General features: G+C 57.6%; 104 protein-coding genes, 5 tRNA genes and 2 pseudogenes (1 of these 111 only partly in view). 60 read left to right on the forward strand and 51 right to left on the reverse strand.

Annotated features, from left to right (window positions below):
• Positions 1-13 precede the first annotated feature (13 nt).
• Positions 14-90: transfer RNA gene (locus ACR0J5_RS17710), tRNA-Met, on the forward strand.
• Between the two features lie 348 nt (positions 91-438).
• Here ACR0J5_RS17710 and ACR0J5_RS17715 read toward each other — a convergent pair.
• The 3 genes from ACR0J5_RS17715 to ACR0J5_RS17725 all read right to left on the reverse strand — a co-directional run bounded on the left by ACR0J5_RS17715 (position 439) and on the right by ACR0J5_RS17725 (position 5,168).
• Positions 439-2,853 carry a hypothetical protein gene (locus tag ACR0J5_RS17715; RefSeq protein WP_480655732.1) on the reverse strand — a complete coding sequence of 805 codons (2,415 nt, stop codon included), beginning with the start codon at positions 2,851-2,853 and terminating at the stop codon, positions 439-441.
• A gap of 246 nt (positions 2,854-3,099) precedes the next feature.
• The gene (tnpC, locus tag ACR0J5_RS17720) at positions 3,100-4,725 is read right to left on the reverse strand and encodes an IS66 family transposase (RefSeq protein WP_480655734.1); all 1,626 of its coding nucleotides are present in this window, start codon (positions 4,723-4,725) and stop codon (positions 3,100-3,102) included.
• A 206-nt stretch (positions 4,726-4,931) separates the two neighbouring features.
• The gene (locus tag ACR0J5_RS17725; RefSeq protein WP_480655736.1) at positions 4,932-5,168 is read right to left on the reverse strand and encodes a helix-turn-helix domain-containing protein; all 237 of its coding nucleotides are present in this window, start codon (positions 5,166-5,168) and stop codon (positions 4,932-4,934) included.
• A 569-nt stretch (positions 5,169-5,737) separates the two neighbouring features.
• Between ACR0J5_RS17725 and ACR0J5_RS17730 the strand changes: the two genes are divergently transcribed.
• The 8 genes from ACR0J5_RS17730 to ACR0J5_RS17765 all read left to right on the forward strand — a co-directional run bounded on the left by ACR0J5_RS17730 (position 5,738) and on the right by ACR0J5_RS17765 (position 11,042).
• Entirely contained in the window at positions 5,738-6,037 is a 300-nt protein-coding gene (locus ACR0J5_RS17730; protein ID WP_480655738.1) for a hypothetical protein, read from the forward strand.
• 94 nt (positions 6,038-6,131) lie between these two features.
• Positions 6,132-6,248 (forward strand): ribbon-helix-helix domain-containing protein, encoded by a 117-nt coding sequence (locus ACR0J5_RS17735; protein WP_480655740.1) that lies wholly within the window; start codon positions 6,132-6,134, stop codon positions 6,246-6,248.
• 997 nt (positions 6,249-7,245) lie between these two features.
• A complete protein-coding gene (locus tag ACR0J5_RS17740; RefSeq protein WP_480655742.1) occupies positions 7,246-7,905 on the forward strand; it encodes a peroxiredoxin in 660 nt (219 codons plus the stop codon).
• A 22-nt stretch (positions 7,906-7,927) separates the two neighbouring features.
• On the forward strand, positions 7,928-8,818 hold the full coding sequence (locus tag ACR0J5_RS17745) for a sulfurtransferase (protein ID WP_480655744.1): 891 nt from the start codon (positions 7,928-7,930) through the stop codon (positions 8,816-8,818).
• A gap of 65 nt (positions 8,819-8,883) precedes the next feature.
• Positions 8,884-9,435: a GNAT family N-acetyltransferase gene (locus tag ACR0J5_RS17750; RefSeq protein ID WP_480656112.1), complete on the forward strand. Its 552-nt coding sequence runs from the start codon at positions 8,884-8,886 to the stop codon at positions 9,433-9,435.
• Positions 9,435-10,190 carry a CPBP family glutamic-type intramembrane protease gene (locus tag ACR0J5_RS17755; protein WP_480655746.1) on the forward strand — a complete coding sequence of 252 codons (756 nt, stop codon included), beginning with the start codon at positions 9,435-9,437 and terminating at the stop codon, positions 10,188-10,190. The genes ACR0J5_RS17750 and ACR0J5_RS17755 overlap by 1 nt, the downstream gene beginning before the upstream one ends.
• A gap of 35 nt (positions 10,191-10,225) precedes the next feature.
• A complete protein-coding gene (locus ACR0J5_RS17760; protein ID WP_480655748.1) occupies positions 10,226-10,714 on the forward strand; it encodes a GNAT family N-acetyltransferase in 489 nt (162 codons plus the stop codon).
• Positions 10,715-10,847: 133 nt separating this feature from the next.
• Positions 10,848-11,042: a DUF1127 domain-containing protein gene (locus ACR0J5_RS17765; protein WP_480655750.1), complete on the forward strand. Its 195-nt coding sequence runs from the start codon at positions 10,848-10,850 to the stop codon at positions 11,040-11,042.
• Between the two features lie 132 nt (positions 11,043-11,174).
• Here the strand turns inward: ACR0J5_RS17765 and ACR0J5_RS17770 are convergent, their stop codons facing one another.
• Positions 11,175-12,389 carry a winged helix-turn-helix domain-containing protein gene (locus tag ACR0J5_RS17770; RefSeq protein WP_480655751.1) on the reverse strand — a complete coding sequence of 405 codons (1,215 nt, stop codon included), beginning with the start codon at positions 12,387-12,389 and terminating at the stop codon, positions 11,175-11,177.
• A gap of 377 nt (positions 12,390-12,766) precedes the next feature.
• Here ACR0J5_RS17770 and ACR0J5_RS17775 point away from each other — a divergent pair, with 377 nt between their 5' ends.
• The gene (locus tag ACR0J5_RS17775) at positions 12,767-13,432 is read left to right on the forward strand and encodes a class I SAM-dependent methyltransferase (RefSeq protein WP_480655753.1); all 666 of its coding nucleotides are present in this window, start codon (positions 12,767-12,769) and stop codon (positions 13,430-13,432) included.
• A gap of 274 nt (positions 13,433-13,706) precedes the next feature.
• On the opposite strand, the gene ACR0J5_RS17780 is transcribed toward ACR0J5_RS17775, so the two are convergent.
• Positions 13,707-15,281 (reverse strand): arylsulfatase, encoded by a 1,575-nt coding sequence (locus ACR0J5_RS17780; protein ID WP_480655755.1) that lies wholly within the window; start codon positions 15,279-15,281, stop codon positions 13,707-13,709.
• A gap of 154 nt (positions 15,282-15,435) precedes the next feature.
• Here ACR0J5_RS17780 and ACR0J5_RS17785 point away from each other — a divergent pair, with 154 nt between their 5' ends.
• Entirely contained in the window at positions 15,436-16,338 is a 903-nt protein-coding gene (locus tag ACR0J5_RS17785; RefSeq protein WP_480655757.1) for a LysR family transcriptional regulator, read from the forward strand.
• A gap of 206 nt (positions 16,339-16,544) precedes the next feature.
• On the opposite strand, the gene tnpB is transcribed toward ACR0J5_RS17785, so the two are convergent.
• The 4 genes from tnpB to ACR0J5_RS17805 all read right to left on the reverse strand — a co-directional run bounded on the left by tnpB (position 16,545) and on the right by ACR0J5_RS17805 (position 18,690).
• Entirely contained in the window at positions 16,545-16,895 is a 351-nt protein-coding gene (gene tnpB / locus ACR0J5_RS17790) for an IS66 family insertion sequence element accessory protein TnpB (protein ID WP_480655759.1), read from the reverse strand.
• Positions 16,892-17,287, reverse strand: coding sequence for a hypothetical protein (locus tag ACR0J5_RS17795; protein WP_480655761.1), 396 nt, complete (start codon positions 17,285-17,287; stop codon positions 16,892-16,894). Before ACR0J5_RS17795 ends, tnpB begins: the two co-directional genes overlap by 4 nt.
• 94 nt (positions 17,288-17,381) lie before the next feature.
• Entirely contained in the window at positions 17,382-18,131 is a 750-nt protein-coding gene (locus ACR0J5_RS17800; protein WP_480655763.1) for a hypothetical protein, read from the reverse strand.
• A complete protein-coding gene (locus ACR0J5_RS17805; RefSeq protein WP_480655764.1) occupies positions 18,097-18,690 on the reverse strand; it encodes a hypothetical protein in 594 nt (197 codons plus the stop codon). Before ACR0J5_RS17805 ends, ACR0J5_RS17800 begins: the two co-directional genes overlap by 35 nt.
• A gap of 277 nt (positions 18,691-18,967) precedes the next feature.
• Between ACR0J5_RS17805 and ACR0J5_RS17810 the strand changes: the two genes are divergently transcribed.
• Together ACR0J5_RS17810 and ACR0J5_RS17815 are read left to right on the forward strand one after the other, a co-directional pair.
• Positions 18,968-20,296 (forward strand): pentapeptide repeat-containing protein, encoded by a 1,329-nt coding sequence (locus tag ACR0J5_RS17810; protein WP_480655766.1) that lies wholly within the window; start codon positions 18,968-18,970, stop codon positions 20,294-20,296.
• A gap of 183 nt (positions 20,297-20,479) precedes the next feature.
• Positions 20,480-21,847 carry a hypothetical protein gene (locus ACR0J5_RS17815; RefSeq protein ID WP_480655768.1) on the forward strand — a complete coding sequence of 456 codons (1,368 nt, stop codon included), beginning with the start codon at positions 20,480-20,482 and terminating at the stop codon, positions 21,845-21,847.
• Between the two features lie 126 nt (positions 21,848-21,973).
• Here the strand turns inward: ACR0J5_RS17815 and ACR0J5_RS17820 are convergent.
• From ACR0J5_RS17820 to gph, 3 genes and pseudogenes are all read right to left on the reverse strand, one after another.
• A pseudogene (locus ACR0J5_RS17820) lies at positions 21,974-22,422 on the reverse strand (transposase); the annotation flags it as partial.
• Between the two features lie 65 nt (positions 22,423-22,487).
• Positions 22,488-22,589: pseudogene (locus ACR0J5_RS17825) on the reverse strand (carboxymuconolactone decarboxylase family protein); the annotation flags it as partial.
• A gap of 337 nt (positions 22,590-22,926) precedes the next feature.
• Positions 22,927-23,601 carry a phosphoglycolate phosphatase gene (gph, locus tag ACR0J5_RS17830; protein WP_480655770.1) on the reverse strand — a complete coding sequence of 225 codons (675 nt, stop codon included), beginning with the start codon at positions 23,599-23,601 and terminating at the stop codon, positions 22,927-22,929.
• Positions 23,602-23,826: 225 nt separating this feature from the next.
• Here gph and hemP point away from each other — a divergent pair, with 225 nt between their 5' ends.
• The gene (gene hemP / locus ACR0J5_RS17835; RefSeq protein WP_480655772.1) at positions 23,827-23,994 is read left to right on the forward strand and encodes a hemin uptake protein HemP; all 168 of its coding nucleotides are present in this window, start codon (positions 23,827-23,829) and stop codon (positions 23,992-23,994) included.
• 74 nt (positions 23,995-24,068) lie between these two features.
• Positions 24,069-24,467: a hypothetical protein gene (locus ACR0J5_RS17840; RefSeq protein WP_480655774.1), complete on the forward strand. Its 399-nt coding sequence runs from the start codon at positions 24,069-24,071 to the stop codon at positions 24,465-24,467.
• A 49-nt stretch (positions 24,468-24,516) separates the two neighbouring features.
• Here the strand turns inward: ACR0J5_RS17840 and ACR0J5_RS17845 are convergent, their stop codons facing one another.
• The 7 genes from ACR0J5_RS17845 to ACR0J5_RS17875 all read right to left on the reverse strand — a co-directional run bounded on the left by ACR0J5_RS17845 (position 24,517) and on the right by ACR0J5_RS17875 (position 32,909).
• Entirely contained in the window at positions 24,517-27,582 is a 3,066-nt protein-coding gene (locus tag ACR0J5_RS17845) for an aminotransferase class III-fold pyridoxal phosphate-dependent enzyme (protein WP_480655776.1), read from the reverse strand.
• Between the two features lie 108 nt (positions 27,583-27,690).
• Positions 27,691-28,563: an NAD(P)-dependent oxidoreductase gene (locus tag ACR0J5_RS17850; RefSeq protein WP_480655778.1), complete on the reverse strand. Its 873-nt coding sequence runs from the start codon at positions 28,561-28,563 to the stop codon at positions 27,691-27,693.
• 96 nt (positions 28,564-28,659) lie between these two features.
• Complete coding sequence (cueR, locus tag ACR0J5_RS17855) at positions 28,660-29,049, reverse strand: Cu(I)-responsive transcriptional regulator (RefSeq protein WP_480655780.1); 390 nt, start codon at positions 29,047-29,049, stop codon at positions 28,660-28,662.
• Positions 29,046-31,523 carry a heavy metal translocating P-type ATPase gene (locus tag ACR0J5_RS17860; RefSeq protein WP_480655782.1) on the reverse strand — a complete coding sequence of 826 codons (2,478 nt, stop codon included), beginning with the start codon at positions 31,521-31,523 and terminating at the stop codon, positions 29,046-29,048. Before ACR0J5_RS17860 ends, cueR begins: the two co-directional genes overlap by 4 nt.
• Before the next feature lie 98 nt (positions 31,524-31,621).
• Positions 31,622-31,783 carry a hypothetical protein gene (locus ACR0J5_RS17865; RefSeq protein WP_480655784.1) on the reverse strand — a complete coding sequence of 54 codons (162 nt, stop codon included), beginning with the start codon at positions 31,781-31,783 and terminating at the stop codon, positions 31,622-31,624.
• Positions 31,784-31,812: 29 nt separating this feature from the next.
• Positions 31,813-32,433: a pyridoxamine 5'-phosphate oxidase family protein gene (locus tag ACR0J5_RS17870; RefSeq protein WP_480655785.1), complete on the reverse strand. Its 621-nt coding sequence runs from the start codon at positions 32,431-32,433 to the stop codon at positions 31,813-31,815.
• Positions 32,434-32,444: 11 nt separating this feature from the next.
• Positions 32,445-32,909: a nuclear transport factor 2 family protein gene (locus tag ACR0J5_RS17875; RefSeq protein ID WP_480655787.1), complete on the reverse strand. Its 465-nt coding sequence runs from the start codon at positions 32,907-32,909 to the stop codon at positions 32,445-32,447.
• A gap of 246 nt (positions 32,910-33,155) precedes the next feature.
• Between ACR0J5_RS17875 and ACR0J5_RS17880 the strand changes: the two genes are divergently transcribed.
• Together ACR0J5_RS17880 and ACR0J5_RS17885 are read left to right on the forward strand one after the other, a co-directional pair.
• Entirely contained in the window at positions 33,156-33,719 is a 564-nt protein-coding gene (locus ACR0J5_RS17880) for a TetR/AcrR family transcriptional regulator (RefSeq protein WP_480655788.1), read from the forward strand.
• A 107-nt stretch (positions 33,720-33,826) separates the two neighbouring features.
• On the forward strand, positions 33,827-34,984 hold the full coding sequence (locus ACR0J5_RS17885) for an acyl-CoA dehydrogenase family protein (RefSeq protein WP_480655790.1): 1,158 nt from the start codon (positions 33,827-33,829) through the stop codon (positions 34,982-34,984).
• Between the two features lie 155 nt (positions 34,985-35,139).
• On the opposite strand, the gene ACR0J5_RS17890 is transcribed toward ACR0J5_RS17885, so the two are convergent.
• Positions 35,140-36,039, reverse strand: a complete 900-nt coding sequence (locus ACR0J5_RS17890) for a LysR substrate-binding domain-containing protein (RefSeq protein ID WP_480655792.1) — start codon at positions 36,037-36,039, stop codon at positions 35,140-35,142.
• A gap of 162 nt (positions 36,040-36,201) precedes the next feature.
• Between ACR0J5_RS17890 and ACR0J5_RS17895 the strand changes: the two genes are divergently transcribed.
• From ACR0J5_RS17895 to ACR0J5_RS17905, 3 genes are read left to right on the forward strand one after another with little or no spacing between them, the layout of a single operon-like run.
• Positions 36,202-38,394 carry a dehydrogenase E1 component subunit alpha/beta gene (locus ACR0J5_RS17895; protein ID WP_480655793.1) on the forward strand — a complete coding sequence of 731 codons (2,193 nt, stop codon included), beginning with the start codon at positions 36,202-36,204 and terminating at the stop codon, positions 38,392-38,394.
• Positions 38,391-39,425 carry an ACP S-malonyltransferase gene (locus tag ACR0J5_RS17900; RefSeq protein WP_480655795.1) on the forward strand — a complete coding sequence of 345 codons (1,035 nt, stop codon included), beginning with the start codon at positions 38,391-38,393 and terminating at the stop codon, positions 39,423-39,425. The genes ACR0J5_RS17895 and ACR0J5_RS17900 overlap by 4 nt, the downstream gene beginning before the upstream one ends.
• 39 nt (positions 39,426-39,464) lie before the next feature.
• Entirely contained in the window at positions 39,465-40,736 is a 1,272-nt protein-coding gene (locus ACR0J5_RS17905; protein WP_480655796.1) for an NAD(P)/FAD-dependent oxidoreductase, read from the forward strand.
• Between the two features lie 10 nt (positions 40,737-40,746).
• Here the strand turns inward: ACR0J5_RS17905 and ACR0J5_RS17910 are convergent, their stop codons facing one another.
• Positions 40,747-41,649: a LysR family transcriptional regulator gene (locus ACR0J5_RS17910; RefSeq protein ID WP_480655798.1), complete on the reverse strand. Its 903-nt coding sequence runs from the start codon at positions 41,647-41,649 to the stop codon at positions 40,747-40,749.
• A 77-nt stretch (positions 41,650-41,726) separates the two neighbouring features.
• Between ACR0J5_RS17910 and ACR0J5_RS17915 the strand changes: the two genes are divergently transcribed.
• The 5 genes from ACR0J5_RS17915 to ACR0J5_RS17935 all read left to right on the forward strand — a co-directional run bounded on the left by ACR0J5_RS17915 (position 41,727) and on the right by ACR0J5_RS17935 (position 48,903).
• Positions 41,727-44,939 carry a reductive dehalogenase gene (locus ACR0J5_RS17915; protein ID WP_480655800.1) on the forward strand — a complete coding sequence of 1,071 codons (3,213 nt, stop codon included), beginning with the start codon at positions 41,727-41,729 and terminating at the stop codon, positions 44,937-44,939.
• 128 nt (positions 44,940-45,067) lie between these two features.
• Positions 45,068-45,934, forward strand: coding sequence for an FAD binding domain-containing protein (locus ACR0J5_RS17920; protein WP_480655802.1), 867 nt, complete (start codon positions 45,068-45,070; stop codon positions 45,932-45,934).
• Positions 45,931-46,410 (forward strand): (2Fe-2S)-binding protein, encoded by a 480-nt coding sequence (locus tag ACR0J5_RS17925; RefSeq protein WP_480655804.1) that lies wholly within the window; start codon positions 45,931-45,933, stop codon positions 46,408-46,410. Before ACR0J5_RS17920 ends, ACR0J5_RS17925 begins: the two co-directional genes overlap by 4 nt.
• Entirely contained in the window at positions 46,410-48,665 is a 2,256-nt protein-coding gene (locus ACR0J5_RS17930) for a xanthine dehydrogenase family protein molybdopterin-binding subunit (protein ID WP_480655806.1), read from the forward strand. The genes ACR0J5_RS17925 and ACR0J5_RS17930 overlap by 1 nt, the downstream gene beginning before the upstream one ends.
• Positions 48,658-48,903: a MoaD/ThiS family protein gene (locus ACR0J5_RS17935; RefSeq protein ID WP_480655808.1), complete on the forward strand. Its 246-nt coding sequence runs from the start codon at positions 48,658-48,660 to the stop codon at positions 48,901-48,903. Before ACR0J5_RS17930 ends, ACR0J5_RS17935 begins: the two co-directional genes overlap by 8 nt.
• Here ACR0J5_RS17935 and ACR0J5_RS17940 read toward each other — a convergent pair.
• The gene (locus ACR0J5_RS17940) at positions 48,900-49,604 is read right to left on the reverse strand and encodes a lysophospholipid acyltransferase family protein (RefSeq protein WP_480655810.1); all 705 of its coding nucleotides are present in this window, start codon (positions 49,602-49,604) and stop codon (positions 48,900-48,902) included. The two genes, ACR0J5_RS17935 and ACR0J5_RS17940, sit on opposite strands and share 4 nt — an antisense overlap.
• Before the next feature lie 143 nt (positions 49,605-49,747).
• Here ACR0J5_RS17940 and ACR0J5_RS17945 point away from each other — a divergent pair.
• Positions 49,748-49,823: transfer RNA gene (locus ACR0J5_RS17945), tRNA-Trp, on the forward strand.
• A 53-nt stretch (positions 49,824-49,876) separates the two neighbouring features.
• Here the strand turns inward: ACR0J5_RS17945 and ACR0J5_RS17950 are convergent.
• Positions 49,877-50,272, reverse strand: coding sequence for a hypothetical protein (locus ACR0J5_RS17950; RefSeq protein WP_480655812.1), 396 nt, complete (start codon positions 50,270-50,272; stop codon positions 49,877-49,879).
• A gap of 145 nt (positions 50,273-50,417) precedes the next feature.
• Between ACR0J5_RS17950 and ACR0J5_RS17955 the strand changes: the two genes are divergently transcribed.
• Together ACR0J5_RS17955 and lptF are read left to right on the forward strand one after the other, a co-directional pair.
• Positions 50,418-50,540: a hypothetical protein gene (locus ACR0J5_RS17955; RefSeq protein ID WP_480655814.1), complete on the forward strand. Its 123-nt coding sequence runs from the start codon at positions 50,418-50,420 to the stop codon at positions 50,538-50,540.
• Between the two features lie 35 nt (positions 50,541-50,575).
• Complete coding sequence (gene lptF, locus ACR0J5_RS17960) at positions 50,576-51,712, forward strand: LPS export ABC transporter permease LptF (RefSeq protein ID WP_480655816.1); 1,137 nt, start codon at positions 50,576-50,578, stop codon at positions 51,710-51,712.
• A gap of 1 nt (position 51,713) precedes the next feature.
• Here lptF and speB read toward each other — a convergent pair whose 3' ends face one another.
• The 10 genes from speB to ACR0J5_RS18010 all read right to left on the reverse strand — a co-directional run bounded on the left by speB (position 51,714) and on the right by ACR0J5_RS18010 (position 62,787).
• Positions 51,714-52,559, reverse strand: a complete 846-nt coding sequence (gene speB / locus ACR0J5_RS17965) for an agmatinase (protein ID WP_480655818.1) — start codon at positions 52,557-52,559, stop codon at positions 51,714-51,716.
• Positions 52,556-53,725, reverse strand: a complete 1,170-nt coding sequence (gene nspC, locus ACR0J5_RS17970) for a carboxynorspermidine decarboxylase (protein ID WP_480655820.1) — start codon at positions 53,723-53,725, stop codon at positions 52,556-52,558. Before nspC ends, speB begins: the two co-directional genes overlap by 4 nt.
• An 84-nt stretch (positions 53,726-53,809) precedes the next feature.
• Complete coding sequence (locus ACR0J5_RS17975) at positions 53,810-55,021, reverse strand: saccharopine dehydrogenase family protein (protein WP_480655822.1); 1,212 nt, start codon at positions 55,019-55,021, stop codon at positions 53,810-53,812.
• 14 nt (positions 55,022-55,035) lie between these two features.
• Positions 55,036-56,925, reverse strand: a complete 1,890-nt coding sequence (gene speA / locus ACR0J5_RS17980) for a biosynthetic arginine decarboxylase (RefSeq protein WP_480655824.1) — start codon at positions 56,923-56,925, stop codon at positions 55,036-55,038.
• Positions 56,926-57,025: 100 nt separating this feature from the next.
• Positions 57,026-58,108 carry a DUF1513 domain-containing protein gene (locus ACR0J5_RS17985; RefSeq protein ID WP_480655826.1) on the reverse strand — a complete coding sequence of 361 codons (1,083 nt, stop codon included), beginning with the start codon at positions 58,106-58,108 and terminating at the stop codon, positions 57,026-57,028.
• 3 nt (positions 58,109-58,111) lie between these two features.
• Positions 58,112-59,107: an imelysin family protein gene (locus tag ACR0J5_RS17990; RefSeq protein WP_480655828.1), complete on the reverse strand. Its 996-nt coding sequence runs from the start codon at positions 59,105-59,107 to the stop codon at positions 58,112-58,114.
• An 18-nt stretch (positions 59,108-59,125) separates the two neighbouring features.
• Positions 59,126-60,631, reverse strand: a complete 1,506-nt coding sequence (locus ACR0J5_RS17995; protein WP_480655829.1) for a di-heme oxidoreductase family protein — start codon at positions 60,629-60,631, stop codon at positions 59,126-59,128.
• A gap of 16 nt (positions 60,632-60,647) precedes the next feature.
• On the reverse strand, positions 60,648-61,133 hold the full coding sequence (gene bfr / locus ACR0J5_RS18000) for a bacterioferritin (RefSeq protein ID WP_480655831.1): 486 nt from the start codon (positions 61,131-61,133) through the stop codon (positions 60,648-60,650).
• Positions 61,081-61,374 carry a (2Fe-2S)-binding protein gene (locus ACR0J5_RS18005; RefSeq protein WP_480655833.1) on the reverse strand — a complete coding sequence of 98 codons (294 nt, stop codon included), beginning with the start codon at positions 61,372-61,374 and terminating at the stop codon, positions 61,081-61,083. Before ACR0J5_RS18005 ends, bfr begins: the two co-directional genes overlap by 53 nt.
• 141 nt (positions 61,375-61,515) lie before the next feature.
• Positions 61,516-62,787 carry an imelysin family protein gene (locus ACR0J5_RS18010; protein WP_480655835.1) on the reverse strand — a complete coding sequence of 424 codons (1,272 nt, stop codon included), beginning with the start codon at positions 62,785-62,787 and terminating at the stop codon, positions 61,516-61,518.
• A gap of 238 nt (positions 62,788-63,025) precedes the next feature.
• Between ACR0J5_RS18010 and ACR0J5_RS18015 the strand changes: the two genes are divergently transcribed.
• Entirely contained in the window at positions 63,026-63,553 is a 528-nt protein-coding gene (locus ACR0J5_RS18015; RefSeq protein ID WP_480655837.1) for a ZrgA family zinc uptake protein, read from the forward strand.
• Positions 63,554-63,612: 59 nt separating this feature from the next.
• Here the strand turns inward: ACR0J5_RS18015 and ACR0J5_RS18020 are convergent.
• From ACR0J5_RS18020 to ACR0J5_RS18035, 4 genes are all read right to left on the reverse strand, one after another.
• Positions 63,613-63,689: transfer RNA gene (locus ACR0J5_RS18020), tRNA-Met, on the reverse strand.
• Positions 63,690-63,773: 84 nt separating this feature from the next.
• Positions 63,774-64,745, reverse strand: coding sequence for an alpha/beta fold hydrolase (locus tag ACR0J5_RS18025; RefSeq protein ID WP_480655839.1), 972 nt, complete (start codon positions 64,743-64,745; stop codon positions 63,774-63,776).
• Position 64,746: 1 nt separating this feature from the next.
• Positions 64,747-66,219 (reverse strand): flavin-containing monooxygenase, encoded by a 1,473-nt coding sequence (locus ACR0J5_RS18030; RefSeq protein WP_480655841.1) that lies wholly within the window; start codon positions 66,217-66,219, stop codon positions 64,747-64,749.
• A 188-nt stretch (positions 66,220-66,407) separates the two neighbouring features.
• Positions 66,408-66,629 (reverse strand): hypothetical protein, encoded by a 222-nt coding sequence (locus ACR0J5_RS18035; protein WP_480655842.1) that lies wholly within the window; start codon positions 66,627-66,629, stop codon positions 66,408-66,410.
• Between the two features lie 110 nt (positions 66,630-66,739).
• Between ACR0J5_RS18035 and ACR0J5_RS18040 the strand changes: the two genes are divergently transcribed.
• From ACR0J5_RS18040 to aspT (ACR0J5_RS18060), 5 genes are all read left to right on the forward strand, one after another.
• On the forward strand, positions 66,740-68,566 hold the full coding sequence (locus ACR0J5_RS18040; RefSeq protein ID WP_480655844.1) for a BCCT family transporter: 1,827 nt from the start codon (positions 66,740-66,742) through the stop codon (positions 68,564-68,566).
• 196 nt (positions 68,567-68,762) lie between these two features.
• A complete protein-coding gene (locus ACR0J5_RS18045) occupies positions 68,763-69,713 on the forward strand; it encodes a GlxA family transcriptional regulator (RefSeq protein ID WP_480655846.1) in 951 nt (316 codons plus the stop codon).
• Between the two features lie 406 nt (positions 69,714-70,119).
• Positions 70,120-70,626, forward strand: a complete 507-nt coding sequence (locus ACR0J5_RS18050) for a hypothetical protein (protein ID WP_480655847.1) — start codon at positions 70,120-70,122, stop codon at positions 70,624-70,626.
• 102 nt (positions 70,627-70,728) lie between these two features.
• A complete protein-coding gene (locus tag ACR0J5_RS18055; protein ID WP_480655849.1) occupies positions 70,729-72,360 on the forward strand; it encodes a bifunctional aspartate transaminase/aspartate 4-decarboxylase in 1,632 nt (543 codons plus the stop codon).
• Between the two features lie 28 nt (positions 72,361-72,388).
• Positions 72,389-74,062 (forward strand): aspartate-alanine antiporter, encoded by a 1,674-nt coding sequence (gene aspT / locus ACR0J5_RS18060; protein WP_480655851.1) that lies wholly within the window; start codon positions 72,389-72,391, stop codon positions 74,060-74,062.
• A gap of 1 nt (position 74,063) precedes the next feature.
• On the opposite strand, the gene aspT (ACR0J5_RS18065) is transcribed toward aspT (ACR0J5_RS18060), so the two are convergent.
• Complete coding sequence (gene aspT / locus ACR0J5_RS18065; protein ID WP_480655853.1) at positions 74,064-75,764, reverse strand: aspartate-alanine antiporter; 1,701 nt, start codon at positions 75,762-75,764, stop codon at positions 74,064-74,066.
• A 284-nt stretch (positions 75,765-76,048) separates the two neighbouring features.
• Between aspT (ACR0J5_RS18065) and ACR0J5_RS18070 the strand changes: the two genes are divergently transcribed.
• Complete coding sequence (locus ACR0J5_RS18070) at positions 76,049-77,542, forward strand: cryptochrome/photolyase family protein (protein ID WP_480655855.1); 1,494 nt, start codon at positions 76,049-76,051, stop codon at positions 77,540-77,542.
• A 10-nt stretch (positions 77,543-77,552) separates the two neighbouring features.
• On the opposite strand, the gene pdxR is transcribed toward ACR0J5_RS18070, so the two are convergent.
• Positions 77,553-78,986, reverse strand: a complete 1,434-nt coding sequence (pdxR, locus tag ACR0J5_RS18075) for a MocR-like pyridoxine biosynthesis transcription factor PdxR (protein ID WP_480655857.1) — start codon at positions 78,984-78,986, stop codon at positions 77,553-77,555.
• Positions 78,987-79,047: 61 nt separating this feature from the next.
• Here pdxR and ACR0J5_RS18080 point away from each other — a divergent pair, with 61 nt between their 5' ends.
• The 6 genes from ACR0J5_RS18080 to ACR0J5_RS18105 all read left to right on the forward strand — a co-directional run bounded on the left by ACR0J5_RS18080 (position 79,048) and on the right by ACR0J5_RS18105 (position 85,134).
• On the forward strand, positions 79,048-79,698 hold the full coding sequence (locus ACR0J5_RS18080; protein ID WP_480655859.1) for a pyridoxamine 5'-phosphate oxidase family protein: 651 nt from the start codon (positions 79,048-79,050) through the stop codon (positions 79,696-79,698).
• A gap of 9 nt (positions 79,699-79,707) precedes the next feature.
• Complete coding sequence (locus ACR0J5_RS18085; protein WP_480655861.1) at positions 79,708-80,454, forward strand: pyridoxine 5'-phosphate synthase; 747 nt, start codon at positions 79,708-79,710, stop codon at positions 80,452-80,454.
• A gap of 462 nt (positions 80,455-80,916) precedes the next feature.
• The gene (locus ACR0J5_RS18090) at positions 80,917-82,158 is read left to right on the forward strand and encodes an ABC transporter substrate-binding protein (RefSeq protein ID WP_480656114.1); all 1,242 of its coding nucleotides are present in this window, start codon (positions 80,917-80,919) and stop codon (positions 82,156-82,158) included.
• 82 nt (positions 82,159-82,240) lie between these two features.
• Positions 82,241-83,134, forward strand: coding sequence for a carbohydrate ABC transporter permease (locus ACR0J5_RS18095; RefSeq protein WP_480655863.1), 894 nt, complete (start codon positions 82,241-82,243; stop codon positions 83,132-83,134).
• A complete protein-coding gene (locus ACR0J5_RS18100) occupies positions 83,134-84,015 on the forward strand; it encodes a carbohydrate ABC transporter permease (protein WP_480655865.1) in 882 nt (293 codons plus the stop codon). The genes ACR0J5_RS18095 and ACR0J5_RS18100 overlap by 1 nt, the downstream gene beginning before the upstream one ends.
• 6 nt (positions 84,016-84,021) lie before the next feature.
• Positions 84,022-85,134 carry an ABC transporter ATP-binding protein gene (locus ACR0J5_RS18105; RefSeq protein WP_480655867.1) on the forward strand — a complete coding sequence of 371 codons (1,113 nt, stop codon included), beginning with the start codon at positions 84,022-84,024 and terminating at the stop codon, positions 85,132-85,134.
• Here the strand turns inward: ACR0J5_RS18105 and ACR0J5_RS18110 are convergent.
• Together ACR0J5_RS18110 and ACR0J5_RS18115 are read right to left on the reverse strand one after the other, a co-directional pair.
• On the reverse strand, positions 85,124-87,376 hold the full coding sequence (locus ACR0J5_RS18110) for a CHASE2 domain-containing protein (RefSeq protein ID WP_480655869.1): 2,253 nt from the start codon (positions 87,374-87,376) through the stop codon (positions 85,124-85,126). The genes ACR0J5_RS18105 and ACR0J5_RS18110 overlap by 11 nt on opposite strands.
• Positions 87,377-87,400: 24 nt before the next feature.
• Positions 87,401-88,276, reverse strand: a complete 876-nt coding sequence (locus tag ACR0J5_RS18115; RefSeq protein ID WP_480655871.1) for a FecR family protein — start codon at positions 88,274-88,276, stop codon at positions 87,401-87,403.
• 633 nt (positions 88,277-88,909) lie between these two features.
• Between ACR0J5_RS18115 and ACR0J5_RS18120 the strand changes: the two genes are divergently transcribed.
• From ACR0J5_RS18120 to ACR0J5_RS18155, 8 genes are all read left to right on the forward strand, one after another.
• Positions 88,910-88,999: transfer RNA gene (locus ACR0J5_RS18120), tRNA-Ser, on the forward strand.
• A gap of 176 nt (positions 89,000-89,175) precedes the next feature.
• Complete coding sequence (locus ACR0J5_RS18125) at positions 89,176-90,861, forward strand: tryptophan halogenase family protein (protein WP_480655873.1); 1,686 nt, start codon at positions 89,176-89,178, stop codon at positions 90,859-90,861.
• 273 nt (positions 90,862-91,134) lie between these two features.
• A complete protein-coding gene (locus ACR0J5_RS18130; RefSeq protein WP_480655875.1) occupies positions 91,135-91,959 on the forward strand; it encodes an ABC transporter substrate-binding protein in 825 nt (274 codons plus the stop codon).
• Positions 91,960-92,820 (forward strand): amino acid ABC transporter permease, encoded by an 861-nt coding sequence (locus ACR0J5_RS18135; protein WP_480655877.1) that lies wholly within the window; start codon positions 91,960-91,962, stop codon positions 92,818-92,820.
• The gene (locus ACR0J5_RS18140; protein ID WP_480655879.1) at positions 92,817-93,548 is read left to right on the forward strand and encodes an amino acid ABC transporter ATP-binding protein; all 732 of its coding nucleotides are present in this window, start codon (positions 92,817-92,819) and stop codon (positions 93,546-93,548) included. Before ACR0J5_RS18135 ends, ACR0J5_RS18140 begins: the two co-directional genes overlap by 4 nt.
• Positions 93,549-93,752: 204 nt before the next feature.
• Complete coding sequence (locus tag ACR0J5_RS18145; RefSeq protein ID WP_480655881.1) at positions 93,753-94,175, forward strand: hypothetical protein; 423 nt, start codon at positions 93,753-93,755, stop codon at positions 94,173-94,175.
• Positions 94,172-95,497, forward strand: coding sequence for a relaxase/mobilization nuclease domain-containing protein (locus ACR0J5_RS18150; protein WP_480655882.1), 1,326 nt, complete (start codon positions 94,172-94,174; stop codon positions 95,495-95,497). The genes ACR0J5_RS18145 and ACR0J5_RS18150 overlap by 4 nt, the downstream gene beginning before the upstream one ends.
• A gap of 215 nt (positions 95,498-95,712) precedes the next feature.
• On the forward strand, positions 95,713-96,078 hold the full coding sequence (locus ACR0J5_RS18155) for a hypothetical protein (RefSeq protein WP_480655884.1): 366 nt from the start codon (positions 95,713-95,715) through the stop codon (positions 96,076-96,078).
• A gap of 448 nt (positions 96,079-96,526) precedes the next feature.
• Here ACR0J5_RS18155 and ACR0J5_RS18160 read toward each other — a convergent pair whose 3' ends face one another.
• The gene (locus ACR0J5_RS18160) at positions 96,527-97,603 is read right to left on the reverse strand and encodes a hypothetical protein (protein WP_480655885.1); all 1,077 of its coding nucleotides are present in this window, start codon (positions 97,601-97,603) and stop codon (positions 96,527-96,529) included.
• Between the two features lie 299 nt (positions 97,604-97,902).
• Between ACR0J5_RS18160 and ACR0J5_RS18165 the strand changes: the two genes are divergently transcribed.
• Both ACR0J5_RS18165 and ACR0J5_RS18170 read left to right on the forward strand, forming a co-directional pair.
• The gene (locus tag ACR0J5_RS18165) at positions 97,903-98,136 is read left to right on the forward strand and encodes a hypothetical protein (protein ID WP_480655886.1); all 234 of its coding nucleotides are present in this window, start codon (positions 97,903-97,905) and stop codon (positions 98,134-98,136) included.
• A 1,032-nt stretch (positions 98,137-99,168) separates the two neighbouring features.
• Positions 99,169-99,381 (forward strand): hypothetical protein, encoded by a 213-nt coding sequence (locus ACR0J5_RS18170; protein ID WP_480655888.1) that lies wholly within the window; start codon positions 99,169-99,171, stop codon positions 99,379-99,381.
• A gap of 128 nt (positions 99,382-99,509) precedes the next feature.
• Here ACR0J5_RS18170 and ACR0J5_RS18175 read toward each other — a convergent pair whose 3' ends face one another.
• From ACR0J5_RS18175 to ACR0J5_RS18190, 4 genes are all read right to left on the reverse strand, one after another.
• Positions 99,510-100,682: a HEPN-associated N-terminal domain-containing protein gene (locus tag ACR0J5_RS18175; protein WP_480655890.1), complete on the reverse strand. Its 1,173-nt coding sequence runs from the start codon at positions 100,680-100,682 to the stop codon at positions 99,510-99,512.
• A 5-nt stretch (positions 100,683-100,687) separates the two neighbouring features.
• A complete protein-coding gene (gene tcmP / locus ACR0J5_RS18180; protein WP_480656116.1) occupies positions 100,688-101,509 on the reverse strand; it encodes a three-Cys-motif partner protein TcmP in 822 nt (273 codons plus the stop codon).
• 246 nt (positions 101,510-101,755) lie between these two features.
• A tRNA-Ala gene (locus tag ACR0J5_RS18185) sits at positions 101,756-101,831 on the reverse strand.
• A gap of 144 nt (positions 101,832-101,975) precedes the next feature.
• Entirely contained in the window at positions 101,976-102,302 is a 327-nt protein-coding gene (locus ACR0J5_RS18190) for a TIGR02300 family protein (RefSeq protein WP_480655891.1), read from the reverse strand.
• A gap of 100 nt (positions 102,303-102,402) precedes the next feature.
• Here ACR0J5_RS18190 and ACR0J5_RS18195 point away from each other — a divergent pair, with 100 nt between their 5' ends.
• From ACR0J5_RS18195 to ACR0J5_RS18205, 3 genes are all read left to right on the forward strand, one after another.
• Complete coding sequence (locus ACR0J5_RS18195; protein ID WP_480655893.1) at positions 102,403-103,098, forward strand: M48 family metallopeptidase; 696 nt, start codon at positions 102,403-102,405, stop codon at positions 103,096-103,098.
• 31 nt (positions 103,099-103,129) lie between these two features.
• The gene (locus ACR0J5_RS18200; protein ID WP_480655895.1) at positions 103,130-103,777 is read left to right on the forward strand and encodes a GntR family transcriptional regulator; all 648 of its coding nucleotides are present in this window, start codon (positions 103,130-103,132) and stop codon (positions 103,775-103,777) included.
• A 111-nt stretch (positions 103,778-103,888) separates the two neighbouring features.
• Positions 103,889-105,016: a lytic murein transglycosylase gene (locus ACR0J5_RS18205; protein ID WP_480655897.1), complete on the forward strand. Its 1,128-nt coding sequence runs from the start codon at positions 103,889-103,891 to the stop codon at positions 105,014-105,016.
• A gap of 4 nt (positions 105,017-105,020) precedes the next feature.
• Here the strand turns inward: ACR0J5_RS18205 and ACR0J5_RS18210 are convergent, their stop codons facing one another.
• On the reverse strand, positions 105,021-105,983 hold the full coding sequence (locus tag ACR0J5_RS18210) for an acetyl-CoA carboxylase carboxyltransferase subunit alpha (RefSeq protein WP_480655899.1): 963 nt from the start codon (positions 105,981-105,983) through the stop codon (positions 105,021-105,023).
• A gap of 122 nt (positions 105,984-106,105) precedes the next feature.
• Between ACR0J5_RS18210 and ACR0J5_RS18215 the strand changes: the two genes are divergently transcribed.
• On the forward strand, positions 106,106-106,939 hold the full coding sequence (locus tag ACR0J5_RS18215; protein WP_480655901.1) for an AraC family transcriptional regulator: 834 nt from the start codon (positions 106,106-106,108) through the stop codon (positions 106,937-106,939).
• Position 106,940: 1 nt separating this feature from the next.
• On the opposite strand, the gene ACR0J5_RS18220 is transcribed toward ACR0J5_RS18215, so the two are convergent.
• Positions 106,941-107,537, reverse strand: a complete 597-nt coding sequence (locus tag ACR0J5_RS18220) for a LysE family translocator (protein ID WP_480655902.1) — start codon at positions 107,535-107,537, stop codon at positions 106,941-106,943.
• Positions 107,538-107,609: 72 nt separating this feature from the next.
• Here ACR0J5_RS18220 and ACR0J5_RS18225 point away from each other — a divergent pair, with 72 nt between their 5' ends.
• Both ACR0J5_RS18225 and ACR0J5_RS18230 read left to right on the forward strand, forming a co-directional pair.
• Positions 107,610-108,062, forward strand: a complete 453-nt coding sequence (locus tag ACR0J5_RS18225; protein ID WP_480655904.1) for an Lrp/AsnC family transcriptional regulator — start codon at positions 107,610-107,612, stop codon at positions 108,060-108,062.
• A gap of 119 nt (positions 108,063-108,181) precedes the next feature.
• Complete coding sequence (locus ACR0J5_RS18230; RefSeq protein WP_480655906.1) at positions 108,182-108,760, forward strand: PA14 domain-containing protein; 579 nt, start codon at positions 108,182-108,184, stop codon at positions 108,758-108,760.
• Positions 108,761-108,793: 33 nt separating this feature from the next.
• On the opposite strand, the gene ACR0J5_RS18235 is transcribed toward ACR0J5_RS18230, so the two are convergent.
• On the reverse strand, positions 108,794-109,756 hold the full coding sequence (locus tag ACR0J5_RS18235) for an L-malyl-CoA/beta-methylmalyl-CoA lyase (protein ID WP_480655908.1): 963 nt from the start codon (positions 109,754-109,756) through the stop codon (positions 108,794-108,796).
• Positions 109,757-110,051: 295 nt separating this feature from the next.
• Between ACR0J5_RS18235 and dgcN the strand changes: the two genes are divergently transcribed.
• The 3 genes from dgcN to ACR0J5_RS18250 all read left to right on the forward strand — a co-directional run bounded on the left by dgcN (position 110,052) and on the right by ACR0J5_RS18250 (position 113,035).
• Positions 110,052-111,053 (forward strand): N-acetyltransferase DgcN, encoded by a 1,002-nt coding sequence (gene dgcN, locus ACR0J5_RS18240; RefSeq protein ID WP_480655909.1) that lies wholly within the window; start codon positions 110,052-110,054, stop codon positions 111,051-111,053.
• A gap of 80 nt (positions 111,054-111,133) precedes the next feature.
• Positions 111,134-112,099: an N-acetyl-D-Glu racemase DgcA gene (gene dgcA, locus ACR0J5_RS18245; protein WP_480655912.1), complete on the forward strand. Its 966-nt coding sequence runs from the start codon at positions 111,134-111,136 to the stop codon at positions 112,097-112,099.
• Between the two features lie 75 nt (positions 112,100-112,174).
• Positions 112,175-113,035 carry a D-amino-acid transaminase gene (locus ACR0J5_RS18250; RefSeq protein WP_480655914.1) on the forward strand — a complete coding sequence of 287 codons (861 nt, stop codon included), beginning with the start codon at positions 112,175-112,177 and terminating at the stop codon, positions 113,033-113,035.
• A gap of 44 nt (positions 113,036-113,079) precedes the next feature.
• On the opposite strand, the gene ACR0J5_RS18255 is transcribed toward ACR0J5_RS18250, so the two are convergent.
• Entirely contained in the window at positions 113,080-113,394 is a 315-nt protein-coding gene (locus ACR0J5_RS18255; protein ID WP_480655916.1) for a DUF1244 domain-containing protein, read from the reverse strand.
• 66 nt (positions 113,395-113,460) lie between these two features.
• Positions 113,461-113,868, reverse strand: partial view of an N-formylglutamate amidohydrolase gene (locus ACR0J5_RS18260; protein WP_480655918.1) — the 3' portion only. 330 nt of this gene lie beyond the right edge of the window; only the last 408 of its 738 coding nucleotides appear in the window; the start codon falls outside the window, past its right edge — the gene reads right to left on this strand; the stop codon is at positions 113,461-113,463.

Consider the following 113,868-nt stretch of genomic DNA (forward strand, 5'->3'; position numbering starts at 1 on the left):
AAAGAACACCTGGCGCGGGGTGGAGCAGTCCGGTAGCTCGTCAGGCTCATAACCTGAAGGTCAGAGGTTCAAATCCTCTCCCCGCAACCAAAATCCAAACAGCCCGTTCGATCTACAAACAGTCCACTGGACTGTTTGCTCGACGATCAAACCTCGTCAGGCTCATAACCTGAAGGGTGACGAGGAAAATAGTAAGCGTTGCATCTGACCCCCAAATTGGCGTCTTCCGGCATAGGGTAAGCGTTGCATGTAGCCCCGGTTCAGAGCCTTTCGACGACATAACCGCCGCAGTATATTGGCCTTACGGCCAATATACAGAACGGCAAAAAACTATCGCTTCCGGCCCTATGCTGCCGTTAAACCGAGGTCGTGCTCGCTGCGGTGCGGCTCTTCGAAGAGGACATTCGCTGCGAACGCAAAACCAGTGCATTGTCCAACTCACAAACTGCGGACGAAGTCGGCACTATCTCTCGCTACACTCATATCGCAATGCTCTATCAAATGATGGCGGTTCAATGAGGCGCATATTGTCTTGTTCGGGTGCGGTCTTCCACAACTCATCCCCATGCAACTTCCGAATCCATCTTGGCGCGCCAATCCTTCAAACGACATTTTCCAGTTAATACGGATCAACCCGCGTGGAGACGCACTCCAACTAAAAATGCGCGGATTTGAGATCAGCAGCATCCTTCTGAGGTAAAGCTGCTTGTCAGGAGCTCGCTCTATCCAATCATCAAACCTCGCCAGCGCAGCCGTGGTCAAATCCTCATTGTCGAAGTAGGAACCATAGAGAAGCGCGAATCCCAAAACTGACGTTAAGTCGTTGATTACGGTAGAAATAAGATGCAGCCGAAATTCGTCGTTTATCTCAAGAGTCGGATCAGCGAATTTATGATCCGCGGCCCAAAACGCGAGCGTCATGAACATCGGCAAGACTATGTTAAGCTTAGCTTCATCATTCTGCTTGAGCGCATCGATACAAGCTTCGGCGAGTTCGAAATATATTTGACCGAAGTGGTCCGGTAGTTCTTCGGTTTCAGATGGATCGAAAATGTGTGCCACTGTAGAGCCATCCGCAAGTGCAACCAAAGCCTCATCTCGCGCTGTTTCGATCTGCTCAATAGCCTCGGCAACATCAACCTTCGGAAGCAAGTATTGCTCTTCTTTATAATGCTCAAACCCATGATAACGCTCCACCAAAGCACCTATGTCGTCGAACCAGCGAGGAAGTTTCCAATGGGCATGCAGGCTTGCTAAAAGAACCTGTGATGCTGCCTCCGTCATTTTCAACTTCTTCAATGTCGCGACAAAGTCTGGGATCATCTCCTGATAGAACTCACAAATCTGAGGCAGAATTTTCTCATAGTGTTGCAGCAGTCTCTGCACCGCCAATTGTCGAACGTACTTGGGCTGTGACAGTCGTGTTCCTTCGATTTCCATTTCGAAATCAATACGCTCGACAATGAAAGCCAGTTCCACTTGCAACAAAGCAGGAAGTCTTCGGAGTGCTCTTTCACTCCATTCATCTGCATCAAAGAAGATCTTCAGCTCTTTCTCAAAGGTCATCATGCGGCGGAGGGTTTCTAGGCAAAGATTATGGCCAAGCGCCGCCCACGTATCTGCAAGCCCAATGTTCGTGAGATCCGAAGACTCAGCATTATGCTCGTTCGCCGCTGTCAAAGCCCGTTCAATCAGCAATTTGAAACCTTTCAGCTCCTGCATGCCAATGTTGAACTGGAAGCGCTCTGCATAAGCAGTTGCACGAATTGCAAACCGACCAAGCAGACGCAAAGCAAGATCAAAGTCTTTTGCTGCCAAAGCAGTCTTTATGTGGTCTGCCAGCTTTTCCACTATCTCATTTTCGAGCCACTCATGATTGGGCTTTTCTTCGACAAGCGTCTGCTGGCTACTGGTTTGAAGCGCCATGGATGTTGCGGTATCGCCGGCAAAGAACCAGCGTTTATGGTGGGGCTGCCTAGGATACCAATAGCTATCAGCATCAATTTTATGCTTCTCACCAAGATAGTGAACAAGCAGGTTGGTATAGTCGTTTGTCAAAGCAGGTAAATTGTCGGCAAGGCTTTGCTTGTCTGCTTTAATCCGATCATCAATGTACGATAGCTGTTCGAGCGACGTGCGCGCAGACCTCGAGTGGTGATTTGCAAATGACCGCGATTTTTTTCGGTTCGCAGCGCCTTCGATGTGTCGAGCAAGGCTAGGCAGTATCTCACTGCGAGCAAGTAGGTTTAGATCAAAAAAATTGAATAACCGTTGCCCAAGTGGGAACAACGCCATGGCGCTTAACAAAGTAAGAACAGTTCCTGCGACATAAACAAAGAACCCCGGCTGAAATCCGAACATTGGCAGGGTTGTTGCCGCCAGGCAGAACATTGCAGCCAATACAAGCACGCGTGCATACACGCTCCCTACTTGTTCGTTGGTCAGCATATAAATGATGTCGCGCCGCAGCTTGGTGTAGCCTGCGCTCAAAATTATCCCAATGGTCGCAAAGTAGATCGAGAAAATTGCCGTCAGTATCTGCGCGTAAAGCCTCAGTTGTTCAATGTTGAAGGCGCTGTCGTCGGGGTTCAGTGGGTTCAACCAACTACCATGGCGACGGACAAAGTCCTCAGTTGCTATCAATGCTGTCAGGGCCAAGGCCACCCAAAACAGGCTCTTAGCACCGATCCAAGCAAACGACCCGAGGATGCGGCTATTGGTCTTAGCTTTGGAGAAATCAACGCTTCGTTTGTAAGCGAAGCGCTCTAAGAAAAAACTGAGTTTTCCGAGTCTAGATCGGAAACCCCAATACCACGGCTTTGAACCAGCCCAAATCTTCAATCGGTCTATCAAACTTACGATTCCATTGCGTCTTGCACACAACATATAGTTGTTGGAGCATCGAAATACGATACTTCCTGTGCGATCTATCGCTTCAACACAGGTTGAGTTAACCAATCAGTTCACCGTGCAGGGGGGAGATCGATCCATTGAACGGGCTGAACTTCTCCGTTGCAGCCTCAATTTGGATGTCTGCTTTGGTTGTGGAAGCAGTTTCAGGCTACCGTTGCAGCGAACTTCCGCTTTCCGACCCTGGCTTCAAGCTGCTTGCTCGTACGGCGCGTGTTTGTATAGCGGTGCTGGAGGCTGGCCCATACGACAGTGTTCAGGCGCATTCCAAGGGAGAAGTTCGTCATATCTGCTGCGAGGCAGCTTCTGGGAAATCTCGTTCAGAACCCAATACAGGTACTCGTAGCTGTCTATACCGTGCATCTTGCAGGTTTCTAACAGCGTTGAATAGATCGCCCAGGCATCTGCACCATCAGCGCTTCCCGCGAACAAGCTATTCTTCCGCGTCCGAATGATTGGCTTGAATTGCCTCTCTACCGCATTGGTGTCGAGATCTAGGCGCCCATCGTGAACGAATTTCGTCAAGCCCGCCCACCGCTTCAGTGTGTAACGGATTGCTTTGGCCACATTTGATTCAGAAAGATGGCGGGTCAACGCTTTCTCAAGCCAAACCTTGAACTCATTCAGTATGGGTCGCGAACACTCTACTCTCACACTGACTCTAGCATTTGGACTGTGGCCTCGAATGCTATCTTCAATCCTGTATAATCGCCGTATAAATCCTATTGCGGTGTAGGCATCGTCTGCCTCGGTAATGATGGCTGCATCTGAATAGTGTCGCCGCGCATGCGCCCAGCAGTCCGCACGGTTTTTGAAGAAGTTGTAACCGGGATATCCATCGGTTTGGAGCAACTCACTATAGTCACCGAGGATTTCTTCGATGTGATATCGCGCTCGTGTCGACCGCGCGAAATAGGCTGTCATGGGCGGGTTGGTCCCGCCAAATGTACTGTCATCACGCGTGATGGCGTACATATAGAACTTGGCGGTCTTCCCCGTTCCAGATGCAAGAATAGACACCGGCGTTTCATCCATGAGCAAACGCATCGATGATTTGCGAAGGATCTCAATCATTCGCAGATAGATTGGTGAAAGCGCTTCCAATGCTACGCGATTAAGATACCTGTTAAAGGTAGACCGGCCCATCGTGATGCCGTTGTTTTGAAGCATCTGCTCTTGGCGGTGGCAGGGCAGTCCCCACAGGAACTTGTTGACCGCCACACCAGCGATGAAGGAGTTGTCGATGTTGCCGCCGGGGAAGACCTTAGGCACTGACGGAACAGAATACATACCTCTAACCCAGCAGCGGTAATTGGCATAGTAACGAACCTCAATTTTATATTGGGCGGGTATATAGACGACTGAATTGCGCGGCTTGAAGCTACGAAAGCTGCCGCCACATCCACAGGGGCATTTGTTGTCTGCGGTCTTGAACACGCGCGGCTCTTTGTGAGCACTCTTGCCCAAGTTCGCTTTACCCTTGCCTTTCGGCTTTTGTTTCGGTGGACGTTTGTTCTTCTTTTTGTCCTGAGAGCCAAGCTCGCTCGAACCATCGGGATCTTGTTTACCGCCTTGTACCTGATCGGGAGGGTTATCTCCTTTCGGGCCATACGCATCGCGGAGCATTTTTGCTATCTTACTCTGCAGATGTTCATTCTGCTTCACTAGCTTCTGGTTCTTATCGACCAGATCGTTGATGAATCCGACAACGTCGTCAAAAGTCGCTACCAGATGCTCGGCAAAGGCAATCAGTTTGTCATCTTGCGATGACAACATCTCTTCAAAGATATTCTGATGCCTTTGCAGAGGATCCATGACCCAGTTCATCCTTGATGCGCGGTAAGCGCAGCCTTGTAAGTCGCGCCCAGCGAGCCGGACGCGTTTGCGCTTGATTTCCAAGCGCGAAAATGGGATGAAAAGGGAAGAGATCGTGGTCGACTACGATTTTACGAGCCCGGTTATGGATGCCAGTCCGCCGGGCTCAACCTTTTCAGAGCCTTAGTTTTGTGCTGGGCTTCAGATCATGGCATTTCCTCCGTCTGGTCGGAATAGTATTCTGGCCAGATTTCCCAAAGTTCTTTTCCGATGGTATCTGCTATAGCTTTTTCGACGCGGGCAGACCGCGTGCGGCCACTAGCAACGGTCTGCACAGTACTCACGCTGAGGTTCAAGCCATGAGCCAGTGCCGTGAAGGAAGAGCCAGCTAAATTTAGCTGATGCCGGATTTCCAGCCTGCGCACTCTATCTTGCTCGTTCATTTGCGATCCGAATTAACGACTGATTCGGTATCTTGTCGCTTAATTGATGAAACGACGCAATATATATTGATAATGAAACAGAAAAAACCGCAATTAAGCGGCATTACTCAGATAATTATAGAAAGCATCTGAGTAATGCAACCAAAAAAACTGAAGCCGCTACTCGTCCGGCTCGCAGATACGACAGCGTTCACTTGCAGCAGCTGATCCGCGATCTTTTTGAGGGTGCGCGCGTTTTCCAGACTGTTCCTGACGGCTTTCAGACTCTACCAAATATAGCTCGGTGCAAGCGTCGTAGCGTCTCAGATTTGGTGCAACTGGTTTTGTCTGGCTGCTTGAGCGCGACAGGGCGCCTTAGAGACGAGCATAAAATCATTAACCTACTTGTTTCCAAAGCTGAGATGTCTGAAATTTTCGCTGATCGACCTCGAAACAGATCGGCCAGGAAGTCGAGGAACGCAAGGGGAAAACGCGAGCGAGTAGCAGGAAAGGCTCAACTGGGAGGTGGAATTCCAATGACTGACAGTCGCAGTGATCTTCTCGAACGCCTCAAGCCCATATGAGAGGCCGTGGACAAGCTGGGGGTGAAGGACTCCGGTTCTGATCTCAAGGCCTTTCTCGACGAGATGTGGAGCGAGGAAACCGAAACAGATGCTGCCGTTTCGGTGACCGGAAACAACCCGGATTGGGGGGACGAAGACTTTGCGAAAGACCCTGCAGCTCAGTTCCAGTCGATTGCGGCCGTTTACGCCACAGGAAATGCGGATGAGATCGACCGGGTTGTGGGCTACATTGCGTTTATACGCCGTATGAAAAAGCAGGGCCTCTATAACTTGGGTGGCACGAGTGAAGGCGGTCCGGCGGGGTGATGCGGCAACCTTATAGCTATTGGCCGTGAAACACACTGATTTGATCTGACATTCGAAAGGGGCACCTATGCCGAACATACACCTTACAGAACCAATGAAGGATTTTGTTCAGAAGCAGATTAGGTCAGGAGCATACGCCAACTTGAGCGAAGTTGTGCGAGTTGGATTTCGGCTTTTGATGGAAAAAGAAGGGGCACGGCAGTTTTACTAGCCTGAAAGCTGACCTTGAACACGCTATGGTGGAAGCTGAAAGTGTTCAATTTCTAGAGTTTGATCCACAGAAATACGGGCCTGACGCATTCAATTCATGAGCCATTTCATTTTCTAAGTCTACGGAAAACACTGGGTGATGTTTGACAGGGGGTTCGGGAGAAAACGGTGATGACGAGATCTAATAGTCCTTCAGACGCAGAACTCTCTGCTATGGTTCGTAAGATTCTGGCTCAATCTATAGAGCAAGCGAAAGTACCTACTTGGCGTGTCGCGCTACTGCCAATGCTGCTGGGGGCAGCATCCGCCTTGGCTGTAATGGTCCTAACAAAGTGGCTCATAGATATCGGCTTGCTTTGATGGTTTCGGCTTAACGGGAGGCTGCATCGGATATGGTGTGGTTTTAAGTTGTTGGGAGTACACCGTGGATGCGAGGAAGGATTGGCACCCCCAAGAAACAAGTGTGCCTGTCTCCCCGGTTGAGCTGACCGCTCAACCAGAGATCGCTTCACATAAAACCACTTCAGCGATGTTCACCGTTCGTTACAGTGGGTGGATTCAGCGCTGGGTTGTGCGCGCAGTTTAGCCTTGGAAAGACTGCAACCCACGTCGCATGCTATCAAACAAACTGGGGAAAACGTATCGTTGAGTGACCGCTCACTTTGACAAGCGTCGATGTAGAACAGCACCTACGATCCGTTCAAGCGCCAAGGATGGTATGAATGCGCAGAAGGCAGACATTCATGGAGGCAGCAGCAAAGGTCTGCATCGAGCCCATACCGGAAGTCTTCCAATCATTCTGCCTCACTCGTAGAACGAAAATTGCTGCAAATGCGTAGAGTCGGTCGCCACCGCGCGTTTGAAAACGCGGCCATTGAGCCGCCTTTCAGAACTATTTCAGCTTTCTTTCAGGTATCGGTACAGCGCCGCGTCTACGTGATCGGAACCAGCCCGTTTCGTCGGGCAAATTCTGACAAGAGATTTAGGAAGGAAGAAAGATGCCTCTGGCAATCAACAGCGAAGCGCCAAATTTTCTGGCGAATTCGACAGAAGGTATGATACATTTCCACAATTGGATCGGAGACAGCTGGTGCGTTCTGTTCTCGCACCCAAAGGACTTTACCCCGGTTTGCACAACCGAACTGGGCGTCATGGCGAGCATGAAGGCCGATTTCGAACGCCGCGGGGTCAAGATTATCGGCCTGTCGATAGACCCGGTCGAAGAACACGAACGCTGGGCCGAGGACATCTGCTCGGCAACGGGACAGGCGCCGAACTACCCTTTAATTGGCGACAGCGATCTGAAGATTGCCAAGCTGTACGGCATGTTGCCTGCGGACACGGGCGGGTCAGCCGGGGGCAGAACTGCAATGGACAACGCAACGGCACGAACGTTGTTCATCATTGGCCCCGACAAGAAGATCAAACTGACGATCTCTTACCCGATGACCACCGGGCGCGATTTCAACGAAGTGCTGCGTGTCATCGACAGCCTGCAACTGACCGCACGTCAGCAGCTGGCGACACCCGCAAACTGGAAGCAGGGCGAAGATGTCGTGATCGTCCCATCCGTTTCGGATGAGGAAGCTCGCAAGCGTTACCCAGATGGCTGGAAGGCACCTGTGCCGTATCTCCGTCTTGTGGAAATGCCCTATTAACGAAAGACTTTGGAGAAGACTTATGGAACCGAAACTGAGCCGCAGAACCTTCGGTGCTCTTGCTCTGAGCACAACAGTCCTGGCCATTCCAAAACTCGGCCTTGCAATGACGCAAAAGTATGCAAACCCGGGCCTTTTGGTTGAACCGGAAGACCTGGCCAAAACCCTGTCATCCAAGCCAGATGTGGACTTTGTTTTGGTCGACGTGCGCCCCCGCGAAGACTACGACGCGGGCCACGTTCCGGGTGCACGGTATCTTGATCCAAATGCCGTTGTAGCTAAACAAAGTCCTGTTCCCGGAGCGTTGCGGAATTTTGCCGATATAGAGGCAATGCTGGGAAAAATTGGGATATCTGCCGACCGCAGGATCGTCTTTTACGATGATCGGGGCGGATTCCACGCTGCGCGCATGCTGTGGTTGATGGAGTATATGGGTCATCGCGACGTCGCAGTGCTGAATGGTGGTTGGTCGTCGTGGCTGGAGGTCGGCGGAACGGTCTCTTCCGATCCCGAGCCATATGACACCGCGGTGTATCAAGCGGCGCTTAGTCCGCGGCGCCATGCATCAGCTGCGGATGTTCTGAGCCAACGCAATGCCGAAAAAGCGGTGTTGATCGACGTTCGTCCGACCAAGATGTATGACGAGGGCCACGTGCCTTGGGCTGTAAACATCGCATGGGCGAAAAACCTTGGGGAAAACGGACGTTTTCGGCCAACTGAAGAGCTGTTGGCGCATTTTGAAGACAATGGTGTCACGCCAGAGAACGACGTCATCATGCACTGTCAAACTGGGCTCGCATCGGCACATAGCTACGTTGCACTGCGCCTTTTGGGGTTCCCGCGTGTGCGGGTGTATCATAGGTCGTGGGCAGAATGGGGGAGTGATCCTGCGCTCCCCAAGGCCGCGTCCTGACAATGCGGTGCGCGCTTCACAAAGGCGCGCACCGAGCACGATTTGAACCAGACCAAGCAGAACCGATGTTACCTGTTCTTAGATTCCACCGTGGTTGGTTGCGGCCAGTGAGCAGGGCTGACGCCGGTTTCTTGCGAGGACTTTTGAATGAGCCAGAGGTGCGTAGGTATCTTTGCGATGACAAGGTTCTTACTGAATTTGAGGTTTCCGCTTTGTTGTCAGAAAACGAAGTGTTTGAAGCCGATGGACTGGGTCTTTGGGTGATCGAGACAGATACCCTTGGCGCGGTTGGACTGGCGGGTCTGACACCGGTCGCCGGCCCACATCAAGGCGATGCTGAGATGGCTGGCGGGATTGAACCTACTATCGCGCTTGAGCCAAAGGCTTGGGGCCAGGGATTGGCGCGGGCTGCTTTGACCGCGCTGATCCATTATGCGTGCGATGGCCTGAAGCTGGCCGGTCTTGTAGCCGCCGCTGATGCGCCGAATGTGAACTCGCATCAAATGCTTACAGCCTGTGGCTTTGAACGGATTGGTAAGACCTCGGGCGTCTTGAACCAACTCATCCTGTATCGGCAGAAGTTCCTGCGACCTATTGGCGGGGCAGGTCCAGATTGATGCCTGGGCGCACATATGACTTCTTTGCGTTGGTGCTTGCGCTTTCTGTTCCGTTTTGGGTCCTTGGCGGTAGTGCCAAAGATCCAATTCTCCCGGGCCTGCCTATAAGTGCTTTGATGGTGCTGGCACCTGCATTGGCTGCACTCCTGCTCGTGTTCAAAGAGGGTAGGATTCGGGCGGTACGCAAGTTTCTCAAGCGATTGATCGATTGGCAAAAGATGACGCCTTGGGCCTGGGTTGTGTCTTTGGGGACGATGCCTGCGGCTATGGTGGGGTCGGGTGTTTGGCTTAGTTTTACCGGGCAGAACCTACCCGCATCGCAGACAAACCTAGGCCAGTTCTTGTTTCTGTTCACGGTATTCCTGATCGCTGCCATGGCTGAAGAATTGGGGTGGACTGCCTATGCTGCGCGGCCTTTGTTCACCCGCTATGGGCTGATTTTGGCGGGGTCAATACTTGGGGTTGTTGCAATCCTCTGGCACATCATTCCCTTAATTCAGGTTGGACGAACATGGGATTGGATCGGGTGGTGGGCTTTGGGCACGTTCGCGCGTCGAATATTCATCATGTGGCTTTATGTCTGCGGTGGTTACAGCGTATTCTCGGCGTCGCTCTTTCACGCAATGAGTAATGTCAGTTGGATGATGTTTCCTGTTCAGGGATCGCATTTTCATCCACCGAGTGTTGCAATAATCATGTGCGCGATTGTGGGTGCGGTTCTTGCATTAGAGGCACGATCGTCACGCTCCGGGTAGTCTGCGACGCCAGTGCCAGAGTAAAAGATGCTTCCATGACCCTGATCGAAATAGTTCCATATGACGCCTGTTACAGAAGCCAAGTGGTTGATCTCGCGCTGCGAGCCTGGACCGGCGTTTTGGACAGGACTGCCGAGGAAGTGCCAGATTTCGTTTACGAGGCATTCTATCCTGAAGGATGGCAAGTCAGACAACGATCCGATGTTGGCGACCTGCTGGACACCGAACCGCAAAATATCTGGGTTGCGTTGACTGGTCGGGTGGTCGTCGGCTTCATCGGGTTGCGTATTCATCCAGAGGATCGGATGGGCGAGATCGTGATCATCGCAGTCGATCCTGATCATCAGAGACGCGGACTCGCCAAACGAATGATGCACTTTGCTGAAAAACAGATCGCATCGGCGGGCATGTCGATGGTTATGGTAGAAACAATTGATGACAGTGGGCATTCGCCAGCGCGTCGGACCTACGAAGCACTTGGTTTCCAGCCATGGCCTGTCGCGCGGTACTTCAAGAAGCTCTGAGAGAAGCGAATGAACGCCTTTTTGCGTAATTTGGGCGGCGTTTTAGAAGTTTTCAGCCAATTTTCAGGTCTTTTCGACGCTCGCCACGCACCTTTTGGGAACAACTTGACAAACCCCTCAAGGAGTTCAATCGATGCAAAAAACACGAACTGATACGCGGCGCCCAGTTCCGCAAAAGCCAACTATTCTGCTACGCTTACGCTATGCGTTTCGCGTGAACCGACAACGAAAAGCACTGAAGAAACTGGACGATCACGCGCTGCGCGATATCGGCGTATCGAGAAGCGAGGCCCGAAGAGAAGCAGAGCGCAAAATCTGGGATTTATAAATGCCGCTACTGATGGCTCAATCAGAGCATATGAACATATGCTATCTGCATTTGTTGCTGAAACTCATGGATCACACTTGATCGAAAGCGTTTATCTCATGGCGAGAGTCTTCCGGAGAAACAAATGCTGCTTCAAGCTGCGGCAAGCGGACCTGTGAGGCGTTGAAACCTCCGGTTGGTACGCAACCCAGCAACCATAGGTTCCTGATGTAGCCAATGACCATGCCGAAAGCCCTCATCGAGGGCATCTTCGAGCGCATCCAGCGCCCGCCTCTCATCCTGCAAGATTGCGTAACCGAAGAACTCGTGAATCAGGCAAATTGACTGACTTTGACGTGGTGTCGAGAGAAGTTGCCAAGCGCGTTCGGGATCACCTGCTAGTGCGAGAGCCGGACCCAATGTAAAGCTTGATCGCGGTTCGTCGGGGTCTTCCGAAAGCCTTCTGTCCAAGGCACGAACACAACGCTCCGCAATTGCAGATGCAAGAACGGTATCAAAAGAATATGCCGCGCGCGCCGCAAGAAAAAGTGGTCTGGACGGGTCAGGGACAAGTTCAGCTGATCTCAGAGCCAGTGTTGCCGCACTACGATGATCACCTGCTACAAACGCTACCCGCGAGGCGAGATAATGGGCTTCTCCGCTCTTGTCTGATCGCGCCAAGCTCTTTGCCAAAGCTGTGTATGCACCTGATCCGCCCTCCAATGCGCCCATGGCAAATCCATGCGCTGCATTTGCCAGAGAAAGATGGGGAGATAGCGCAACCGATTTTTCGGCATGGTCAAAGGCAACCTGCATGTTTTCCGGGCGAGCAGCAGAATACAGCACGGCGTGCACCAGCATTACAGAGCAGGATGCATGTGCCCAAGCCGAGTCTGGTGCGCGACCAACGGCTTCTTTCGCACGCTCGTAAGCCACAATGGGTGCGTCGGCTTCACCTCGGGTTAACGCCGCTTGAGCCTCGAGCAACGCGCAATAGACGTCGAGCGGAAGAAGTGCTTCATCTGGTCCAAGCTGTGGGGAAACGTCCTTGTCGAACACCGGTTGTTCGCGCAAGCGATACCCTGCCTTGGGTATAGTCTCGATCAAGGACCTGTCTGCACCAATAGCCGAAAGCCCACGCCTGATCTCGGTGACCGCTTGTGTCAGACTTTCGTCCGTGACGATTACATCTGCCCAGACAGCTTCCAAAAGTTCAGTACGAGAAACAACCTGGTTACCCGCCTGCGCAAGCACCTCGAAGACACTCATTGCGCGCGGCGATAGGGTGACCTCAGCAGCATTTGCGACGAGGCGGCGTGACGGTGTGACTACACGCAGACCAGCAATTTGGAACTCGGTTGATAACATGCTTTCGACTTAAAGATTTACGGTCAGGAAACTGCGCCAATATAGCGTTTACAAGCAAAAGAAGCGACCCCAACTGTATCGCAGCCCCAACTCCGTTCGTTGGCCGGTGATAGGAGCACGATGGTACCTCGTCCGCGGAGTTGAACGGTTTGAGTTTGTGATTTCGATCTAGAGCAAATACGCCTTGCAGCGACAGGTGCCGCTGAGCCGAGTCTCACATTTGCAGGTTGGGCATTGGTGGGTCCTCCCGATAAGGTGCCGCATGATCAAGTGTTCAGCGTTCACGGGAGCAAGTTCCACAAATGAGGAGTGACAATTATTTCGATGAAGACGTCGCAAAGACATATGATCGAGACCACGGTGGGCATGACCCCGCATTGATAAAGAAGACAGTTGATTGCCTCTTTGACTTGTCAGGCGGATGCAGCATTCTTGAGTTCGCAGTCGGAACAGGAAGAATAGCCCTGCCGCTTGCCGAAAAAGGAGCTGTCGTTAAGGGCATTGAATTGTCTTCGGCAATGGTAGACCGCCTGCGGCAAAAAGAAACTGGAGAGCCAATGGAAGTCGCGATTGGCGATATGACCACGGCGCAGGTTGCTGGTGTGTTTTCCCTTGTTTTTCTGGTTTTCAACACCATCGATAATCTGAAAACTCAAGACGCTCAGATTGCCTGTTTTAAAAACGCCGCGCGACACCTTGGACCGTCCGGTCGGTTTCTCATCGAAACCCAGGTGCCGCCGATCCAGAAGTTACCTATTGGCGAGACAATGCACGCATTTTCGAGCGATCCTCAACACTTTGGCGTCGATGAATTCGACATCGTGACTCAAAACTACACTTCGCACCATTTCTGGGTGAATGATCGGGGGCACAGACATCTCGCAATTCCGTTTCGGTATGCTTGGCCTTCCGAACTTGATCTGATGGCGAAATTGGCGGGGCTTGTATTGGAGCACCGATGGTCGGACTGGGATCGCTCACCATTTGATCACAAAAGCACCAAACACATATCTGTCTGGCGGAAATCCTTACAGCCCGTATGATCGCTTCGTTGTGCGTGTCGTTCGTCCGAAATGGCCGCGGCGAAAGTGTAACTCCGGCTTTGGCAAAATCTTCGACCCAGAATAACCTGTCTGTCGACAGCCGCCGCGCAGTAGCAACACGGGTGCTTCACACGCGAACAAATGCTGCGTCAGCAATAGCCGCAACTGCGTAAGTCCGGTTTGTCCGCAAAGTGGGCATTCGTCAGCAGGTGTTTCCCGCGAGTTCTTGTAAGGATCGGGAGGCACGAATTGTTGCCTCCCGAGAATTGATTTTCTACTGGGACATCCCACCTTCGGTTGAGATCTGTTCTTCAACATGACCTTGGTTTGTGACGTCAGACCCTCTCGGAGGATAGTCCTTGAACGTAGAAAGGTGGTTTTGGACGATTTTGGCCGCCGGCCCAAAGGCCCACATCTTGTTGCCCATCCACCGTGTGTACATCCCCGATTCCTCGGCCGCTTTTTCGTAAGGATCGCGACGCAGGTTGAACAGCAGGGGGGCGTTAAGTTCCTCTTTGGGGCCAGCCCAACCTTCGGATTGGATCGTGAAATGTGCCTTCCAGTCTCCGTGACGCACAGCTTGCAGATCCGGGCCTTCGTAGTAGATGATCTCGTCCCGGTTGCTTTCGTCGTCGCCAGTCAGGAATGACAATTGGTTATACCCATCCAGATGCACCTGATAGCCCTCGTAGCCCTCCAACAAGGACGCAGGCAGGTCATCAGGTCCCCCGGCAGCGGCGACAAGCGTTGGCATCCAGTCAAGACCGGCAAAAATCCCATTGCTCACGGTTCCGGCAGGGACCTTTCCGGGCCAGCGAATGATGGCCGGGACGCGGAAGCCGCCTTCCCATGTCGTGCCCTTTTCGCCATGGAACGGGGTTGTTCCCCCGTCAGGCCATGTCATGGTTTCGGGGCCGTTGTCAGACGTAAAGACAACAATCGTGTTGTCCGAGACGCCCAGCTCGTCCAGCCGCGCCATGACTTTTCCCACGTTGTCGTCCAGCTCTTTCATCACGACATCCTGCAAACCGCGCCCGTCGCCCAGCATGGCCTCGTATTCCGGGCTCAAATGGGTCCAGACATGCGCGCGCGCCGGGGCCATCCAGACAAAGAACGGCGTATCGCTATCGACTGCTCGGTTGATGAAGTCCAGCGTATGGACCGTCACCTCGTCATCCAATGTCTTCTGCCGTTCAGGCGGTGCTGGGCCATCGTCGATGATGCGTTGCTTGCCAACCAGGCCCCAGCGCGGATCTACGGTTTCATCGACCGTGTCCGTGGCATAGGCGTGAATGATGTTCCGAGGGCCAAAAGTATCGTTGAATTTCTGATCCTTCGGCCAGTCCGGATCGGATGTGTATTCCATCGCGTTTAGATGATAGAGCCAGCCCCAATATTCATCAAAGCCCTTCACCGTCGGCAGGAATTTGTTCATGTCACCCAGATGGTTCTTGCCAAACTGCCCGGTCGTGTAGCCCAAAGATTTCAGCATATTGGCCAAGGTCGGGTCATTTTCATTCAGACCCTTTTCAGGATCTCCCGGCAGGCCAACCGTGTGCATTCCGGTACGAACCGGCAATTGCCCGGTGATAAAGGCGGATCGCCCAGCGGTGCAGCTTGGCTGAGCATAGTAGTCCGTCAAACGCATGCCATCGGCGGCCAGTTGATCAAGATTGGGGGTTTGGATGCTCTTCACGCCTTGATGATAGCTGCCGAGACTGGCCCAGCCGACATCGTCGGCCATGATGACAAGGATGTTGGGCTGGTCTGTTTCCGCCAAAACCGGCAGGGCACAGAGCGTCGCCGTGGCCAGCGTGGCGGAAACCGCAATGGATCGAAGAATGAGCATTGTTACCTCAGTGGACGTAGAAGACGTTATCGATGGTGAAAGTATCGAAGGGTCCATCAGGGATAGCGATTGAGACTTTCTTGTCGCAACAGCGCTTTACCATGATTTCATATTGTGAAAACTAAAACGCGAAACCTGAAATGAAATTGACCGCATGATGAACGAAAACGCTTTGACCGCCTTTCTTGCACTGGCTGAGACCGGCAGTTTCCAGAATGCCGCTCGTGCGATGGGTGTCTCCAACGCGTCTCTGTCCCGCTATGTCGGGCAGGCTGAGGAGCACACGGGACTTGTTTTGTTCCATCGCAGCCGCAACAGCAGCACGTTGACACGCGCGGGGCAGGAGTTCTTACCCATCGCTCAGGCGCTGCGCGAGGATCTGGACCGCTACGCGACCCGTGTTGCTGACTTGCGTGAAACTGGGCCGGGCACATTGCTGATCGGGTGCGGGCCGCTGACCACAAGAACTTTGATCCTGCCCGTCTTGGGCGCCGTGCGACAGTCGATGCCTGACCTGCGCTTCCGAATTCTGGTGAGCGCCTACGCGCGTCCGCTGGATTTATTGCAGGCGGGCGAATTCGACGTGTTCCTCGGGGATCTGACCTACACACCTGAAGCCGAAGATGTGGAGATCATGGTGATGGAGAAGCAATCAATCCAGTTCGTTGCTCATCGCGATCATGAGATTCACCAGCGCGGTCCTCAAACCATGGCAGGCATTTTCGATTTTCCCTTTGCATCACCGCATCTCCACAAACACTGGAAAGCCGCTTTGACAAAAGCGCTTGGTGGCGGCGCCGAGGCGGTCAAAAAGGTCGATGCACAGCCGCATATCGAATGCGACGACTACACCCTCCTGACCGGATTGCTGGCAGAGCCTGAATTTGTCGTTGGAGGGATGCCGGACACATTCGCAGAGCTGATCCGTGCAAAGACCGCAAAACCCGTGTCGATGAAACAGGACCTTACATGGAATATTTGTGCAGCGCGCAAGTCTCAGAACACGTCTGCCGCAGTTGAATTGTTTTGGAATGAGCTTGCCAAGTATCGGGTGTGATCGATGGCGGGAGGCACAGGGAGACCTATAACTGAATCATTTTCTGGCCCAAACGTAGGTCGTTTTCTTAGGCCCAGTAGATTTGCCGAAGTTCCACTTAGGAAACGAGAGCAGCGTTTGAATGAAAATGACAAACGACAGCAAAGTCCGCTTCTTTCCATTTCGATGAACGCGCAATGAACGTCCAGTTGATATGGAGGGAAAGGTCAAGCCAGAGCTGGCCGGTTGATCCCTCGTGACGCAACACGTCTCCAGTCAAGCCCCTCAAAGAGAGCTTCGAACTGAGCTTTGCTGATGGAAATTACACCACCCCGCATCCTCGGCCACTCAAATCCCTTTCCTTCCAACCGTTTGTAAACCAGAACCAGTCCGGTGCCGTCCCAGACGATCAGTTTCATTCTGTCCGTTCGTTTGGAGCGAAAAATGAAGATCGCGCCGCTGAATGGGTCGAGGTCAAATTCGTTCATCACGATAGCGGCCAGGCCATCCATACCCTTTCGAAAATCTACGGGTTTCGATGCCAGATATAGTTTGTAGTTGCCCGCGGGAGAAATCACGTCCTAGGCTCCACTGCCATAACAATTTTGATCAGATCGTCGATCGGGAACGCCTCTGGCAAGATAAGTTCGACCGAACCCACACGGATTTCGATGTGCGAAATGATCGGAGTTGCGGTGTTCGGATCATCAAAATCCGCCACAACGATTTCCGAGAAAACGTGTTCTTCTCGCACTTCAGTTCGTCCGCGATTGGCCCGCCGCACATCTGCCCGCCATTTGTAAACAAGAGACTTTGAGACGTTGCAATCAGCCATGACTTGTTCAACGGTGAATTCACCGGAATCGAGTTTCTGCTTCACAAAGTGTTTGAAACTGGGTGGCCAGACACGTCGACCGCCGGCGTGGACTTCGATTGTGAAACCATATGCTTGGAATGAATGCGTTTCCATGATGCTCAATCCTTTTGGAGGCACCATATATAGAGTGAATATACCTGTTTAGAGGGCACAGCGGGGCTGCATGCAACGCTTACGGCATAGGCATCTATCGATCAAGAGCACAGGCATACATACCTAGTAGCGAAACCCAGGCAGCGACTACCGCGTTGTGGTTGGAAGCACGAATGTAGTTTCTGATCGCAAACGAAATGAATAATGAAGCCGAAACCATCGAGCGAACGAATGCTGGCTTCTTCGTTTTCGGTCTTTTCTTAGAAATGGCCAAAATTGCATCGAGGGAACTCGACAGCAACTCCATGTCAGGCTGATCTCTCCCGTCCACGTTGTACATACGGATAAGGTTTTCATGTACAGAGAAGTCATTCGGCCAAAAGTCCCCAGAGTGCTCGATTGCCCAAGCCAGCATTTGTCCCCTAGACACTATTTCCAACCGCTGGTTGGGATGAAAGCCACGACGCTCTAGGTCACGGTTCATATCGTCAATGGCTCTTTGAACTTCTTCCTCAACTTCACCATTTGTCACCAACACGCATTTGTGGGGTGAATCTGGAACTCCGGCATAGACGATTGGTTGCTCAACAAGCTCTGTAAGTTGTGGTTTGATGTCCCGAAACTGACTTAATGTCAGCCGTGATCCAGGATTACCTTTTAGCTGATACGCACAAGGCGTCCCATCAGAGTCGATTGTTATTACGTCTTTCCCAAATTCTATCGGCGTGTGGCGGGTTGAATGAACAATTGTATGACCCTCGCCTACCAGCATTTGCAGGAACGCCGACTGATAGCCACGCTCTCCTATGCTATCCAACCAATGTTCGATTAGCTTCTCGATCACGCCACTCAAGCCTCTTCTTTTCAATTATCTTTTGTTGTTCCTTCTCAAAGTTTTTTGCCGCGGGGTCATCAATTAGTTCCTTAATTCGCGGCTCCATGGCTGGGCTAATCATCATCGTTGGCATCCTTGGGTTCCCGTCTGCGTCGAAATCAATCTGTATGGTTTCCAGAACTTCCAAGATCATTTCGTGAGAAAGCGGTTGCCCGCCTCCGTCCACGACGTTTCCGGTCTTCTTTGTGGTTTCTTGCATGACCTCAAAGAACATCTTCTCGTGGTCAGATGCCATCGCCTCTGCAACGGGGAGAAAACACTGGAGAATTTCGTCGAGGTTGGCATACAGTACGGTCTTGCTGGGGATTTCAGATTCAGCAGAAAACTCTCGAATCTCGGTTTCATCCTCCTCGCCATTGGGCCGAACGATGGCCGAATTGTGCCCTTCAAATAGACGATGCCTGGTAATCTCGCCCATGGCCGGAGCTCGGGCCCTTGTGGCGTTCTCAACGAACCTGCTTACGAGGGTCTCTAGCTCTTCCTCAAGTTGAGGTATGGTTTCCTGCAAAAGTACTTTCCTTAAAGACTTAAGTATCGAAAACAGATTGCTCTAAATGCCTGCGTTGGTCGAGGGTTCATTTCGTTATGTTGTTGCTAGATCGTCCGACAGACGGCCCAAGAAGTGCCGATAGGCAATGTCCGCTGTGGGTTGCGACCCGCCAAATGCATCCGTAGCATCCAGTTGGTGTGGCAATGACAGCTCAGGGCTCGTTTGGCGCGTTTGATGCTTTAAAAACAATCACGGTTGAAAAATTGCGGTCAAGAGATCAGTGTAAAGCAACAAAATGCAGGCGAGATTATTGTGCCTGAAAACTCTGAAATTGTTCGATTTAATGCCCATGATTTCTAAACACAACACTCCAATGAGCCTTAGAGACTGGTTGGGTTTTACCAGTTCTCCAAACTATGCCAACGCTAAGTCATTGGGGAGAGTGCTGGGCAGCTTGTTGCTTTTGTTTGTACTCCTTTTGGTTGTATCTGTTCTTGTGGTACTTGCGGATTTTTTTCAGGCGAGCTTAAGGGTCGGTCCCTACAAGAACGACGCGGATGGATCTGCTATACGCAACATTGGTCTTGTCCTCGCCGCACTGATCGGTGCGCCCTTCATCATTTGGCGCACAATTGTCGCTTCGAAACAGGTTGCGGTCGCGGAAGAATCGCTCTTCAACGAAAAAATCAGCGCCGCTCAGCAAGGCTTAACGGCACGCCACGAGATTTCTCATGTTCAGAATGATGGCGAAGGTCAACAGATTGTCGTTAATGAGTGGGTTGACGACTTGGTGACGAGGGCTGCTGCTTTAGATACTCTTGAAGGCTTGGTCGCTGAGAGGCCTGAAGCTGCGCCACGTATTGTCAAAATTGTTGCCGCTTACGTTAGAGGGACATTCCCGGCCAAAAATTTAATTTTTACGGAGCCGCCCTTTGACAGAAAAACGCCTCGGTTAGATTTGCAGAGAGCAGTTGACGTTATTGGCCGAGTTCACAGAACAGCTGTGAAAGTTGACACCGGTAAATGGCGACTGGATTTGCGGAAGTGTGACTTTGATGGAGTCAATTTTCAGGAAGGGTATTTTTGGGCATCAGATTTTAGCGGTAGCCGATTTGAAGCAAGCTTTCTTGATGGTGGAGTGTTTGAGGGATGTCGCTTCATAGATACGCTTCTTAACTTTGCTTCATTCAAAAAGACAAATCTTGTTGGCGTACGGTTTGATGTGGCGATAATCAACCGCCCGGAAGCGCCACCACATCAGTTTGTCAGTAGTATTAATCTCGGCAATATCAGGGGCGCATCTTTCATAAAGGCAGATATTTCAGCACTGCACTTTCTTGGGACGAAGGCAACACTTCCTACAACATTCGGGACTCAGGACACGCAGGTTTCTGTCACGTTACGCATGCAAATGCCGGATCCCGGCAAGCACTCGAACGTAGTTACGCGGCGGTTGGCAAGCTCAGAGAACCCTCTTGATGCAGCAGAAGTTGCGGAAACGCAGGAAGTAGACGCAACCGGTTTCCAAAACTGGGCCCCTTGGGCTTCGTCAGATATGTCGACCTCTTTTTTGTTTGAGAACCACCTGGAATCGTTGGGTATGAAGAAGTGGCCGTACTGGTAGATGAGCAAAGTCCGAAAGCACGATCGATGGCGGCAATGGGTTCAGTGCCACCACTGAATACTTATGCAGCGAAGGACTGTTATGGGGGCGATCCACAAAGTACATTGCACACTCGGTACCAACGACTAAGTTGAAACAAAGCAGAGTTGTTTCATCCAATTGATCCTATATTTTTTGTAAGATATGAAAAATTTTGATGCCTCAGATTGGGAAATCCGACTGTCCAATGCTTTGAGCAGACTTGCAAAAGTCCAAGACAGTTTCTTGCGAGATTATTGGGAAACCAATGGGTATCCGGTGCAGTGTACCTTCAATGGAAAGGACGAAACTCCATTTCCGACAGAGGCCTACTACCAAGTCTACAATGATGCATTGACCGCCAAACAGTGCGATCAAAGGCGATACTACAAGCCGCTAGTGGAGGCGCTTGCACCGGTAAGATCTCTTCTGCGCATCCACCCAGCATTTGCTTCGATACTCAGGATGCAGCTTGGACCTGAAGTTGTTCATGTTGGAATTTTGAACGGCAGCACCTACACTGACGTCGCCCAACTCATTTCTGGGGTGATGGCTCGACAATATTACCGATCCAACAAAAAATTCCTGAACACTGTCCAGGAGTTAAATTCTTTACTGTCGCTTGCGTCGCGACATGCGACCTCGCCCTTGAGTAGTGATTTCGACTTGGGCTTGGATGTCGATCTGTTTTACGGCGTAGAAGTTCCGCATAAGATCGAGCTAGGCAATGGCTTCTTTATCGCGCCCTTCGCTGAATTGCGTGACTACATTGAGCCAGAATGGTTTCGAAATCGAGCGCCGGATCAAGTAGAGGCACGGAATCTAGATTTGTTTTTTGGCTTTGCATCACCATTCCGCTGGCAGCCCGAAATCCGCCATGTAAATGCTCGCATCCCCGACAGACCTCCGAGGGATGTGCCTCCTTTGTTTCATCGCAAAAGCGCCGAATTTGCGGAACTTTTGTCGGTTGTTTTACGGTGCGCGATTACTTGGGTTTACGATTTTCCGGGTACCGTTCACAAGTCTAGCACGCAACTATTAGGGCAAGATCAAAAGGTGACATCGCCTCGCGCTGGCGAATTTGTTGGGAACTTTCACGACCCATTCCAAAAACGTAAGGCGGCAGATGTTGACCTGATTCTAGAAGCGGTAAACTTGTTCTCGAGAAAGAGCGAAACAGAATACCCGACTGTCGCCCCGCTCATCCACCGGCTCGCTGAAGCGCAACGAACATTTGGCAGATACGCGAAAGAAGATCGAATACTTGATCTAGCGATCATCTTTGAACGTTTTTATCCAGAAGAAAGTACACGTAGCAAACAATTGAGTAAGAAGGTTTCGAGAGCATTGGGTGGCAGTGACGCTGAGATCGCGAAGACAGAAGAGGCCTTCAGACACTTTTACAAAGTTCGCAGCGCTTTAATCCACGGAGCAAAAAAGGAAAGTGACAAGGATCTATTGCAGGAAATCGACGTCGCATTGGAAAACGGCTTTAGATTCGCACGAGCTTTGTTGTTGAATTCTATCTCGTAAAATCCTCGCAGAAAAATACCTAGCTCTTTGACAAGAACCGTTTGAGGATCGTTCAGGCAATCAGTGACCGACTGTTTTGGGCTGTGATCAGCCGAGTGCGCTCGCAGCGGTCACCTCGGACGGCTATCCTAACCGACGCCGCTCAGAGGCCAGTTCTTTCATCCTTGTGCGCAGTTCCGTGTCGGCAGGGCGCTTCGACGTGCGCCGAGACACACGCGGATCGATCCCGGCCAGCGCGCAGGCGCGTCGTTGATTGTAGCCCTTGGTCTTCATCGCCCAGTTCACAGCATTCCTCCTCGAACCGGGCTTCAGAAGTTTTTTCCGAGCATCTCTTTCAGCATCGCCACGTCCATCATCTGCTCAGCCAGCATCTTCTTCAGTTTGGCGTTCTCAGATTCCAGCGTCTTCAGCCACCGAGCGTCGGAAACCTCCATGCCGCCATACTTGGATCGCCACTTGTAGAAGGTCGCATCGCTGATCCCATGCTTGCGGCACAACTCCTTCGCGCCAAGCCCAGCCTGGTGATCCATCGGAATGCCAATGATCTGCTCTTCGCTGAAACGGCTTCTCTTCATCGTCTGTCTCCTCAGTTGGAGAACAGGCTAATCTCAAATCGAGGGCATTTCAGGGGAGCAGGTCATCTGCAATGAAGTTCCCATTCGTGCATTTTCCCCAAGGCACCGATCATCGACAGGTTCATCATCGACCGCGTCTTGGCACCGATGACGATCATGCCAATGCCGACAAGGCCAATGATGGGGGCAAGAAATTGGGCGAGATAAAAGAAAAAACGCATAGGGTTTGGATGCTGTTTTAAGTTGGCAAAAATGTGACGGGCGGAGTTGAGGTGGAAATCGCCTGTTACTTGGGGTCGGGTTCAATTTTTTCGACAAAAATAGTCCGTGATTTCAGAGCTCTAATCAGCTCTACGGGAAACCCCCAGTATCGAAAGAAATCAGGTTCCGTTAACCGTAACTTATCGAACGGAATACTCGGACGATACCACTTTTCCCCTGTGGGGGGCTGGCTACTTACCCCCTCGGCCGGCCCCTCATTAACGGGATGGTATGCATGCTGCGCTATGCGCTTTTCCCCAGAGATAGCAATACATCGGTAACGATCCCGGGCAATTCCGAAGCAGCGTCATAGGTGGCTGTGTGCGGAATCTCGGTGATTGGCGACTTACGGTACCCTTCGGTAAACAGAAGAAATGGGACTTCTGCCCGCAGCGCGGTTTCCGCGTCCACTTCGCTGTCTCCAACAAAAAGGAACGGGCCGGTTTGGGGGACAGCGGCAAAGCTGGCTTGCAGGTGGCGCGGATCCGGTTTGCGGTTGGTTACGCTGTCACCGCCAAGAACGGCATCGAAGTATTGCGAAAGGCCCAGAGCCTCAAGAATATGGCGCGCGGGGGCTTCGGGCTTGTTGGTGCAAACGCCCATCGCGCAGCCCATGTCGCGTAGCTGCTCAAGCGCCTCAATCACGCTGGGATAAACAACCGTTTGATCGCTGGCGGCGTTGTTGTAGTGGGTCAGCGTTTGCTGTGTCAGCTCGACATGCTTTTCCAATGGCAGGGTGCAATGTAAAATCACCCGCTCAACCAGCTTTGGCAGGCCGTTGCCCACAAACTGCTGAATCTGAGACAGGGGTAGGGGTGCTACCTTTTGATCCTCTAGCATTCTGTTCGCGGCGGCGGCCAGATCGGCAATGCTGTCTACCAGTGTTCCGTCCAGATCGAACATGATGGTTGCGCTCATGGGGGCCTCATGGGGGTTGCGATAGGGTTTTGCGGCAATCTGCCGGATATTTTCACGAAATAACAGCGCTTTGGTGAATCTGCTCGAACAGGTCTTGACATACCTGACTAAATTAATCAGATTACAGGCCAAGACGACAGCCAACCCCGGTCGGGTCAGCCATGTGACGAAAAAAAACGCGAACAGATTCAGGTATTTCGCTCGAGACCCTTTGGAGTTGTCCCGATGAACATGCAAAACACAGATACCAGCCAAACCTATGCCGTCTCCATGCTGCCCTCGCACAAGGCAGAAGATCTGACCAAGGGTGGAAACCTGGCCCATATCGAGTTGGGTGACCAGCTGTATACGCTGCGCATCACCCGCGCCGGTAAGTTGATCTTGACGAAATGAGCAGGTCCTCGCCCCGTGGCGGTGCAGCCGTTGGCCGACTTGCAGACCTAAGCCCTGTTGAGGCAGGTGCCGTAATGTATTTGCGGCTATGGGGCGAAGGCGCGCAGGGCCGCGCAGATGCCGCCAGCGACTTTGAGATCGCGCTTGGCCTGGAAAGCGGGCGCGCTGCGATGCTAACGCTGGATCGGCTGTGCACGCTTTGTGCGCATCACGGTCGACGTCCCTTGATCCGTCATGGGTTGGGATGTGCGTGCCTGGGTGCGGATGAGAATTGCTTTGCGCAGATGATCGCTGCAGCCTCAGAGGGTGCGCGCGAAGACGCCATGATGATGGCTTCGTTGATCGTACGGGCGGACTTTGCGCCCGCGCTGACCTCATTGTCCGAAGAACTTGGGCTGACCCTGCGCCGTATGACGGCCTCTGTCCCGATGCCCAGCACCGGACACCGACCCCCCGCAGCCGTGCTGCATTAAGCAGCAGGCAAGCGCTAAACCCCGGCCCCCCTCGTGCCGGGGTTTTTTATCAGCAGCATCCGCAACCGGCGTGATGGTGATCATGGTCGCAGACCGGCACCGGGGCAAAATCACCCACCTCGGACAGCACATCGCGCAACGCCCACAGGATCATGTCCACATCTTCGGCCTCGATCGTCAGAGGCGGGCGGATTTTCAGGATATTGTCTCTGGGCCCTTCGCTGCCGATCAGGATACGATGATCCCGCATCCGGTTCTTGACGTATTTGCAGATCTCGGTGCCCTCGGACCCGTCCGGGTTGATCAGTTCGACACCCAGGAACAGGCCCATACCGCGCACATCGCCGACGCAGCCGAAATCGGCCTCGATCTTGCGCAGTCCGTCCATCAGGCGGGCCCCCATGGTGCGGGCGTTGTCCTGCAGGCCCTCATCATCGACGATGTCGAGCACCTCTTTCCCGATCCGGCAGGACAGGGTTGATCCGCCGAAGGTCGAAAAGAACTCGATCCCGTTGTCAAAGCTGCGGGCGATGTCCTTGGTGGTGACCAGCACGCCCAGGGGGTGCCCGTTGCCGATGGGTTTGCCCATGACAACGATGTCCGGCAGCGCGCCCTGGTGTTCAAAGCCGAAGTAATATTCGCCCAGACGCCCAAGCCCGGTCTGCACTTCATCGGCGATACAGACACCGCCCGCGGCACGGATTTTCTCGTAAACCGCCGGCAGATAGCCCTTGGGCGGGATGATCTGCCCCCCGACCGAGGGGAAGGTCTCGGCGATGAAACCGGCGACACCGTGCCCTTTGTCTTGCAAGGCGGCAATCGCAGGGTCCACAAAATTCGCGAATTTTGTGGCGCGGTCGGGATCGTCGCGCCTGAACGATCCGCGATAATCGTCGGCCACCTCGACCAGTTCGACCCAATCGGCCTGACCCACCCCGCCGGGCTTGTTGAACTTGTAGGCCGAGATCGCGACGGCTGCGTTCGTATTCCCGTGATAGCCGTGATCCGGCGTCACGATCCCCTTGGCCCCGGTATGTGCGCGGGCCAGCCGCAGCGCCAGTTCGTTCGCCTCAGTACCGGAATTGACGAAGAAACAGACCTCCAGATGATCGGGCAGTTTCGACAGGACCTTATCCGCAAACGCCGTTTGTGCCGGGTGCAGATAGCGGGTGTTTGAATTCATCCGTTTCAACTGATCCGCCGCAACCGCCTGAATACGCGGATGGGCATGGCCCACATGGGGGACGTTGTTATAGGCGTCCAGATAAGGCCGCCCCCATTCGTCAAACAGGTGATGTTTCCACCCCCGCACCAGCATCACCGGATCATCGTAGGTCAGACTGAGATTGCCGCCGAAATGGTCTTGCCGCCCCTGCAGGATCGCGTGTTTGTCGGTCGGCTGATAAAACACCTTGTCATCGGGCAGGTTCAGCAGAGCCGCCGGGTTGGGGCAAACCGCATGCCACAGCTCCATCTCATCCGGGTCGCCCACGCCGGGCCAGTCGTTTTGCATCCCGTCGATGGTCAGGGCCAGCTGGAAATGGACATGCGGGGCCCAGCCGCCATTTTGACTGGCATCCCCCAGCTGCGCAAAGGCGGCCCCCTGTGCCACCGGGTCGCCCGGTTTCAGCCGGTCGCAGACCTCGGGGTCCAGATGACCATAGAGCGTATAGAACGGATCGCCCTCGGGGGTTTCGTGGTGCAGGATCACCACGCCGCCATAATCCAGATGCGCATCCCGGTTCTCGATGGCTTCAACCCGACCGCTCATCGGCGCGTGCAGCACGGTGCCAGCAGGGGCAAACACATCTACGGCCAGATGCACGGTGCGCCGGTCAGAGGCCTTCCAAGGGCCCTTGCGGAACCCGGGCTCGGCGTAAATCAGGCGGGGTTCGTTGTAGTAGCCCAGCCATAGGCCCTCGCCAAATTCCTCACCCACGCGGGCGGCTTCTTCGAGGGGCATATGAAACGGGTTCTGGGGCCAGACAGAGTTCTCAACAGACAATGAGCCCATGAGAACATCGCTCAGGTCCTGGCCAAACATCGGGGCGAATTGGCCGCGATGCTCGGACAGATAGGCATGGATACGCTCGGCCCCATCGGTGACAGGCAGACCGCAGGCCGCGCGCAGCCGGGCCGCCATCAGGCTGCCATTGACGTCCGCGTTTTCAAGGAACCGCCAGGCCGGGGCCTGACTGATCGTCACATAGGGGTCATCGGGGTTGTCAGCCGCCATCAGGGTCGAGTTCACCACCGACACCGCCAACCGCATCCGCAGCAGTGGCCAGATCAGATCAACCTCATCCGCGCGCAGCCGGTTGGCCGCGTGATAGCCCCGCACCAGCGCGGCCAAAGCACGTTCCGGCTTGGGATGATCCAGAACGATATACGCCCCACAAATCGCCAGATCACAAACGCGCGGAGAGGCACACATATCCCCCAGATCAATCAGGCCCGAGACGGTCTGACGCTGCCCCAGCTCACCTTCGACCAGAACATTGTAGTCATTGGCGTCATTGTGGATGGCCTGTTTGGGCAGCCCCTCAAGCCGTTCTGAAATCGCACGGAACCCATCGCAAATGTCAGCCAAAAGCGCCCGCCGCGCAGGGTCGGCAATCGCGTCCAAGCGGTCCGTGATCCAACCGGCTTGCAAAATGTCCCATTTGAAATCCGCCCGATGCAGCCCGTCATGGGTGAACCGCTCCAGCGCCTTGTCCGTCGCCCCCAGAACACGCCCCAGTTTCAGGATCAATTCCTCAGATTTCGGCGCGGCCTTGGCATAGCATTGCCCCGGCAAGCACTCCAACAACCAGACCAGGTGCGTCTGACCCTGCTGATCCGCGATTTCAGGCAGCAGCTCTCCGTTCAAATCCGCAAACACCTGCGGAAACGGCAGACCCGGTGCGGCGCTCGCCAGATGCGCCAGCGCCTTCACCTGCAGATCAACGAATTCCGCCTCGCACCCCGCGCGCATGACCTTCAGCACATAGTCCTGACCATTCGTGGCCCGCACCATGAAATTCAGATCATACTCACCATCCAGCCGCGATAGCTTGGCCTCCAGCCCCCAGTGGTTGCGCAGGGCACCCGCCCAGAAATCCGCCATGCCGCTCATGCGATGTCCAATCCCTCTTCCAACGGGATCCCCTTCATCTGTCTAAAAATATCCTCGGGGGGAATCGCGCCCAAGGCGCGATGGGGGGCAGACAGCCCCCCTGACCCGTTACCCCAAAGCGCGCAACCGCTTGATCAGCGAAGAGGTATCCCATCGTCCGCCGCCCAGCTTCTGCACATCTTTGTAGAACTGATCGACCAAAGCCGTCACCGGCAGCGACGCTCCGGTCTCATCCGCCGTATCCAGACAAATGCCCAGATCCTTGCGCATCCAGTCAACGGCAAAGCCGTGATCGAAATGATCATCCAGCATGGTTTCATACCGGTTCGCCATCTGCCAGCTGCCAGCCGCACCCTGACTGATCACCTCAACGACCGCGCGCCCGTCCAGCCCGGCTTTCTCGGCAAAATGCAGCGCTTCGCTGAGGCCCTGCACCAGACCGGCAATGGCAATCTGGTTGCACATCTTGGTCATCTGGCCCGCGCCACTGTCGCCGATCCGGCGGCAGATCTTGGAATAGACCTGCATGATCGGTTCAGCCGCGTCATAAGCCGTCAGGTCCCCACCGCACATGATCGACAACACGCCGTTCTCAGCCCCGGCCTGACCGCCCGAGATCGGGGCATCGACAAAGGCGATCCCTTGGCTTTGACCCGCCTCATACAATTCACGGGTCACTTTCGCCGACACGGTGGTGTGATCGACAAAGGTTGTACCCTCGGCCATGCCGTGAAACGCGCCATCCGCGCCGGTGCAGACCATCCGCAGGTCGTCATCATTGCCAACGCAGGCCATCACGAATTCCGCGCCCATCGCCGCCTCTTTCGGGGTGGCTGCCATCGCGCCGCCATGCTGGGCAACCCACGCTTCGGCCTTGGCAGCAGTGCGGTTGTATACGGTCACCTCATGACCGGCCGCCTGCAGATGCCCTGCCATTGGGTAGCCCATGACGCCCAGGCCCAGAAACGCAACTTTTGCCATTTGGTGATCCTCTCTGCTGTCCGGTCCCTTGCTGTTCGCCGGGCCGGATTGTCTGGCAGAGACAAAGCAAAGCTGCGCACAAAGAGCAACCCCGCGTCAGGCTTTGCCGCCCAAATCCTGCAGGATCGGGCAATCGGGGCGGCCATCGCCCGCGCAGGCATCGATCAGATGGCCCAGCGTGTCGCGCATCGCGTTGAGATCGGCGATCTTGGCCTCGATCTGCGCCAAGTGATCGCGCGCCACTTTTTTCACGTCGGCACTGGCACGGCTTTCGTCTTCGTAAAGCGCCAGCAGGGTGCGGCAGTCTTCGATGGTGAAGCCCAGGGCGCGGGCGCGACCCAGAAAATTCAGCTTATGCACATCCTGCGTGCGAAACTGGCGGTACCCGTTGTTGTCGCGCAGCGGTTTGATCAGGCCGATATCCTCGTAGTAGCGGATCGTTTTGGCGGGCAGGCCGGTTTGAGTGGCAACTTCTCCGATATTCATGGCGTCACCTTTTGCGTGCTGTGATCCTGTGGCACCTCGGGCAGGCTGGCGCGGACGCGGCGCAGGCGCAGCGCGTTCGAGACGACAAAGACGCTCGACAAGGCCATCGCCCCGGCAGCCAGGGCAGGGGACAGAAGGTGGCCGCTGAACGGGTACAGAACCCCGGCGGCCACCGGGATCAGCAGGATGTTGTAGCCGAAGGCCCAGCCGAGATTCTGGCGGATGTTGCGCATGGTGCGGCGGCTGATCTCGACCGCATTGGCCACGCCGCGCAGGTCGCCGGACATCAGCACCACATCCGCCGTCTCAATCGCCACATCAGTGCCGGTGCCAATGGCCACCCCGATATCCGCCGCCGCCAGAGCAGGGGCATCGTTGATCCCGTCCCCGACAAAGGCAAGCGTTCCGTGCTGCTCGCGCAGCGCGGTGATTGCGGCCAGTTTGCCATCCGGCAGAACCTCGGCCGTGACGTGGTCGATACCCAGACGGTTGGCCAGCGCCTGTGCGGTGCGTGCGTTGTCTCCGGTCACCATCGCCAGCGTGACACCGGCCGCATGCAACCGTTCCAACGCTTGTTTGGTGCCGGGTTTGATCGGGTCCGAAACCGACAGCAAACCCGCGGCCTGTCCGTCAATGGCAGCAAACAGCGGCGTTGCCCCTTCGCTGGCGCGGTGATCGGCCTCGGCGGTCAGGTCGGACAGATCGATACCGTTCTGCGCCATCAGGCGCGGGGACCCGATCAGCACGTCGTGGCCCTCGACCGTCGCGCGAACACCCAGCCCGGTCATCGATTGGAACGCGGACAAGGGCGGCAGGTCCGCCGGCCCCGCGCGGGTGACCGCCGTGGCAATCGGGTGCTCGGATTGGGATTCAACCGCGGCGGCCAGCCGCAGAACGGTGTCACGGTCAAACCCGTTCACTGGCGTGATACTCTCCAGCTCGGGCCGCCCAAGTGTGAGTGTCCCGGTCTTGTCCAGCGCGATCACCCTGGCCTGTTGCAACTGCTGCAAGGCATCGCCTTTGCGGAACAGCACGCCCAACTCTGCCGCACGTCCTGTGCCGACCATGATCGAGGTTGGTGTAGCCAGCCCCATGGCGCAGGGGCAGGCGATGATCAGAACGGACACACCGGTCACCAGCGCCATCGGCAGGGCCGGGGCCGGGCCAAAGATCAGCCAGACCGCAATGGTCAGCACGGCCACCGCCATCACGGCAGGAACGAACCAGGCGGTGATCCGGTCGACCAGCCCCTGAATCGGTAGCTTGGCCCCCTGTGCCTGCTCAACCATGCGAATAACCTGCGCCAGAACGGTATCTGCCCCGACGCGCGTCGCCCGGACACGCAGCGCGCCGGTTCCGTTGACAGTGCCGCCCACAACCTGATCACCCTGCGCCTTGCCGACCGGAACAGGCTCGCCCGTGATCATGCTTTCATCGACATAAGAGGTGCCGTCCAGCACGTCGCCATCCACCGGGACACGCTCACCGGGGCGGATTTGCAGGATGTTGCCAACGGTGATTTCTGCGATAGGACGATCGACGAAAGACCCATTCTGTTCGACCCGCGCGGTTTTGGGCTGCAACCCAACCAGCTTGCGGATCGCGGCACCTGTGCGGCCCTTGGCGCGCGCCTCCATCACCCGGCCCAGCAGGATCAGAACCACGATGACCGAGGCGGCCTCAAAATACACATTCGCACTGCCCTGCGGCAGAATCTGCGGGGCAAAGGTTGCCGTGACCGAAAACAGGTAGGCCGCGCCGGTGCCCAAAGCCACCAGCGCATTCATATCGGGCGATCCGCGCAGCAGGGACGGGATGCCCTTGGCATAGAACACGCTCCCCGGCCCCAGCAGCAGGACCGAGGTGAGCGCGAATTGGATCAGGTGACTGGTCTGCGTGCCAATTGTCGCCTGCACCCAGTGGTGGAAAGCCGGGATCATATGGCCGCCCATCTCCAACACGAAAACCGGCAGAGCCAGTATCGCGGCGAATGTGGTGGCCCGTGTCAGCGCATGTGCTTCGCCCGACTTTGTTGACGCGGATGCGGTCTCGGAGCCATCCGCGATCTGCGCCGGATACCCTGCATCCGCGCATAGTTTCGCCAGCGCCTGCGGGTCTGTTGCGCCGTCGAGATAGGTGAGAGTCGCGGTCTCGGTCGCCAGATTGACCTGCGCATCGACCACCGCCGGGTTGGCCGTCAAGGCGCGCTGCAACCGCGACACGCACGAGGCGCAGCTCATGCCGCCGATCTTCAGGGTCGTTTGCCGCGTTGCCGCCGGATAACCGGCCTGCGTCAACGCTTCGGTTACGGCACTGACGGGTCCCTCAAAAGTGACCTGCGCCGTTTCCGTTGCAAAGTTCACGGATGCATCTGATACCCCGGAAACATTCTGCAGCGCGCTTTCCACCCGCCCGACGCAGGACGCACATCCCATACCGGTGATTTTCAACTGAGTTGTTTGCGGTGCAGCCATGCGACTCATCCCGTGGTGGATTTCACCTCCCACATGGGGGTTCCAGTCACGGGAAGGTCAAGGGGTATCGCAGATTTCTACTTTGCTGCCAACGCGGCTCAATTGTTCGAAAGGCGGTCCAGCAGTAGAGAGTCCTGTGCAGCAGGTGGTGTGCTGCGCACCGACTCGGGAGAGGCAAAAAATGACAGCATCAGCCCCGAGATCAACAGCAATGCGCCGATCAGATACAGGGCGGCTTTGTTGAGTGCTGAACGCAGCATGGATCGGGCTTCCTTTGTCTGATGCGAGGTCAGGTCTGTCTTGCCAGTTGTTGTTTCAATTCTTCGTTCTCGGCCTGTAGCTGCGCTAATTGCTGACCCAGCGCGTTCAGATGCGGGCGCAGTTCGGCCTCGGTGTAGCGCGGGGTGATGTGGCTGGGGCAGTTCCAATCCAAAGCATCGACCCGAATGATCGCGGCGCGTTCGGCTGGGGCCTGCGCGCCCTCGGGGTATAGGCTGGCCGCAGCGGCCTCACCTTCGGTGAAGGACACCCGCCCCAGAATCTTGAGACGCCGCTGGTTGGCGTAATCCATCAGGATCATCGCAACCCGGTCATTGCCGTCCAGATTCCCGCGCGAGATGTACTGTTTATTGCCCGACAAATCGGCGTAACCGATGGTTTGCGGCCCCAGAACCTTCAGAAAGCCGACCGGCCCGCCGCGATATTGCACATAGGGCCAACCGGTTTCCGAAACAGTGGATTGGTAAAAGCCATCCCGCGCCTCGATAAACGCTTTTTCGGCAGGACCGATTTGATGGCCCTGCTGCGGCCCGCCCTCAATGAACTTGGCGTAGGTTTTGGCTGATCCCATCCGTCCCTGATGTGCAAGGACCGCCGGGGTAAAGGTCAGCTCGGAAAAGGCGCGCGGCATGGGGTGTCCTTTTACAGTCCCAGATCGGACAGGCCGGGATGGTCGTCCGGGCGGGGGCCTTGGGGCCAGTGAAACAGGCGATCACTTTCCGCAATCGGCAAGTCGTTCAATGAGGCATGCCGCATGGCCATCCGGCCATCTTCGGCAAATTCCCAGTTCTCGTTGCCATAAGAGCGGAACCACTGGCCGCTGTCATCATGCCATTCATAGGCATAACGCACGGCAATCCGGTTGCCAGAAAAGGCCCAAAGCTCTTTGATCAGGCGATACTCCAGCTCTTTGTTCCATTTGCGAGTCAGAAACGCATGGATATCCGTGTGACCGCTGAGGAATTCGGCCCGGTTCCGCCATTGGCTGTCCTCGGTATAGGCCGGGGTGACCACATCCGCATCGCGGCTGTTCCAGGCGTTTTCAGCCATACGAACCTTTTGCGTCGCGGTTTCCTGCGTGAATGGGGGCAGAGGAGGGCGGCTCATCACTTGGTCGTTCACGTCAGGGCGGCTGCGATCATGGCAAGGGTCAAAAGAACCGGGACGTATTGTGGGGCGAACAGGCTGGCGTGACGTCTCATCATACTTCTCCAAAGGTTAACAGATCGGTACATCTTAAGATCAATGTGTACAGATCGGTAAGGTTTTGCAAGTCCTATTTTGAAACTGTTAGCGCTTGAACTTTGTGTGGCTGCAAATTATGTACTGATCAGTACACTTAGGAGCCCGTATATGCGCCCCAACAAACGAGATGAGCTTGTCGAAAAAGCCCTGCAGGTGTTTTACCGCGATGGGTTTCATGCCACCGGGATGGACAAGCTGGTCGTCGAGACGGGTGTCTCCAAGACCTCGATGTACAAGCATTTCCGCACCAAAGAGGACTTGATCCTTGCTGCGCTGAAACTGCGGGATGAGAGTTTTCGCGCCGATTTCCTGGCCCGTTTGGATGAGCTTGCCGATACGCCCGCAGGTCAGATCATCGCCAGCTTTGACGCGCTGGGCGAATGGTTCAGCGAAACTGACTTTCGCGGCTGTATGTTCATCAAGGCCGGCGCAGAGTATCAGGACAAGGATCATCCGATCCACAAACAATCGGCTGAGCATAAGCAGATCATGCTGGATCATTTCACCGACCTTGCCCGTAAGGCCGGCGCGCCCGAGCCTGAGGCTTTGGCGTGCCAGATCGTGTTGTTGCAAGAGGGCGCGATTGTTGCTGCGGTCTTTCTGAAATCCTGTGACTCGACGCGGGGGGCAAAGGCGGCGGCTCAGGTCCTGCTGGAAAAAGCACTCTCCTAATCAGGTCTCATCGGTAAAAAGACGTTGCGTAGCAAAGCGTCCCGCGCATTGGATTGGACGGCTTGCCCAGCTACCTTTGCTCTCAAGAGACAAGGGGAGGATACGGCATGTCGCTCTTTACCACGACCGCCAGTTGGGTGACCGAAGAACATCGGATGTTTTCTGAGATGGCAGACCGGTTCATGGAAGACGAACTGGTGCCCAACGTAGAACGCTGGATCGAGAATGGGGCCGTTGACCGAGACATGTGGCGCAAGGCGGGCGACATGGGGTTGATGGCCGGAGCCATCCCCGAGGCTTATGGCGGTGTCGGTGGCGGCATCGGGTTTGATGCGGTGACGTTGTACGCGCAAGCCTCGCACGGGGATTGCGGATGGGGTTACGCGATCCAGTCCATCGTCATCCACTACATCACCGCCTATGGCAGCGAAGATCAAAAGCAGAAATGGCTGCCGCGCTTGGCTTCGGGTGAAATGGTGGGGGCTTTGGCGATGACCGAGCCGGGAACCGGGTCTGATGTTCAATCCATTCGCACAACGGCGGATAAGGATGGTAATTCTTACCGTTTGAACGGGTCCAAGATATTCATCACCAATGGCCAGTCGGCGGATTTGATCCTTGTGGCGTGCAAGACGGATAAAACGCAGGGCTCCAAAGGGGTCTCTCTGATCGCAGTCGAAACCGATGGCGCTGATGGGTTTCGCAAAGGGCGCAACCTGAAAAAGCTGGGGATGAAGGCCAATGACACGGCCGAGCTGTTCTTTGAAGACGTCAAAGTGCCGATGACGAACCTCCTGGGGCCCGAGGAGGGTCGGGGCTTTTATCAGATGATGAAGCAATTACCGTGGGAGCGTCTGACGATTGGTATCGGCGCGCTGGGCGCGATTGATTTCGCCATCGCTGAGACAGTGAAATACACGCAAGAGCGGAAGGCTTTCGGGCAGCGCGTGATGGATTTTCAGAACACCCGCTTCAAACTGGCTGAATGCAAGACCAAGGCCGAAGTGCTACGCAGCTTTGTCAATGATTGTGTCGCACGGCTGGAGGCAGGTGATTTGGATGCGTCGACGGCTTCGATGGTGAAATACTGGGGATCAGAGGTTCAGAACGAAGTCATGCATGAGTGCCTTCAGCTGTTTGGTGGTTATGGGTTCATGATGGAATATCCCATTGCCCGCCTATACGCCGATGCTCGGGTCCAGATGATTTATGGCGGCACGAATGAGATCATGAAAGAGCTGATCGCCCGGTCAATCGACACCTGACCAGGGCCCGGCGGCGCTCCCGCCCGTCGTCGACGTTTCTGGCGAAACATCTCCTCCCGTTGGGCCAGGCAGGCGCGGGCGCAGCCCGCGCCTGCCTGGCCCCCTGCCGTCCGCAGGACGCAAGGCCGAAGGCCGCGCAGGTTTGTTGTGAGAGGTTAAGGCCGGTTTGCTTGGCTGACTTGTTCTTGCAACCAAGAACGAAAGGACTTCAGCGGCTCGGACTCCGCTCGGGATTGAGGCCAGACAAGGTAGAAATCTCCAAGGCTCACTTTCGGGCCTGGCCATGCCGACACAAGCCGGCCTGCTTTCAGATCAGCTTCGACCAGATAGCTGGGCAGCAGCGCAATTCCCAATCCATGGATCGTCGCCTGACCCATGGTTGAGAACTGGTCAAACAGCATACCACTTACCCCCGTGACCTCTTTCCCTTGCGCCGCGAACCATTTTTCCCAGGCATCGGGCCGGGTTTCCAGATGCAGCAAGGGCGCCGTCTGCAGCCATTCAACGCTTTCGCCTTCGTCTGGCCGCAGTTCAGGAGCACATACGGGCAAGACCTCTTCGCGCATGATCGGCAGGTAATTGACCCCGGCCCAGTCGCGCTGGCCAAAGTGAATGGCGGCGTCAAAACGCTCGGTTTCGAAGTCAAAGGGTTTTAGGCGCGTGTTCAGGTTGACGGTCACTTCGGGGTGGCTGCGGGCGAAATCCTGAAGCCGTGGGGCCAGCCAGTGCATGCCAAAGGCGGGCAGGATGGACAGGTTGAGCGATCCCCCCGTCGGATTGGCCTTGAGCTTGAGCGAGGCTTGCGCCAATTGGGTCAGCGCCGTTCGCGCGACCGCGACATATTCCTTGGCTGCGGGGGTCAGGTGCAGCCGCATCTGGCTGCGTTGGATCAGGTCGACGCCCAATTGCTCTTCCATCGACTTGAGCTGTCGGCTGATCGCACTTTGGGTCAGCGACAGCTCATCTGCGGCGGCAGATGCACTGCCAAGGCGGTCGACGGCCTCAAGCGCCAGCAGTGACGGGATCGAGGGCAGGAATCGGCGGGGCGCGATCATATGATGAATCCTCATACCTTTCGGATGGAATATCACTGGCATTTACCCTGCGCCAGACCGATATACGTGCAGGCCTTTCTTTTGGGTGACCCACTTTGACGCCATGTGTTACCCCGGATGCAGCCGATTAACTGAGAACACGAAAAGACCGGGAAACAGACTATGGATCGCGCCCAGATCGTTCACGAAAATTTTCTGACCCGGGTGGCCGAAGGTACGTTGACTGCAGGCGCCGCGCCGCGCCCAGGTCTCAGCAATGCTGACGCGGTGTCGCTGTTCCGGTCACAGGTTCTCAGCCGGGCACTGGACCGGACCAGCCGAGCGATGCAGAAGGCCGGGCAGGGGTTCTACACGATCGGCTCTTCGGGGCATGAGGGGATGGCGGCGGTGGCCCATGCGCTGCGCCCGACCGACATCGCATTTCTGCATTACCGGGACGCGGCGTTCCAGATTGCCCGGTCCGAACAAGTGCCCGGCCAGCAGATCGCTTGGGACATGTTGCTGAGCTTTGCCTGCTCCAAGGAGGACCCGACCTCGGGCGGGCGACACAAGGTGCTGGGGTCCAAGGCGTTGACGATTCCGCCGCAGACCTCGACCATTGCAAGCCATTTGCCCAAGGCTGTCGGCGCCGCCTATTCGCTGGGTGCGGCCCGGCGGCGCGCGCCTGAGCATCGCGAATTGCCGGAGGATGGGATTGCCATGTGTTCCTTTGGGGATGCCTCGGCCAATCATTCTACCGCACAGGGCGCGATCAATACCGCGGGCTGGACCAGCGTGCAGTCGACACCGCTGCCGCTGTTGTTTGTGTGTGAAGATAACGGGATCGGTATCTCGGTCAAAACGCCCAAAGGCTGGATTCAGGCATCGATGGAGCATCGCCCGGGGATCAAGTATTTCCAGGCGAACGGTCTGGACATGTATGAGACCTACGCAGTGGCGCAAGAGGCCGCAGACTATGTGCGGACCCGCCGCAAACCGGTCTTTTTGCACCTGAAAACGGTTCGTCTTTACGGCCACGCAGGGGCGGATGTGCCGACCACGTATCTCTCCAAAGCTGAGGTTGAGGCGGATGAGGCGAATGATCCGCTGCTGCATTCGGTGCGCCTGTTGGATCAGGCCGGTGCACTGTCGCCTGCCGAGGCGTTGCAGATATACAAAGACACCTGCGCCCGGACCGACCGCATCGCGACCGAGGCGGCGACGCGTCCGCATTTGGTCAGTGCCGATGAGGTTTTGGCCAGCCTGATCCCGCCGAAACGCCCCTGCAAACCCACCAACGGTCCCAGTGCCGAGGCACGGGCAAAGGCGTTCGGCGGAGACATGCGGGCGATGGATGATCCCCAACCCATGAGCCGCCTGATCAACTGGGCGCTGACCGATCTGATGCTGGAACATGGCGAGATCGTCTGTATGGGCGAGGATGTGGGCCGCAAGGGCGGCGTTTATGGCGTCACCCAGAAGCTGCAGCAGCGCTTTGGCCCGGATCGGGTGATCGACACTCTGCTGGACGAACAGTCGATTCTGGGTCTGGCGATTGGTATGGGACATAACGGGTTTGTTCCGATCCCCGAGATCCAGTTCCTCGCCTATCTGCACAATGCCGAGGACCAGATCCGGGGCGAGGCGGCGACATTGCCGTTTTTCTCGAACGGGCAGTTTTCTAACCCGATGGTGCTGCGGATTGCGGGGCTGGGTTATCAGAAGGGGTTTGGCGGGCATTTCCACAACGACAACTCGCTGGCCGTGCTGCGCGATATCCCGGGTGTGATCATTGCCTGCCCATCCACAGGTGCGGATGCGGCGCAGATGATGCGGGAATGCGTCCGGCTGGCGCGTGAGGAGCAGCGGGTGGTGGTGTTTCTGGAACCCATCGCGCTTTACCCGATGCGGGATTTGCATGGGGCGCAGGATGGCGGGTGGATGACGACCTATCCGTCGCCTGATCAACGCATCGCGCTGGGCGAGGTCGGCGTGCATGGGGACGGCACGGATCTGGCCATCGTGACCTATGGCAACGGGCATTACCTGTCGAAACAGGCGCTGCCCGAGCTGGAGGCGGCGGGCATCAAGACCCGCATCATCGATATGCGCTGGCTTGCGCCCTTGCCGGTCGAGGCCCTGCGCGCGGCCACCAAAACATGTGCACATGTTTTGGTTGTTGACGAATGCCGCCGCACGGGCAGTCAGTCCGAGGCGCTGATGACTTTCTTCGTCGAAGAAAGTCCCGCCACCCCAATCGCGCGCGTTGCGGCTGAGGATTGCTTTATCGCCACGGGGCCGGCCTATGCCGCGCCGCTGCCGTCGAAGGACGGCATCGTGGCCGCCGCCCTGAACCTGATCGGATGCCGCGCATGACCCGCACCGCTGTTGTGATCTGCCCCGGACGGGGCACCTATAACAAGCCCGAGCTGGGCTATCTGCATCGCCACCACGCACAGCGCATGGACCTGTTTCAAAGCTTCGATGCCGTGCGCGCGGCGGCCGGGCAAGAGACAGTCACCGCTCTGGACGGGGCCAGCCGGTTTACGGTCAGTACGTATTCGCGCGGCGATGTGGCCTCTCCGCTGATCTATGCAGCGTCTCTGGCCGATGCGCAGGCGCTGGCCGAAGATATTGAGGTGGTCGCCGTCACCGGTAACTCGATGGGGTGGTACATTGCGTTGGCCACCGGGGGTGCCCTGTCGCCCGAGAACGGGTTCCGCGTGGTGAATACGATGGGCACGCTGATGCAAGAGCAGCTGATCGGCGGCCAGCTGGTCTATCCCTTTGTGGGTGAGGATTGGAAGAACGATCCCGCGCACAAGGCCGAGCTGATAGCAGATGTGGCACGCATCAACGCATCAGACGGGTGTGATCTGGCCCTGTCGATCGATCTGGGCGGGATGCTGGTTCTGGCGGGAAATGATACGGGTCTGCTGGCCTTTGAGGACGCCCATCCCAAGATACAGGATCGGTTCCCCATGCGGCTGCCCAACCATGCGGCGTTTCATACCAATTTGCAGGCGCCCGTCGCCGCTGAGGGGCGCAAGCGGCTTGGGGCAGAGATGTTTGGCCAGCCCGCGCGCCCTCTGATCGATGGGCGGGGTAAAATCTGGTGGCCGGGCGCGACGGATACGCAGGCGCTGTGGGACTATACTCTGGGCCATCAGGTGACTGAGGCTTACGATTTCACCCGCGCCATCCAGACCGCCGCGCGGGAATTTGCGCCGGACCTGTTCATCGTGACCGGGCCGGGGGCGACCCTGGGCGGGGCTGTGGCGCAATCGCTGGTTCTGGCCGATTGGAAGGGGATGTCTGACAAAGCGGCGTTTCAGACCCAACAGGACGCACAGCCGTTTTTGATCGCCATGGGCCGTGACGATCAAAGGGCGCTTGCAACCGGCTGAGACCGCCCCGATGATCCGCGCAAAATCGAGGAGCCTTGCGTGAACGACCTGAACCACTCCCTTTGGCTGCAAACCTGTGCCGAGCATGTCGACAGCCAGCCTTTGTCCGAGGACCTGACTGTTGATCTGGCGGTGATTGGCGGCGGCTATACGGGTTGCTCGACCGCGCTGACCGCCGCTCAGGCCGGAGCGGCGGTCTGTTTGCTGGAAGCGCAGGAAATCGGGCATGGTGGGTCTGGTCGAAATGTGGGGTTTGCCAATGCCGGACTGTGGTTGCCTCCGGCGGATATCCGCAAATATCTCGGCGACAAGGACGGGGATCGCCTGACGGCCCTTTTGGCCGCCGCGCCCGGTGATGTGTTCGATCTGATCGAGGCGCATGACATTCAATGCGATCCGGTGCGCAATGGAACCCTGCACTGTGCGCATTCCGCCAAGGGATTGCAGGACCTTGAAAACCGCCACGCACAGCTAAAAGCGTCCGGTGCCCCGGTCACGCTGCTCTCGGCCCAGCAAGCCGCGCAGCGCACGGGCAGCGGCACCTTCCACGGCGCTTTGTTCGATCCGCGCGCAGGCACGATCCAGCCGCTTGGCTATGTCCGGGGCCTGGCCCGCGCCGCTGGGCAGTTGGGGGCCCGGATCGCCACCAATACTCCGGTGCAGTCGCTGACATACCACGACGGCGTCTGGACGTTGAAAACCGATCAGGCAACAGTACGTGCGAAATACATCGTACAAGCCACGAACGCGTATCATCAGGGGTTGCAGGGAACAGCCCCCGCTTATGTGCCGGTCTATTATTTCCAGTTCGCGACCGCGCCCTTGTCCGACAACCTGCGCGCAACGATCCTGCCGGGGGGCGAGGGCGGCTGGGATACGGGCCTGATCATGACCTCGTTCCGATTGGATGCGCAGGGCAGGATGATCCTGGGTGCCATGGGCGATCTGGAGCATCTGGGCCGTGCGGCTCATATCGGGTGGATCAGGCGAAAACTGGCCTCGTTGTTCCCACAGCTCTCGGATCAGCCGCTGGCGCAGGGGTGGCATGGACGGATTGCCATGACCGCAGACCACCTGCCAAAGATCACGCAGATCGGTCCCAATGCCCTGTCGGCGCATGGATTTTCCGGGCGCGGGATCGGGCCGGGCACCGTGTTCGGCCGCCAGATGGCGCACAGCCTGCTGCAAGACGACCCGGCGCTGTTGCCGGTTCCGGCTGTGCCGGACTATCGCGAAAGCTGGACCGGCCTTCGCCGGGCCTATTTCGAAACTGGCGCGGCCCTGACCCATTTCGTCAAAGCGCGGTTCTGATCCTGCGCGTTTAGCCTTGCAGCGTTGCGGCGATGCCCTCGATCCGGTTGCGTAACCAGCGGTGGGCGGGGTCATTGGTCGACCGTTGGTGCCAGACCATGTAGATCGAGACCGGCGCGCAGTCGAAGGGCAGGGGCGCGCAGTCCAGCGCCGCCAGAGGTCCGCGTTTCATCAGGGCCGTATCGGTCGAAATCAAATCACTGCCTTTAACAAAACTCGGGATCGCGTTGAAATGCGGCAGGGTCACGGTGGGCGGTCTGATCTGGCTCTGATCCACGCCACGCATCACGGCGCGGGAACTTCGGCCATCGGTGAAACGCACCTCGACATGTTCGGTTTCGCAATAGGTTTGCCAGCTGTCGGGTGGGGTGCGCCGCGTGGCGTCGTAAAAGATCATTAGTGGGCTGACCAACAGGCGTTTCTGGAAAATGTCCGGCCCGTCAGGCGGCAGAGGGGTCAGCATCAATTGACAGCGATCACTGCGCAGAAGGTCAGGGTCCGGGACGCCCGAGGGGATAAAGCCCAGCCGCAGCCTGACCCCCTCGGACCGCAGGGCGCGCAGCAGGGGCGGAAAGATCAGCTCGCGTGGCATGTCGTTGGTGGCGATCTGGAGGCTGATCTTTTCGGCCAGCGGATCAAAGGGGCGATCATCGGTCAGGGCACGCATCCCGTCCAGCACGCGCTGCACCGGCTCTTTCAGCGAAAGGGCGCGTTCGGTTGGGGTCAGCCCATGGCCTGACCGCACGAAAAGCGGATCACCCAGCACCTGTCGCAGCTTGGCAAGGGTGTGGCTGATCGCCGATTGCGTCACACCCAGCCGGTCCGCGGCCTTTGAGACCGAGCTTTCCTCAAGAATGGTCAGAAAGACCCGCAGGACTTTGCCGTCCAGATCGGTGAAATCAATATTGCTCATACCGTGTATGACTATTCATGAATGGATTTGCAGTCCATGGCGGAATAGATGCATCCTCAGCAAGCAGGAGGCACGCGATGGGGATCCGCTTTTTCTCGGACAAGAACCGCCCGGTTCATATGGGGCAGTACCCGTCAGAGCGGTTGGCACGGCAAAGCCGGATGCCCGATTTGTCTGCGGTTTCTCCGATGCCATCGCTCAGCTTTCGCCGCCCTGACCGACCCGAGAGTATCGTAAACGCGATGGGAGAGTTTCAGGCGATGATGGACACGATCCGCGATGGATTCGTGAATCCTGTGCGCTCGGACATTCCGGCCGATCTGACCGAGCGCGCCAATCACCTCAAGGCGTTTGGCTATTTCAATGATGCTTCGATGATCGGCTGTGGCCCGCTGCCGTCCGAGGCGCTGTTGCCAGAGCCCCGGCGCAACCCAGATATCGACCGTCTGGCCTATGCGCTGAAGACACGGCAGACCAAGACGCTGGCCTCGGGCATTGACCTGATCATGGCCGATTTGAAGGAAAGCATGGAGGCCACGCCGCGCGCCATGGACAGCCACCGCCACGCTATTGTTTTACTCTATGAACACAACCGGGACCCCGACCCGGATGAGCCGGGCGCGGACTGGATCATCGACGCGCAGGACCACCGTGCCTGTCTGTTGGCGACCGAGAACGCGGTGGTGATCGCCAATTATCTCCGCATTCTGGGATATGATGCGCGGGCGCATACGGTGATGTCGTCCGAAGTTGATCTGGGCAAGCTCGCCGTCGCGGCGGGGCTGTGTTCCGTCGAGGAGGGTGAGGTTGTCGCCCCATGGCTGGGCAAACGGTTCGGGCTGGCCGCTGTGACGACCGAGATGCAGATCGCCCATGATCAACCCCTGCTGCCTATGGCACAACAGCCGTGGTTTCGCACCCAAGGCCCCGCGTGGTGGCTGGGGGCGGGGTTTGCCAAGAACGCCCTGAATCGCGACGCCTATGCCAAAAGGCGCTATGTGGACGGGGCGCATCCGTTCGAAAACCTCAAGCGGGTTGAGACGCCTACCACCTATATCGACGAGGATAACGTCGCCCGCGTGCCCAAACGCGCCGACATGTTCGCGCGGGCGCAGTTCGGGGATATGGGCAAGCCCCTGCAGGACGCGGCCAAGGGCGGCTACTATGTGCGCAAGGCGGCACCCAGTACGGCCCAACGCCGCGCGCTGGGCGCGTTTGTTCTGTTGCAGGATGGGGAAAGCGCCGACACCGCGCCGCCCACCGATGCGGCACGCAATGCCGCGAATATTAAGGCGGCGACCTATTTTCTGGGGGTCGACGCGGTGGGCCTCAGCCGATGCCCCGAATGGGCGTGGTATTCGCATGATGCGACCGGCGAAGAGATCACGCCGCCCCACGATCAGGCCATCAGCATGATCATCGATCAGGGGTATGAAACGATGGAGGGCGCCAGCGGCGATGACTGGATCAGCGTGGCGCAATCCATGCGCGCTTACCTGCGGTTCTCGCTGCTGGGCGGGGTGATTGCGCAGCAAATCCGCAATCTGGGCTACAAGGCCCGCGCGCATACGGTGATGGATGGTGAGGTCCTGCAACCGCCCCTTTTGCTGCTGTCGGGGCTGGGTGAGGTTAGCCGGATCGGAGAGGTCATCCTGAACCCTTATCTCGGCCCCCGCCTGAAATCCGGCGCGGTGACGACCGATATGCCGATGGCCCATGACAAGCCGATTGATTTCGGTCTGCAGACGTTCTGCGAAAGCTGCAACAAATGCGCCCGCGAGTGCCCTTCGGGTGCGATCACGGCCGGGCCGAAACTGATGTTCAACGGCTATGAAATCTGGAAATCTGACAGTCAGAAATGCGCCACCTACCGTGTGACCACCCCGGGTGGGGCGATGTGTGGGCGGTGCATGAAGACCTGTCCTTGGAACCTTGAGGGCATCTTCAAGGAACGCCCCTTCCGCTGGGTCGCGATGAATATCCCCAAAGCCGCGCCTGCGCTGGCGCGGCTGGACGACGCTGTGGGAAATGGCGGGCTGAACGACGTCAAGAAGTGGTGGTGGGACCTGGAGCTGCAATCCGACGGCGCCTATCGCCCGACCGACCATCCGCTGAACCGGCGCGATCTGCAAACCGATCTGGACCTGAAGTATGAGGACCAGACGCTGGCCGTTTACCCTGCCTATCTGGCCCCGCATCCATGGCCTTATCCCTTCGCCATGGACCGAGAGGCCGGGATCGCGGCGTATCAGGCCATGGTCTCAGCCGACGAATACAAGGCCCGCAAGGCGGCGGGCGATTTGTCGGTGATCCACCGCTATACCATCGCGGGCGACGCGCCGGTGATGCGGGTGGAACTGACCAAGGTCGACAAGATGACCGCCGATGTGACCAAGTATGAATTCGCGACGCTGGACGGCTCCCCCTTGCCCGAATGGACCGCAGGCGCGCATCTGGACGTGCTGGTCGCGCCGGAATTTCTGCGGCAATACTCCATGTCCGGCAACCCTGCGGACCGTGCAGCTTATCAGATCGGCGTCCTGCGCGAGGATGAGGGGCGCGGCGGTTCGGCCCTGTTGCACCGGATTTTCAACGAGGGGCGCAAGGTCTTTATCTCGAAGCCGATCAACCATTTCGAATTGGACGAAACGGCCACAAAGACCTTCCTTATGGGCGGCGGCATCGGCGTCACACCGATGATTGCCTTTGCGCACCGTTTGCATGCCTTGGGCAAACCGTTCGAGCTTCACTATTCCGCCAGTACCCGCGCCGGGGCCGGGTATCTGGATGATCTGGCGGCCATGCCCTGGGCGGATCGCGTGCACTATCATTTCTCGGACGAAGGTACGCGGGCCGATCTGGATGCGGTCCTGTCGGGCTACCGCGAGGGCTGGCACGTCTATACCTGCGGGCCAGACCGGTTCATGGATGGCGTGATGCAGGCGGCGAGCCGTCAGGGTTTCCCTGAGGAGGCGCGGCATCTGGAATACTTCTCGGTCCCCGAACAGCCCGAATATGAAAATCACGCCTTTACCCTGAGGTTGGCGAAGTCGGGTCGAGATTTGACCGTTCCGGCGGACAAGGACGCCGCGCAGGTGCTGAATGAGGCGGGCATTCACGTGGATGTGAAATGCGCCGACGGCATCTGCGGCGTGTGCAAATGCGGTGTCATCTCGGGCGACATCGAGCACCGCGATTTCGTTTTGTCCAACAAACAACGCGAGAGCGCTATCATTCTGTGTCAAAGCCGCGCCGCGCGGCCGGATGGTGTGGTTGAGATCGACCTTTGATCCGGGGTCGGAAAACGACATTCTGAATCGCGAAAATTGGTCGCTCGGGCCATGGACGCCGGGGCGCGGCTGCACTAACGTCTCCGGCGAACCCAGTGAATCCTGATCAACAGGTGCGAGGTATTTTCATGGATTATCACAGCCCCGCCAGTTTCGCCGAGGCGTCGGCTCTGGCTGCAAATGCAACGGGCGTTACCCGCTTTCTGGCGGGTGGAACGGATGTTCTGGTGCAGCTGCGCTCGGACCTGGTCACGCCCGATACGCTGATCGACATCAAAAAGATCGACGGTGTCAGCGACATCACTCGAAACGGTGATGGCAGCTGGACGCTGGGCGTCGCTGCCACCGGCGCTGAAATGAGCGAACACCCCGATCTGGGCCGCGACTGGCCCGGCGTGGTCGAAGCGATGGACCTGATCGGATCGACCCAGGTGCAGGGCCGAGCGACGCTGACCGGCAACCTGTGCAATGGCTCTCCGGCGGCGGATTCGGTGCCTGCGATGGTTGCGGCGGGCGTAACCGTCACGGTCACAGGCCCCGATGGCACCCGCGAGGTGGCCGTTGAAGACATCCCAACCGGCCCCGGCAGAACCTCGCTGGCCAAGGGTGAGGTGATCTCGGCCGTGAACATCCCCGCGCGCGGGGACAACGCGGGCGACGCATATCTGCGATTCATTCCGCGCACGGAAATGGACATCGCCGTGGTCGGCGTCGGCGTCAGCCTGCGTCTGGACGGTGACACCGTGACCGAGGCGCGCGTCTCGCTGGGCGCGGTCGCGCCCACTGTCCTGCTGGTCGACGACTGCGCCAAGGCCATCATCGGCAGCACGCTGGACGACGCGGCGCTGGATGCGCTGGCCGCTGCGGCTTCAGCCGCCTGCAACCCAATTGACGACAAACGCGGCACGATCGCATTCCGCACCGAGGTCGCTGGCGTTCTGGCCAAGCGCGCCGCGAAGATCGCCTATGCCCGCGCCAAGGGAGAAAAAGCATGAGCAAGCTCCACGTATCCACCACAGTAAACGGGGACGCGGTTGATTACCTCTGCGACCCGCGCGAAACCCTGCTGGACTGTCTGCGCGACAAGCTGCACCTGACCGGCGCGAAAGAGGGCTGCGGCACCGGCGATTGCGGCGCGTGCTCGGTCACCGTCGATGGGCGTCTGGTTTGTTCCTGCCTGATGCTGGGCATTGAGGCGGACGGCAAGACCATCGAAACCGTCGAGGGTATCGCCGATGGCGATGTTCTGCACCCGTTGCAGCAGAAATTCATCGAACATGCCGCCCTGCAATGCGGCATCTGCACCCCGGGTATTCTGGTGGCGGCCAAGTCGCTGCTGGAGAAGAACCCCAACCCGACCGAGGAAGAAACCCGGTATTGGCTGGCGGGCAACCTGTGCCGCTGCACGGGCTATGACAAGATCATTCGCGCCGTCATGGAAACGGCCGAAGAACTGCGGGAGGCGTCATAATGGCTCTGGACGATCGTAAATCAGACTTCACCTTTGTTGGCACCCGTCCGAACCGCCCCGACGGTCTGGACAAGGTCACGGGCCGCGCCAAGTTCGGCGCCGATATGTCGGCACCCGGTATGCTGCACGGCGCAATCCTGCGCTCGCCCCATGCCCATGCGCGGATCGTCAAGATCGACGCATCAAAAGCCGAGGCACACAAGGACGTCAAAGCCGTCGTGACCCGTGCGGATTTCGCCGAGGTGCCGTTCAAGCCCGGTCTGGAAGGCGAATTCTGGAACGTGCTGGAAAACGTCATGGCGGGTGAAAAAGCCCTGTATGACGGGCATGCCGTGGCTGCGGTTGCGGCGACATCGGCGCTGGCTGCGCGCGATGCGCTGAAACTGATCGAAGTGGAATACGAGGTGCTGCCCCACGTCACCGATGTGGACAAGGCGATGGCCCCGGATGCGCCTATCATTCGCGAAGGCGCGGCGGATTATTCTGTGCCTGAGGGGATGCACCCGAACGTTGTGCGCTATCACGAAAGCGGTCACGGCGATGTCGAGGCAGGCTTTGCCGAGGCGGATCTGGTCCTTGAGGACAGCTTTGTCACCGAAGCCACCCATCAGGGCTATATCGAGCCCCACGCCTGTCTGGGCATGTTGGGCAATGACGGCAAGGGTGAGCTGTGGTGCACCACCCAAGGCCACTGGATCGCGCAGAAAACCTGTGCCGCGCTGCTGGGGATCGAGACCTCGCAACTGCGCGTGACGGCATCCGAGATTGGTGGCGGATTCGGTGGCAAGACCACGGTGTTCATTGAACCGGTTGCACTGGCACTGAGCCGTAAGGCCAACCGTCCGGTCAAGGTCGTGATGACCCGGTCCGAGGTGTTCCGGGCGACCGGCCCGACCGCCTCGGCGTCGATGGACATCAAGATTGGCATGAAAAAAGATGGCACGATCACAGCCGCACGGGGTGAGTTCCGCCTGCAGGGCGGTGCGTTCCCCGGTGCGCCGTGTGACATGACCTCGATGTGTGCTTTTGCGGCGTATAACCTGAAACACGTCAAGCAGATCGGCTATGATGTAATGGCCAACCGCCCGAAACAGGCCGCATACCGTGCGCCGGGCGCGCCGATGGGGGCCTTTGCGGTTGAATCGGTGATTGATGAGCTTTGCAAGCAGTTGGGCCTAGATCCGCTGGATGTACGCCTGAAAAATGCGGCACATGAAGGCACCAAAGCCAGCTATGGCCCGACCTTCGAACGTATCGGCCTTGTCGAAACCCTTGAGGCCGCCAAGGCACACCCGCACTATTCGGCACCGTTGAAACCGGGGCAGGGGCGCGGCATTTCCTGCGGCTTCTGGTTCAACCATGGCGGTGAGACCAGTGTGTCATTGGCCCTGTCCGAGGACGGCTCGGCACAGTTGATGGTCGGCACCCCCGACATCGGCGGCTCGCGCGCGTCGATGGCGCTGATGGCGGCTGAGGTTCTGGGCATTCCCTATGAGAACATCCGCGTGACCATCGCCGATACTGCGACACTGGGCTACAACGATGTCAGCCATGGCAGCCGCGTGACCTATGCAAGCGGTCTGGCGACCATCAAGGCGGCCAAACACGCGGTCGAAAAGCTGTGCGAACGTGCCGCGAACAAGTGGGGTATCCCGGTGGATGCGGTGAAATGGGAAAACGGCTGTGCAGTGCCTTCGGGCCCCAATGCGGGCGATTTCGACCCTGTGCCGCTGGCGGATATCACAGCCGATATGGGACGCACCGGCGGTCCGATCTCGGGCCATTTCGAGGCGACGCCCGAAGGCGCGGGCGTGTCCTTTGGCACCCATATCGTCGACGCCGAGGTCGACCCCGAAACCGGCAAGACCAGCATCACCCGCTACACGGTCATTCAGGATGCGGGGAAGGCCATCCACCCGACCTATGTCGAGGGTCAGTATCAGGGCGGTGCCGCGCAAGGCATCGGCTGGGCGCTGAACGAGGAATACATCTATGGTGAGGATGGTCGGTTGCAGAACTCGATCTTCCTTGATTACCGGATTCCCGTCGCAAGCGACCTGCCGATGATCGACACGGTGATTGTCGAAGTGCCCAACCCCGGCCACCCGTTTGGTGTGCGCGGCGTGGGTGAGACCGGCATCGTACCCCCGCTGGCGGCCATCGCCAACGCGGTGTCCAATGCCGCGGGCGTGCGCATGAAGCAACTGCCGATGTCCCCGCCGCGCATTCTGGCGGCGCTCAAGGACAATGGTTGAGGTCCACCTCTGGTCCGGTCTCCGGTCACTGACCGGGGGTCAGCAGGTGGTCGAGGTTGAGGCCAAGACCACCGGCGAACTTCTGCGTGAACTGGTGCGTGTGCACCCCCAGCTAAAGGCACCGATTGATGCAGGTGTCTCAATCGCAATCGACGGCAGGGTCATCGCCACCGGTCTGACCGAGCCCATCCCTGAAGGCAGCGAAATCTACCTGATGCAGCGTCTCAGGGGCGGTTAAGTGGGCGACCACGGCGTGCGCCCGACCATGCGGTCGGCCTCGGCAGTGATGTCGTTCATGTGTTTCTCAAGGCTGAGGCGCAGGTCTTCGATCTGCTCGTCCGAGGCTTTGCGCGGCACGGTTTCCGTCCATTCCCGGCAGATGAACACCCCCTTGTTGCGCCAGGGGCGGGGCATCAGCAGCCGGTCCCATGTGCCCGCCTCGCGGCCATGCTGCGTGGAATAGGTGATCCCGAACACCCGCTTGCCCGATGTGCGCGCCCAGACCAGCGGCACCGTGGACAGCACCCGTTCGGGCCCGCGCGGGCCGTCGGCGGCGATGCCGATGGAAATCCCCTGTTTCATCTTGCCGATCACTTCGCGCGACACGGCAATGTTGTTCGAGTGTTTGCTGGTCATGGCAATCGTGTCCATGCCGAACAGCTTTTGCACCCGGCCCACCATGCTGCCGGCCCGTGCAGATGACGTGATCGAGCAGATGCGCCCTTTGTCCAGCGGAAAGAAATAAGGCGATTGCGCCAGTCTTTGATGCCACAGAACGACGATGACCGGCTCACCTTTTTCGGCCAGTTGGTCCAGCTCTTCATAGCCGATGCGCTGCCAGTCGGTGTTGCGGTTGACCCACCGGATATAGCCCGCAATGCGCCGCGCCGCCCAGTTCAGGACGGCTTCGCTGTCGGCGATCTTTTTTCGGATACTCACGGGCTGGCGTCCTTGTGCTGGGCAAAATGTGTCTTATAGAACTCAACGCCCTGCGCAACTTGTTTGTCATCGTGATAAGTAGGGCGAAATCGGAAAAAGCCTCTTGAGTCCGCCGCGCGGCTGGCATATCTGATGCGCACCTTAGGGGTATAGCTCAGTTGGTAGAGCGACGGTCTCCAAAACCGTAGGTCGCGGGTTCGAACCCTGCTGCCCCTGCCATTTCACCCGATCCTGAAGTTGTTCGTCACGATGCCCGCGCGTGAACTGTGTTGTCAGACACATTCTCTGACACCCAGCCGGATCAGATGCGCGCCCGAGATATAGTGCAGTTTTTCAGGTCCGGCGTACCTGGCCGTGGTCATGAACCAGCGCCGCACCGGGCGCGGGTAATACGTGGCAAGCGACGTGCTTTTGCGCTCAAACTCTTCGGCGGTCATTGCGGCCCGGTTCACCCGGTAAGGGCCGTGGAAGCCGAAAACCGTATCGGACGAGATACAGACGTTCTCAGCCCCAAGCAGCATGGTGCAGCTGGAGTAACAATACTCTCCAACAATCCGGATGCGCGCATTTGTTCGGTTGGCGATCTCAATCTGCACCTTGCGGTCCAGAATGCGCCCACCGGGATCATTGCCAACCTGTATCTCTTTTGACGCCAACGGTGCGCTCATCGAAACGAGCGCCGCTAACGCTGCGATAAAGCCTCTCATCTGCCTGCCTGCTCAAAGCTGGTTATTATGTTTTTTTGAATATGTAGCAGACAGTCGAAACCACAGGAAGACAGTGGCAAACATCTGGCGAATCAGGCTGGCACAGATGGCACACCCCATCTACGTGCCCGCACCTCTGGGCCATTCACGATCTTGCGCCGAATGCCGGTTTGGTTTGCTGCGCGACGAAATGCCAATCTCGGTTTCCTATGGCAGCGGAATGGCATAATGTCCGGCGGAACACGGACACGGGTAAGGGGACACATGTCGCGTTTTGATGGATACTTCCTGCGGCAATTGCTGATTTTGTTCGGCTTTTTCACCCTTGTCCTTGTGGGCGTGTTCTGGATCACCCGATCCGTCAGCCTGTTTGATCGCGTCATCAGCGGCGGGCAATCGGCGCTTGTGTTTCTTGAATTCACCGCTTTGACCCTGCCCACACTTATCCGGACGGTGATGCCGATGGCGGTTTTTGCGGCCGCGGTCTACGCCACCAACCGGCTGAGCCGTGAAAGCGAGATGACCGTTATGCTGGCCACCGGGTCCAGCCCTTGGCGTCTGGCACGGGCGGTTGTGATGTTCGGGCTGGTGGCAGGTCTGATGATGGCCGCGATCAGCATCTTTCTGCGCCCTGCGTCGGTTGAACAGCTTGAGCAGCGTCAGGCCGAAGTGGCCGGGGATGTCACCGCGCAACTGCTGAACGAGGGCGAGTTCCTGCACCCAAGCTTTGGTGTCACGGTCTATATCGGTCAAATCGATCTGGATGGCACCTTGTCCGAGGTGTTCGTCTCGGACCGTCGTGACCCGTTGAACCCCGTCAGCTATTCGTCAAAAACGGCGTATCTGGTGAACAACGGCACCGGCATTCACCTTGTGATGCTGGATGGCATCGCGCTGCGCCTGAATCAACAGGGCCGAACCCTGTCATCGACCCTGTTTGAAGACGCGTCATACGACATCTCAGAGGTGGCGAATACGAATGCCATGGCACAGCGCAGTATTGAGGCCATCCCAACAATTGAGCTGTTGCGGGACCGTCAGGCCATCAGCGCGGCCGAAGACTTCACCGAAGGTGAGCTGATCGATGAGCTGCATCAGCGGTTCTCGTGGATCGCGATCTGTGTCGCAGTGGCGCTTGCGGGCTACGCCACGCTGATGCTGGGCAGCTTTTCGCGGTTTGGCTTGTGGCCCCAGATCCTTGGGGCCTTCACCATTCTTGTCGTCCTTGAGGGAGTCAGGGGCTTTGTGTCGCCGGTCGTGATCGATGATCCGAACCTTTGGATGCTGCTATACCTCCCGGCGATTATCGGGATCGGCATCTCGGGCCTGTTTCTGCTGGTTGCAGGCCGCCCGTTGATGCGCAAACGGCACAAACCTGCAGCCACCCTCTCAGAGGCTTAGTCTACGCGCAGGCTGCCATCAGTCGATAGACGATCTGTGCGGCGGTGAAATCCCATGCGGCGTTGCCGTCGGGGGCGAGCTCGACAACGTCGAAGCCCACGCATCTGCGGTTTTGCAGGGCGTGTTCGACCAGGCGCAGTGCCTGATAAAAGCCCAGCCCGCCGGGAACAGGGGTGCCGGTGGCAGGCATCAGGGACGGGTCCAGACCATCGACGTCAAAGCTGACATAGACCAGTTCGGGGAAGTCCTCGGGCAGGTCGACGGCGTGGATGTTGCCTGTGACAAGCTCTTCGGCGTCCACGTGGAAGACGTGGTTTTTCAGGCGGCTTTGCGCCTCTTCGGTGGAAAAGGCGCGGACACCGAACTGGGCCAGTTTGATGCCTTCCTCGGCCAGCAGGTGCATGACCGAGGCGTGCGAGTGTTTTTCACCCTGATAAGCGTTGCGCAGGTCCGCATGGGCGTCGATCTGAACGATACCGACGGGCTGGTTCAGCGCCCGCGCCACGCCCATCACCGCGCCGTAGCTGAGGGAATGTTCGCCGCCTAAGGTCACGGGCACCTTGCCTGCGCGCACGGCGGCCTCGGTGCGTTGCGCGAGGCGCTCCATCACATCCGGCAAAGGGCCGCCGCAATCCAGCGGCTCCTCGGTGAAGATACCCTCGACACATGGCTCCGCATGGCCGGTGATGCGTTCCAGTTCGTTGCTGGCTTCGATGATGGCTGCGGGACCGTTGGCGGTGCCTGACCCGTAAGACACAGTACGCTCCAGCGGCACCGGGATCACACGGAACCGGGCGTCTTCGGTGCGCTCGGATTCGGTCAGTTCACTGTCGAGGAAAATGCTCATGAGAGGCGGTCCTTAAAGTCGTCATAGCCGAACTGTTTGATGATCTTCAGCTCGTCCGTTTCGCTATTCCACAGGGCGATGGTCGGCAGGGGCACGCCATTGAACGTGTTGGTCTTGACCATCGAGTAATGGGCTTGGTCAAGGAAGGCAAAACGCTGGCCGATTTCCAACGGCCTGTCCCATGTGTAGTCACCGACCACGTCGCCCGCGAGGCAAGAGGGGCCGCCGAGGCGATAGGTATGGCCAGCCTCGGCCTCATCCATCAGGGCGGGGCGGTACGGGGCCTCGATCACGTCGGGCATGTGGCAGGTGGCCGAGATGTCGGTGATGGCGAGGTTCATCCCATTGGTGGGCAGGTCGAGGATTTCACCGACCAGAATGCCCGCGTCCAGCGCGACGGCCTCGCCGGGTTCGAGATAGACGTCGATCGCATAGGTTTCCCGGATGGCCTTGATGAAGGCCACCAGCCCGTCGCGGTCATAATCATCGCGGGTGATGTGGTGGCCGCCCCCGAAGTTCAGCCATTTGAGCTGGCCAAGGAACGGTTTGAGCTTGGGTTCGATAGCGTCCCAAGTGCGTTGCAACGGCTCGAACCCCTGTTCGCAGAGCGTGTGCATGTGCAAGCCGTGGACGCCGGTCAGTGTCTCGGCGGTCAGGTGGCTGACGGGTGTCCCGAGACGCGAACAGGGCGCGCAAGGGTCGTATTTGGGGATCTCGCCCTCGGAGTGTTCCGGGTTGATGCGCAGGCCGACCTGAACGTTTGCGGCTTGGGCTTTGGCAAGGAACCGGTCCTTTTGCGCGGGCGAATTGAAGATGATGTGGTCCGACAGCGACAGGATTTCTTCTATATCTGCGTCTTTGTAACCAGCGCAGAAGGTAGCGACTTCACCGCCATATTCCTCGCGGCCGAGGCGGGCCTCGTAGATGCCACTGGCGCAGGTGCCGCCGAGGTGCTGGCGCACCAGCGGGGCCAGCGAGAACATCGAAAACGCCTTGAGCGCGCTGAGAATATGCGCACCGGACCGAGAGCCTACGTCAGACAGGATGCGCAGGTTCTGTTCAATCGCCTTTTCGTCGACCACGAAACAGGGGCTGGGGACGCGGGCAAGGTCGAAATTGCGAAAGGCACCGGCGTCGCCGGCTTGGGTGATCATCATGTCGGACATGTCAGGCGTCTCCGATTGCGAAGAGGCCGGGGGGCCAGCCCCCCGGACCCCCCGGGATATTTTTGGCCAGATGAAGTTCTGGATCTAGAATTCTACGGGGCCGTCGAGTTCGTGGACCTGCCATGGCAGGCCATGATTGTTCAGCATGTCCATGAAATCATCCGGGTCGAGTTGTTCCATGTTCCACACGCCGGGCTGGGTCCAGTTGCCTTTCAGCACCTGTGCCGCGCCGATCATGGCGGGGACGCCGGTGGTGTAGCTGACGGCCTGGCTGCCGACCTCGGCATAGCATTCTTCGTGGTCGCAGATGTTGTAGATGTAATAGGTTTTCTCGCCCGAGCCGTCCTTGGCCTGGCCTGTGGCGATGTCGCCGATGCAGGCCTTGCCCTTGGTTTCTGCGCCCAGATCGCCGGGATCGGGCAGCAGGGTTTTCAGGAACTGGATCGGGATGATTTCCTTGCCGTCATGCATCACCGGGTCGATGCGGGTCATGCCGACGTTCTCCAGCACTTTGGCGTGGGTGATGTAGGCGTCGCCGAATGTCATCCAGAAGCGGGCGCGCTCGATCTCGGGGAAGTGGGTGCTGAGCGACTCCAGTTCCTCATGATACATCAGGTACATGTTCTTAGGGCCGATGGCGGGGAAGTCGAACTCGACCTTGTGGGTCATGGCGGGGCTGGTTTTCCACTCGCCTCCTTCCCAGTGACGGACTTCGGCCAGTACTTCGCGCAGGTTGATTTCCGGGTTGAAGTTGGTGGCGAATTCCTGATCGTTGCTGCCGCCATTGGCGTCCAGCACGTCGATCTGACGGATCGTGTCCAGCTTGTGTTTCTTGAGCCATTTGGCAAAAACACTGGTCACGCCCGGATCGAAGCCCGAACCGAGGATGGCGGTCAGGCCCGCCGCTTTGAAGCGCTCCTGATAGGCCCATTGCCAGTGGTATTCGAACTTGGCCTCATCCTCGGGCTCGTAGTTCGCGGTGTCGAGATAGTGGATGCCCGCCTCGAGACACGCATCCATCAGGACCAGATCCTGATAGGGCAGGGCGAGGTTCACCAGAATCTCAGCACCGGTTTCCTTGATCAGCTTGACTGTATCTTCGACCTTGTAGGCGTCCAGCTCGGCGGTTTTGATGTCCACACCGACGCGATCCTTCACAGCAGCGGCGATGGCGTCGCATTTCGATTTCGTGCGGCTGGCCAGAGTGATTTCGGTGAAGATGTCCGAATTCATCGCCATCTTGTGCACGGCTGCGTGGGATACGCCGCCTGCGCCGACAACCAGTGTTTTGCCCATGGTCTGTCTCCTTCTTATTCGTAATAGGTGTAACCGTTGATCGAGTCGCGATAAGCGCTCATCAGGGTTTTGCGGTCCTTGGCTTGCAGAGTACCGGTCGAGATCGCCTCGTCCACCATTTTGCGGAACGCGGCGACGCAATCCTGCGGGTCGAACTCGACGTAGGATAGCACCTGACTGATCGTGTCGCCCTCTTGTTCATGCAGCAGGTCAAAGCCGCCATCGGCGCGCAGGTCGATTGTGACGACGTTGGTGTCTCCGAACAGGTTGTGCAGATCGCCCAGGGTTTCCTGATAGGCACCGACAAAGAACACACCCATGAAATACTCGTCATCCTCGGGCAGGGAGTGCACCGGCAGGCTGGGCGAGACGCCGTCGGCCAGAATGAACCGGTCGATCTTGCCGTCGCTGTCGCAGGTTATGTCGGACAGTACAGCACGACGGTCCGGTGCTGTGTTCAAACCTTGCAGCGGCACGATCGGGTGCAATTGGTCGATGGCCCAGACATCCGGCAGGGATTGGAACAGCGAAAAGTTGCAGTGGTAGATATCGGCCACTTTCTCAAGCTGTTCGTCCACGTCCGTGTCCAGCTCATCACTGGCCACGAGGGCCTTGAGACGGGCCATAAGTGACAGGTAGATCCGTTCGGCCCGCGCCATCTGGCGCAGGTCGACATAGCCGCGGCGGAACAGGGCGCGCAGCTCGTTGCGATAGAACGTGGCGTCGTTCCAGCATTCCTGCAGGCGGTCGCTGCTGAGATAGCTGTTGATCGCGGCGAGGTCGGACACCAGATGGTGATCGTCGGCCTCGACCTCGGGGCCGGTGGGCGCGTCGTACAGTGTGGTTTCCAGTACGTTGAACACCAGCATCGAAGAGGTCGCCACCACAGCACGGCCACTTTCGGTGACCAGCGTGGGGTGATCAATTTCGGCCTCGTCCATCGCATAGGCTACGGTTTCGACCACGTTGGCACAGTATTCTTCGACCGTGTAATTGATCGAGTTCTCAGCGGCCTTTTTCTCGCCAGTATAATCCACGCCCATACCACCGCCGAGATCCAGATGGGTCAGCGGCACGCCTTCGCGCGTGAGTTCGGTGTAGTAGCGGCACGCCTCACCCACGGCGCGGCGCACATCGTTGACGTCCTGCACCTGTGATCCAAGGTGCGAGTGTTGCAGTTTCAGACAATGCAGCAGGCCCGCCGCTTTCAGTTTGTCCACCGTGGCGACAAGCTGATCGGTGTTCATGCCAAAGGCAGACCGGTCGCCCGAGCTTTCTTCCCATTTGCCGCTGATCTGGTTGGTCAGTTTGACCCGTACGCCGATCAGGGGCTCGATGCCCAGCTCGTTATAGACCTCGATCACCGTGTCGGCCTCTTTCGGGCTTTCCAGAACGATGACTGTGTTAAAGCCGATCTTGCGGGACAGGATGGCCAGCTGAATGAATTCGGCATCCTTGACGCCATTGCAGACGATCAGCGCCTCGGGGGCCAGACGGTGGGCCAGCGCCACGACCAGCTCGGGTTTGGAGCCAGCCTCAAGCCCATAGTTGTATTTCTTTCCGAACTCGACAATCCGGTCGACCACCTGCGCCTGCTGGTTCACCTTGATCGGGAAAACGCCACGATAGCTGCCCTTGTAGTTCACGCGCGCGATGGCGTCGTGGAAGCTTTCGTTCAGATGCGCGATTTCATGTTCCAGATAAGATGTGACGCGCAACAGCATCGGGGCCTTGATGCCCCGGTCGTCCAGATCGGAAAGAATACCCGGCAGGCTGATCGCATCGGCCTCGGGCCTCATTGGATTGCGCAGACCGATCTCGCCCTGCTCCGTCACCTCGATGAGGCCCTTGCCCCATTTCTCAACCCCGTAGATGGAATGCGGTGCGTCGGGCGTCTGTTTCAATCAAGTCGGTCCTTGTTTCAGGGGTGCCAGTTTCGCGCCCGCCAATACGGCAGCAGTTTGATTCGTCCAAGTGTAATCTGTGTGACGCGAATTGCCGAATTTACGCGGAAGTATGGACCGGGATCAAGTGGTTGTCCCATTGGCAATCCGGCCGGGCCGAGATCCGGGCGGTGTGCGTCAGGGAGCCGACCTTGCCCGTACCGGTGGTAAAGACGAACCCCGATTTGTCCGACCCCAGTCCGCAGACATCCTCAAGCGCAAAGGCCGCTATGAAAGCGCCGGTCGAGACGTCGAACTGATGCAGCGCATTGCCGCGTGGGCATGTGATCGCAACGGTCGTGCCGTCCCCGGCAAAGGCGATGCTGCCTGCGTATCCCTGCAAGGTGTTTTGCTGTGCCTCAGGGGCTGCCAGCAGGCGTGCAGCTTGGCCGCGTTGATGCAAGCCCAGCAGCGGGGGGTGTTCGGTATTGCCGCCCTGCCATTGCATCGCAAACGCCACCAGCCCATCAGGGCGCACCGCCAGATGGCGGATCGAGTTCTTGTGCAGCGCAGGGGGCAGTTCCACCTGTTCCTGCACCGTGCCGGTCAGGTCCAGATAGGACAGGTTCGGCTGCATGATGGGCAGGTTCAGCTTGGTGCGGCCCATATCCGGGTGGGTTTCAATGCCGCCATTGGCCACCACCAAGGTCTTGCCATCCGGCATCAGCCGCATGTCATGGGGGCCAACCCCGTTTGAGGCAAACTCGGCCACGCGGGAATAGTCGGACGTGTGCCAGACGCCGATGACCCCCTCACCGGCCTCATAGTCGTTTTCGGTGGTGTAGAGCCTTGTCCCATCGGTTGAAAAGACACCATGGCCATAGAAATGGCGGCCTTTGGGGGCGTTCAGCCGTGCGGTTTCGGTTCCTGTGATGCAATCAATGACGATGGCAAAGGTTCCGGGGCGGCGGGCAAAAGCCACGGCCTGGGCGCGGTGGGGATGCGCTGCGGCGGCGTGGCCACGGGCGGGCAGGGGCAACGAGAACAGGATGTCTCCGTCCGCGGTCAGGCCCGCGAGACGGTAAGAGCCATCGGGAAACAGTGCAGCGGCCAGATAGTCGGGTGCACCCACGGCCGCCCATCCGCGCAGTGGGGTCAGGCTGGCGGCGGCCAGACCGGCCAGAAAATGGCGGCGGCTGGTCATGGCTCAGTCCCCGTCCAACGAGTTGAACCCGGCGCTGATCCCAAGGGTCGGGCCAAGTTGGGTTGCTGCAATCGCGCGAATGTCGCTGATCGATTGTTGCAGGGCTTCGACCCGGAACCGACCCTGCGGCGTGGACACGCCCTGAAAGGCCAGATCACCCAGCGCCTGCGCGCGGGTGATGGCGCGGTCAAAGGCGGCATCCAGTTCCGCCGCAATGTCCGGGTGGTCCGAAGACAGGCGCCGGGCCAGATCGCGCAGGGCCGTCAGCGACAGTTCGACATGGCGCAGTGACCTCTCGGACCGACGGGCCTCGGCCCGGTTGGGGCGTGGGCGGTCGAATGTGCCCAATGGCCGTCCAAGCCGCGTGTCGCCGGTGAATTCCAGCCCGGTCATCAGTGATTTGTACAGCTCTTGCATGGCCTCATCGCCGGTGCGGTAGGGGCTGTCACCCCCCGGGGTCTTAAGGACCAAGGCGTAGTCGGCCCAATCGGTATCCATGGCCGTCGCGTTTCGGGCAATGTCCGACGCGATGGCCTGAACCAGCGCGCAGCGATAGGCGGCGCTGCCCTGATCCGCCAGTTGGGGTTCGTAGAGCATGAGCTCAAGCGCAAAGAACCCGCGCCCCGCGATTGAGGTTTCCGCAAATTCTGCGGTGTCCTGAACGGCGGCATCTTCGGACGCGATCATGCGCCCCAGCGCCTTGGGTGTGTGGCCTTTGGTGTCGGGCCAAAAGGCCATGGCAAAGGCGCGGTCCTCGACTTCCGAGGGTCCAAACCGCAAATGACTGACCGAGATCCAGTCGTCGAACGCACCGTTGAACGCGGCCCTTATGCTGGGCGCATCTGCCTGGCAATCAGCCTGCGCAGCTTGCGCCAGCCCCTCGGCCGATGCTGACAGCGCGGCCATGCGCGGCAGGATGTGGCCGTCTACCGCGTCGGTCAGGATCGGCCCGCGATCCTGCGCCCCGGCGCTGAAAGGAAGTGTCAGGGCAAGTGTCAAAGCAAAAGCGCGCATAGGTCAGAGACTTTCCAGAAAACGAATAAGGGCGTCGCGGTCGGGTTTGGGCATCGAAACGACGGTGTCACGGGCCGTCTGTGCCTCGCCCCCATGCCACAGAATCGCTTCGAGCAGCGAGCGCGCGCGCCCGTCATGCAGGAACTGGGTGTGGCCAGAAACCTGTTCGGTCAGGCCAATCCCCCACAGCGGCGCGGTGCGCCATTCGCGGCCCGTCGCACGTGCCTCTGGGCGGTTGTCGGCCAGCCCTTCGCCCATATCGTGCAGCAACAGGTCGGAATAAGGCCAGATCAGCTGAAAGCTGTGCTCGGCCCGATCCTCAAGGCGATGCGTCACAAAGGCCGGTGTGTGGCAAGCGGCGCAGCCGGTGTCGTGGAACACCTCTTTGCCGCGCAGCACCTGCGGGTCGTCCACATCGCGACGCTCGGGCACGCCCAGGTTACGGCTGTAGAAGGCCACAAGGTCCATGCCCACTTGGTCGACCTCGAACTCACGGGCATCGCCATCGCCATGGGGGGCGGCAACGCAATCGGTCTGTGCCAGGGTGCAATCGCCATGTCCCGCCGGGAAAAGCGGGCTGGAAATGCCGATGTCTCCGGCAAAGGCGGCTGCGGATTGCTCCATCACCGTTGGCATCCCGGCCTTGTGACCAAACCGGCCCATCATGGGCGCGTCGAACTCGGTCGACCAGACGATATTGGCGCGTCCGGAAATGCCGTCACCATTCGCGTCATCTGGATCGGCACCAGCCAGCAGGTCTTCGACCGGGATCGCCTCAAGCAACCCAAGGCCGATCATCTGAGGGGCCACGCGCGGGCTGATCATGGCGTCAGGGTGCAGCGGGCCATAGCCCAGATCAGCCGCCCTGTAGGTGGGGCGGCGCAGGGTCGCGGTTTCCCCATCCGACAGGTCGACCACCACATCCTCATAGGTGATGTCCAGACGGTATTCGGCCGGGTGGCCGGGCAGGGCGTGGTCCTGCATCTGACCGCCATAGTTGGGATCGGGTTGAGTGGCGATGTAATCCTCGATCTCGGCATAATCGGGGCCACCGGGGATTGATACCCGCAGGAACATCGAGATTGCGTTATCGTCCGGCCCGTTTGGTGTGTGGCCGCGCCCGTCCTTGATGTGGCAGCGCTGGCACGAGCGCGCATTGTAAAGCGGCCCCAACCCATCAGAAGCCAGTGTCGAAGAGGGTGATGAGACCCAGATCTTTTTGAACAGCCCGTTTCCGACCTTGAAGTCCAGTTCTTGCTCGAATTCCAGATTGCCCGATGGCTGCGAGAACGCATCCGCATCCGTCCGCGCCCGAACCGTGGCTGCCCCGGCGGACAGATGTTCAAACCGCTGAGGCGCTGAGAAATCCCGCGGCGCGGCAAGCACGCCGGCAATGCGCGCGCGCTCGGCATCGGTGCGGGGGGTGAAATTCAGGTGATGGTCTTTTAGCTGCGTGGACGGGTCATGCAGGTCTGCCGACCCGACCGCGGTGGCCGCAAGGGCGGCCACTGCAAGAATGGCTGCCCTATTCTTCTTCGTCCATTTTCGAGGCGTTGAGTTGCGCATAATTGGCTTCGCCAATCCTTTCGTACAGATCAAGCTGCGTTTCCAAAAAGTCGATATGGCTTTCTTCATCACGTATCAATTGCTCGAACAGCGACATAGAGGCATAGTCCGCAGCCTCGCGACAGTAATCGCGCGCCTCTACATATAGGGCCCTTGCGTCTTGTTCCGCGGCGAGATCACATTCAAGTGTCTCTTTGGGGGTTTGCCCAATCCGCAGCGGGTCCAGCTTCTGAAGGTTGGGGTGACCTTCCAGAAAGATGATCCGTTCAATCAGTTTGTCCGCATGCTCCATTTCCTCGATGGATTCTTCGCGGCTTTTCTTGGCCATATGGCCCAGGCCCCAATCGTCCTGCAGCCGGTAGTGCAGCCAGTACTGGCTGACGGCCGTCAATTCATGCCGCAGTGATTTGTTCAGGTATTCGATTACTTTGGGATCGCCCTTCATCTGTCATCTCCTGTGTCGCTCCGGTGCGGAGTGCACGGAGCTGCATGGGGACTTCCAGTTTATCGTTCGACCGCATCGAGTCTAGAAAAAGGGGCATGCACCCACCGCAATCGGCGGATTTGCCAAGGGCGTGGTAGATTTTTCCAGGGGTGATGACAGCATAGGGATCACACGCGCGCATCCAGTCGATGGCGGCGTGAATGTCGTGATCCGTGATATGGGTGCAGTGACATACGATCATGGCTGACAGGGCTCTGAGTCTTATTTCTTACTTCTTTACTCAGTTATTTTTAGTGGGTCCAGAGACAAAAGGTCTCGGCGGTCATCACAAAAAAGAAGCGGCATTTTCATGCCGCTTCTCTAATAGGTGAATCCGGGTGTTTTACTGGAACACTGCGTCCGGGTTATCCAGGCTGTCCGAGCCTTCGAAATCGATTTGGTCCAGCTCCAGCGTGCTGACGATCCGCTCGATTGTTTTGGTCTGATCAACCAGACCGTTGACGCCGCCCATGATCAGCGCTTCGCCACCTTCGTTTCCGCGCTCCAGCATCTGGTCATAGGCGAAACCTGCCTCGGCGGTCGATTTGATGTTGCCCAGAGCCTTCATCGTGGCGGCCAGCTTGGCCTGCATCTCGGTGTCCAGAGCGGGGTCTGTCGCGACGACCAGATCCGACAGCGATGCGCCAGCGACCGGGGTACCGTCGATGCGGGTGTAGCTGCCCAGATAAACGTTCTGAATGCCCAGCCCATCGTAGTAGTGGCTGTTATGGGTGTTGTCCGAGAAGCAATCATGCTCTTCCTCGGGGTCGTTCAGCATCAGGCCAAGGCGCATACGCTCACCGGCCTGCTCACCATAAGACAGCGAGCCCATGCCGGTCAGAATGGCCGAAACACCTGCGGTTTCGTCGGCGGTCAGTGCAGCGCGTGCTTCACCACCTTCGGCCCACTGAGCGGTGATCCATTCCAGATCGCTGACCAGCAACTCGGTCGCGGCGCTCAGGTACTGGGCGCGGCGGTCGCAGTTGCCGTGGGTGCAATCATCGCCCTGAACGTAGTCTGTGTAGGGGCGGTTGCCCGCGCCTGCGCCGTGGCCGTTCAGGTCCTGACCCCACAGCAGGAATTCGATGGCGTGGTAACCGGTGGCCACGTTCGCCTCGATCCCGTCTGCCTCATGCAGGGTCTCACCCAGCAGTTCGGGGGTGATTTCACTGGCGTCGATGGTTTCGCCGGACAGCTCAAAGCTGGGGTTGGCGATCACGTTCAGGGCCGCGAATTCGTTTTCGTCGCTGGGTCCGCCATAAGACGCGTCAACATAGTCGATCAGACCTTCGTCCAGCGGCCATGCGTTCACTTTGCCTTCCCAATCATCAACGATGGCATTGCCGAAACGGTAAACTTCGGTCTGCTGATAAGGCACACGCGCAGCAACCCAAGCCGCACGGGCGGCGTTCAGAGTGGCGTCCGAAGGCTCGGCGATCAGGGCGTTCACGGCCTCTTGCAGCGCTTTGGCTGCGATCAGGCTGTCGTCATATTTGGCTTCGGCGATATTCGCGTAGGTGTTCAGAACGTCAGCTTTCGACGGGGCATCGGCCGCAAAGGATGCGGTCGCAACGCTCAGGGTCAGGACGCTGGTGGCAGCAAAAAATCTGGTCATTAGGGTGACGCTTTCTTGTCAGAATCAAATAGCACGGGCGCCGCAGGGGCAGCGCGATACGGCGCAAAAGTTGATATATTTACTCAGGCATGTCAACCTGAGTTTTATTGTCGGGAAATCCAATCCCTTCATTTTCCTCCCCATTTTTGGTGGGGCTGCGCCCGATGCGACAAGATTGCACGGAGTGCCAAACGGATTAGAATGTCCTTTGTGATTCCCAGGTAGATGGTGCCTTTTTATGAGACGCGCAGTTCTCGCCCTGATCGTGATGCCCGCACTAGCGATGGCTGAGACCCAGATCATGCATGACCATGGCACGGGCCATCTGGATCTTGTCTTTTCAGAGGATACGATTTCCTTTGCGCTTGCCGTACCGGCCCAGGATATCGTCGGGTTCGAACATCCGGCGCAAAATGATGAGGACCGCGCCCTAGTCGCGGCAGCGATTTCCGATTTGTCCAAACCGCTTGAGCTGTTTGTTCTGCCCGAAGAAGCCGCCTGTAGTGAAGTCACGGCCAATGTCACTTTGTTGGCCGAAGGTCTTGGGGTTGGGGCGGATGTGTCTCAGTCCGCTGAAAGTGATCCGCACTCTGAGTTTCAGGCCGAGTACCAGATACAATGCCAGTCGATTGACGCCCTAGCGCGCATCGATTTCGCCTATTTCGAACGGTTCCCGAATGCGCAGAAGCTTGAAGTTCTGGTGGATCAGTCGGGCCGGTCGCAAGAACACGCAGTGACACGTGCAGAGCCGGGTTTGTCTTTTTAATCCCGGCAAGCTGTCTGTGTGGCAGTTGCCGGCACTTACCAATCGAATTCTGGAAGGGATGGTAGCGGAGGAGGGACTTGAACCCCCGACACGCGGATTATGATTCCGCTGCTCTAACCAACTGAGCTACTCCGCCATGAGTGAGAGGCGATTTAAGCGAGGGGTCCGAGAGGGTCAAGAGGGAAAAGACGGCTCGGGCCGGATTCTTTTTAGGCTCGGTTCAGGCCGTCTCTGTGGTCTGAGGTTCTGATCGTGCGCCGGTGGCAATCTGTCTGATGAACGCAGCGCAAGTATTGGGTTCAGTGATCAGGATCATGTGGCCAGCGCCTTCGATCCGTTCATTGCTGAGGCCGAAACGGGTCATGGGGTCGCCCTGTGCGCTGGGTGACAATAGCGCATCTTCCGAACCGTACAGAATGGCACCGGGCACCTTTAGATCGTTATACCGCGCCATCTGGGCATCAATACTGGCCTCGATGCCGATAACGTCCTGCGACCCGGTGATGAAGGCCGAAGGCCGCAAACCCAAAGCGCCCCCTGCACGATCCAGGAAATCGTCAGGGGCCGGTTCGGGGTGGAATACCGCCCCCAATGTGTAGGGAGCGGTCTTGTAGGCAAGCGGTACGGCGATGGTGTTGCCAATCAGGCTGCGCAGCCATTCGGCCCGGATTTCCAGAGGCTTGAAAACCGGTGGGGTTGTATCCACTTTGTGGGTCAAAGGGGCCAAAAGAGCGAGAGCTCGGGTTTGCTCGGGCCGGTCCAGCGCCATCGCCAAGGACACTGCGCCACCCAGTGAATGTCCCACCAACACGGCGTCCGAGATACTTTTGGTATCAAGGAATTCCTGAATCATGCGTGCCTGTTCGGGCAGTTGACCCAAATCGGCCGCGTCGCGTGTGGAATACCCGCAGCCCGGACGGTCGACTGCGATCACATGAAAATCCTCGGCCAGCATATCGACCAATGCATAGGTAAAGTGCTGCAGCTGTCCTGTCAGGCCATGGATCAGAACAAGGGTCTGTTTGGTAGGATCACCCCGTTCAACAAAGTGGATGCTGCCCCCTGTCACAGGCGTGATATCCCCCAGTTGCGGCACCCGCCGATGCCCTTCAGCCGTCAGTTTCCGGGTCCAAAGGTTCATACCGATGAAAAAGGCAACGATAAGCAGAAGGATTACAAGGAAAGTGTTCATCTCATCGATCTCCACGTTGGGGTGGCGCCGGTTGGTAGTGTTCCAGTCCGGACCCGGCCATACGCTTTTGATACTCGGATACTGGCCCAGGCCAAAGCGTTGTGTTGCGGCCCTGTTCATCCTGATACCACGACGCGCACCCACCTGCCTGCCAGACGCTGTCGACGTGACGGTCCTGCATTTCCTGTGTAAAGGCGGCCTGTTTTGCAGGGTCCGGCGTAATGGCGCGCAATCCCTTGTCCTGCATCTGATCCAAAACGCGCCCGATATGGTTCACCTGCGCTTCGATCATCAGAACGACCGAGTTGTGACCCAGCCCGGTATGCGGTCCCAGCAGAATAAAGAAGTTCGGGAATCCGGCGATTGCTGTGCCCAGATTGGCCTTCATTCCATCGGCCCAGGCATCGCGCAACGTCAGGCCATCAAGACCCGAGATATCCAGACGTTGAACCACATCTGTCACGTGAAAGCCTGTCCCCCAAATCAGAACGTCCGCCTGCGTCCTGCTACCGTCTGAGGCGACGATCTGATCACCCTCAATAGCCGATACGCCATGGGGAACGACGGTGACGTTGTCGCGCGCCAACGTGGGGTACCAATCATTTGAACTGAGGATGCGCTTGCAGCCGATCCGGTAATCCGGGGTCAGTATTTTGCGCTCTTCGGGATCTGTGATCGATTTCTCAAGTTCGCCGCGCCACATCTTCATGGCAAACTTCACCATCTTTTCTTCGCCGCGGAACACGCGGTGCCGGTATTCAAAGACGGTGTAGATCAGCTTGCGCCGCAGACGTGGTAATAGAGGGATACGTCTGTACATGCGGCGTAACCACGGCGCTATGGGGCCGTCAGGTCGGGGCAGAACATAGGGCGGTGTGCGTTGGAACAGCGTGACATGCGCCGCCATTTTGGCGATTTCCGGCAGGAATTGAACGGCCGACGCGCCACTTCCCACAACGGCAATGCGTTTGCCTGCAAGCGGGGCCTTGTGGTCCCATTCGGCCGAGTGAAAACGAGACCCCGGAAAGCTGTCTGCGCCCGGAATGTCAGGAATGCTGGGTAAATGAAGCGCGCCAATGGCCGAGACCAGAAAACGGGCCGTCCAGTGCTGTCCGCTTTCGGTTTCAACCTGCCAGTTGGTTCCGTCCCACCGTGCCGATTTCAGCTGTTGGCCAAAGTGACACAGATCGTACAGACCTTCATCACGACACACTTTTTGCAGATAGGCCTGGATTTCGGCCCCGCCTGCATAGGCGCGGCTCCAATCTGGGTTCAGATGCGTTGCCATAGAATAGAGGTGCGAGGGAATATCGCATGCGACGCCGGGATAGGTGTTCTCTCTCCATGTGCCGCCTATGTCGCCTGCTTTTTCAAGTATGGCGATGTCGCGGATGCCGTGCTTGCGTGCCTCGATCGCCATGGTCAGGCCCGAGAATCCGGCGCCGACGATCAGCATATCTGTGTGTTGCGCCATGCGCGCCTCTCATTTTGCGACAGTAGCGGTTCACTCAGACTATACGGGCGATCACAATTTGGAACAGCTTCCCGTAGGGTCAGGGGCTATCACATCGACGACAGTTGAGGGGCAGAGCCTTTGTGCCTTGAGGCTGTTTTGAGCGCAGAAGGCGGGTGCGGACCCGGGAAGGATCGGTTGAGCAGTATTCAGCGAGAGTTTAATTTTTTTACAGGTAAGAAAAAAGCACAATTGCGTTGAAGCTGTATTTTTCGATCACGTTTCAGGATATGTGTCGCAAATCGGCCTGAAATGTCGGTATCGGCCTGATCGGTCGAAAGTCGACGGGCTAGGCAGGTTAACCAACGGTTGTTGCGTTTCGGCGGCAGCCCGGGCAGCATGCCCAAACAACTTTCCGTGGCTTGTTCCATTGGTGCAGACAACTCGGGCACCAACTGAACAGGTCAATTGGGAGATCAAGATTGGAGGACCGCCGTTAGGTGAGTTCAACCCAACCTATACCGTCAACACGGAGGACAAGATGTCGGTACCCGAACCATTTACAGACCTAGACATAAAAACCGCGGATAGCGGTTTTTATGAGAACAACAGCGTGCCGATTGCCCTTATCAGTAAAGGGGTCATGGTTGCGCTGGTTCTGTGGGCTCTGGTTTTCCCTGCAAATGCGAACAGCACGCTGGGCAGCTGGAACTTTAAACTTCTGGAAATCTTCAACAGTTTCTACGTTGTCATTGTTGGAATCTTCTTCTTTTTCCTGGCCGTTGTGGCGATCCTGCCGTCGACCGGTAAGCGCGTCATGGGGACGCCGGGCGAAAAGCCCGAGTTCTCGAACTTTTCATGGTTCTCGATGATGTTCGGCGCCGGTCTGGGTGTGGGCCTGATGGTTTTCGCAACCGCCGAGCCGCTGGGCCTGTGGGGGTCGAACCCGGTCGTGGTTGCAGGTGACGTGCCTGGTAACCAACCCGAGGCGGTACAGTCGGCCTATCGCTACACCTACCTGCACTATGGCTTCCATGCTTGGGCGATCTATGTGGTGACTGGCTTGTCGCTGGCCTATTACGCCTATACCCGCAACATGCCTCTGACCATCCGCGCGGCTCTGACGCCGCTGTTTGGCAAGCTGATGAACGGCTTCCTGGGCCACATCGTTGACGTTCTGGGCGTTGTTGCAACCATCCTGGGTGTGTCGGTGACCATCGGTTTCGGTGTCAGCCAGTTCATTGACGGTCTCTATGCCATCACCGGCATGGAATGGATCATGGACTTTGGCGGTGAGGTTCCGACCCCGTCCAAAGTGGGCCTGATCACCGGTCTGGTTGTGATCATGGGTCTGTCGATCATCTCGGCTGTGTCGGGTGTTGGCCGGGGCGTTAAGTACCTGTCGAACCTTAACCTGGTGCTGTCGGTTATCCTGCTGCTCACCTTCGTCGTATTTGGTTCGTTCGTATTCGCGATGACCACATATGGCACGGCGCTGGTAGACTATATCCTGCACTTCATTTCGCTGAGCTTTGGTGCTTATGGCCCGCTTTCGGCTGAAGCCTTTGCAGCGGCTCTGCCCGCTGAGGCGCAGGCGCATGCCGATGCCCTGATGGGTGGCGCAACCAACGCATGGGGCAGCTTTGACGGCTTCAAGAGCGGTCTGGAAGGCGCCGCGGCTGAACTGGACGAAGCCACGCTGGCTGCAGCCTATGCTGCTGGTGAGCAAGGCCGTCAGTTCGGCTGGCAGGCAGGCTGGACAACTTTCTACTGGGCATGGTGGATCGCGTTCTCGCCCTTCGTTGGCCTGTTCCTGGCGCGTATCTCCAAGGGCCGTTCGGTTCGTGAGTTCATCCTGGGCTGCGTCTTTGCACCGGCACTGGTGTGTTTTGCCTGGATGACCGTTCTGGGTGGCACCGCGATCGATCTGGAACTGGCAGGTGAAGCTGGTGGCGCGATCATCGGCGCATCGAACACCAACAAGCTGTTCGTCACGCTGTCCTACATGATCGACGGTGGCCTGCTGTCGATGCTGAACGTGATGTGCGTTGTCCTGATCCTGACCTTCCTGGTGACCTCTGCGGACTCGGGCATTCTGGTTATGAACACCATCATGTCGGGTGGCAGCCAGGAAACCGGCATCAAGCACCGCATCATCTGGGGCCTGATCCTGACGGCTGTGATCGGCGCGCTGATCCTTGCGGCAGGTGACAACAACCCGCTGGATGCGCTGCGCAACGCGATGATCATCGGCGCGCTGCCATTTACCATGGTCATGGGCCTGATGATGGTGGCACTGGCCAAGGCGCTGTTCCGCGACAGCCAGCGTGACAAGCATGGCACCGCGGAAACGCAAGCCGCTGAATAAGCCAGCTAAAAGCTAAAAACACGAACGCCGCCCTGAAATGGGCGGCGTTTTTTGTTGTAAGGGCAACCGGTTCAAGACCCGCAAGCGCACAGGGCAATGAACACGGGGCACCCTGTTAGAACGAATTGCCATTTTGAAACGCGCCGAAATGGTGCACCATGGGGCAAACGCCAAGCCAAACTAAACGAGCCACTACATGGGGCAAACGCGCCACATTACCTTTGTCCTCATCGAGGAATTCTCACATCTCGCGTTCTCATGTGCGATTGAGCCACTTCGAATCGCCAATCTGCTCAGCGAGGAAAAACTGTACGACTGGACTCTGCTATCCGAAGACGGTGCGCGCGCGACCTGCTCGAATGAGCTGGTGACGCTGGTGAATGGTGGTTTGGCGGATGTGCCGAAAACCGATCAGCTGTTTGTTCTGTCCGGTATCCATATGCGAAACCACGTCACGCGGCCCCTGCTGGCCATGTTGCGCCGTGAACGGGCGCGGGGGACGGCGATTGGGGCGCTCTGTTCGGGTGCCTGGTTGTTGGCCGAGGCGGGATTTCTGGATGGGCGCAAGGCTGCCATCCATTGGGAGTACCACGACGCCTTCATGGAGGCCTTTCCAGAAGTGAACCTGGTGCGCAGTGTATTTGTGGCGGATGAAAAGCACATTACGGCATCTGGCGGGACTGCCACGGCGGATCTGATTCTGCATCTGATTGAACGTGACCATGGTGAAGAGCTGGCGATCGCCGTAGCAGATCAGATGGTCTATAACGCGGTGCGAAATGCCACCGCCAAGCAAAGAGTGTCTTTGCAATCACGCAATGGGATGCGCAACACTCATCTGGCGCGCGCCATCCATATCATGCGTGATTGTATTGAAACGCCAGTATCCCCGTCGAAGATTGCCGAAGACCTTGGGATTTCCACCCGTCAGCTGGAGCGGTTGTTTGGCAAGTACCTGAATACATCGCCAAAAAAGTACTTTATGGAGCTGCGGCTGGAACGCGCACAAAAGCTGCTTTTGCAGACCGAAGCCTCTGTGACCGAGGTTGCCATGGCCTGTGGGTTCGAAAGCCCGGGCCATTTTTCGCGTGTCTACAGGTCCAGTTTCGGGGTCACGCCACACGCGCAAAAAAGCAAGATTGATTGATGGGACGCGGCGGGGGGAGCTGCTCTGCCCGTCGGCGAGCCCGGCTGGTCAGGCGCTCACCCCCTGGTCCCGCTCGTACCCCCTCGTTAAATTCAAACTCGTAAACTGTTCAGCAGGATTGAGTATTCTTAAATGCAGAACTGGGCATAACTATTGCAAGATCATGTCAGATATATGTGCGTTGCAGCCCTGACCGCTTGGCCTGCCTCAATTCGGGATGTGTAGCAAAAGCCACGGTTTGGCGGAATCTGCGCTGCCCATCGGTTGAGTTTGATTTGGATTCTGCTTTGTGTCATTTTATTATGCCAGAAAAGGGGTTTTTACGGCGAAAGATGGCAGCAATTCGCAACCGATATCACGCGCGACACTCCACATCTCTGTCAGGAGACAGAGTTGGAGGTCATGCATGAATCTGGAATCCCAAGAAGCTGCTGTTGCATTTGCCCCGGGCGTCGGCGCCATCGCAAAGCGAGAACGCCAGATATGCCAGGCCTCAGCCGCCGCCGAAGCTGCCTTTGATCGCATTGTTGCTGCCACTGACGCCTCTGGCGCTGCGCGGGACGAATTGCAGGATCGTGTTTTCCTGATTTTTCGCTGGTATTTTCTGTCGGCCTTTTGCACCCGGATGCTGACCGATGCAGCACATCGGTTGGAACATCAGACCTTGCAAGTGTCGATGGATATTATCAGCGCGGTCAAAATGGTTCTGACCGAGACAGAGATCGAACGTTCGATGGAACTGGTCAGCGTTGAACGTATCTCTCCTGCCGTGACGCGGGCCAACGATATAGGCAGCCGCGGTCACACAGTGGGCTGGGTTGCTGCGGGGCTGCACGCAAAAGGGCGGGCTTTCCCGGCTGAAATCCAAAACGCGCTGGCTGGCGCGTTGGGGGCTTCGTCGCGCATCAACTGAAATCTGACGTCAGATTTCAACGACATAGTTTACACAGCTGCAAATCCTTGCGTACCATCTGGTTGAATTCTTCCATTTGAATTAACGCAAGGGTTTGATGCCATGTCAGAAACACTCGATCTGCATAAATTCGAAAATCTAAGTCCATTTCAGATCAAAGATGAGCTTATCAAGCTGGCGCAGAAAGAAGCCCGCCAGATGGCATTGCCCTATCTGAACGCCGGGCGGGGCAACCCCAACTGGATCGCCACCAAAGCGCGTGAGGCATTCTTTCTGCTGGGTCAGTTTGCCATGACCGAGGCGCAGCGCCACCGCAATGAGCCGCAGGTGGGTCTGGCCGGTATGCCGCAGGGGCCGGGCTGCTACGACCGCCTCAAGGCGTATTGCGCCGGGTCTGACGCGAAAGACGGCCCTCCGGGCGCGGATACGCTGGTTGCAGTGGTGGATTTTGCGATCGAGAAATTCGGCTTTACCCCCGACGATTTTGTGCTGGAACTGACCGACGGTATCGTTGGCGACCACTATCCGATGCCGGATCGCTGCATGCAGCACAATGAGGCTATCGTGCATGAATACGTGATGTGGGCGATGTGTTCAGGTCATCGCCCGAATGCCAAGTTCGACATCTACGCGGTTGAGGGGGGCACGGCCGCGATGTGCTATATCTTCAAGGCGCTCAAGAACCAGCGGTTGCTGAATGCCGGAGACACCATCGCGCTGGGCACACCGATCTTCACGCCCTATCTGGAAATGCCGGTGCTTGAGGATTACGGGCTGAATATTGTGGATGTGTCCTCGGCGGAAGAAGAGCATTTTCAACTGACCGATGACGATCTGGAGCAACTGGCCGACCCCAAGGTCAAAGCCCTGTTTCTGGTCAACCCGGGCAACCCGTCGTCTGTGGCGATCAGCCCCGAGGTCATGACCCGTCTGGTCGAATTCGTCAAAACCCGCCGCCCGGACCTGATCATCCTGACCGATGATGTTTACGGCACCTTTGTTCCGAACTTTCAGTCGGTGATGGGGCATCTGCCCGAGAATACCATCGGGGTATATTCCTATTCCAAGTATTTTGGCTGCACCGGCTGGCGTCTGGGCGCAATCCTGGTGGCTGAGAACAACATCTTCGACAAAATGATCGCCGAGGCGCCCGATGACGTCAAAGCCGTGGTCAATGCCCGGTATGAGACGCTGACACCGGACCCCGATGCGTTCAAGTTCATCGACCGGATCGTCGCCGACAGCCGGGATGTTGCGCTGAACCATACGGCGGGCTTGTCGCTGCCGCAGCAGGTGATGATGACGCTGTTTTCGTTGGTTGAGTTGATGGATGAGGACAAAGCCTATCAGAAATTCTGCTGGGGTATCCTGAAACACCGGTTTGATGAGCTGGTCGAAGGTATGGGGATCGAGGTGCCCGACAATCCGCTGTTCGACAAATACTATGGCATCATCGACTTTGAATTCTGGCTGCGCAAATACGTGGGCGAGGACGTGGTCGCGTGGATCAAGGAAAATGTGCACCCGCTGGATATCTCGTTCAAGCTGGCGCAGGATCATGGGATCGTGTTGCTGAACGGGTCGGGCTTTGACGCGCCGAACTGGTCGGCGCGGGTGTCCTTTGCCAATCTCGATGACAGTGCCTATCGTCAGATCGGACGCGCCGTGCGGGCCGTGGCCATTGGCTATGTGCAGGCTTACCGCGCGTCCAAGGGCTTGCCACTGCACGGCTAAGTCTGGACGAAGGGAAGGGGAGATTGGCATGGAATTGATCGGGTCGATTTTCGGCCATCACCCCGCCCTTGCCTTGTTCTGCAGCCTGGCGCTGGGCTATGCGCTGGGCAAAATCACCATTGGGTCGTTCACCGTCGGCTCAGTCGCGGGGTGTCTGCTGGCCGGGGTTCTGGTCGGGCAGACCGGGGTGGTGATTTCGGATGATGTGAAACAGGCGTTCTTCATGTTGTTCCTGTTTGCCATTGGCTACCGGACCGGGCCGCAGTTTTTTCGATCTTTGAACCTGCAGGCGCTGCCGCAGATTGCGGTCACGGTGTTGTTGTGCGTGGTTGCGCTGGGGGTTGCGGCCATCTTGGCGCCGTTGATGGGGCTGTCGGTCGGCATTGCCGCCGGTTTGCTGGCCGGAGGCGTAACCGAAAGCGCCACATTGGGCGTGGCCATTGATGCCTTCGCCAAGACTGGCGCGGATGAGGCCGCGCAACAGGTGTTTGATGCCGAAATTGCCACCGGTTTCGCTGTGGCCTATTTCGTCGGCGTCATCGCCACGATCTTTTTCCACACCCAACTGGCCCCCCGGTTCTATGGCCGCTCGCTGAAAGAGGCCTGCGACGAATATGAGGCCGAGCTTGACGACAAGGATGCCCCCATGGTGTCCGAGCATCGCGATTTCGAGGCCCGCGCCTATCGCATCAGCGCAGACCTCGCCGGTCACAGCATTGCCGAGCTTGAGGCCCGCGTGCCCGATCATGTCCGCGCCTTTTTCGACCGGGTTCGTCGCGGAAACAAAATCCTTCCCACGACGCGCGATATGGTCCTGCAAGAAGGCGACGTGGCCGCAATTGCCGGGGTGCGGTCCTATCTGATCGACCATACGGCTATGCTGGGCGAAGAGGTCGAAGACCCCGAGTTGCTGGACCTGCCCCTGCAAACCGCCGAAATCGTGGTGACGCATAAAGATGTGGTCAACAAGACGCTGGCCGAATTGTCCGCCCGCCCCGAGGCGCGCACCATCTATCTGCGCGGTATCATGCGCGGGGGTGAGCATCTGCCCGTCTTTCGCAGCGTGACATTGCATCAGGGCGACGTGCTGACCGTATCAGGCACACGCAGCCATATCGAGGATGCCGCCGCCCGGCTGGGGTATCTGGACCGGGAAACCGACAAGACGGACATGATCTTTGTGGCCTTTTTCATTCTTCTGGGTGGCCTGATCGGTATCCCCGCGCTGAAATACGGCGCGATTGAACTGGGCCTTGGAACCTCGGTCGGGGTTTTGCTGGGCGGGCTGGTTGCGGGATGGCTCCGCTCGGTTCACCGGACGTTCGGGTTTGTGCCCGAGGCGACGCTGTGGATTTTCGATTCCCTCGGCCTGTGCGTGTTTGTGGCCTGTGTCGGCATAACCTCGGGGCCCAGTTTCGTGACCGGCGTGGTCGAAAGCGGGCCGTCGCTGATCTTTGGGTCGGTCGCCATCGTACTTTTGTCCCATGGCGCAGCGGTTATCGTTGGCCGCAAGGTCTTTGGCATCAACGAAGGGGTTCTGGCTGGCACCTGCTGCGGGGCCGGGACGTCGGCCCCCGGATTGGCAGCGGTGCAAGAGGCCGCGCAAAGCCAGGTGCCCACGCTGGGCTATGGCCTTGGCTATGCGGTTGGCAATGTGCTGCTGGCGCTGTGGGGCTCGGTCATCGTGATCCTGCTGATGTAACTTAGGGTACGAAGGCCACGACCAAAGGCCCCCACAGCGTCAGGAAGATATTCGCCACCGCATAGGTCATGGTGAAGGCGGGTGTTGGTGTCGCGTTCCCGGTTTTCTCCAACAAGGTTGCAAAGCCCGGATTGCCCGAGCGCGATCCGGTCACCACGGCGCAGGCTTCGACCGGGTTCTTGATCCGCAGCGCGAAGTAATTGATCGGGAATTGCACGATCATTGGCATCAGCGTGACAACCACACCCAGCAGCAACAGGATGATGCCGTATTCCTGAATGGCCTGCAGCGCCGGTTTGCCCGCGTTCAGGCCGACAACGCCGACAAAGACCGCAAGGCCAAAGCTTTGCAGGAAATTCGCGGCACCGCGGTTGATGCCGCCGATCTTGGGGCGGCGAATGCGCAGGTAGCCGATGATCAACCCGGTCACCAGACAGCCCAGCCCGGACCCCAGCGCCACTTTGGTGCCTGCAATGACAAAGCTGATCTCACCGATCAGATAGCCGACAGCCACACCGATCCCCAGCGCGATGAAGTTGGTGACCGAGGCGGCGGGTGGAACGTAGCCTGCCACTTTCGACACCCGGTTCAGGTCGTCTTTGTGACCAACGATGCTGAGCTCATCTCCGGCGTGAATTTCGGTATTATGCAGCACAGGAACGTCGTGCCCCATGCGCGTGATCTTTGAGATATGAACCCCGCGCCGCTGATCGGCGGTCAGAGCCTCTCGCAGTTCGCTCAGGGTTTTTCCGGTCAGCTTGCGGTTGGTGACAACCACGTTGCGGCGTTCTTCGACCACGGTCAGCTCGGGCGGGTATTCCCCGATCTCACCGCTGGCGGTGCCTTCGAACTGGGTTAGCGTTGTCACCAGCGCAGAGACGACAATCACGTCACCCGCGTTCACAACAGTCTCGGGCGTCGGCTCAACCGGGGCACCGTCCTGCAGCAGCTTTTCGACAATCAGATCGCCGTCATACCCGCCCTCGATGGCGGTCACAGACTGTCCGGCGATCGCCGCATCGGCGTTGACCTGATAGGCGCGCGCGTCGAACCGGTTCATTGGAAGGAACTCACCTTCCTCAAGCTTGCGACCACCCCCGCTGAGCTTTTGGGCCAGTTTGATCGCCTCTTGCCGCAGGTCGACGCGCATGATGATCGGGATGACGCTGACCGCGAGGATCGGGCCGATTGAGCCAAAGATATAGGTTACCGAATAGCCGACCGCGATGTTGGTTTTTAGCTTTTCGGCTTCATCCGCGGCCAACCCCAGCAGATCGATGGCGTTACCGGCGGTGCCGATGATGGCCGATTGGGTCAGCCCTCCGGCGGCCAGCCCGGCGGCCAGACCTTTGTCCAACCCGGCCAGACGGGCCACGACGATGACGAAGAACAGCCCCCATAGCGTCATCATGAAAGCAGCCAGCAGCTTGGTCAGCGCAGTGCGGTTCAGCGCGGCAAAGAATTGCGGCCCGCCATTATAGCCGACCATGAAGATGAACAGCGAAAAGAACACGTTCTGAACATCGGTGCTGAGGGTGATACCGCCGATCTGCCCGACGAACACCGCCACCAGCAGCGTCCCGGCAATACCGCCCAGTTCGAATTTGCCGACGCGGAATTTGCCGACGCCATATCCCAGGCCCAGACACAGGAAAAGCGCCATGATTGGAAAGGCGCGGAGCTGTTCAGTGATCAATTCCATCTTGAAACCTCCATGTCAAAGTCTGGCCGACAAGGCAGCGCCTCAGAACGCTGAAAACAATTGAAATATTGGTTTAGTGTACTGGCGCTAGGGTAAGCATCCGCCTTGCAGTCTGTCAAATTGTCATTTGTGCCAATGGGTTGACCAATGAGAGTGCCTGTATCAAGGCGGTTGAACAAAACACGGCTTCGAGGGCGCTGTTTCCGCCAGAGATCGGAATTTCCGGTTGCCCCGGGCACGGACCGGGATACCTAGGCCGCTAGACCAAGTTGCAAGGGTATCTTTTGACATCCGCCACCCTCATCCTGCCCAATCAGCTTTTTGCCGATCACCCCGGATTGTCGGACAAGACCCGGCGTCTGGTTCTATTCGAAGACCCGCTGTTTTTCGATGACGCCATCTATGCGGCGCGGATGCACAAGCAAAAGCTGTGGCTGCATCGCGCCAGTATGATGCGGTACTGCCAAAACCTGCTGGCCCGGGGCTTTGAGGCCGAAATCCATGGCTATGAAAGGCACGCGGAGGCAGCGCTGCGTCTGTTCCGACGTTTGGCGCGCGATGGGATGACGCAGCTGGTCATGGCGGACCCCGTTGATTTCCTCATTGAAAAACGTCTGCGGTGGGCGGCGGATCAGACGGGTCTCCATCTGGACATGCGCCCCTCGCCGGGCTTTCTGAATACGAAACCCGAAAATGAGGCATGGATCAAAACACGCAAACGGTGGTTCATGGCCGAGTTCTACAAAAGCCAGCGGCGGCGCTTGGGCGTGCTGATGGAGGGCGATCAACCCGAAGGCGGACAGTGGAGCTTTGATGAGGAGAACCGCAAGAAAGTTCCCAAAAAGCTGCTTGGCTCTTTGCCCTGGATCGACTGGCCTACGCATGACGCCATAGACCGGGCCGCCGCAGACAGCGTCATGACTGACTTCCCGGGCGCGCCAGGTTCATTGGACACGCTGTATTATCCGACATCCCACCGGGCCGCCGCCGCGTGGTTGCAACAGTTTCTGGAACGTCGGTTTGACCGCTTTGGCGATTATGAGGACGCGATTGTCGAAGGTGAAAGCTGGCTGTGGCATTCGGTTTTGACCCCCGCGCTCAACATCGGGTTGCTGACGCCGAAACAGGTCCTGGATGCAACGCTGGAGCATGCGCAGAAGCGGTCCGTGCCGTTGAATTCGGTTGAGGGCTTTGTGCGTCAGATCATCGGTTGGCGCGAATTCATGCGCGCAACCTACGAAGATCTGGGCGTGCAGATGCGGACGACCAACCATTGGGGCCATCACCGCCGGATGCCCGCGTCGTTTTATGATGGCACAACCGGCATCGCACCGATTGACGACACCATCGGGCGTGTGTTGCAGACGGGCTATTGCCATCACATCGAACGCCTGATGGTTCTGGGCGGCTTCATGTTTCTGTGCGAGATCGACCCCGACGATGTCTATCGCTGGTTCATGGAGATGTTCGTGGACAGCTACGATTGGGTCATGGTCCCGAATGTCTACGCGATGAGCCAGCACGCAGATGGGGGGCTGATCACCACCAAACCCTATTTTTCGGGCTCAAACTATGTCCGCAAGATGAGCCATTGGACCGCAGGCCCTTGGGCCGAGGTCTGGGATGGTCTGTATTGGCGGTTCATCTTCAAACACGCAGACAGTCTTGGGCGCAATCCGCGCTGGGCGATGATGTGCAGAACCGCGATGCGGATGCCGGCAGAGACCCGCGAAAAGCATCTTAGCAGAGCCGAGGCTTTTCTGGCCGGTCTCCAGTAGGCCAACGCACCTACCGGCAGGCCCTGAGGACTGAGATCAGGTGTTGTGACGCCTTCGACAGCGTGTCCTCGTCAAAACCGGCATAGCCAAGCAACAAACCCTGCACCTTGTCCGGCAGCACGCAATGGGAAGACAACGCGCTGACGCGCAGCCCGCGTTTCTCGGCTTGCTGACTGACATGCTGATCCCACAGCGCGTCGCATGGTCCCTTTGGCAGGACGCAGAGATGCATGCCGGACGAATCCGGTTGCAGGTCAAGCAGGTCCGAGGCTGGGGTCATCGACTCAAGCAGATGGGTTTGACGCTTGGCATAGACCCGCCGCATGCGGCGCAGGTGCAGGGCGAATTCTCCGCTATCCATGAAACTTGCCAATGCAGGTTGCGGTATCAATGACGCCCGGGCGCCAACCTTGCCAAGATACCCTTTGGCTTGGTCCATCAGGCGTTTCGGAAGCACCATGTACCCGATCCTCAGCGCCGGGCTGACCAACTTGGAAAAGCTGCCAAGATAGATCGTGTTGTCCAGACCATCGAGCCCGGACAGGGAAGGCAGCGGTTGCCCGCGATAGCGGAACTCGCTGTCATAGTCATCCTCGATCACCACGGCCCCGGCGGTTCTGGCCCAATCCAGCAGGGCGATGCGCCGCGATACCGGCAGGCTGGTGCCGGTTGGATAATGCCGGGACGGGGTGACGACGGTGGCCTGCGTTGCCTGCGGGATGCGCACTGCGTCCAACCCGTTGTCGTCGATGCGAACGGGGCAGGCGGTGTTGCCGGTGTCCGACAGGATCGTGTGCAGCTTGGGCCAGCAGGGGTCCTCGACCGCGATCTGTTTGCCCGCGCCAAGCAGCCCGTGAAAAATCACCTCGAACGCCTCGCGCGCACCTGATGTGATCACAACCTGTCCGGGATCGCAGGGCAAGTGCCGCCAGGCGGCCAGGTGATCGGCTATCGCTTCGCGCAGGGGGTACCATCCCAATGGGTCCGGGCGCGCCAGCAAACCCGCCGTTGGCGCGCGCCAGGCCCGTTCCAAGTGGCGCGCCCATTGCCGATGCGGCAGCAGCGCCTGATCCGGCAGTCCGGTTTGAAACGGCCGCCAGTTCTGCGCCACCGGTCCTGCGGGGCGTGGGATGGGCTGGGGTTGGGACAGATGGGTAATCTCACTGGCGATGAAGGTGCCGCTGCCTTGCCTCGTGATCAGGTAGCCTTCGCTGATCATCTGGTCATAGACCGCCTGCACCGTTGTGCGCGAGATCGAAAGCTCGGACGCCAGCGCCCGGCTTGATGGCAAACGCCCCCCCGCCAAAGCCGGAGCGCCAGAGACTAGGGCACGCAGCTTTTCCAGCAATTGGGCCTGCAGGGACAGAGACTGTGACCCGTCCAGCGAGATCGCGAACAGGTCGCGATGCAAATTGGCCTTAGAAAATTTTTCAGAATTGGACATTTGAAAACATCCAATATGGGGTCATTACCGCCATAGCAAGATCAAAACCCGAGCGACGACCATGACCGACACACTTGAGATCACCGACAAAACGCGCCTGCGCCGCTCTCATCAGCGGGGACATTTTGACCGCACGACAATCAACGCCATTCTGGACGCGCAGCCGATGTGCAGCGTGGGGTATGTGATTGATGGTGCGCCTTTCGTGACGCCAACGCTGCAATGGCGTGAAGGCGATCATGTGTACTGGCACGGATCATCCGCCAGCCGCGCGTTGCGCAAATCGCGTGACACGCAGGTCTGTCTGTCTGTCGCGATTCTGGATGGCTTTGTTCTGGCGCGGTCCGGGATGCACCATTCGGTCAATTCACGCTCGGTCACCTTGTTTGGGACAGCGTTCAAGATCGAGGACCCTGCGCAAAAGCTTGCGAAGCTGGGGCGCTTTGTCAACGGCTTGTTCCCGGGCCGGTATGAGGGACTGCGCCCGGATTATGAGCAAGACCTGAAGGCGACGATGGTGCTGGGCATGGAAATCACCGAAGGCAGCGCGAAAATCCGCACCGGTGGTCCGATTGATGAGGACGAGGATTACGACCTGCCGATTTGGGCGGGCGTCATTCCGGTGCGCACCACGGTCGGAGAGCCGATCCCCGACCCGCGCAACCTTGAGGGCGTTGCCATGCCCGACCACGTTCAGTCGTTCAAACTGTAAGGCGCGGCCATGACTCATCTGTCAGTGAACCTGAACGTCGCCGCTTTGCTGAGGAACCGGCGGGACCATCCCTGGCCGGATATCCTCGATCTGGCGCGGATTGCCCTGAACGCGGGCGCGGTCGGTGTCACCGTGCACCCCCGCCTGGATGAACGCCACACCCGCGCCGACGACGTACGCGCGTTACGTGGTTTTCTGGATGCAGAGTTTCCCGACCGGGAGCTGAATGTCGAAGGTTACCCCGACGCGCGCTTTTTGGCGCTGGTCCACGACGTACGCGCGGATCAGGTGACGCTTGTGCCGGACGATCCGGCACAGGCGACCAGCGACCATGGCTGGGACTTTGGCGCAGACGGGGCGATGCTTGCCGATGTTATTGCCGGGTTGAAACAGAACGGCCACCGGGTGTCTGTTTTCGCCGACCCCGAGGTCAGCCATATGGCGCAGGCCGCCCTGACCGGGACAGATCGGGTCGAACTTTACACCGGCCCGTTCGGCAGTGCCTATGACGACCCGGCGGCAGAAGCGCGCGAACTTGAGCGTCTGGCCCAAGCGACCGCCGCGGCCGAGGCGCAGGGCCTTGAGGTCAATGCCGGGCATGACCTGACGGTTCAGGGGCTGCGGAAACTGACCGCTCGGGTGCCGTCGATTTCCGAAGTCTCCATCGGTCACGCCCTGTTTTGTGATGCGCTGACCTTTGGCATGGCCGAAACCGTGCGGCGATATTTGACGTCTTGCGGACAACACAACATCTGATACGGATCAAAAAACAGCTCCACCAGCGGCCCCTTGCCAAAGGGGCTGTTTTGGAGTCCGGCGCCATGGACGCGATAACCATCTGGCGCATTTTTGCCTGTGAATTGTGAAATTGGCGTTCAAAATGCTGGACGAAACCGTTTTAGTGTCCAATGATGGCGTTAACATTCTGTTGCTGTATCATATCCACTTGCCGCGAAACGATGCAAAAAATAAGGCGGGTATGATCTGGGGCAGCATGTAAATAAAAGACTTTCTTGCTGTGAGCTCGACGAAAGTTAACTAACTGGTTAGATAAGAGCGGGAGACTCGCAAGAGCCTGGAGGACAAGACGCTAAATAATCGGTAGCCTTGTGGAACGGGAACGCCCGGCCGCGGCAGAAATCGCCAGGTAAAAGAGCGCGTCAGAACGCGCCCAAAGACAAAAAGATCGCATTTAGGGAGGAAACGATAATGCGTAAAATGCTGAAAACAAAATCGGTCATTGTGGCTGGGCTGCTGTGTACGTCCAGCCTTGCGCAGGCCGAAGAGGTAGAGGTTCTGCACTGGTGGACCTCGGGCGGTGAGGCTGCCGCGCTGAACGTTCTGAAAGATGACCTGTCAGGTCAGGGTGTTGGCTGGACCGACATGCCGGTTGCTGGCGGCGGGGGTGAGCAGGCGATGACAGTGCTGCGCGCCCGTGTGACCGCTGGCAACGCGCCGACGGCGGTGCAGGGTCTGGGCTTTGACATTCAGGACTGGGCCGCGCAGGGCGCGTTGGCCGATCTGAACGAGGTGGCCGCGCAGGAAGGCTGGGATGAGGTTGTGCCTGACGCGCTGAAGGCGTTTGCCAAGCATGATGGCAAATGGGTCTCGGCCCCGGTGAACGTGCATTCGACCAACTGGGTTTGGGCCAACAAGGCGGTTCTGGACGCAAACGGCATCGCACAGCCGACCAACTGGGATGAGTTCGTCGCCGCCGTTGAAGCTCTGAGCGCCGCCGGTGTGACGCCCATCGCCCATGGCGGTCAGGCGTGGCAGGACGCGACCGTGTTCGACGCGATCGTCATGTCGACGCTGGGCCCGGACGGCTACAAGGCGGCCTTTATCGATCTCGACGAAGACACTCTGGGCGGTGACGCCATGAAAGAGGCGTTCGACCGCATGTCCTTTATCGCCGCCAATGTTGACGAAAACTTCTCGGGCCGCGACTGGAACCTTGCCACTGCGATGGTGATCAACGGTGAGGCCGGGTTCCAGATGATGGGCGACTGGGCCAAGGGCGAATTCCTGAACGCGGGTAAAACGCCGGGCGAAGATTTCCTGTGCTTCCGCTTCCCGGGCACGCAGGATCAGGTGACGTTCAATGCCGACCAGTTCATGATGTTCGATCAGGGCGGCGCGGTTTCGGCTGAGCAGGCGGCGCTGGCCAGCGCGATCCTGTCGCCGTCGTTCCAGTCGGCGTTCAACGTGGTCAAGGGCTCGGTCCCGGCGCGTACCGATGTCAGCGACGCGGATTTTGATGCCTGCGGCAAGCAGGGCATGAAGGATCTGGCGGCGGCTGCGGCCTCGGGCAATCTTTTCGGGTCAATGGCCCATGGCCACGCGGCACCGGCTTCGGTCAAGAACGCGATTTATGACGTCGTGACGGCGCATTTCAACGGCGAGTATGACAGCGAAACCGCTGTGGTCGAATTGGTCGACGCCGTTTCGATCGCCAAGTGATCTTTTGATCCTCGGGGTGGGGTAATTGCCCCATCCCACGAGGGCGATCTACGTCTCAACACCACTCGCAGGAGGGCGCGCCATGGCTGTTTCGGCCGACGCGGATTTCAAGACACGCCTTCAGAACTGGATTCCCAAACTGGTCCTGTCACCGTCGCTGGCGATGATGTTGGTCTTTGTCTACGGGTTCATTCTGTTCTCGGTCTACCTGTCCTTTACCGACAGTCGTATTCTGCCAACCTATGGCTGGGTCGGCTGGGAGAATTATGACAAGCTGTGGCGGCTAAGCCATTGGGAAATCTCGTTGAAGAACATGGGGATTTTCGCGGGGCTCTATATTGTCATTTGCACCGCTATCGGGTTGGGGCTGGCGATTTTCCTCGATCAGAAAATCCGGGGCGAAGGGTTGCTGCGCCCAATTTACCTGTACCCCATGGCGCTGAGCTTTATCGTCACCGGCACCGCATGGAAGTGGTTTCTGGACCCGGGTATCGGGTTGGAAAACGTCATGCACACATGGGGCTGGACCAGTTTTGAATTCGACTGGATCAAGAACCGCGACTTTGCGATCTATACGGTTGTTCTGGCCGCGGTCTGGCAGACCAGTGGCTTTGTCATGGCGATGTTCCTGGCGGGCCTGCGTGGGATCGACAATGAAATCCTGCGCGCGGCGCAAATGGATGGGGCGTCGAACTGGAACCTCTATCGCCGCATCATCATCCCGCAGTTACGTCCGGCGTTTTTGTCGGCTTTCGTGATCCTCAGTCACCTTGCAATCAAGACCTTTGACCTTGTGATCGCTTTGACGGGTGGTGGGCCGGGTCGTGCGACTGAACTGCCCGCTACTTTCATGTATTCCTACACCTTCACGCGGAACCAGATGGGGATCGGTGCAGCCTCGGCCACGATCATGCTGATGACCATCGCGGCGATTATGATCCCCTATCTCTACGCTGAATTGCGGGAGAAACGCTGATGTCCCAAGCCACTCAGGATACCGCAATCCGCACCGGCCGCGTCACGCGTACGCTGATCTATCTGGTGCTGCTGCTATTTGCCTTGTTCTACATGTTGCCGCTTTATGTGATGCTGGTGAATTCGGTCAAACCGCTGGAGGAGATCACCGGCGGTGGCATGATGGACCTGCCGCAGGCCTTCACGATTGAGCCCTGGCTCAAGGCGTGGTCCTCGGCTCAGATCGGTGTCGATCCGACCGGGTTGAAGCCCTATTTCTGGAACTCGATCAAGATGGTGGTTCCGGCTGTGATGGTCTCGACCATTTTGGGCGCGCTGAATGGGTATGTGCTGACCAAGTGGCGGTTCAAGTATGACACTATCCTGTTCGGATTGATGTTGTTTGCCTGTTTCATCCCGTTTCAGATCGTCCTGATCCCCATGGCGCGGATGTTGGGTATCATCGGTCTGGCGGGTACCACCTGGGGTCTGGCACTGGTGCACGTGGTCTATGGGATCGGGTTCACCACGCTGTATTTCCGCAACTATTACGCCGTTTTCCCGACCGAGTTGATCCGTGCGGCACAAATCGACGGCGCCGGGTTCTTTCAGATTTTCTGGCGCATCCTGCTGCCCAGTTCCGGGCCGATCGCGGTGGTTTCGATCATCTGGCAATTCACCAATATCTGGAATGACTTTCTGTTCGGGGCGTCCTTTGCCGATGCCAACAGTCAGCCGATGACCGTGGCGCTGAACAACCTTGTGCAGTCGTCCACGGGGGTAAAGGAATACAACGTTCATTTTGCAGGTGCCATTCTGGCGGCCCTGCCAACTCTACTCGTCTATATCGTGGCCGGTCGGTACTTTGTCCGCGGCCTGATGGCGGGTTCGGTGAAAGGATAAGACCTGATGGGTTTTCTGGACATAGATAACGCGACCAAATCCTACGGGTCGGTCGAGGTGCTGCACAAGGTCGACATCTCGGTGCAAGAGGGTGAGTTTCTGGTGCTGGTCGGGCCGTCAGGCTGTGGCAAATCCACCCTGCTGAACATGATCGCGGGGTTGGAAGAGATCACCAGCGGCGAAATCCGCATCAAGGAACAGGTGATGAACGGGGTCCACCCGTCAAACCGCAACATCGCCATGGTGTTCCAAAGCTATGCTTTGTATCCCAATATGACCGTGGGTCAGAACATCACCTTTGGGCTTGAGATGCACGGCGTGCCCAAGGCTGATCGGGACAAGGCGATGAAAGAGGTCGCCAAGCTGCTGCAGATCGAACAGTTGCTGGATCGCAAACCCGGCCAGTTATCCGGGGGGCAGCGTCAGCGTGTTGCGATGGGCCGTGCATTGGTGCGCAACCCGGATGTGTTCCTGTTTGATGAGCCCCTGTCCAACCTCGACGCCAAGCTGCGCGTCGACATGCGAACCGAGATCAAGAAGCTGCACCAGAACCTCGGCACCACCATCGTCTACGTGACCCATGACCAGATCGAGGCGATGACCCTGTCCAGCCGCATCGCCGTGATGAACGGCGGATACGTTCAACAACTGGGCACGCCACAGGAAATCTATGACACGCCTGCCAACATCTTCGTGGCAACTTTCATGGGTTCACCCGCCATGAATGTGGTGCCCGCAAAGGTGGTGGTGCTGAATGGCCGTCCGCATGCCGAGGTGGCCATACACGATGGATCGATGGCGCAACTGCCGTTCAGTCAGGACAATCTGGCCGCATGGGATGGCCGTGACATTCTGCTGGGCATCCGGCCCGAGACGATCACGGATATGGATGGGGCGGACCGCAAGTCCTCGAACATCGCGCAGATGACCAATCGGATCGTTGTGACGGAACCCGCCGGATCGGACACGTTTGTGTCGATGACGCTTGGGGGGAAGGATGTCATTGCTCGCATGCGCTCGGACGCCGAGGTTGCGCCGGGGCAGGATTTTGCGTTCGCCGTGAATATGGAAAAAGCTGTGGCTTTTGACCCGGAAACTGAAATGCGGATCACTCCGTGACTTTCGTTGAGGTCGAGGGGTCACCCTCTCGGCCTTGATGACTGAAGATCAGTTGCGTTGACTGAACATCGGATCGGAAATCGGCGGTTCGGCCAGACAGCGCGTGGTAGAACTGCACAAGGCCCGGCTCGACCTGTTGCGCCTGTGCAAGGCAGTCTTCGCACAGATGCTCAACCTGATCGTGGGGCAGGCGATTTCGGATCGCTGTGATCAGCTTGGCGTGAGAGACTTCAAGCTTTTGGAAGGCGGGTGTGGCCAGCAGGTTTTTATCGCCGACCAGAACAAACACAGGCTCCAGATCAGACCGCCCCTTGAGGTGCACAAATCCGGCCTCAAGCATCGCCATGTCATCTCGGGTTTTGTCGTGAACCGAGTTCGAGACGACAATGTCATAATCCACATGGCGGCAGCTCTGCTCGATCCGGGCGGCGACATTTACCACATCGCCGATCACCGTGTAGTTGAACCGGCGCTTGGACCCGATATTGCCAACACAGGCCAAACCCGTCGCACACCCGGTTGCCAACGCGATGGGCGGACGCCCCTTCATCACGTCAGATGCGTTGAAGGCCACCAGTGCCTGTCGCATCAGCAATGCGGCTTGCGCGGCGCGGCAGGGGTGATCTTCGACCGGCAGGGGCGCATTCCAAAAGGCCATCACCGCGTCGCCGATGAATTTGTCGATCGTGCCTCTTTCCTGCAGAATTTCATCGCCCAGCTGCGAAAACAACTGGTTGAGCAGGGCAACCAGATCGGTCGCCGAGACGGACTCGGACAGGGGTGTAAAGCCGCGAATATCCGAGAACATCACGGTGATTTCCTGCGTCTCACCCCCCAGTTGCAACTGATGGCCCGAGCCCTCCATCTCGTCCAGAATCTCGGGCGCGACATAGTGGGAAAAGATCTGACGGATCACCCGTTTTTCCCGCTCGGTCGTGATGAACAGATACCCCGCCAGCAACCCGAAATTCGCCATACCGCCCATCAGCGGAAAGGTGACGTCAAACAGAACAAGCTGGTTGCGAAAGGCCAGCCAACTGATCCCAAGCACCACCGCGGCCGATGCCCCGCCCGCCACGAACGAGGCGACCGCGCCAAACCGCGCCATCACGGCCGTGACGACGATGCCCAGAGTGATAAAGGACAAAAGCTCAAGCGCGGCGGTCACGTCCGACCGGCTGAGCATTTCGCCGGTCAGGATCTGCTCCAGCAATTGCGCGTGTATTGAGACACCGGGGACGGATTCCCCTAATGCCGTCTGGTGCATATCAAACAAACCGGCGGCTGAAGTGCCGACAAGGATAATCCTGCCTTCGATCTGTTCACGCAGTACAGGATCGTCCGGTGCCTGCATGATGTCATTGGCCGACAGATACAGGTCGGGATCGTCGCGCCGGTACCGCACCCAAACTTCGCCGTTTTCGGTGGTGGGCAGTCGGAAATCGCCAATTTCCAGCGCCAGCATAATCCCGGCTTCGTCTGGCGTGCCTTCGGCGATGATGATGGATTCACCCATCGCAACCCGAAGCGCCTCGATCCCCAGGCCGGGCAGGGCCCCGTTTGGGCCGCCCCACAACACTGGAACCCGCCGAATGATCCCCGTGCCCCCGAGGGGTGAGACATTGACCCCGCCAATGCCCGCCGCGTTGATTTCCAGTGGTGGGGCAGACGGTGTCCAATGAGGGACCGAGACCAGCCCGGCAGTCGGTGCTTCGCCAATCTCGATAAGTCCGGCCTTGGCTGTCGTCGCTGTGCCATTGCCGGTTTGCCGGGCCGCCGCACCCAGCACGACGGGCCAATTGGCGATTTCCGATGCAAACAGGATGTCATTGTCCAGCGTAGCGGCCTGACTGTCGCCGGACAGAAGACCGGCAAGGCTGGGATCTTTGAGAAGCCGTGCGGGCGAGAACCTGTCGGGTTCGACGAACAGCATGTCAAAGGCGATGGCCGCTGCGCCATGTTCCCCGAGATTTTGAACCATTTGCGCCAACAGGGTACGTGGCCATGGCCACTGACCCCAGCTCTCAAGCGATTGTTCATCGATATCCACCACCCGCACCGGCAGGTCCGGGTTATACTCCCGCGGAGACATGCGTTGCAGAATGTCGAAATAGATGAGGCGCGTCATGCGCACGGGGTAGGGGTCGATCACTCGAATGAAACACCCAAACAGGATCAGACCAAGCCCCACCAGTTGAAAGCCACGGTGTCGCCCGGTTCGTTCTTTGGGCTTTCGGGTCACGTTTGCCTCCGAAATTCCGGTGGTTTAGCCGCCGTTGCCGCCATTGCCACCTGCAGCGCCGCTTCCGGGACTACCGCCAAAGCCGCCGGTGCTGCCGCTACCGATCGTGCCGCCACTGCCCGGACCACCGCTGCCAGAGCCGCCACCTATCGAACCGCCGCGCCCGTCTCCGCTACCGCTGCCGCCTCCGATATTGCCGCCAGTGCCGTTCCCGCTGCCAGTGCCGCCACCGATACTGCCACCATTGCCGCTTCCTGTAGGTCCATCTGCGGGGGATGGGGACTCGCCCGGAGACGCGCTAGCCTCGGCGCTTTGCACGCCGGATTGCTCTGGATCGGGACGGCGATCTTCCGAACGCTGCGGTGGCGGGGGCAGGGTGTCTGTCCCGCATCCACCGACGTCTATCTGCAAGGGAACCAGTAACTCTTCCTGCGCGCGGACAAACGGAAACCCGGTATCCAGCGCCTTGTCATAGCTTTCGCGATCAACTGGACGCCCGACATTTCCGGCCTGCGTCGTGGCCAAAAGACTGCATTGGCGACCTGCCTCACGGCAGGTCCCGCTTTGGCCGCACATCTCAACACGCCCCTGCAGGACCAGCATCGCGCTTTGCGTGCCCGGGACGACCCACAGATCAAAGGTGGTGCCCCGCACGGCCATGGTCGCGGTCGGTGTCTGAATGGAATAGGCGCGCTTTTTGCTTTTGCCCGAGATGAACCGGAAACTGCCGCCTAGGGCCTGAACGGCAAAGCTCTTGGCTTTACGGTTGCCGCGCAGCATCGTTACGTCCAGCATCATACGCGCATTCGGACCGATGGCGATCTTGGTTTCATCCACGAAAAGCAGTTGCACAACGCCGTTTCTGTCAGTCGAGATTGCATCCCCAGATGCAACATCCATCCCCGCTCGCAAAGCCTGAGATTTTCCGTCACGCGTGATTTGGGCACCCTGTTTGACACCAATGACCGTTCCAATATCGGCGATGCCTTGCGCTGGAAAAACTAAGAAACAACAGAAAACAAATAACACTTTAAACCAAGCCAAACCCACCGGTATTCCCCCACATAATGGTTCCACGCGCATCGCGCCCGCCGCTCGGTTCTGTGCCTCTATTTATTCAATCCATTGAAATGGTTTTTAATAAATATATGCAAATATGCCTTAAAACCTGCATGTTTGGCAAGTTTTGTCTGATTGCAGGGCCCGCCCGTCGTGCGGGAATGCCCGCGTGGTTCAGAAAGTTTCGCCGTACAACACCGTCCTTTCGCGAGGCAAGGCCCGGCTTTTGGTCTTATTCGGGACCCGCAACCTTTGGCATCCTTCGACCATGTAACGGTGCAAACAAGTTTCCTCTTCTTTGCCATTTAACCGAAGCCATGGGCGGGTAGGTGACGCGAAAAGCCCCGCCAAGCCTGCCGCAAAACCCGGGCCAACCGGTGCGTTTTCAAAGGGTTTGCATCGCCCGGCAAAAAAATCAGAACACTGCAGAATTGACCTTGTGTTTCCGTTGCGTGGACGGATATACCCGTCGGCGGAGACGTGGCCGAGTGGTCGAAGGCGCTCCCCTGCTAAGGGAGTAGGCGGGAAACCGTCTCGAGGGTTCGAATCCCTTCGTCTCCGCCATCCTTTTTCACTTGGCGATCAAACTTTTTGCGCGTGACATCGGGCCGTTTTGTTTTGCGATCAATTAGGTGTGCCTTCGAAGGGTGCTCTGGCGGTTTTGGTGCATGGTGTTCTAAGCTCTAGCGGGGTGTAGGAAAGCTGCTATAGTCCCTCAAAACAAGGGGGAGCAGAGCCACATGAACAACCGTTTGCGCAAGATCACCATCGTCGGGGGCGGGACGGCGGGTTGGATGACCGCGCTTATTCTGGACATGGTGTTTTCCCGCACTTCAGGGCCAAAGGATCGCCCGGCTATCTGTCTGATCGAAAGCCCGAACATCTCGACCGTGGGTGTGGGGGAGGCGACTGTTCCGCGCATGCCGGTGACCTTGCGTCAGGCAGGCATTGCGGAGCGGGATTTCTTTCGTGAAACCAATGCGTCGTTCAAACTGGGCGTTAAGTTCTGTAACTGGAACAAGGATGCCAAGGGCAATCGCATCGACTATGTGAACCCTTTCGCCCACGGCCAGATGGTCGAGGGGTTGGAGGCCGCCGAGTATTTCCTGCGGTTCGGCAACGGGGATCGGGACTTCACGCAGTCGATCTCGCCCCATGATCATCTGGGTCGTCTGTGCAAGGGTGCGCGTCAACTGGGCCAGCCGGAATTTGAGCAACGCTTTGGCTATGCGTATCATCTGGACGCCGTCAAATTCGCGGGCATGCTGACCAAGGTCTGCACCAATCGCGGGGTTGAGCATATTCAGGATGAGGTGCAGTCGGTCGAGCTGGACGAGCAAGGCAATGTCAGCCACCTGATGTTGGAGCGGAAAGGCCGTCACGACATCGAGATGGTGGTAGATTGCACCGGGTTCCGCGGGTTGATCATCAACCAGGCGCTGGGTGAGCCATTCATGGATTACTCGGATTACCTGCCCAATGACCGCGCCATGGCGCTACAGGTCGAACATCCCGATCCGGAAAAGATCGAAAGCCTGACCCGCTCGACCGCGCTTGGCGCCGGTTGGACGTGGCGGGTGCCGCTGTATAACCGGGTGGGGACCGGATATGTGTTTTCATCAGCCCATCGCACGGATGATCAGGCGGCGGACGAATATCTTGAGTGGCTGGGCGACAGCGGCAAAGGTCTGACACCGCGCGTGATCCCGATGCGTGTGGGACGTGTGCGTAATGCCTGGGTTAAGAACTGCGTGGCGATTGGCCTGTCCGGCGGATTTATCGAACCGCTGGAAAGCACCGCGATCCATATGATCGACCACGCGGTGCGTTGGTTCGCCGAACATCTGCCCACGCAGGAAATCGAGCCCGCGATGCGCGACAGATATAACCGGCAGATGGATAAGATGTATAATGAGGTGCTGGAGTTCATCTGTCTGCATTACCGTCTGGGCAACCGCACAGACGATCAGTACTGGATCGATGCGCGTACCGAGATGAAACTGCCGGATCGCTTGGCCGAGAACCTCGAACTGTGGCAATATCGTCTGCCGACGGATCATGACATTGAGTTCGCCACGCTGTTTGACCATCGCGTGTATCAGACGGTTCTGCTGGGTAAACAGGTCTATGACACCGGCTATGGCCCGGACATTCGTGATCGCCTGCGCCCGCTGAAAAAGCCGATCTGGTTCCAGGGGATGAAGCGTGCAAAAGCGGATCTGGCTCAGATCATCAAATCGATGCCGGACCACAAGACCCTGTTGCGCGACATTCGGGGGGAATTGGGCAAACCGGCTTTCGGTATGGCTGCAGCGATGCAGCCCACCGTTGCGATGCCGGGGACAAAGCCGGCCCCTGTCGCCGTCCAGAACATGCCGAACTTTGCCGAAATCGAAAGCGGCGCGAAGGACCTGCAACTTTTCTAGTGCGGTCCGGTAGGGAGAGTGGCATTGAACGGAAAACCGGGGCGGGGCTCCGGTTTTTCATTTTGTGATCCGTTGCAATGCGATTGTCAGGCTTGCTGTGGTCGTCTTTATGGTCTGTGCCACGGGCTTTTTGAGCGGGCTTGAATTGGCTGACCCAAGCACGACACGTGGCTGCGTCTCTCTGAAAATCGCTTGGACGAAACAGGTGTCGCCCTAGACAAATCCCTTAGCCCGTAAGAACCTGTGCGCAACCCACAACAAGGAGTCGTTTGGATGAGATTGATTGGTTGCACCGCTTTGGCATTGTTTCTGTCCTGCACTTCGGTTCTTGCTGCGGACACAGAGACCTGCGCGGCAGGCATGACACTGGAGGATGGCACGCTGACGATCGCGACCGGTAATCCAGCCTATTACCCTTGGGTGATGAATGATGCACCCGAAAGTGGCGAAGGGTTCGAGGCCGCCGTGGCCTATGCCATCGCCGAGAAAATGGGCTTTGGCCCGGATCAGGTGACATGGGTCCGCACAAGCTTTGACGAGGCCATTCAGCCCGGTGCCAAGAATTTCGATTTCAACATGCAGCAATACTCGATCACACCTGAACGAGAGGAGATGGTCGATTTCAGCCTGCCCTACTACACCTCTGCCATGGCGGTCCTGACCACCAATAACGTGGTCGACGCGGGCGCCGAAGCAACGCTGGAGGGCCTGAAGGGGCTGAAATGGGGGGCTGTGGCCACCACTACCGCGATCCCAATGCTGAACGATGTGATACAGCCCACGGACGAGCCGCTGCTTTACAACGACAATGCCGATGTCAACGCGGCCATTATGGCCGGACAGATTGATGCCGCGCTCTATGATCTGCCCACGGCGCTCTACCTTTCGGCTGTGGTTGTTGAGGGCGGGACCTTGCTGGGTCAATTCCCTCCGGGCCAGTCAGAAAGCCCTGACCAGTTCGGCCTGTTGATGGAGGATGGCAACGCGCTGAAAGAGTGCGTCGACGCCGCCATCGCCGAACTGACCGAAAGCGGAGAGCTGGCCGCGCTTGAGGCCCAATGGCTGTCCGAGGCGACGGGTGTACCGGTCATCGAATAAATGGGTGACACATCGTTGCACAGCCGCCGGACCACGCCGTCAGACGCGACCCCCACGCGCCGCGAAGCCTATGAGGCCAGGGTTCGGCGGCGCGCGAACCGGATCGCACTGATATCAACGCTCAGCGTGGTTGTCGCACTGGTGGTCCTTGTCCCGCTTGCCCCGGGGTGGGAGGCGGTGCAACGCGCGTTCTTCAATGGCCGGGTGTTTACCGCAACCTTTCCCGGCTTGCTGGACGCCTTTTTGATGAACGTGATGATCTTTGCCTGGTCAGCGCCTCTGATCGCTTTGACTGGGCTTGCCATTGCACTGTGCCGCGACACGCGCGCCCCGGCGCTGTTCCCCCTGCGGCTGTTCGGGATCGCCTATACCGATGTATTCCGCGGCCTGCCGGTGGTTCTGGTGATCTACATCATCGGCTTTGGTGTACCCGGTCTGGGCCTGCCCCGACCATGGAACAGCCCCTATATCTGGGGCACGCTGGCGCTGGTTCTGGTCTATTCGGCCTATGTGGCCGAGGTGATCCGCTCTGGCATCGACTCGGTCCACCAATCGCAGCGTTCGGCGGCCGCGTCACTGGGGCTGAGCGACAGTGACACCATGCGCTTTGTGGTGTTGCCGCAGGCCATCCGCAATGTGGTTCCGGCTAATATGAACCTGTTTATCGCCCTGCAAAAAGACGTGGCGCTTTTGTCTTTCATCGGCCCGGTCGAGGTGTTTCGGCAGGCTGGTGTTTACAAATCACTTTACGCCAATTTCACACCTTATGTCGGTGCGGCCCTGATCTTTCTGGCGCTGACCATCCCCGCCACACGATATGCGGACTATCTGATGAACAAGCAAAACAAGGCGCGCTCATGACGGCCAAGCTTTCGTTGCGCGGGGTGCGCAAACGGTTTGAGGATCACGAGGTTTGCAAAGGCATCGACCTTGATGTGAACGATGGCGAGATGGTGTGCCTTATTGGCGCCTCAGGGTCCGGCAAGTCCACCCTGTTGCGCTGCATGAACCTGCTTGAGCCAATCGACGACGGCACCATCTGGTTGGATGGGCAGGATATCTCTGAACCGGGTCTGGACCCTCAGCCTGTGCGCCAGAAGATTGGCATTGTGTTCCAAAGCTACAATCTGTTTCCCCACATGACAGCGGCAGAAAACGTGATGCTCGCCCCCCGCCGTGTGCATGGGCTCAGCCGGGATCAACTGCGCCCGCGCGTAACCCTACTGTTTGACCGGTTCGGGTTGGGCGACCGGATGGGGCACTATCCTGATCAGCTGTCGGGTGGGCAACAACAACGGGTTGCCATTATCCGCGCGCTGGCAATGGAGCCTCAGATCATGCTGTTTGACGAGATCACAAGCGCATTGGACCCCGAGCTGGTTGGCGAAGTTCTGGACGTCCTGCGCGATCTGCGGCAGCAGGGGATGACCATGGTACTTGCCACCCACGAGATGGGCTTTGCCCGCGAACTGTCAGACAAGGTGTGTTTTCTGGATGCCGGTCGCATTTTAGAGCAAGGCCCACCCGAGATCCTCTTTTCCAACCCACGCGAGCCGCGCACCAAAGCATTCCTGTCACGCGTATTGTGATACCGCACTGGTATTGCGCGCGCCGGGGCGTGGTCGCTCAAACAAAGCGCTGATTGCCACGCAGTGATGCGGTGCAGTGCAGAGGTTTTTTGGACTGTGTTTTGGTGGGCCTGACGAGAGAAACCTCAAACCATTTATTCGAGGTTCTTGAGGACTGGGAACGCGATCTCGCGACATTAGACCTTAACGGTCTGAGGTGCGATGATGAGCAGCCTAAGCCCAAAATTTAACAAGATTTCGCGTGGCAAAGCGGCCAACAAGAACTATCCGCCGCCTTTCTCACTGCGCCTCACATATGACGAACGCGCACGTCTGGATGCCGAGCGTGGCGACAAGCCGCTTGGCGCATATATCCGTGAGCGGCTTTTCGGCGATGATGTTGCACCGCGCAAACGACGCGGGAATAGCCCGGTACAGGACAAAGAAGCCCTCGGGCGCGTTTTTGGTGCGCTCGGCCAGTCTCGCCTGTCAGCAAACCTCAATCAACTCGCAAAGGCCGTAAACTCAGGTTCTTTGCCTGTCACGCCGGAGACCGAAGCTGATCTTCAGGATGCCTGCCGTGAAATCGCCGATATGCGCGCAGCTTTGCTTCGGGCGCTCGGAAAATCATCGGGCAACACGCCATGATGCTGAAAGCCAAAGAACGCGGCAACGCCCCACAACTGGCCCGCTATCTGCTGTCGATGCGGGACAATGAGCATGTGGAACTGCACGACGTGCGCGGCTTTGTCAGTGACGACTTGTTAGAGGCGTTCAACGAGGCCGAAGCCATTGCACGCGGCACGCGCTGCCAGAAATACCTCTTTTCCATGTCCTTCAACCCGCCTGCCGAAGCCAAGGTCAGCACGGGACAGTTCGAAAAGGCCGTGCGACAGGTTGAAGATAAGCTGGGATTGTCAAAACAACCCCGCGCCATCGTGTTCCATGAAAAAGACGGGCGACGACACGCGCATGTCGTCTGGTCAAGGATTGATAGCGAGCGAATGCGCGCTCTGAACATGAGCCACTACAAAACCAAACTGCGTGACGTGTCGCGCCAGCTATTTATTGAACATGGCTGGACGATGCCGCGCGGGTTGGAAGACCGTCGTCTGCGCGATCCTTTGAGCTTCACACTGGCGGAATGGCAGCAAGCCAAACGTTCAGGTCTCAATCCAAAGGAATTGAAAACCATATTCAAGGCGGCTTGGGACTCCTCGGACAATCGCGCTGCCTTTGAACAAGCCCTTCGATCACGTGGTTTCTGGCTGGCCAGAGGCGATAGGCGCGGCTTTGTTGCCGTGGACTATCGCGGTGAAGTCTATGCCGTCGCACGTTACAGCGGTGTTCGAACGAAGGAGGTTGAAGCCAAGCTTGGCGACCCTCAGAAACTCCGATCTGTCGAACAGGCTAAGGCCGAAATCGCACGCGGCATGTCAACGCGTCTGCGCCAGTTTATTGATGATGTCGAACGCGACGCCAAGCGCCGTGAAGTCCTCGTCGACTTCCGCAAAGCTGAGACAGTTGGGCGGCATCAGGAAGAACGTAGACAGCTTTCAGATGCGCAGGAGAAGCGCTGGAAGGCCGAGACGCGAAAACGGGCCGAGCGCCTGCCGAAAGGGTTTTCAGGCATCTGGCACCGTATCACCGGACGCTATGCGAAGGTGCGCGCGCAAAACGAGCAAGAAGCGCTGGACGCCCTGCGTCGCGACCGCGCCGAGAAGGACAGCCTGATCTTCAAACAGCTTGAAGAGCGGCAGGCAATGCAGCGCGATATCGACATCCAGCGTAACGCAGCGCGCGACGAGCTCATGCAGCTACGCGAAGATGTTGCCCGGTATCAAAGCGATGATGATCGTCCTGATCACAATCATGAGCGTTTAGCTCGTGCGCGTGAGCAACTTGATCACGTTATCAACAATCGCAGCCGCAAACCGCGCGGTCACCGCAGGAGAGGTTTCGAACCTTAAGAAGTTGAAGCTTTGAGAGGTATGCACTCATTTGGAGAAGGAGGTTCGACGTCTCATTTGTTCTGTTCCTGTGGCTTCGAAACGGTGCAACGGTAGTCGAGTGGAAACGTTACTAATGCCAAAATGGCTCCATTCCGTCGAATTGAAAGGAAGGGCAAAAATGCTTGATAAACATTCAGTAATGTGAATATATAAAGAAAAAACTACGAGGTCCCATGAGAGCACTAAAAATCGCATTTGTATTTGCCGCTACTTCGCTATTTCCAACAACTGGTTATTCAGACCCAACACAATCCGATATGGACTTTGTAGTACGCACCCTAGATGAGCTTCAATCAAAAGGGATTGATGCTAAAATCGCCCTAGGTAGCGATTTCATTTCGTCGTCATGCCAGTTCTATTTGAAACACCCGTTGGCTCTTCCTGAATACGAGAACTATAGCGTGGTTGCGTTAACAACACCTAGTTTGGACGATTCTCGTCAGGAAACTAGGGAATTATGCTTCTCTAAAGACAGAAAAGTGATCAAAGCTGCAATTCTTGTCTCAGGTGATCCAATAAACTACCTAGATCATTTCTAGGCTAAACGCCGTTTTCCTCATTCGACCCGATGGCTCTCAACGACGTTGCGATATTGATCGCCGAAACTAACATTACCAGTAACCAGAAGACTACGAGGCACCAATACGAACCAAGTTCGACTTCCCTTCCAACATCGCCCCGGAAAACAAAAAAGCACGCCGTCGCCACCAACAAACCCAACCAAGTTATGGCTGCCAACAAACATGAAGGTGGTCGATAATAAATGTAGGGCAAAGATAGAAGAACACCCCCTGCGATCCCAACGAAGCAAAACCCAATGTAAGCGATATGTAAGTCTTTTGGGTACAGGCTTGCTATTGGGATAACGCCTGAGGTCACAATCCAAACCAACAATGATGTTAACAAACCGGATAGAAATGATACGACTATGGCCAAAATTACATTGTCGACTAAAAACTTCCATACTTGATCAAACATTACAGTTCCTCATTGAGTAAAGAACCTCTTTCGTTCGTCGTCGGTGACACTGCACATAAATTTTGTCATGCCTAATGGCAGCGGACTATAGAATTTCGCAATGACGCAGGCCTTGCCACCTTCTCCAGAGAACGTAATCGGATGACTGACCTGAAACACCGAACTGCCTTCGAATTCGCTTGCCTTGGGATCAACAAAAAACGATGCCTCCATACCGTCTGAACCAGAAGCTGGAGTAAAGAAGGAGCCTGACTTCTCTATTAATACCTTAGTGTTTTCGATAGTTGGTTCCGGTGTAAACTCCCGCAAAAATGAAATGTAGGGTGAAACAATCTCAGACTCTCCCGACGAGTGGACTTTATACACAAATTCTACCTTCTCGCCGTCGAATTCGACTGACGATTCAAATTCTAGTTTCGTGCCATCAGGCGCTACAAAAGAGCCACCAATATTCGGGAGGTTTTTATTTGAATCGGGAGGAATGCGAAAATCTACGGAAGGGTCTACGTTAAACTCGCGTTTAAGCGGTAGGAGATCATCTGGTAGCAGGTCAAGCTCCAAAGGTTCAAATATATCGTCGCGATAGGTTTCCGGGGCAGATAACTGAACCGGCCAAAGTATTTCCGCATTCGCGTGTGAATTCGTAAAAGCTCTCAGGTGCGTAACTTTTGGCGCTGGGTACGATAGCTTCTTTCGGAAGGGCCAAGATACATCACTTATCCCACTACCGGGTTCAATGGGATAGGTTAGAATTGGAAGACCAATATCTTCCCATCCAAAGTCCGTTATCGTATGATCTTCGCTTGTATTAATGAAACCAAATCTAATGCATACATTGGCAATGTGTGCTCCGCCACCGATATCGTTTAGTTTCTTCTGGATGCCAAACATCGACAATGCTTCGAATGTTACCGGTGTTCCCGTGTCATTCAGGAAACTGTTTGGGAACCTATATACATCAGAGGTGCGAGCATGAAGCGGAGGGCCTGCAGTTAAGTCACACGCTGCGTTTTGGCTATCAGCCGAAACACCTCGGCCACAATAAACTAGAAATGCAAGAAGAATAAGTTTGAGAGCATTTTGCATGGCTAATATATACCTTATAAAATGTGGTATCAGCATGCACTGTCAACGTCGCCTGCTCAAGCTGAATGTGTAAGCAAATTCCCTCTCCTGTCTCCCGCAACCCGCATGCCAGTCGGTAACTGACGCTGGCGTATGGCGCAGGTCTTTCGTTGCAACTTGCTTTGTCGGCTCCCCCGCTGCCTGCGCAAAGCTCCGTTGCGGTCCCCCCCAACAATGCGTTGCACCGGCCCTGTCGCATGCGCCGGACGCATCGTTACCGGCTGGCACGGGGTCAGCCGTCAAACAAACAGGAGACTGATATGAAAACTCAAACACAACCCAATCAACACCAACAGAACCGTTCAATGCGCCCTGATTACCGCGTCTGGTTCGTTTCGGAGGAACCCAACGGCCAAGCGCTCTGGACCGAAGTTGCAGCCCTTTGGCCCACCAAATCCGGCAAAGGATATCACGGTCCGGTCCAGACACCGATCCCTCACACCGAAGGGCGGCTGGTGACCATGCCTGTGCAGGACAAAAAGCCCTCACAGTGATAACCCAACCTCACCAAATAGGGTGCTGCCAATCGGTCAGCGCCCTTTTCTCTGTTCTGAAACAACCAACGAATTCCCGTAGCTATTCTTTGTATTACACCCCTAAATCCCTACGAAATGAGAGAATGCAAGATGTGTTTTGTAGTACAAAACCCTCTTGCCAAGGGGCCCGCTGCGCGCCCCTGTGGAACCCCCGGCCATTGGCTCTGATAGGGCATTGAGCCCAGTCAGAGCCATCAGACCGTATCGTCGGTCAACCACTCGCGGGAGACTTCGCTCTCCCTGCACCCATCGATCAAAGGGCGTTCCTGCCCTTGTGAAATCCTGACCATTTCATGGAGACCAGAAAGGGAGCTTTCGCGCTACCCTTACCTTGGAACCATCCCATCGATCAAAGGGCTATCGCGCCCCTTGAAACCACTCGCAGGCGTTTGACCGCTGCATCACCAATAAGGGGAGCGTTCCTGCTACCCCCAATACCCCCATGAGGACTTCATCCAGACCAATCCTTGTTTGCAAGCTAAAGCTCGTCTTTTGTTCGACACCGATGCTTGGTCTGGGATCAAGTCGCCTTTCAACTGCTCAGCTTTTTGTGCAAGGATAGAACTTCGAAGCATCCAGACTACTTTTCTTCTCAAACGGAAAGGAGTCAGATTACTTCTTTGCAAGTCACGTTGCTTTCAAAAGACGAGAGCCTTTTAAAAGCTACTTTCTAAAGAACAAGACTTGACACTCAAGTTTTCAAAAATTGCTAAATTTTTAAGAATAGAAGCAAGCAAGATAGCTCGGAGTTTGAATAAGAACTCGTTGCTAATGCCACTTGACGAAAGCTCCTAATTTGATCTGAGATGGCCTCTTTGGTCAAAGCGAATCTCAAGTTTCGCTGTGGTGGTTTAACTAGTTGAATATATAACTGGTTGATAAATATATGAAAATAACTATTGACTATTTCCCATATGATATAATTAGAGGTGCCCTTTTGGGTTCAGAAAAACACCGGCAATTGACAGAGATTTATGAATGGAGTAGAACATGAAAGACGATAGCGGAGGTGTCCGCTTTGAAAATGACACTTCTACAGTTGTAGAAACAAACTTCAAAACAAAAGCTAATGAAGAGGCGAGCTCGATGAGCAGCCTTCAGCTTACTCGTAAGCCGGATGGGTCGTTACACTTCTCAGTAAGAGGAACAGTAGCAATCCTTGCTGTATTTGCTGTTGTGCTAATCTTGGTATTAGTGAAGTAATCTGCGAGAGAAGTTACAAGCAAGTAGATGTCGAGCGATGATTTGGGGCGGTTCAAAGCGACTGCCCTTTTTCTTTCCAAGATGCGAAGTAGTTGCTTCTTGCATGGATAGATTTACGGAGGGGACTTCTATAGTTCCTCAATGATCTGTTCAGTGCTCACTAAGGCGAGCCATTGACTGGGCGATGTAACTTTGTTGCGTCCATCGGCGATGTTGCTCTGATTTGCAAACAGAACGAAATTAGCGTCTCCGCTTTCAAGCGAGGTTACATATCGAAGGCCATCCACTGATCCGCAAGAAAAGTCAAAGTCTCGAAGAAACTCAGTGACGATTTGCGTCGGTATGTAGTCCACGTTGACTCTGTCATTCTGATCGACAGGCTCAGACATCTTTTGGGAGAGTGTATGCAGAAATCGCAAATGTTGGCGATCAGCGCGCGAAGCTTCGGAAAAGAAGCCCGGAACCTTGGGCAGGTCTGCCAAATCAATGAATCTGAATGGGCGAAGTACTTCAAAGCACCCGACCGTAGCCTCCTTTGCCCTGATTTCGGAAACTGCAAGCTCCTGTGATTCCGCGCCATAGAACATCGGAATACCCGGCGGGTTCATTCTGTTTGACTGAAGGCAACGCTCAGCGGGCGGCGGCCCCAGTTCGGAAACTGTTTGCCAAGGTCCGCTTTTGTTTTTTCGAGCGCGATAAAGTCTGAAACCCGAACTCACTTCCTTGATCAAGCCTAGTCGTTCGATGATTTTGGCAAGCTCATACAAAAACTGATAGTTCGAGCGTTCATCAGGATGATGACTTTCCGGTTCCCCTATGCGGTGAAAGAAGAAACGACGCTGGCCCTTCGTTGATTGACAGAACTGTGACCAACTGGATAGCAAGCTTTGATCCAATTCCAGCGCCAACCAGTCATAGTCACACCAAGTTTCGTCACCGATTTCGTTGACAAGGTCATTGCGCAATATCTCATCTTGCGCTGCTGTTACTTCAAGGCAGATGTTGTCAAACAAAACATCATATGTATCTTCGTGCCGTCCTTGGAACCCGCCTTCGCGAGACACATAGGGCAATTGATCAACTGCCAAGCCAAAGAAAGTACTGACCCTTTCACCTATGAATTCAGCGACTTCGTGAAAGGATGCGACATGTTCGCGATCCTCGTCGCAATAACTGCATTCACCGGACTGGCCATACGAAGCAATTTTTTCCTTTAAATCGGTGTCAGCGAAGCACTCGGTGCAGACTTTGCAATCACCAAAACTGGACGGCGTAAAATTAAGGGGATCGATGCGAGACATTTTGTTTACTTTAGTCTGAAAAGCGTTGGCTGAGCCGGTTTGATTAGCCTATCGCTCAGCCGAATTTTAGTACCGGCTCGTTTGATGACGCCTTTGGAAGACACAACCTGAAACTCTTTGGCTTTGGTCAGTTCCTCCATCACTTTGAACAAGTCTTCGTTCGTCGCAGCGGTTCTGTTGCCGATTTTTTCGAGCAAGCCTTCTATAGCAACCGGCTGGTCAGAGATACTGTCGTAAATCTCGTCGGGTAGTTCATTGAAGAGCTCTTTTTCAAGCGTAATTCGGTCGCTGTCGGCGAAACTGAAAAGCGAGTTCTTGGACTCGAAGAGCCTTGTATCAAAACCTAGTGAAAACAAACTGCCGCGACCCACATGCCGAAAGCTGTTCTGTGTTTTCCAGTGAACGCCGAGCATCTTATCTCGGGCCGCCTGATGGCGAGACAAGTGTGCCAGCATCATCCATCGATTGTCTGTTCGTGACCAGAGCATGAAAGGCGTAAAGAACTCTGCACCGCTGGAGCGTTGGATGTTTGTCATCAAAGCTCGCTGCGTGACCAACCGACCGAAAGCTTCATCTGACTTGTTGGCATTCCACTCAGCAATGAATGCATCATTCACACCGAACTGGCGGTACACCTCCAACGCCGCCGATTCTTCGCGCAAGTAGTTGAGAAAGCTGTCGATGGCGAAGGTCAGAATGATTTCTGGGCGCTCCAGTTCCGCAAAAATACGTCGTATCGAATTCATAGGAACGTCGGAGTAGCCAAATTGGTCTAAAATAAAGATGGAGCGTCCTTTTCGCTGACCATCCTTGATCGTACTTAGGATGTTGGGAAGCGGGCCTTTCTGGGGTTTCCACTACGTCGCCAGCATTGCGGGACTGAATGGCCTCTGCAGCTTTGATTGTCGCTTCCTGTAGCGCTCTGATCAAACGCGGCCATGAAGGGGAATCTTTGGCTAGATTGTCCGGGCATCTTGATTAGAGCCTTCACTGTAACACCTCACTGTAACAGACTCGTTTTTAAGCCCTTGTTATCTAAGGGTATAAAGTCAAATCAACAACTTATGGAGATTTGGTGGAGCCTAGGGGAGTCGAACCCCTGACCTCTTGCATGCCATGCAAGCGCTCTCCCAACTGAGCTAAGGCCCCATCTAGGGACTGCCGAGGCAGTGGACGGACGTTTATGAGACGGCGGCGGGGAGTGCAAGTCCAAAAAAATGGATTCCGCCAAAAAGTTCCCGTCCCAAATCCGGGGGTGGGCAAGAGGCGGCAGTGGGCCGCCTCGGGCCGGGTTTAGTTTTCGTCTTCTGACGACATGTCAGTGATATCGTCCAGCGAGACGTTATCGTTGTCGTCGTCATCATCGTCCAGCAGATCGTCGTCCAGCTCGACATCGACGTTGTCGTCATCATCCAGAACGATTTCTTCGTCCGACGCGTCTTTGCGCGCCTTGGCCGATGCCGCATCTTCTGCGTCTGCGGCGATCATCCGGCTTTTGCCGGTTTCAAGCTCAACGATCTCGCCGGTATAGGGGCTGATGATCGGGTCCTTGTTCAGGTCGTAAAAGCGCTTGCCGGTTGTCGGGCAAACACGCTTTACGCCCCATTCTTCCTTGGGCATGTCAAATCCCCTTGATATCAGGTGAGTCGTAATAATGATTCAGGTCACGTGCCACATGCGGCTGGCACTGTCAAAGCCTTTGCGCAGGAGAAACAGGCATATGGGAGATCACGCACTGCCCGGGACGCCTCCGGTTCCGTTGACGTTGCGCAAATCGGCGCGCGTGCGGCGGATCAGCCTGCGGATTTCCCAGCTGGACGGGCGGGTTACGCTGACCTACCCGCAAGGTGTGCCCGAGTCTGAGGCGCTGAGTTTTGCGCGTACCAAGGAAGGCTGGATTCGTGGCCATTTGCAGGATCGCCCTGATCCGGCCGTGGTGCAGTTCGGCCAAACGATTCCCATCGAAGGGGTAGAGCGGCGAATCGTGCCCGCCAAAGGCCGCCGCGTTTCGCTGCAGGGGGGTGAGGTTGCGGTGCCAGCGGGGGCTGAGGCGCGGCGTCTGGGGCGATTTTTGAAAGAACTGGCGCGGGACCGGCTGACCGGGGCCTGTGATGATTATGCGCAGATGCTGGGTCGTGAATATACCAGCCTGACCATGCGCGATACGCGGTCCCGCTGGGGGTCATGCAGTTCTGCTGGGGGTCTGATGTTCTCGTGGCGTCTGATCCTCGCGCCGTCCGAAATTCTGCACTACGTCGCGGCGCATGAGGTGGCGCATCTGGTTGAGATGAACCATTCCCCCGCTTTCTGGGCACAGGTCGAGCGGATCTTTGGCGACTACCGGGATCAGCGGCGCTGGCTGCGTGACAATGGCGCCATGCTGCATCAATACCGATTTGATGGCGGCGCGAGTTGACCCCGGGGCGATTTGTGATCACAGATACCCCATGCTGACACCGCGACCTTCCGACTCTCATACCGCGACACATGACCGGGTCTACAGGGCCCTTCGATCACGCATCATGCACGGCGAGATCGCGCCGGGACAGGCCCTTACCTTGCGCGGGATCGGCAAAGAGTTCGGTGTTTCGATGACCCCCGCGCGTGAGGCCGTGCGGCGTTTGGCAGCCGAAGGGGCACTGTTCCTGTCCACCTCGGGGCGGGTATCGACGCCTGAGCTGACCAATGACCGGATCGAAGAACTGGCCGCCCTGCGCGCGCTGCTTGAAGTCGAGCTGGCCAGCCGCGCGTTGCCTCGGGCGCACATGGCGCTGATCGACCGGCTACAGAGCATCAATATGAACGTGGCCGAGATGGTGACCAAGCGCGATGCGGTTGGGTATATCCGCACCAATCTGGAATTTCACCGCACGCTCTATCTGCGGGCGCAGGCCCCCGCGATGCTGGCCATTGCAGAGACCGTCTGGCTGCAACTTGGGCCTACCATGCGGGCGCTTTATGGCCGGTTAAGGCGAACTGAGCCGCCGCATAACCATAAGCTGATCATCGCCGCGTTACAGGCGGGGGATGAGCCGGGTTTGCGTCTGGCGGTCCGGTCCGATGTAACGCAGGGTCTGCGTTTGCTGGTCAGTTAAGCGACTTGCCGCCGATGCCCGGAAATCGCCGGGCAGAGCTGTTGTGGTTCTGGTTTGAGGCCGGGCTCTGGGTTATCCTGACACAAATCACAACAAGAGCAGATTTCAGCAATGATCAACCGACGGATATTCTCGATGGGCCTTGGGTCGGCCCTGTTGACCGCCTGTTCCACGGGGGCGCCCACCAGTGCACCTGCGTCGCGGATGCAGGCCGTGCCCAATTCCGGGTGGGACGCCTGGGTGGCCGGGTTCAAAACCCGCGCGGCGTCGCAGGGGATTTCGCAATCCACCCTGAACCGCGCTTTTCAGGGCGCAGGCTATCTGCCCGGCGTGATCGAACGCGACCGTAATCAGGTGGAATTCAAACGCTCGCTTGAGGATTATCTGGCAATCGCCGCCTCGGATGAGCGGATTGAAACCGGCAAGCAGATGATGGTCCGCCATGCCGGAACCCTGTCCCAGATCGAGTCGAAATACGGCGTCGATAAAGAAGTGGTTGTGGCCGTCTGGGGGCTGGAAAGCCGTTATGGCGCGCGTCGGGGTGATATTCCGGTGATTTCGGCAACCTCGACGCTGGCGTATGACGGGCGGCGCGGTGCGTTCTTTGAAAAACAGCTGATCGCGGCTTTGCAGATCATTCAAGAGGGCGACACCACGCCCGACAAGATGACCGGCAGCTGGGCCGGTGCGATGGGGCATACGCAGTTCATTCCGACATCCTATCTGGTCTTCGCAGTGGATTTCACCGGCGATGGGCGGCGCGATATCTGGTCGGATGATCCGGCGGATTCGCTGGCCTCGACCGCCGCCTATCTGGCGCGCTCTGGCTGGGTGCGTGGGCAACCCTGGGGGGGTGAGGTCGGCACGGTTTCGGGCACGCCGGTCGCGGTGCTGCAGCCACAGCAGCCGGGGCCAAGGATTGCTGTTTTCCGCAATTTCCAGGTGATCAAACGCTACAACAACTCGGACAGCTACGCGATTGGGGTCGGGCATCTGTCGGACCGGATCGCGGGCGGCGCGCCGTTTCAGGCGTCATTCGGGCCGGATGAAACCGGGCTGACGCTGGAGGACCGCAAAGAGCTGCAGCGCCGTCTGACCGCTGCAGGATATGACACGCAGGGCGCGGATGGTGTGATTGGCAACAACACCAAATCCGCCATCAGCGCCTATCAGCGCGCCAATGGGTTGCCCGTGACGGGGGAACCTTCGGTCGCGCTGTTGCGCAGCCTGGGGGGCTGACGGTTTAGGCCGCCAACCCTTTTGATCCGATATCCAGGAATTTCTGACGGCGGTCCTGAATCAGGGCTGCCGCGTCTTTGCCGTCCAGTTCTTGCAGCATCGACGCGATCGCAGCGCGCACCGATTCGACGGTGGCAGGGCGGTCGCGATGGGCCCCGCCTTTGGGCTCGGTGATGATGCGGTCACAAACGCCCAGCTTGTAGAGGTCCTGCGCGGTCAGGCGCAGCGCCTCGGCGGCTTCGCGCATCTTCTCGGCATCCTTCCACAGGATCGAGGCGCAGCCCTCGGGCGAGATCACCGAATAGACCGAATGTTCCAGCATCGCGACGCGGTTCGCGGTGGCAAAGGCCACAGCCCCGCCCGAGCCGCCTTCGCCGATGATCACCGACACCAGCGGCACTCCGATCTTCAGACACATCTCGGTTGACCGCGCAATCGCCTCGGACTGGCCGCGTTCCTCGGCCCCTTTGCCGGGATAGGCGCCCGCCGTGTCGATCAGAGTAATAACGGGCAGACCAAAACGCCCGGCCATTTCCATCAGCCGCACGGCTTTGCGATAGCCTTCGGGACGGGCCATGCCGAAATTGCGTTCGATCCGCGATTTGGTATCCGACCCTTTTTCATGGCCGATCACCATGACGGGCTGATCGTTGAACCGGGCCAGACCGCCGATCACCGCCAGATCGTCGGCAAAGTTGCGGTCACCGGCCAGCGGAGTGAATTCGGTGAACAGCTCTTTGACATAGTCCTGGCAATGGGGGCGTTCGGGGTGGCGCGCCACCTGGCATTTGCGCCATGGGGTCAGATCGCCATAAAGCTCATCCAGCAGCTTGACCGCCTTGGCGTCCAGCGCGGCGGCTTCTTCGGCCACGTCCATCTCTTCGTTGGCACGGGCCAAGGCGCGCAGCTCTTCGGCTTTGCCTTCGATTTCGGCCAGGGGTTTTTCGAAATCCAGATACTGGGTCATGACGCCTCTCAACGCGGAATTTCATTGCTATATGACCTGTGGTTGCGCGGGATGCAACTCAGCAAGATTTGTGGAGGCGGGATATGCGACCACAAACGGGCAAGAGGAAGGAAGGGATGCCAATGCCAACCAGCTATGAAGACCGCATTCTGCGCGTGCTGGCCTATATCCACGACAACCCCGCCGGGGACCTGTCGCTGGACGCGCTGGCCGATGTCGCGGCGATGTCCCGGTTCCATTGGCACCGGGTGTTTCGCGCCCTGACCGGCGAGACCTGCGCGCAGGCCGTGCGCCGGATCAGGCTGCACCGTGCGGCGATTGCGCTGGTGCAGACAAACACGCCGGTGGCGCAGGTTGCCACGGATGTGGGCTATCCCAATCTGAACTCTTTCGCGCGGGCCTTTACCGACGCTTACGGCAAAAGCCCGCTCTCGTTTCGCAAGGCCAGGCAGTTCATGCCCGCCAATCCACGTTTCAGAACAGGAGATTACCCGATGTATCCCGTAACCACCCGTATCGAACCTGCTCGCAATATTGTGGCGCTGCCGCATAGAGGGGCCTATGCCCAGATCGGCAAAAGCTTTGAGGCGTTCAGCGCCTTATGCGAATCCCGTCAGCTCTGGCCGCAGGTCGGGCCGGTGATCGGCATCTATCTGGACAGCCCGGACACCGTGCCCGTTGATGAGTTGCGCAGCTATGCCGGGGCCGAATTCCGTGGCGATGCCACGCCCGACGGGATGGAGGCGATGCAGATCCCTGGCGGCAAGACGGCCGTTCTGACCTTCAAGGGCCCGTATTCCGGGCTTGAGGCCGCCTATCACAGCCTGTTTGGCAATTGGTTGCCGGACTCGGGCGAAGAACCGGCAGATCAGCCCTGCTATGAGGTCTATCTGAACGATCCGCGCGACACCGCACCCGAGGAACTGCTGACCGAAATCTGCCTGCCGCTGAAATAGCTCAGACCGGCCAAAGAACCGGATAGAGTGACAGCACCAGCAAAGCCGCCATGGTCCAGTTAAAGGCAACCAACCGGCGCGGGTTCGTCAGGACGCGCGCCATTTGCTGACCCAGAACAGTCCAGGTGCTGACCGAGGGCAGGTTCACCGCCCCAAAGATCACCGCGACCAGCAATATTGCAGGCAATGTGTGGTTCGGCGCGTAGGCTGTCGTGGCCGTCAGCGCCATCGCCCATGCTTTGGGATTGACCCATTGAAACGCCGCCGCCTGCAGGAATGTCATCGGAGAGCCCTCTGCAACCGCGCCCTTGGCCGGGGCTGCATGCGCGATTTTCCATGCCAGATAAAGCAGATACCCCACCGACGCGAGTTTCAGCACCGTGTAACTGACCGGGTATCTGTCGAACATATGCACCAGCCCTGCACCAACCATCAGCACCATGACGGTAAACCCCAAACCGATCCCCAGCATATGAGGGATGGTACGACGAAACCCGAAATTGGCCCCCGATGCCATCAGCATCAGGTTGTTGGGCCCCGGCGTGATGGACGAGACAAAGGCAAAGGTGATCAGGGCAAGCAGGATATCAGTATTCATGACGCGACAATCGCGGCATTTCCGGCAAATGAAATTGCGCTTTGATGCGAAAACTCGTTAATGTCGCAACAAATGACGAAACTGGACCACATAAACCAACAAATATTGCGCGAACTGACTCGGGACGGGCGCATCAGCAATCTGGAACTGGCGGATCGGGTTGGCCTGTCGCCGTCGGCCTGTCTGCGCCGCGTACAGGAGCTGGAGCGTGCAGGGGTGATCTCGGGCTATCGCGCGGTGTTGAACCCGGCGGCGTTGGGTCTGGGTTTCGTCGCCTATATCGGCGTCGGGCTGGGCGAACACACAAAGGCCGCGCAAGAAGGGTTCGAACGCGCCCTGCAACGCGCGCCCGAGGTGGTGGAATGCCACAACATCACCGGTACGATCGAGTATTTGCTGCGCGTCGAATGTGCTGATCTGCCAGCCTACAAAACCTTCCACACTGAGGTGCTGGGCACCCTGCCGCATGTCACGTCCATTACATCCTATGTGGTGATGGGGTCCCCCAAGGACATGCGCGCCTGACCGCTGATTTGTGATGCTCTGTGGCCTTGCGGGCCAAAAATACTCATCCTAATGTCAATCCAAAGGCCCAGACAAAAAGGGGAAGACCCCACATCAAGGCCATATTCAGGGAGATGACGATGAAACCTATTAAAACCGGAGCGCTTGCCGCAGCCTTGGCCTTGATCGCCGGGGCCGCACTGACCGCGCCTTTGAAACTGCAACCTGCCAATCCGCAACCCAAGCCGCAGGCGGGTTTGGACGTGAAATATTTTGGCACCGGAAATCAGCACAAAAAGATCCGCGATCTGAGCCAGGCAAAAAGCATGCTGTCGAAGGCGCAGCCCGGACAGCCGTTGCGCGGGCTGGACTACCGGGACACCAGCAAGGGCGAAGATGTCCTGACCTTTGATGGCGCATACAACGTCGCCGCTGAGATCACGGGGTACATGCTGTTCGATTCACCCGGAATCTACGAAATCGAAACATGGTCGAATGACGGGATCGAGGCGTGGGTCGGCGGTCAGGAGATTGGGCGCGTTAACGGCATTCAGGGCTGCGAAGCCAATCAGCGTACCGAAGTCGAAGTGCCCAAAGCGGGCTGGTATCCGCTGAAGATCACCTACTATCAAAAACTGGGAACGTCCTGCCTGATGATGAAGTCGGGCAAGAAGGGCGAACGCTTTACCTGGACACCCAACGAGGTCTTTGGCCGCTAATGCAAAAGGCGCCCTGGGGGGCGCCTTTTTCGTTTATCCGTTGGCAGCGATCAATTCAGCCTGCGCCACGATCACCTCGGCTTGTTTGATCGACGCGATATCCACCAGACGCCCCTTGTAGACGGTGGCACCTTCGCCATTGGCTTTGGCTTGTTCCATTGCGGCCAGAATATCGCGCGCCTCGGACACAGCCTCGTCCGTTGGGGTGAAGACCTGATTGGCCAGCGCGATTTGCTTGGGATGGATCGCCCATTTGCCCACCATGCCCAAGGTGGCCGAACGTTTGGCCTGCGCAATGAACCCGTCATCATCCGAGAAATCGCCGAACGGCCCGTCGACCGGCAGCACGCCATGGGTCCGGCAGGCGGCCACGATTGCAGCCTGCGCCCAATGCCACGGATCGGACCAGTGCTTTTCGCCCTCGCGCAGCATGTAATAGTTTTCCTGCGTGCCGCCGATGCCGGTGGTCTGCATCCCCATCGAAGCCGCAAAATCCGCCGCCCCCAGGCTCATCGCCTGCATCCGGGGTGAGGAGGCCGCGATTTCCTCGACATGCGCGATACCGGCGGCGGATTCGATGATGACCTCAAAACTGATGGGCTTGGTGCGGCCCTTGGCGCGTTCGATGGCCGTGACCAGAGCGTCGACAGCATAGACATCTGCCGCGCAACCGACCTTGGGGATCATGATCTGGTCCAGCCGGTCGCCTGCCTGTTCCAGCAGGTCCACCACGTCACGATACCAATAAGGTGTATCCAGACCGTTGATGCGGACGGACATGTATTTACTGCCCCAATCCACGGTGTTCAGCGCCTCGATCACGTTGGCGCGGGCGATGTCCTTGTCCGAGGGCGCAACGGAATCCTCAAGATCCAGATTGATCACATCCGCCGCCGAAGCTGCCATTTTGGGAAACAGTTTGGTGTTCGACCCCGGCCCGAACAGTTGGCAGCGATTGGGGCGCGCAGGGGCGGCGGGTTGCAGGCGAAAGCTCATCTGGACCTCGTGCGAGAAATGAAATTACAATTTTCCTGCTCACTGAGGTATTAAATTGCGCGACACTGTGCAAGCATCTTTGTGCAGATGCGGCAATGCAATTGCAGCATTCCCCAAAAAATGGGGTTCCACCCGTGGTTAAAGTTTAATCATCGTGAAAACTTGAAAGAAACTTGCATATTTGGATCGAAATGCGCAAAAATTTCCGATCCTCCGCGGGGTTACCGGTTCAAAAAGCGAAACGCTCGTTAAGCGCGTCCCTTAGATTGCGCCGGAATCAAAGGAGTGCACCGCAATGATCGAGACACCGTATCTGCTGTTTTTGGGCGATGCGCCCGACCAACTGGCCGCCAAAGTTGCCATCGGCATCCGTGACTGGCGCCCTGAAAATGCCGTAGGCCAGTTCCGTATGGACGGCTGCAAGGCTGATCTGGGCATGAAGGACCTGACCCTGGCCGAGGCCAAAGAGGCCGGTGCCAAGACTCTGGTCATCGGCGTTGCAAACCGCGGTGGCGTGATCAGCCAGGCGTGGAAAACCGTTCTGATCGAAGCGCTGGAAATGGGTTTTGACATCGCCTCGGGCCTGCACAACCTGCTGCGGGACGAGGGCGATCTGGTGGCTGCCGCGCAAACCCATGGCTGCACCCTGCACGATGTGCGTGTTCCAACCGTTGGCTACCCGATTGCAAACGGCAAAAAGCGCAGCGGCAAGCGGTGCCTTGCTGTTGGGACCGACTGCTCGGCTGGCAAGATGTACACTGCCATGTCGATGGATGCGGAGATGCGCAAGCGCGGCATGAAATCGACCTTCCGCGCCACCGGCCAGACCGGCATCCTGATCACCGGTCAGGGTGTTCCGCTGGACGCTGTCGTCGCGGATTTCATGGCTGGTGCGGTCGAATATCTGACGCCTGAGAATGATGATGATCATTGGGATCATATCGAGGGCCAGGGCTCGTTGTTCCACGTTTCGTATTCCGGCGTGACCATGGCGCTGGTTCATGGTGGCCAACCGGACGCGCTGATCCTGTGCCACGAGCCGACCCGGACGCATATGCGTGGTCTGCCCGAATATTCCCTGCCGACGCTGGCCGAACTGCGTGACACGGCGCTGCCGCTGGCGCGGGTCGGAAACCCGGCCTGTCAGGTTGTTGGCGTGTCGGTCAACACTCAGAACCTGAGCGAAGAAGACGCCAAAGCCTATCTGGCGCAGGTTGAGGAAGAGATGGGCCTGCCCGCTACCGACCCCTATCGCTTTGGGGCCGGTAAACTGGTGGATGCGCTGGCCGCACTGTGATCTAAGCGGCGCGCCGGATGGTGGGTTGAGTGCAATCCGCCTCCGGCGGCCGTATTTTGAACGAGAAGAAGGATGGGCACGTGCAGATAGAGGTCTCTCGTGATGTGTTTCGGTTGGCGCAGGTCTTTACGATCTCGCGCGGGTCGCGGACCGAGGCAAAGGTTCTGACGGTTCGTCTGTCGGATGGGACGCATCAGGGGTGGGGCGAGTGTGTGCCCTATGCGCGCTATGATGAGACATTGGAGTCGGTTGAGGCCGAAATCGCCGGTCTGCCCGCCGAGTTTACCCGTCAGTCCTTGATGGATTTGCTGCCCGCGGGCGCGGCGCGGAACGCCGTGGACTGTGCCTTGTGGGATCTGGAGTGCAAGCGGGCGGGCAAACGCGCTTGGGACTTGGCTGGATTGTCGGTGCCGGGGCCTGAGATCACCGCCTATACGCTGTCGCTGGACACGCCTGAGGCGATGCAGGCGCAGGCGGCGCAGAACGCGCATCGCCCGTTGCTGAAAATCAAGCTGGGTACACCCGATGACATGCCCCGGCTTGAGGCTGTGCAGGCGGGCGCGCCGAATTCAAAGATCATCGTGGACGCGAATGAGGGGTGGTCGGCCGAGGTTTATGCCGATCTGGCCCCACATCTGGTGCGTCTGGGTGTTGCATTGGTGGAACAGCCTTTGCCTGCCAGTGACGATAACGCGCTGATCGGGATGGACCGCCCGGTGCCTGTGTGTGCTGACGAATCCTGCCATGATCGTGCAAGCCTGCCCAAGCTGAAGGGCAAGTATGATGTGATCAACATCAAGCTCGACAAAACCGGAGGGCTGACCGAGGCGCTGGAATTGCGCAAGGCGGCCATCGCCGAAGGCTATGACATCATGGTCGGCTGCATGGTCGGCAGCTCTCTGGCTATGGCGCCTGCGACACTGGTTGCGCAGGGCGCAATGGTCACAGACCTTGACGGCCCGCTTTTGTTGGCCGAAGACCGCACCGACCCGCTGCAATTTGATGACGCCGGAGTGCATCCGCCCAAGGCGGACCTCTGGGGGTGACGAACGCCAGGAAAACGATCCAGTGGATCGTTTTCAGTGAGGAACGGGCGAAGCCCTGAGACAAAAGGATATGACATGACCCGCACCGTTTACGTGAACGGAGAGTACCTGCCCGAGACCGAGGCCAAGGTATCCATCTTTGACCGTGGTTTCCTGATGGCCGACGCCGTCTATGAGGTGACAAGCGTGCTGGACGGCAAGCTGATCGACTTTGATGGCCACGCGGTGCGTCTGAAACGGTCGCTGGACGAATTGCAGATGGCTGAGCCCTGCAGCAAGGCTGAACTGCTGGACATCCACCGCAAGCTGGTTGAGCTGAACGGGATCGATGAGGGCCTGATCTATCTGCAGGTCACGCGCGGCAGTGACGGTGACCGGGATTTTGTCTTTCCTTCCGCTGACACCAAGCCGACGCTGGTTCTGTTCACGCAGAATAAGCCGGGTCTGGCCGACAGCCCGGCGGCGCAGAAGGGTGCCAAAATCATCTCGATTGATGATATCCGCTGGGGTCGTCGCGACATCAAGACGGTACAGCTGCTGTACCCGTCCATGGGCAAGATGATGGCCAAGGCCGCTGGCTGCGATGATGCGTGGATGATCGAGGATGGCTTTGTCACCGAAGGCACCAGCAACAACGCCTATTTCGTCAAGAACGGCAAGATCGTGACCCGCCCACTGTCCAATGACATTCTGCACGGGATTACTCGCAAGGCCGTCCTGCGTATGGCGGCTGAGGCGCAGATGGAAGTCGAAGAGCGCCTGTTCACAATTGATGAGGCGAAAGAAGCGGATGAAGCCTTTACCACTTCGGCCAGTGCCTTTGTGATGCCCGTGGTAGAGATCGACGGCGTTCCGCTGGGCGATGGCACGCCCGGGCCGATTGCAAAGCGTCTGCGTGAGATTTATCTGGACGAAAGCCGCAAGGCGGCGATCTGAATGAAAAGGCCCGCCAAACCGGCGGGCCTTTTTGATTTCCGGGCTTAACCCTTTTTCGTAACGTTTTCTTCGAATGCGACCTCGAAGGCGGCCTGTTTTTCGGGGCTGGCCTCGGTCTGATAGTTGGCTTTCCACTCATCCATGGTCATGCCGTAGAAAATCTGGCGGGCTTCGTCCTTGCCCATCTCGATGCCTTTTTCATTGGCCGCTTCCTGATACCAGCGCGACAGGCAGTTGCGGCAGAACCCGGCAAGGTTCATCATGTCGATGTTCTGAACATCGGTGCGGTCTTCCATCAGGTGCTTTTGCAAGCGTCGAAACGCGGCGGCCTGAAGTTCGATTTCGGTTTGCTTGTCCATGGGCTGACTCCGGTTGGCGTGTTGCCTATTCAAGTAGCGGTGGAAGGCGCGTCTTTCAATGCAGCGCTATAGTTCGCTGGCCGTCAGCGCATCTTGCAGCACCACGGCCAGACGTTCCGCCCAGTCCCGTTGGCCCGCGTGATCAGCGATCAGGTCATTGCGTAACTCGATCAGCGCATTGGGGCGGCCAAAAGCGGTGCAGTGCTTGTCGATGGCATCGCCGGGCAGGACGCCGGTATAGGGCTCGTTGACGCCGACGCACAGGTCGCCCTCGGCCTGTAGCCGATTGATCAGCGGGCGCGAAAAACGCTTGTCCGGGGTGTGCAGCACGCCGACATGCCACGGGCGGGGTTCGCGTCCGCGCAGCTGGCGCGTGAAGGAGTGCATCGAGATGATCACCGCATGGGGCAGGGCGGCGAACTCTGCCAAGGCGGTGTGATAGGGGCGGTAGCACATATTCAGCCGCCGTTCCCG

This window comes from Ruegeria sp. BE1 (genome assembly GCF_056538885.1).

Bases quoted from the DNA above. Each gene is read 5' to 3' on its own strand.
- ACR0J5_RS17735 (WP_480655740.1), top strand. From the start codon at position 6,132: ATGAAGGATTTTGTTCAGAAGCAGATTAGGTCAGGAGCATACGCCAAC.
- ACR0J5_RS18105 (WP_480655867.1), top strand. From the start codon at position 84,022: ATGGGTTTTCTGGACATAGATAACGCGACCAAATCCTACGGGTCGGTC.
- ACR0J5_RS18170 (WP_480655888.1), top strand. From the start codon at position 99,169: ATGAAAGACGATAGCGGAGGTGTCCGCTTTGAAAATGACACTTCTACA.
- ACR0J5_RS18220 (WP_480655902.1), bottom strand. From the start codon at position 107,537: ATGAATACTGATATCCTGCTTGCCCTGATCACCTTTGCCTTTGTCTCG.
- ACR0J5_RS17815 (WP_480655768.1), top strand. From the start codon at position 20,480: ATGAAAAATTTTGATGCCTCAGATTGGGAAATCCGACTGTCCAATGCT.
- ACR0J5_RS18090 (WP_480656114.1), top strand. From the start codon at position 80,917: ATGCTGAAAACAAAATCGGTCATTGTGGCTGGGCTGCTGTGTACGTCC.
- ACR0J5_RS18005 (WP_480655833.1), bottom strand. From the start codon at position 61,374: ATGATCGTATGTCACTGCACCCATATCACGGATCACGACATTCACGCC.
- pdxR (WP_480655857.1), bottom strand. From the start codon at position 78,986: ATGTCCAATTCTGAAAAATTTTCTAAGGCCAATTTGCATCGCGACCTG.
- lptF (WP_480655816.1), top strand. From the start codon at position 50,576: ATGTCGCGTTTTGATGGATACTTCCTGCGGCAATTGCTGATTTTGTTC.
- ACR0J5_RS17745 (WP_480655744.1), top strand. From the start codon at position 7,928: ATGGAACCGAAACTGAGCCGCAGAACCTTCGGTGCTCTTGCTCTGAGC.
- ACR0J5_RS17725 (WP_480655736.1), bottom strand. From the start codon at position 5,168: ATGAACGAGCAAGATAGAGTGCGCAGGCTGGAAATCCGGCATCAGCTA.
- ACR0J5_RS17895 (WP_480655793.1), top strand. From the start codon at position 36,202: ATGGATCGCGCCCAGATCGTTCACGAAAATTTTCTGACCCGGGTGGCC.
- ACR0J5_RS18200 (WP_480655895.1), top strand. From the start codon at position 103,130: ATGCTGACACCGCGACCTTCCGACTCTCATACCGCGACACATGACCGG.
- ACR0J5_RS18175 (WP_480655890.1), bottom strand. From the start codon at position 100,682: ATGTCTCGCATCGATCCCCTTAATTTTACGCCGTCCAGTTTTGGTGAT.
- ACR0J5_RS17915 (WP_480655800.1), top strand. From the start codon at position 41,727: ATGGGGATCCGCTTTTTCTCGGACAAGAACCGCCCGGTTCATATGGGG.
- ACR0J5_RS18115 (WP_480655871.1), bottom strand. From the start codon at position 88,276: ATGGATGTTGCATCTGGGGATGCAATCTCGACTGACAGAAACGGCGTT.
- aspT (WP_480655853.1), bottom strand. From the start codon at position 75,764: ATGGAATTGATCACTGAACAGCTCCGCGCCTTTCCAATCATGGCGCTT.
- nspC (WP_480655820.1), bottom strand. From the start codon at position 53,725: ATGTCCGACATGATGATCACCCAAGCCGGCGACGCCGGTGCCTTTCGC.
- ACR0J5_RS17880 (WP_480655788.1), top strand. From the start codon at position 33,156: ATGCGCCCCAACAAACGAGATGAGCTTGTCGAAAAAGCCCTGCAGGTG.
- ACR0J5_RS18140 (WP_480655879.1), top strand. From the start codon at position 92,817: ATGACGGCCAAGCTTTCGTTGCGCGGGGTGCGCAAACGGTTTGAGGAT.
- cueR (WP_480655780.1), bottom strand. From the start codon at position 29,049: ATGAATATCGGAGAAGTTGCCACTCAAACCGGCCTGCCCGCCAAAACG.
- ACR0J5_RS17920 (WP_480655802.1), top strand. From the start codon at position 45,068: ATGGATTATCACAGCCCCGCCAGTTTCGCCGAGGCGTCGGCTCTGGCT.
- ACR0J5_RS18100 (WP_480655865.1), top strand. From the start codon at position 83,134: ATGTCCCAAGCCACTCAGGATACCGCAATCCGCACCGGCCGCGTCACG.
- ACR0J5_RS17795 (WP_480655761.1), bottom strand. From the start codon at position 17,287: ATGGAAACGCATTCATTCCAAGCATATGGTTTCACAATCGAAGTCCAC.
- ACR0J5_RS18250 (WP_480655914.1), top strand. From the start codon at position 112,175: ATGACCCGCACCGTTTACGTGAACGGAGAGTACCTGCCCGAGACCGAG.
- ACR0J5_RS18040 (WP_480655844.1), top strand. From the start codon at position 66,740: ATGTCGGTACCCGAACCATTTACAGACCTAGACATAAAAACCGCGGAT.
- ACR0J5_RS17750 (WP_480656112.1), top strand. From the start codon at position 8,884: ATGTTACCTGTTCTTAGATTCCACCGTGGTTGGTTGCGGCCAGTGAGC.
- ACR0J5_RS17900 (WP_480655795.1), top strand. From the start codon at position 38,391: ATGACCCGCACCGCTGTTGTGATCTGCCCCGGACGGGGCACCTATAAC.
- ACR0J5_RS17925 (WP_480655804.1), top strand. From the start codon at position 45,931: ATGAGCAAGCTCCACGTATCCACCACAGTAAACGGGGACGCGGTTGAT.
- speB (WP_480655818.1), bottom strand. From the start codon at position 52,559: ATGAGCATTTTCCTCGACAGTGAACTGACCGAATCCGAGCGCACCGAA.
- ACR0J5_RS17975 (WP_480655822.1), bottom strand. From the start codon at position 55,021: ATGGGCAAAACACTGGTTGTCGGCGCAGGCGGCGTATCCCACGCAGCC.
- dgcN (WP_480655909.1), top strand. From the start codon at position 110,052: ATGATCGAGACACCGTATCTGCTGTTTTTGGGCGATGCGCCCGACCAA.
- ACR0J5_RS17875 (WP_480655787.1), bottom strand. From the start codon at position 32,909: ATGAGCCGCCCTCCTCTGCCCCCATTCACGCAGGAAACCGCGACGCAA.
- ACR0J5_RS17770 (WP_480655751.1), bottom strand. From the start codon at position 12,389: ATGTTATCAACCGAGTTCCAAATTGCTGGTCTGCGTGTAGTCACACCG.
- ACR0J5_RS17840 (WP_480655774.1), top strand. From the start codon at position 24,069: ATGTATTTGCGGCTATGGGGCGAAGGCGCGCAGGGCCGCGCAGATGCC.
- ACR0J5_RS17935 (WP_480655808.1), top strand. From the start codon at position 48,658: ATGGTTGAGGTCCACCTCTGGTCCGGTCTCCGGTCACTGACCGGGGGT.
- ACR0J5_RS17780 (WP_480655755.1), bottom strand. From the start codon at position 15,281: ATGCTCATTCTTCGATCCATTGCGGTTTCCGCCACGCTGGCCACGGCG.
- ACR0J5_RS18130 (WP_480655875.1), top strand. From the start codon at position 91,135: ATGAGATTGATTGGTTGCACCGCTTTGGCATTGTTTCTGTCCTGCACT.
- ACR0J5_RS17955 (WP_480655814.1), top strand. From the start codon at position 50,418: ATGGCACACCCCATCTACGTGCCCGCACCTCTGGGCCATTCACGATCT.
- ACR0J5_RS17785 (WP_480655757.1), top strand. From the start codon at position 15,436: ATGATGAACGAAAACGCTTTGACCGCCTTTCTTGCACTGGCTGAGACC.
- ACR0J5_RS17760 (WP_480655748.1), top strand. From the start codon at position 10,226: ATGACCCTGATCGAAATAGTTCCATATGACGCCTGTTACAGAAGCCAA.
- ACR0J5_RS17740 (WP_480655742.1), top strand. From the start codon at position 7,246: ATGCCTCTGGCAATCAACAGCGAAGCGCCAAATTTTCTGGCGAATTCG.
- ACR0J5_RS18225 (WP_480655904.1), top strand. From the start codon at position 107,610: ATGACGAAACTGGACCACATAAACCAACAAATATTGCGCGAACTGACT.
- ACR0J5_RS18125 (WP_480655873.1), top strand. From the start codon at position 89,176: ATGAACAACCGTTTGCGCAAGATCACCATCGTCGGGGGCGGGACGGCG.
- ACR0J5_RS18050 (WP_480655847.1), top strand. From the start codon at position 70,120: ATGAATCTGGAATCCCAAGAAGCTGCTGTTGCATTTGCCCCGGGCGTC.
- ACR0J5_RS17765 (WP_480655750.1), top strand. From the start codon at position 10,848: ATGCAAAAAACACGAACTGATACGCGGCGCCCAGTTCCGCAAAAGCCA.
- ACR0J5_RS18010 (WP_480655835.1), bottom strand. From the start codon at position 62,787: ATGACCAGATTTTTTGCTGCCACCAGCGTCCTGACCCTGAGCGTTGCG.
- ACR0J5_RS18195 (WP_480655893.1), top strand. From the start codon at position 102,403: ATGGGAGATCACGCACTGCCCGGGACGCCTCCGGTTCCGTTGACGTTG.
- ACR0J5_RS18030 (WP_480655841.1), bottom strand. From the start codon at position 66,219: ATGGCGCAACACACAGATATGCTGATCGTCGGCGCCGGATTCTCGGGC.
- ACR0J5_RS18165 (WP_480655886.1), top strand. From the start codon at position 97,903: ATGAAAACTCAAACACAACCCAATCAACACCAACAGAACCGTTCAATG.
- ACR0J5_RS18025 (WP_480655839.1), bottom strand. From the start codon at position 64,745: ATGAACACTTTCCTTGTAATCCTTCTGCTTATCGTTGCCTTTTTCATC.
- ACR0J5_RS18150 (WP_480655882.1), top strand. From the start codon at position 94,172: ATGATGCTGAAAGCCAAAGAACGCGGCAACGCCCCACAACTGGCCCGC.
- ACR0J5_RS18085 (WP_480655861.1), top strand. From the start codon at position 79,708: ATGACTCATCTGTCAGTGAACCTGAACGTCGCCGCTTTGCTGAGGAAC.
- ACR0J5_RS17865 (WP_480655784.1), bottom strand. From the start codon at position 31,783: ATGCTGCGTTCAGCACTCAACAAAGCCGCCCTGTATCTGATCGGCGCA.
- ACR0J5_RS17910 (WP_480655798.1), bottom strand. From the start codon at position 41,649: ATGAGCAATATTGATTTCACCGATCTGGACGGCAAAGTCCTGCGGGTC.
- ACR0J5_RS18015 (WP_480655837.1), top strand. From the start codon at position 63,026: ATGAGACGCGCAGTTCTCGCCCTGATCGTGATGCCCGCACTAGCGATG.
- ACR0J5_RS17845 (WP_480655776.1), bottom strand. From the start codon at position 27,582: ATGAGCGGCATGGCGGATTTCTGGGCGGGTGCCCTGCGCAACCACTGG.
- ACR0J5_RS17860 (WP_480655782.1), bottom strand. From the start codon at position 31,523: ATGGCTGCACCGCAAACAACTCAGTTGAAAATCACCGGTATGGGATGT.
- tnpC (WP_480655734.1), bottom strand. From the start codon at position 4,725: ATGGATCCTCTGCAAAGGCATCAGAATATCTTTGAAGAGATGTTGTCA.
- ACR0J5_RS17885 (WP_480655790.1), top strand. From the start codon at position 33,827: ATGTCGCTCTTTACCACGACCGCCAGTTGGGTGACCGAAGAACATCGG.
- ACR0J5_RS17930 (WP_480655806.1), top strand. From the start codon at position 46,410: ATGGCTCTGGACGATCGTAAATCAGACTTCACCTTTGTTGGCACCCGT.
- ACR0J5_RS18045 (WP_480655846.1), top strand. From the start codon at position 68,763: ATGGGGCAAACGCGCCACATTACCTTTGTCCTCATCGAGGAATTCTCA.
- ACR0J5_RS18055 (WP_480655849.1), top strand. From the start codon at position 70,729: ATGTCAGAAACACTCGATCTGCATAAATTCGAAAATCTAAGTCCATTT.
- ACR0J5_RS17755 (WP_480655746.1), top strand. From the start codon at position 9,435: ATGCCTGGGCGCACATATGACTTCTTTGCGTTGGTGCTTGCGCTTTCT.
- ACR0J5_RS17950 (WP_480655812.1), bottom strand. From the start codon at position 50,272: ATGAGCGCACCGTTGGCGTCAAAAGAGATACAGGTTGGCAATGATCCC.
- ACR0J5_RS18210 (WP_480655899.1), bottom strand. From the start codon at position 105,983: ATGACCCAGTATCTGGATTTCGAAAAACCCCTGGCCGAAATCGAAGGC.
- ACR0J5_RS18080 (WP_480655859.1), top strand. From the start codon at position 79,048: ATGACCGACACACTTGAGATCACCGACAAAACGCGCCTGCGCCGCTCT.
- ACR0J5_RS18205 (WP_480655897.1), top strand. From the start codon at position 103,889: ATGATCAACCGACGGATATTCTCGATGGGCCTTGGGTCGGCCCTGTTG.
- ACR0J5_RS18035 (WP_480655842.1), bottom strand. From the start codon at position 66,629: ATGGAACAAGCCACGGAAAGTTGTTTGGGCATGCTGCCCGGGCTGCCG.
- ACR0J5_RS17985 (WP_480655826.1), bottom strand. From the start codon at position 58,108: ATGACCAGCCGCCGCCATTTTCTGGCCGGTCTGGCCGCCGCCAGCCTG.
- ACR0J5_RS18095 (WP_480655863.1), top strand. From the start codon at position 82,241: ATGGCTGTTTCGGCCGACGCGGATTTCAAGACACGCCTTCAGAACTGG.
- ACR0J5_RS17870 (WP_480655785.1), bottom strand. From the start codon at position 32,433: ATGCCGCGCGCCTTTTCCGAGCTGACCTTTACCCCGGCGGTCCTTGCA.
- aspT (WP_480655851.1), top strand. From the start codon at position 72,389: ATGGAATTGATCGGGTCGATTTTCGGCCATCACCCCGCCCTTGCCTTG.
- ACR0J5_RS18160 (WP_480655885.1), bottom strand. From the start codon at position 97,603: ATGCAAAATGCTCTCAAACTTATTCTTCTTGCATTTCTAGTTTATTGT.
- hemP (WP_480655772.1), top strand. From the start codon at position 23,827: ATGAACATGCAAAACACAGATACCAGCCAAACCTATGCCGTCTCCATG.
- gph (WP_480655770.1), bottom strand. From the start codon at position 23,601: ATGAGCGCAACCATCATGTTCGATCTGGACGGAACACTGGTAGACAGC.
- ACR0J5_RS18230 (WP_480655906.1), top strand. From the start codon at position 108,182: ATGAAACCTATTAAAACCGGAGCGCTTGCCGCAGCCTTGGCCTTGATC.
- ACR0J5_RS17850 (WP_480655778.1), bottom strand. From the start codon at position 28,563: ATGGCAAAAGTTGCGTTTCTGGGCCTGGGCGTCATGGGCTACCCAATG.
- ACR0J5_RS18190 (WP_480655891.1), bottom strand. From the start codon at position 102,302: ATGCCCAAGGAAGAATGGGGCGTAAAGCGTGTTTGCCCGACAACCGGC.
- ACR0J5_RS18155 (WP_480655884.1), top strand. From the start codon at position 95,713: ATGAGAGCACTAAAAATCGCATTTGTATTTGCCGCTACTTCGCTATTT.
- ACR0J5_RS17810 (WP_480655766.1), top strand. From the start codon at position 18,968: ATGCAGGCGAGATTATTGTGCCTGAAAACTCTGAAATTGTTCGATTTA.
- ACR0J5_RS17890 (WP_480655792.1), bottom strand. From the start codon at position 36,039: ATGATCGCGCCCCGCCGATTCCTGCCCTCGATCCCGTCACTGCTGGCG.
- bfr (WP_480655831.1), bottom strand. From the start codon at position 61,133: ATGAAGGGCGATCCCAAAGTAATCGAATACCTGAACAAATCACTGCGG.
- ACR0J5_RS18255 (WP_480655916.1), bottom strand. From the start codon at position 113,394: ATGGACAAGCAAACCGAAATCGAACTTCAGGCCGCCGCGTTTCGACGC.
- ACR0J5_RS18145 (WP_480655881.1), top strand. From the start codon at position 93,753: ATGAGCAGCCTAAGCCCAAAATTTAACAAGATTTCGCGTGGCAAAGCG.
- ACR0J5_RS18135 (WP_480655877.1), top strand. From the start codon at position 91,960: ATGGGTGACACATCGTTGCACAGCCGCCGGACCACGCCGTCAGACGCG.
- ACR0J5_RS18215 (WP_480655901.1), top strand. From the start codon at position 106,106: ATGCCAACCAGCTATGAAGACCGCATTCTGCGCGTGCTGGCCTATATC.
- ACR0J5_RS18235 (WP_480655908.1), bottom strand. From the start codon at position 109,756: ATGAGCTTTCGCCTGCAACCCGCCGCCCCTGCGCGCCCCAATCGCTGC.